Source organism: Planomonospora antibiotica (assembly GCF_014647955.1).
GTDB lineage: Bacteria > Actinomycetota > Actinomycetes > Streptosporangiales > Streptosporangiaceae > Planomonospora > Planomonospora parontospora.
Genome location: NZ_BMQE01000009.1, coordinates 1 through 113,797, shown reverse-complemented (window position 1 = coordinate 113,797; position 113,797 = coordinate 1). Strand labels below are relative to the sequence as shown.

Genomic DNA, 113,797 nt, shown 5'->3' with positions numbered 1-113,797 from the left:
CGTCCGACGGTGGTCCCCGGTCCGGTGGTCCCCGGTCCGGCGGCTCTCAGCGGTCCCCGGCGGCCCCCGGGTCCTCGGCGGTCCCCGGCGGCAGGTCCGGCCTGCGCAGCCCGTGCCCGGTGGCCTGCTCGAAGGCGTGGGCCAGCCGGAGCACCCGCAGGTCGGCGAAGGGCCGCCCGACGATCTGCACGCCGACCGGGAGCCCGCCGGAGGTGAACCCGCACGGCACCGAGGCGGCCGGGGCGTGCAGCACGCTGACCCAGTAGGCCGACCGCATCCACGCCAGGTAGTCGGGGAGCGGCTCGCCGCCGATCTCCGTGACGTACGGCGCGTCCACCGGGAACGGGGGCACCTGGCTGACCGGCGCGAGCAGGAAGTCGTAGGCGTCGAAGAACGCGCTCATCCGCTGGTACAGGCGGCTGCGCAGCCGCTCGGCGCGGGCCAGGTCCGCCCCGGTCACCTCGCGGCCCCGCTCGACGTTCCAGCGCACGTTGCCGCCCAGCCGCCCGGGCGGCAGGTCGCCGTAGGAGAGCAGGTAGTACCAGGCGCGGTAGGTGCGGAACGCCTCCTCGGCGCCGGACAGGTCCGGGTCGGCCCGCTCGACGCGCGCGCCCAGCCCCTCCAGCACCGCCGGGGCCGCCGCGGTGACCCGCGCGGTCTCGGCGTCCACCGGAAGGCCGCCCAGGTCCGGGCTCCAGGCGACCCGCAGCCCGGTCAGGTCCAGCAGGTCCAGCGGCTCGGTGAAGACCGCGCCGCTCTCGGCGACCGACAGGGGCGAGGCGGGGTCGAACCCGGCCACCACGCTCATCAGCAGCGTCAGGTCGGCGACGGTCCTGGCCATCGGCCCCGACACGCCCAGGGTGAACCAGGCGGCCGTCGGGGACGGTGACGGCACCCGCCCCGGCGTCGGCCGCAGCCCCACCACGTTGCAGAACGAGGCCGGGTTGCGCAGCGAGCCGCCCATGTCGGAGCCGTCGGCCAGCGGGACCATCCCGCAGGCCAGTGCCGCGGCGGCCCCGCCGCTGCTCCCGCCGGCCGACCGCGACAGGTCGTAGGGGTTGCGGGTGGCGCCGAAGACCTCGTTGACCGTGTGCGAGCCGGTGCCGAACTCGGGGGTGTTGGTCTTGCCGACCGTGATCGCCCCGGCCTCGCGCATCCGCCGCACGATCAGCGCGTCGCGGGTGGGCACGTGGCCCGCGAAGATCGGCGAGCCGTACGTGGTGCGGATCCCCGCGGTGTCGGTCAGGTCCTTGTGCGCGACCGGCAGCCCGTGCAGCGACCCGCGCCAGACCCCGCGCGCCAGGTCGCGGTCGGCGGCCTGCGCCTCGGCGCGGGCGCGCTCGGCCGCCAGCGTGACGATCGCGTTGACCGCCGGGTTGACCTCCTCGATCCGCCGCAGGTGGGCCTCGAGCAGCTCCACCGCGCTGACCTGCCGGGCGCGCAGCAGCTCCAGCATCTCGACGGCGGTCAGGTAGTGCATCGGTCCCCCCGGGGGAGTCGTCGCGGCGTCCGGCGCACCGCGCCGGACGGGCGCCGGACGGGATCCGCGGCGCCGCGCCGGATCACGGTGTCGGGCACGGCCGCCGCGGCGCGCGTCGGCAACCTTCGACAGAACTACCCGCTCCTACCCGCTCCTGCCGATGGGGGCCGTGACCGCCTCCGTCAGCCGTACCAGCTCGGCGGGGGCGGTCTCGATCTGCAGCCCGCGCCGCCCGGCGGAGAAGTAGACCGTCTCGAACCCGAGGGCCGAGGAGTCGACCACGGTCGGCAGCCGCCGGCGCTGCCCCAGCGGGCTGATCCCGCCCACCACGTAGCCGGTGACCCGCTCGACCTTGGCCGCGTCGGCCATCGCGGCGCGCTTGCCGCCCAGCGCCGCCGCCAGCGCCTTGAGGTCCAGCTTGCCCGCCACCGGCACCACCGCGACCGCCAGGCCGCCGTCGACCTCGGCCACCAGCGTCTTGAAGATGCGGTCGTACGGCACGCCGAGCGCGTCGGCGGCCTCCTCGCCGTAGGCCTGCGCCCCCGCGTCGTGCTCGTAGGGGTGCAGGACGAAATCCACTCCGGCCTGGCTCAGCGCCACCGTCGCCGGGGTGCCCTGGCCTCTGGCGTTCTTCGGCTTGCCCATGGCCGGAAGCGTAGCGACTCGGCTGAATCTACAGCGTAAAGGGCGTCCGGATGGTGGAATGCGGACGGGAGCGGGTCCCGGGGCTCCGTAGACTGTTCAGGTGATTTCCCGTACCGACCTGCGCGGTGCCCTCCCCGAGGACCTGCGCCACGTGCTGCCCCGTGCCGAGCTCGACGTCGAAGCCGCCCTGGAGAAGGTCCGGCCCATCTGCGAGGACGTGCACCATCGCGGGGTCGCGGCGGTGCGGGAGTGGACGGCCCGGTTCGACGGCGTGGAGCTCGGCTCCACCCGGGTGCCCGCCGAGGCGCTCGCCCGGGCGCTGGCCGAGCTCGACCCCAGGGTCCGCGCGGCCCTGGAGGAGTCGATCCGCCGCGCCCGCCTGGTCCACCGCGACCAGCGCCGCACCGACGTCACCACCCGGGTCGTGCCCGGCGGCACCGTCACCGAGCGCTGGGTCCCCGTCGAGCGGGTGGGCCTCTACGTCCCCGGCGGCCAGGCGGTCTACCCCTCCAGCGTCGTGATGAACGTGGTGCCCGCCCAGGAGGCCGGCGTCGCCTCGCTGGCGGTCACCTCGCCCGCGCAGAAGGAGTTCGGCGGGCTGCCGCACCCGGCGATCCTGGCCGCCTGCGCGCTGCTCGGCGTCGACGAGGTCTACGCCGTGGGCGGCGCCCAGGCCGTGGCGATGTTCGCCTACGGCACCGAGGAGTGCGCCCCGGTGAACCTGGTCACCGGCCCCGGCAACATCTGGGTCGCCGCGGCCAAGCGGCTGCTCAAGGGCCGCATCGGCATCGACTCCGAGGCCGGTCCCACCGAGATCGCCATCCTCGCCGACGCCACCGCCGACCCGGCGCACGTCGCAGCCGACCTGATCAGCCAGGCCGAGCACGACCAGATCGCCGCGGCGGTCCTGGTCACCGACTCGCCCGAGCTCGCCGACGCCGTGGAGAAGGAGCTGCCGGGACAGGTCGCCGCGACCAAGCACTCGGCGCGCATCGCCGAGGCGCTGTCCGGCCGCCAGTCCGGCATCCTCCTCGTCGACGACCTGGAGGCCGGCCTGCGCGTCGTGGACGCCTACGCCGCCGAGCACCTGGAGATCCACACCGCCGACGCCGCCGCGCTCGCCGCCCGGGTCCGCAACGCCGGGGCGGTCTTCGTCGGCCCCTACGCGCCGGTCTCGCTCGGCGACTACCTCGCCGGCTCCAACCACGTGCTGCCCACCGGGGGCTGCGCCTGCCACTCCTCCGGGTTGTCGGTGCAGACCTTCCTGCGCGGCATCCACGTGGTGGAGTACGACCGCGAGGCGCTGGCCGGGGCCGCCGCTCACGTGTCCGTGCTCGCCGACGCCGAGGACCTGCCCGCGCACGGCGCCGCCGTCCGCGCCCGCTTCGCCCCGGGCGAGCTGTCCGCGCTCACCGACTGGGAGACCCCCGCATGAGGCCCGACGACGAGACCGGCACGAGCTCCGGCGGCCCCCGCCCGGCGTCCGGCGACGCATCGGGCGCGGGGCCCGCCGGCGGTCCCGGTGCGGGGCCCGGCGGCCCGCGCGTGACGCTGGCCGACCTGCCCGTCCGCGACGACCTGCGGGGCCGCACGCCGTACGGCGCTCCGCAGATCGACGTCCCGGTCCGGCTGAACACCAACGAGAACCCCTACGGTCCCTCCGCGTCCCTGGTCGCCGGCCTCGCCGAGGCCGTGCGGCACGGCGCGGCCGACCTCAACCGCTACCCCGACCGCGACGCGGTCGCCCTGCGCGAGGACCTGGCCGCCTACCTCGGCCACGGCCTGACCGCCGACCGGGTGTGGGCCGCCAACGGCTCCAACGAGGTGATCCAGCAGATCCTGCAGGCCTTCGGCGGGCCCGGCCGCAGCGCGCTGGGCTTCGAGCCGTCCTACTCGATGCACCCGATCATCACCACCGGCGCCTCGACCGAGTGGATCCCCGGGTCGCGCGAGGACGACTTCGGGATCGACCCGGGCAAGGCCGTCGCGGCGATCGAGGAGCACCGGCCCGGCGTCGTCTTCCTGACCTCGCCCAACAACCCGACCGGCACCGCCCTCGACCCGTCGGTGATCGCCCGGATCGTCGAGGCGGCGCCCGGCATGGTCGTGGTGGACGAGGCCTACTTCGAGTTCGCCCGCACCGGCACGCCGTCCGCGCTGACCCTGCTGCCGGACAACCCGCGGCTGATCGTCACCCGGACCATGTCCAAGGCCTTCGCCATGGCGGGCACCCGGCTCGGCTACCTCGCCGCCCACCCGGCGGTGATCGAGGCGCTGCTGCTGGTGCGCCTGCCGTACCACCTGTCCACGCTCACCCAGGCGGCGGCGCGCGTCGCGCTCGCGCACCGGGCCGAGCTGCTCGGCACCGTCGACACGCTGCGCGCCGAACGGGACGCGACCGTGGAGTGGCTGCGCGGGCACGGGCTGACGGTCGCCGACTCGGACGCCAACTTCGTGCTCTTCGGCGTCTTCGACGACCGCCGCGCGGTCTGGGAGGGCCTGCTGGAGCGGGGGGTGCTGATCCGCGAGGTCGGCCCGCCCGGGTGGCTGAGGGTGTCCATCGGAACGGCCGAGGAGATGGCGGCGTTCCGCGCCGCCCTGGAAGGAATTCTGCGATGAGTCTCACCGAAGACCGACCCGGTCGTCTCGCCGAGGGCGAGCGCGGACAGCGCCGGGGGCGCGTCGAGCGCTCCACCAAGGAGACCTCGGTGCTGGTCGAGGTGAACCTCGACGGCACCGGGATCGTCGACGTCTCCACCGGCGTGGGGTTCTACGACCACATGCTGAACCAGCTCGGCAAGCACGGACTGTTCGACCTCACCGTGAAGACCGAGGGCGACCTGCACATCGACTCGCACCACACGATCGAGGACACCGCGATCGCGCTGGGCGTGGCGTTCCGCGAGGCACTGGGCGACAAGTCCGGCATCCGGCGGTTCGGCAGCGCGTCCTGCCCGCTGGACGAGTCCCTCGCCCAGGTGACCGTGGACCTGTCCGGCCGGCCGTACCTCGTGCACAGCGAGCCGGAGAACATGGCCCCCATGATCGGCCCCGACTACGACACGACGCTGACCCGGCACATCCTGGAGTCGTTCGTCGCGCACGCCGCCATCTGCCTGCACGTGCACGTGCCGTACGGCCGCAACGCCCACCACATCGTGGAGGCCCAGTTCAAGGCGCTCGCGCGGGCGCTGCGCGAGGCCTCCGAGCCGGACCCCCGCTCCACCGGGGTGCCCAGCACCAAGGGCGTCCTGTGAGGGGCGATGACCGATAACTGGACGGCCGTTGCGATGGCCTTCGTCGCCCTCTTCCTGGTGGGCGGCATCGTCTCCTTCCTCAAACAGGGACTGAAGAAGGGCGCGCTCCTGCTGGCCGCCCTCGCGGCCCTGGCGACCACAGCGGCGGTGCTCTGGTGGTGAAGCTCTGATGGGCAAGAACGTCACGGTCCTGGACTACGGCTCGGGCAACCTGCGCTCCGCGGAGCGCGCCCTGGCCCGGGTCGGCGCGGACGTCACGGTGACCTCCGACTACCAGGCGGCGATGGAGGCCGACGGCCTCGTCGTCCCCGGTGTCGGCGCGTTCGCCGCCTGCATGGCCGGGCTGAAGTCGGTGGTCGGCGACCGGATCGTCGCCCGCCGCCTGTCGGCCGGCCGGCCGGTGCTCGGCATCTGCGTCGGCATGCAGATCCTGTTCGAGACGGGGGTGGAGCACGGGGTGACGACCTCCGGCTGCGGCGAGTGGCCCGGCACGGTCGAGCGCCTCGAGGCCCCGGTCCTGCCGCACATGGGCTGGAACACCGTCAAGGCCCCCGAGGGCACGGTGCTGTTCGACGGGATCGACGCCGACGAGCGGTTCTACTTCGTGCACTCCTACGGGGTGCGCTCCTGGGAGCTGCAGGCCGGGCCCGGGTTCACCGACCCGCTGGTGACCTGGGCCGAGCACGGCGTGCCGTTCGTCGCGGCGGTGGAGAACGGGCCGCTCACGGCGACCCAGTTCCACCCCGAGAAGTCGGGCGACGCCGGGGCCCGCCTGCTGGCCAACTGGCTCGGAACGCTCGGGTGAACGTCCCGCCCGGCTCCGTGCGAGGCGCCCGTGAGTAAGGAGCGGGCCCGGCGCCGGGCCGAGCGGGAGGCCGAGCAGGCCCGGCAGGCCGCGCTGCGCGCCGAACGGCAGGCCCGGCTCGCCCGCCGGCGGCGGCTGCTGGAGAGGGTGACGGCCCCCGCCGCCGCGCTGCTGCCGCGCCGGCCCGTGCGGATCGCCGGGCAGCGCGGCATCATCGCCCGCCGCCGCCGCACCCAGAACGGCGTGGTGGCGGTGCTGTTCCTCATCGTCCAGGTGATCGCATGGCTGCTCTGGTCCTCGTGGGCCGCGAGGCTCGGCGCGCTCCTGCTGTCCCTGTTGCTCGTCCCGGTGCTCGTCACCGTCGTATTCGACCGGAGGTCCTGAACAAGATGTCGCTAGAGCTGCTGCCCGCCGTGGACGTCGCCGACGGCCGGGCGGTCCGCCTGGTCCAGGGCGAGGCCGGAACCGAGACGTCCTACGGCGACCCGCTCTCGGCCGCGCTCGCCTGGCAGGAGGCCGGGGCCGAGTGGATCCACCTGGTCGACCTCGACGCGGCGTTCGGCCGGGGCTCCAACCGGGAGCTGCTCGCCTCGGTGGTCAAGGCGGTCGACGTCAAGGTCGAGATGTCCGGCGGCATCCGCGACGACGCCTCGCTGGAGCTCGCCCTGGCCACCGGCTGCCGCCGCGTCAACATCGGCACCGCGGCCCTGGAGAACCCCGCCTGGTGCTCGAAGATCATCGCCGAGTACGGCGACCGCGTCGCGATCGGCCTGGACGTGCGCGGGACCACCCTGGCCGGCCGCGGCTGGACCAAGGAGGGCGGCGACCTGTGGGAGGTGCTGGAGCGGCTGGAGGCCGACGGCTGCTCCCGCTACGTCGTCACCGACGTCACCAAGGACGGCACCCTGACCGGCCCCAACCTCGACCTGCTGCGCGAGGTCTGCTCCCGCACCGCCAAGCCGGTCGTGGCCAGCGGCGGCGTCTCCTCCCTCGACGACCTGCGCGCCCTGGCGTCGCTGGTCCCGGCGGGGGTGGAGGGCGCGATCGTCGGCAAGGCCCTGTACGCCGGGGCGTTCACCCTCGAGGAAGCCCTGGCCGCGGTCTCCTGAGACCCCTCGGTCTCTCCCGGGACCCCTCTAGCGAAAGGAGCCCGCGCGTGAGCGTCGCGGTGCGAGTGATCCCCTGCCTGGACGTGGACGCCGGGCGGGTGGTCAAGGGCGTCAACTTCGAGAACCTGCGCGACGCCGGCGACCCGGTCGAGCTGGCCCGGCGCTACGACGCCGAGGGAGCCGACGAGCTGACGTTCCTGGACATCACCGCGTCCAGCTCCGACCGGTCCACGATGTACGACGTGGTGCGCCGTACGGCCGAGCAGGTGTTCATCCCGCTGACCGTCGGCGGGGGGGTGCGCGCGGTCGAGGACGTCGACCGGCTGCTGCGCGCCGGGGCGGACAAGGTCTCGCTGAACACCGCCGCCATCGCCCGGCCGGAGCTGCTGACCGAGGCCTCGCGGCGGTACGGCGCGCAGTGCGTCGTGCTCTCGGTGGACGCCCGCCGGGTCGTCGACGGCCCGCCCACCCCGTCCGGGTTCGAGGTGACCACGCACGGCGGCCGCCGGGGCACCGGCATCGACGCGGTCGAGTGGGCGCGGCGGGGCGAGGAACTGGGCGTGGGGGAGATCCTGCTCAACTCCATGGACGGCGACGGCACCCGTGACGGCTACGACCTGGAGATGATCCGGGCCGTGCGGGCGGCGGTCGCCGTCCCGGTCATCGCCAGCGGCGGGGCCGGGGCCGTGGAGCACTTCGCCCCGGCGGTGGAGGCGGGGGCGGACGCGGTCCTGGCGGCGTCGGTGTTCCACTTCGGCCAGCTCAAGATCGCCGACGTGAAGGACGCCCTCCGCACCGCGGGTCACCCCGTCCGCTGACGTCCCCGGGGGCTTCGCCGTACCGTCCACGGCGGATGTCGGGCGGCAGGCCGGATAGCATCCCGGCTCGGTGGGGATGAGACGCCTGTGACGAGGCTGACGATCCGGCGGCCGGTGCGGCGGTGCCCGTCCGGCGCCGGTCGCGACGACCCGGTACCGCGGACGGTCCGCTGATGCCGGGCCGCAGCGCGGTGCTGCGCCGTACCGCGGGGTTCGCCGCGCTGTACACCGCCGCGGCGTTCGCGGGGCGGATGCAGCTGGTCGGCGGGACGGTCCTGGGCCTGGTGTGGCCGGCGGCGGGCGTGGGAACGGTGTGGCTGCTGGCGCAGCGGCACGAGCGGTCCCGGTGGCTGGACCTGACGGCGCTGGCGGCGGTCTCCGCCGTCGTCAACCTGGCGACCGGGGCGACCCTGCCGGTGGCCGTCTCCTTCGCGGCGGCGAACCTGTTGCAGGTGCTGGTCTTCCTGTGGTTGTTCGCCCGGACGTGCCCGGACCTGTGGAGCGCCCCGGGGTGGGGGGACTTCATGCGGGTGCGGCACCTGTGGGGGCTGCTGGCGGCCTCGCTCGCCGGAGCGCTGGCCGGTGCGCTCATCGGACCCACCACGCTGGCGGTGACCACCGGCAGGTGGTCGGCCCTGACCACCGCGGTGTGGCTGACGCGCAACGTCGTGAGCATCGTGACGATCACCGCGCTGGGCCTGTGCCTGGGGCGGCTGTCCGAGCGCAGGGCGGCCGCGCCGGAGCGGCCGTCGTGGTGGCAGGCGGTGCGGGAGGCGTGGGGCAGGGCCGAGGACCGGCGGATCGCCGAGTGCTCCGCCTTGCTGGTGACGTCGGCCGCGGCGTACGTCGGGACCTTTTGGATCATGAACGACCTGCCCATGGCCTTCCTGCTGACGGCGATCACGGTCTGGACCGCCGTACGCTTCAGCACCGCGTTCACGGCCCTGCACGGCCTCGTCGTCGGCGCCGCCGCCCTCGTCTTCACCCTGTACGGCGGCGGCCCGTTCGCCTCGGTCGCCTCGCCCGCGGCCCGGGTGCTGGTGGCGCAGGTCTTCGCCGGGATGATCACCGTGGTCGGGCTGGCGCTGGCGCTCGGCCGCGACGAGCGCGACGTGCTGGACCGGCGGCGGGCCGCGGCCGAGCAGGAGGTGTTCGCGCAGGCCGGGATGCTGTCGGCGATCGTGGAGTCGATGCACGACGGGCTGGCGGTCATCGACGCCGGCGGGCGGTTCGTCATGAGCAACCCGGCCGCTCGGTGGATGCTGGGCGTCACCGGTCCCCCGGCCGCTCCGCCGACCACCGCTGACGCCTACGAACTGCTGCATCCCGACGGCACGCCCATCGGTGAGCGGCAGCTGCCGTACCGGCTGGCCCTGGCCGGGCACGAGGTCCGGGGCATGGACGTGCTGGTCTGCGCCCCCGGCAGTGGCACCGACGGCCGCATGCTCAACGTCAGCGCCACCCGGTTGCCCTCCGACCCGCCGCGGGCGGTCGTGGTCTTCCACGACGTCACCGACGAGCGGCGGCACCGCGACGAACTGGCGGCCTTCGCCGGGGTGGTGGCCCACGACCTGCTCAACCCGCTGGGCACCATCGACGGCTGGGTGGAGATCCTGTCCGACGCCGTCGGGGCGGCCCCCGGAGACGAGGCGCCGGGCGGGGCCGGTGACAGCATCACCCGCATCCGGCAGGCCTCGGCGCGGATGCGGGAGCTGATCCAGGACCTGCTGGCGCACACCGCCGCGCGGGACGCGCCCATCACCCCCGTCCCGGTCGATCTCGGCCGCGCCGTCCGGGAGGTCGCCGCGGCCCGGGGCGACCTCCCGGAGGCGGCGGCCCGCGGGCGGGCCCCGGTGTTCCACATCGGTGAGCTGGCCGCGGTCCGCGCCGACCGGGTGCTGCTGCGCCAGCTGCTGGACAACCTGATCGGCAACGCGGTGAAGTACACCGCCCCGGGCGAGCGGCCGGAGATCACCGTCACCTCCGCGGCCGAGCGGCCGGGGTGGGTCCGCGTCGAGATCGCCGACCGCGGCATCGGGATCCCGCCGGGGCAGCACGAGGCGATCTTCCAGAGTTTCCGCAGGGCGCACGAGGGCCGCTCCTACAGCGGCAGCGGGCTCGGCCTGGCGATCTGCAAGCGCATCGTCGAGCGGCACGGCGGCACGATAGGGGTGCGGGACGAACCGGGAGGGGGGTCGCGGTTCCACTTCACGCTGCCCGCCGCCTCAAGTGAGGCGACCGGGTGAACCGGGCCGGTCAGCGCGTTCGGTGAGCCGTTCACTCTCCCCGTGCCCATGCCGCCGACGATCGGCACCGGCGCCTACCCCGCGGTTTCGCGAGATGTCGGCTGAGAACGTACGGCTATGCGAGCGTGCCTGGGTCGAGGACCAGGGGGACGGGGCCGGGCAGGAGGGCGGCGGTGCCGGGGGTGAGGGCGGCCACCTGCCGGTAGAGGTCGCCGTCGAGCCGGTGGACGTCGATGACCAGGGTGTTCTGGTCGACGATCCAGTACCACTCGCACTTGGTGCGGGCGTAGCGGTTCATCTTGGTGAGCCGGTCGCGGTTGGAGTTGGTGGACGTGACCTCCGCGAGGATCTCGATCTCGTGCGGCTCCACGTAGAGATCGCTGTCGGTGTCCCGGCGGAAGACGGCGATGTCGGGGGCGAACACGGTGTCGGAGTTGAGGCGGTAGTTGACCGGTCCCTCCACGTCGAGGTCCAGGTCGTTGTCCCGGATGCACGCCTCGACGGCGTTGATGAGGCGGCGGGCGATGCGCTGGTGACGGATCGAGGGGGCGGGGGTCATGACGATGCAGCCGTCCTCAAGCTCGAAGCGGCGGCCGATGTCGCCGAAGTCGTGGTTCATGAACTCGTCCGCGCCCCAGTAACGAGGAGTGCCGGGGAGCACCTCGCAGGGCTCGGACTCATGCGCAACGGTCATGTCCACCACGCTATCGAGGTTCTCCGCTGCCTCAAAAGGAGCACCGCCGGACGCCGCCGCCACGAAGTTCGCCTTCAACGTCATGACGACCATGGGAAACCTCCGTACACCGCCGGACATCCTGGCCACGAAGAGTTCGTCCATGGAGGTCGCGGACGGGACGCGGATCTTCCTGGCGATGATCGCCGGAGCCTATTCGGCGAACACAGGCTCCATCGAATCGAGGGGCTCCGCAGGATGCCTCAGGTGGCGGGAGGGTGTTTGATCGCCGGCGGCACGGGGAGAGGTGCACGCACGGCGCGGCGGTGCGCCGCGTGAGACGACGGAGAGTGAGATGACCAGGAGGTCGGGAATGCTCGGAACATCTGCCCGGCGGACGGCGGCGGCCGCACTGGCGATGGCCGCCTTCACCGGATTGCTCGGTGGTTGCGGCGGCGGCGGTGACGACGACGGTGACAGCCCCGACGTGGTCGAGACCTCGGCGCCCGGCGTCGAGAACGACGGTGAGACGGACAACGACGGGGACGGCGACTGACGTCACGGGGTTCGGGGTGCCGCGCTCCCGGATGGAAACCGTTCGGGAGCGCGGGGAGAAGCGAAAAGGATCGGGGCGAAGCGGACCTTCGCCGGCGGTCAGCTCAATACGTTCGTGAAGAACAGGGCCAACCGGTCGGCCCCCTCGATGATGCCGTCGAAGACCCCGCTGACCGCTGCGGCGGCCTCGGCGGGTCGGCTGAACAGATAAAAGGCCACGAACGCCACCGCTGCGTAGGTGGCGATCTTCTTGACCTGCATGGGGGCCTCCTGCAGTTCCATTCCCAGCCGTATATACCCTGATTTTAAGGATCTCTGGCATCTTCGGCCCGGGTGGCTCCCGGATCTTGATGATCATACCTGGCGCGCCGGGGCGAGCCATGGCCGGATCGCGGGATTGGCATGGTCGGTCCCCTCCCCGTCATGGTGCGGTGGAGCGCCGCCGTTGTCCAACCCGGAGTGCAAGGTATAGCGGAAGGGCGACCGGCGGCAGCGGGATCGCGAAGATGGGGGCCGGTGCCGTGACCAGCGGACGGATCCCCGGTTCCGGCGGCGGGGCCGGCCGGCCGTCCGGTTCCGGACAGCGGGCCCGGCGGCCCGGAACGGCACCGGGCCCGCGGGTCCCGGCAGGGGCGGGGTCCGGCTCCGGCACCCGGTGGCTCCGGGTCCCGGCTGCGGGGTCCGGGGAGGCCGCTCAGACGCCCAGGGAGGCGTCCATCAGGCGGGCCACGGAACCCTCGTCGCCGTTGAGGCCGACCCTGGCGTGGGCCTGCCTGCCGAAGCAGAACAGCAGCAGCTCGCTCGCCGGGCCGGTCACCTCGACCTTCGGGCCCTCCTTGGCGCCGCCGAGGGCGACGCCGCCGCCGATCCGGTGCAGGACGACGCCGACCGGGGCCTTGCGCAGGAACAGCCCCCGGCCGGCCCGGACCCGCTTCCAGAACAGCTCCTCCAGGTCGGCGGGGAGCTCGCGGGGCTCCCACACGCGCTGCGCCCGGCGCAGGTCCTCGTGGTGGACGAACATCTCCATGGTGTTCACGGCGGCGTCCAGACCGGGGACCAGCCCGTAGACGCCGCCGGGGCCGGAGCGGACGAGCTCGACCAGCCCGCCGAAGCCGCGGCCGGCCTTGAGCGACTCCTGCACCCGGGCGGTGTATCCCGCCAGCGGGGCCAGGGCGATGCCGGGGGCGGCGTCGAGGCGGCGCTCCCGCAGCACGAGGTGGGCGGCGAGGTCGAAGGCGGTCCAGCCCTCGCAGAGCGTGGGGGCGTCCGGGCCGAGCCGGACGAGCAGGTCGCTGAGCTCGGCGCGTTCGGAGCGGGCGTGGTTCATCCTGGGATCCTAACAAGGCCGTTGCGCGAGCAACCGCTGGGGAGCCGCTCCGTCGATCATGAAGAAGCGGCCGCGGCGGGAATAACGTGTCGGTCCGGAGTGATACTCACATAGGCAACGACATCTCCGGTGAAAGGACACCCTCCGAGTGGCGAGCAAGGTGACGTCCGCCGTCATGCGCAAAGGGCTCCGCGTTCTGGGGGTGGCCATCCGAGCGGAGAAGGCGGTCTTCACGGCCGCGGTGCTGGCCAGTTCCGTCTACGGCGCGATGACGGTCGCGTCGGCGTGGGCACTGGGCTGGGCCACCGAGAACATCGTGCTGCCCGCGTTCCGCCAGGGCGAGGTCGCCACCGGCACGCTCGTGGCGGGCGTGCTCCTCATCGTCGGCACCGCGCTGCTCAAGGCGCTGGGCGTGGCCGGCCGCAGGTTCTTCGCCGGCGTCATGCAATACCGCATGCAGGCCCGCTCCCGGCGGGACGTCACCCGCCAGTACCTCAGGCTCCCGCTGGCCTGGCACCACCGGCACCCGACCGGCCAGCTGCTCTCCAACGCCAGCGCCGACGCCGAGGCCGCCTGGGCTCCGCTGGCCCCGCTGCCGATGGCCGTCGGCGTGGTCGTCATGCTGGCCACCGCCGCGGTCGCGCTCGTCCTGACCGACCTGCCGCTCGCCCTCGTCGGCTTCCTGGTCTTCCCGGCCGTCGCCCTGCTCAACCTCGTCTACCAGCGCAGGCTCAGCCCGTTGGCCACCCGTGCCCAGCAGCTGCGCGCCGAGGTCAGCGAGATCGCGCACGAGAGCTTCGACGGGGCGCTGGTCGTCAAGACCCTCGGCCGGGAGGACGCCGAGACCGCCAGGTTCCGGGCCAGGGCCGAGCAGCTGCGCGACGCCAACGTCGCGGTGGGGCGCGTGCGGGGCCTGTTCGACCCGATGCTGGAGGCCCTGCCCACCCTCGGCGTGCTGGCCGTGCTGCTGGTCGGCGCGGCCCGGCTGGAGGGCGGTGCGATCACCGCCGGGACCCTGGTCCAGGTCGCCTACCTGTTCACCCTGCTGGCCTTCCCGATCCGCGCCCTCGGCTGGGTGCTCGCCGAGCTGCCCCGCGCCGTCGTCGGCTACGAGCGGGTCCAGGAGGTGCTGACGGCCACCGGTTCCATGGAGTACGGCACCGCCGCCCTGGCCGGGGACGGCCCGGCCCGGCTGGAGGTGCGCGGCCTCGGCTACGCCTACGGGGACGTCCCGGTCCTGTCGGGGGTGGGCTTCGAGGTCGAGCCGGGCCGTACGACCGCCCTGGTCGGGCCCACCGGCTCCGGCAAGTCCACGCTCGTGCAGACCTTCGTCCGGCTCGTCGACCCGGCCCAGGGCGCCGTGCTCGTCGACGGCACGGACCTGCGCGAGGCGGCGCGCGGCGCGGTCAGCGACGTGGTGGCGCTGGTGCCGCAGCAGACGTTCCTGTTCGACGACACGGTCCGCGGCAACATCACCCTGGGGCTGCCGGTCGACGACCAGGAGGTCTGGGCGGCGCTGCGCCTGGCCCAGGCCGAGGGCTTCGTCAGCGCCCTGCCCGCCGGGCTCGACACCAAGGTCGGAGAGCGCGGCACCACCCTGTCGGGCGGCCAGCGCCAGCGCCTGGCGCTGGCCCGCGCGCTGGTCCGCCGCCCGCGGCTGCTCGTCCTGGACGACGCGACCTCCAGCGTCGACCCCCAGGTGGAGGCGAAGATCCTGTACGGCCTGCGGGACGCCGCCGCCACGTCCGCGGCCTCGACCGTGGTGGTCGTGGCCTACCGGATGGCCACCATCGCCCTGGCCGACGAGGTCGTCTACCTCGAGCACGGCCGCGTCGTCGACCGCGGCCCGCACGACGAGCTGCTGGCCCGCTGCGAGGGATACCGCAACCTGGTCACCGCCTACGAGCGCGAGGAGGCCGAGCGGGAGGCGCTCGGCGCCGACGAGGAGACCGGCGGGGAGGCCGCCGGGAGGTCCGGCGGGGACCTCGGCGCCGACGAGATCAGCACCGACGAGGAGATCAGCGCGTGACGACACTCCAGGAGCCCCCCGTGACCCAGGGCCTGCGGGGCGTCGAGAGGTCCGCGATCGCGACCGTGCGGCACGGCCTGTCCCTCACTCCCGAGATCCGCAAGGGGCTGGCCGGCACGTTCGCCCTGGCGGTGCTCGCCACGGTCGGCAAGGTGATCGTGCCGATCGCCGTGCAGCAGACCATGGACAGGGGCCTGGAGGGCCCCGTGCCCGACGTGGCGTACATCCGCGCCGTCGTGGCGGTCTGCGCCGCGGCGGTGCTGCTCACCGCGTTCTGCGGCTACCTGATGAACGTCCGCCTCTACAAGGCGACCGAGTCCTCGCTGGCCACGCTCCGGGTGCGCGGCTTCCGGCACGTGCACGACCTGTCGGTGCTCACCCAGAACTCCGAGCGGCGCGGCGCGCTGGTCTCGCGGGTCACCGGGGACGTCGACCAGATCAGCGCCTTCATGCAGTGGGGCGGTCTGATGATCATCGTCGCGCTGGGCCAGCTGCTCGTGGCCAGCGTGCTGATGTTCGTCTACTCCTGGCAGCTCGGGCTGCTGGTCTGGCTCTGCTTCCTGCCGCTCATGGCCGCGATGCCGCGCTTCCAGCGGTGGCTGTCGGCCGCCTACACCCGCGTCCGCGAGCGGACCGGTGACATGCTCTCCGCGGTCGGCGAGTCGGTCGTCGGCGCGGCGGTGATCCGCGCCTACGGCGCCGAGGCCCGCACGGCCGAGCGGCTGGACACCGCGATCGAGGCCAACAAGACCGCCCAGGCCCGCACCCAGAAGATCGTCGCGACCGTCTTCCCGCTGACCGAGATCATGGCCGCCGTGGCGGTGGCCGGAGTGGTGCTGCTCGGCGTGCGGCTCGGCGTGGACGGGGACATCTCCGAGGGGCGGCTGGTCGCCTTCCTCTTCCTGATCACGTTGTTCATCTCCCCGTTGCAGATCGCGACCGAGGTGCTCAACGAGGCGCAGAACGCGATCGCCGGCTGGCGGCGGATCCTGGGCGTGCTCGACACCCCGCCCGACGTCGCCGATCCGGGTGAGGACGGCGTCGGCCTGCCGCGCGGGCCCATCTCCGTCTCCTTCCAGGAGGTCGGCTTCGCCTACCCCGGCGGGCCCGCGGTGCTGAGCGACGTCTCGGTCGACATCCCGCCGCGCTCGCGGATCGCGGTGGTGGGGGAGACCGGCTCCGGCAAGACGACCTTCGCCAAACTGCTCACCCGGCTGATGGACCCCGTCTCCGGGCGGGTGACCGTGGACGGCGAGGACCTGCGGAGGGTGCGCTTCTCCTCGCTGCGCGAGCGGATCGTCATGGTCCCGCAGGACGGCTTCCTGTTCGACGGCACGCTGGCCGACAACATCCGCTTCGGCCGCCCGTCGGCGACCGACGAGGAGGTCGGGCTGGCCCTGACCGAGCTGGGCCTGGCCGACTGGCTCGAAGGACTGCCCGCGGGCCTGTCCACCCCGGTCGGCCAGCGCGGTGAGTCGCTCTCGGCGGGCGAGCGTCAGCTCGTCGCGCTGGCCCGCGCCTACCTCGCCGACCCCGACCTGCTCCTGCTGGACGAGGCCACCTCCGCGGTGGACCCGGCGACGGAGGTACGGCTGGCCCGCGCATTGGAGGGGGTCACGCGGGGCCGTACCGCGGTCTCCATCGCGCACCGGCTGTCCACCGCGGAGGCGGCCGACGAGGTGCTGGTCTTCGACCGGGGCCGGATCGTCCAGCGCGGGCCGCACGCCGAGCTGGTGGCGCGGCCCGGGGTCTACGCCGACCTGCACGCGTCCTGGGTGTCGGCCGCCCGGTCGTGAACCGGCGGGCGGCCAACGGAAGAAATCCTCACAAAAGGGACATATCTCAGGGTTAAAGCGTGCTTCTGGTGGCAGAGGGCGGGTATGGACGCGAACCTGCTGCCCCCGGGAGTGCGCTCGGCCGTGGCCGAAAGTGATCTGACGGACGACCTGGACGACTTCCTGGTCGACGACGATGACGACGACGACCCCGTGCTGAAGAGGCGGGACGGCAGTCCCGTGGACACCTGGCGGGAGCACTACCCCTACGACGAGCGCATGACCCGGGACGAGTACGACCGGGTCAAACGGCTGCTCCAGATCGAGCTGCTCAAGCTGCAGTACTGGATCAAGGACACCGGCGGCCGGCTGGTGGTCCTGTTCGAGGGGCGCGACGCGGCGGGCAAGGGCGGCACGATCAAGCGGTTCATGGAGCACCTCAACCCGCGCGGCGCGCGCGTGGTCGCGCTGGAGAAGCCCAGCGAGCGTGAGAGCACCCAGTGGTACTTCCAGCGCTACGTCGCCCACCTGCCCGCCGCGGGGGAGATGGTCTTCTTCGACCGCTCCTGGTACAACCGCGCCGGGGTGGAGCGGGTGATGGGCTTCGCGACCCCGGAGCAGTATCTGGAGTTCATGCGGCAGGCCCCCGAGCTGGAGCGCATGCTGGTCCGCGACGGCGTCCACCTGGTGAAGTTCTGGTTCTCGGTGTCGCGCAAGGAGCAGCGGACCCGCTTCCTGATCCGCCAGGTCGACCCGGTCCGGCAGTGGAAGCTCTCGCCGATGGACCTGGAGTCGCTGGACAAGTGGGACGAGTACACCGAGGCCAAGGAGGACATGTTCCTGCACACCGACACGGACGAGGCGCCGTGGACGGTGGTCAAGAGCAACGACAAGAAGCGGGCCAGGATCGAGGCCATGCGGCACGTGCTGAGCCTGTTCGAGTACGAGAACAAGGACCACGAGATCGTCGGGACCCCCGACCCGAAGATCGTGGTCAAGGCCGCCGACGTGCTGGACGACGACCGCGTGCGCTAGGCGGACGCCCCGCCCCGGCGGGCGGGCGGCCGGCCGCCCCGGCACGGCGGACGGGCCGTCCGCCGGGAGCGTGCGGGCCGCCGCACGCTCCCGGCTGCGGCACAATTGCCGCATGTCCCTTGACCCCGCCATCGCCGCCCGGCTGAAGCGCACCGCCGACGGGCTGGTGCCCGCCGTCGTCCAGCAGTACGACACCGGCGAGGTGCTGATGCTCGCCTGGATGGACGACGAGGCCCTGCACCGCACGCTCACCACCGGCCGGGCCACCTACTGGTCGCGCAGCCGCGGTTCCTACTGGGTCAAGGGCGACACCTCCGGCCACGTCCAGCACGTCAAGTCCGCGGCCCTGGACTGCGACGGGGACACGATCCTGCTCAAGGTCGACCAGGTGGGCGCGGCGTGCCACACCGGCGACCGCACCTGCTTCGACGCGGACGAGCTGACGGTGGCCCCGGCGTGAACGCCGGGCGGGAGCTGTGGACCTGGGTGCCGGCCTGCGCGGCCGGGGCCGGGGCGGTGCTGCTGGCCGCCGGGCGCGAGTGGGCCGTGCTCGGTTCCGGCGGGGCCGGGGCGGAGGGCTCCGGGCCGCCCGTCCTGACGGGCTCCGGGATCGTGCCCTTCCTGAGTCCGGTGGCGCTGGCCGCGCTCGCGGCGGTGGTCGCCGTGCTCGCCACGAGCGGCCGGGCGCGCCGGGCGGTCGGCGCGGTGATCGCGCTCTGCGGGCTGGGCGTGCTCGCCGGTGTCCGGGACGGGACCGGTCGCGGCGCGCTGGCCGCGGCGATGGAGGCGAACCTGGCCAGGGCCGCGGCCGCGGGAGGCGACATCGCCCTCGACGCCTTCGCGGTCCGCTGGGCATGGCCCGCGGTCGCGGCGGCGGGCGGGCTGGTGCTGCTGGTCGCCGGCGTGGCGGCCGCGCTGCGAGGGCCCGGCTGGCCCGGTATGTCCGGCCGGTACGACCGCCCGGCGCCCGGTACGGCGGACCCCGCCGCGGGCCCGGTCACCGAGCGGGCGCTGTGGGACGCGATCGACCGCGGGGCCGACCCGACCGCCGACCCGGCCGGCGATCCTGCGGACGGCCGGTTCGGTGGCCCGTCCGGCGACCCGGCCGACGAGGCGTCCGGGGACCCGGTCGGGGGACCGTCCGCCGGCGCCGGCCGGGACCCGGCCGGCGAGCCCGTGCGCGGGGAGCGCTGACCCGGGCCGTCCGGATCGTCCCGATCACCGGATCACAACTTGCCCACAGGACGGCCGTACCGGCCTGGAACAGGTACGTTGTCGCTAGGCTGCCGCCCGCAACTCGGATAAATGGGAGTGATTCATGAGCTACGGGAATCAGTCGGGCGGTTACGGACCCCCCGGAGGATACGGGCCTCCCGGCGGCTACGGCGGACCGCCGCCCGGAGGAGGCTACGACCCCTACGGCTACGGCGGACCGCCTCCGCCCCGCGGGAACAACGGCATGGCCATCGCCTCGCTGATCATGGGCATCATCGGGCTCTTCACCTGCGGCGTCACCTCGCTCGTGGGCATCGTGCTCGGGCACGTCTCGCTGAACCAGATCAAGCGGACGGGCGAGGAGGGGCGCGGCCTGGGCATCGCCGGCCTGATCCTGTCCTATTTCGGCATCGCCGGGTGGCTCCTCCTGCTCGCCTTCGCGCTGATGCTCGGCTGGTGGGGGCTGGGAGTCGCCGCAACCTCGGGTTACGGCCTCTGACGGAACACCCCCGTGTACGGACACCCGCGTGTGCTGACGGGCGTCCCCGTGCGCGTTGAGTATCGTGACCGGGTGACGGACGGCCACCGGCGGAGGACCCGGGCGGGCCGGGACGGCGGGGAGGCCGGGGCGGGGTGACGGAGGAGACGGCGGGCGCGAGGCGGTCCGGAGCGCGGGCCCTGGCGGCGCCCCTGGGCGCGGCGCTGGCGGCGGGGACCGCGGTCGCCCTGGTGGGCGCGGTCGACCCGAACGAGCCCGGCCACTACCCCTCCTGCCCCTTCCTGGTGCTGACGGGGCTCTACTGCCCCGGCTGCGGCGGCCTGCGGGCCGTGCACGCGCTCGCCCACGGCGATCCCGCCGCGGCCCTCGGCCTCAACCCGCTCCTCGTGGCCGCGGTGCCGCTCCTGGCCGCGCTCTGGGCGCGCTGGGCGGTGCGGTCCTGGCAGGGCCTGCCGTTCGACGCCGGGCGGCTCCGTCCCGCGCACGCGTGGTGGCTGCTCGGCGTGATGATCGTTTTTTGGATAGGACGAAATCTGCCTTTCGGGGACTTCCTGGCGCCATAGCGACCACGCCCGTCACCCAGTGGCGGGGTGACCTCGGCAAGGCCGATAGCATCGGCAGGACAAGGGCAATCGATCGGGAGGGACCTGACCCGTGAGCGAGCGGAGCGAGCGAACCACCAGACGCAGCAGCTTGCGAACGAGGGCGACGGAGGAGGCCCGGTGAGCCAGCGGACCACGGGTGCAGGGATGATCACGAACGTGGCCTCCGGGCTTCACGGGGAGGCCTCATGAGCGTTCTGGACGAGATCATCGACGGCGTCCGCGCCGATCTGGCCGAGCGGCAGCAGGCCGTGGCCCTGTCCGAGCTCAAGGCGCGGGCCGAGCGGGCGCCGGCGCCCCGCGACGCCTACAAGGCGCTCGGCGGGGACCAGGTGGCCGTCATCGCGGAGGTGAAGCGCTCCAGCCCCTCGAAGGGCGCGCTGGCCGCGATCGCCGACCCGGCCGCCCTGGCCGCCGACTACGAGGCCGGCGGCGCGCACGTCATCAGCGTGCTGACCGAGAAGCGCCGCTTCGGCGGCAGCCTCGACGACCTGGCCGCGGTGCGCGCCGTCGTCGACATCCCGGTGCTGCGCAAGGACTTCATCGTCACCTCCTACCAGCTCTGGGAGGCCCGCGCCCACGGTGCCGACCTGGCGCTGCTGATCGTGGCCGCGCTGGACCAGAACGCACTGGTCTCCCTCATCGAGCGGGCCGAGTCGATCGGGCTGGCCCCGCTGGTGGAGGTGCACACCGCCGAGGAGCTCGACCGGGCGCTGGACGCCGGAGCCCGGATCATCGGCATCAACGCGCGCAACCTCAAGACCCTCGAGGTCGACCGAGAGGTGTTCGCCAAGCTGGCGCCGGAGATCCCCGACGGCATCATCAAGATCGCCGAATCGGGTGTGCGCGGCCCCCACGACCTGCTCGCCTACGCCCGGGCCGGCGCCGACGCCGTCCTGGTCGGGGAGAGCCTGGTGACCGGCAAGGACCCCCGGGCCGCCGTCGTGGACCTGGTCACCGCCGGAGCCCACCCCGCATCCCGACCCGAGGGGCAGTAAGACAAGTGACAGCGACGCAAGAGCCCATCCTCACCGCGGCGGACCTGGCAGGCCACGGCGTCCACGGCGACGACCCGGACGCCCAGGGCAAGTTCGGCATCTTCGGCGGCCGCTACGTGCCCGAGGCGCTCATCCCGGCGCTGGACGAGGTCGCCGCCGAGTACGACCGGGCGAGGAACGACCCCGCATTCCTGCGCGAGTTCGACCATCTGCTGCGCACCTACGCCGGACGGCCGACCACCCTCACCGAGGTGCCGCGCTTCGCCGAGCAGGCGGGCGGCGCCCGGATCATCCTCAAGCGCGAGGACCTGACCCACACCGGCGCACACAAGATCAACAATGTGCTCGGCCAGGCCCTGCTCACCAAGCGCCTGGGCAAGACACGGGTGATCGCCGAGACCGGTGCCGGTCAGCACGGCGTCGCCACCGCGACCGCCGCCGCCCTGATGGGCCTGGAGTGCGTCATCTACATGGGCGCCGTCGACTGCGAGCGCCAGGCGCTGAACGTGGCGCGGATGAAGCTGCTCGGTGCCACGGTCGTCCCGGTCACCAACGGCAGCCAGACCCTCAAGGACGCGATCAACGAGGCGTTCCGCGACTGGGTCACCAACGTCGACCGCACCCACTACCTGTTCGGCACGATCGCCGGGCCGCACCCGTTCCCCGAGATCGTGCGCGACTTCGCCCGCATCATCGGGGTCGAGGCCCGCCGCCAGATGCTGGAGCTGACCGGCGCCCTGCCGGACGCCGTCTGCGCGGCCGTCGGCGGCGGCTCGAACGCGATCGGCATCTTCCACGCCTTCATCGAGGACTCCGGCGTCGCGCTGCACGGCTACGAGGCCGGAGGCCGGGGCCTGGAGACCGGCGAGCACGCGCTCACGCTCACCGAGGGCTCGGTCGGCGTGCTGCACGGCTCGCGCACCTACGTCCTGCAGGACGAGGAGGGGCAGACGATCGAGTCGCACTCGATCTCCGCCGGGCTCGACTATCCCGGCGTCGGCCCCGAGCACGCCTGGCTGAAGGACAGCGGGCGCGCCGTCTACCACGGCGTCACCGACGCCGAGGCGATGGAGGCCTTCGCGCTCCTGGCCCGCACCGAGGGCATCATCCCGGCGATCGAGTCCTCCCACGCCCTGGCCGGGGCCCTCAAGCTCGGCCGCGAGCTGGGTCCCGAGGCGACCATCCTGGTCAACCTCTCGGGCCGCGGCGACAAGGACATGGGCACCGCCATGAAGTACTTCGACCTCTGACGACCGCCTCGCCTCCCCTCCGGCCAGGTCCGGAGGGGGCCCAAGGCCCCGATCCGCAACGGAACCCAACATGACGACTCTCCAGACGGTGTTCGCCAAGGCGAAGGCGGACGACCGCGCAGCCCTCGTCGGATACCTCCCCGCCGGATTCCCGACGAAGGACGGCGCGATCGCGGCCGCCACCGCCATGGTGGAGGCGGGCTGCGACGTGATCGAGATCGGCCTGCCCTACTCCGACCCGCTCATGGACGGTCCGACCATCCAGGACGCGGTGCACCGGGCGCTGAGCAACGGCACCCGCATCGCCGACGTGCTGCGCACGGTCGAGGGCGTGGCCAAGACCGGTGCGGCCACCCTCGTCATGACCTACTGGAACCCGATCGACCGCTACGGGGCCGAGCGGTTCGCCCGTGACCTGGCGAGCGCGGGCGGCGTGGGCACCATCACCCCGGACCTGACCCCGGAGGAGGCCGGTCCCTGGCGGGAGGCCAGTGCCGCCGCCGGGATCGACACCGTCTTCCTGGTCGCGCCCAGCTCCACCGACGCGCGCATCAAGGCCGTCGTCGAGTGCTGCACCGGCTTCGTCTACGCGGCCTCGCTGATGGGCGTCACCGGTGCCCGCGAGTCGGTCAGCTCGTCGGCGCAAGGCCTGGTCGAGCGGACCCGCGCCCACACCGACCTGCCGGTCTGCGTGGGGCTGGGAGTCGGCAACGGCAGGCAGGCCGCGGAGGTCGCGGCCTACGCCGACGGCGTGATCGTGGGTTCGGCGTTCATCCGCCGCCTCCTGGACGCCGCCGACGAGACCTCGGGTCTGGCGGCGGTCCGCGAGCTCGGCGCCGAACTCGCGGCGGGCGTGCGCGCCTGACCCGTCCGGGAGTCTCCGGCCCCCAAGAGCGGCCGTCCGCCGGGACGGCCGCTTTTCCGTGTCCGGCGCGGCTCGTCCGGCACCGGCGTACTCGGAACCTCCTGGTCCGGCGCAGCGCGTCCGGCGCCTCCCGGACGGGAGGCCGGGGCGCCTGGACCCACCGGGTCCCGATCGCCGGCCCGGACCGGAGATGCCCGGGGCAGGGCCCGTGATCAAGGCGATGTCCAGGACTTATACAGTGCTTATGGAGCTCATGATGGGCTTTCTCGGGACATCCGGAAGATCCGTGGAGGACCGTCACGGCGGAACCGGGAATAGGAGACGATGGTGCTCGTGACTTCTGACAAGACCGCGTCCCCAGGGCCGCGTGCCGTCCGTTCGGCGCTACCCTGGGTGACGACCGCCTCGCGGCTCGTGCTGGGAGGCGTGCTGATCGTCGCTGGTTGGGGGAAGATCGGCACGCCTGTCCTGTCGGTCCAGGCGGTCAAGGCGTACGACCTGCTTCCGGAATCGCTCGCCACGGTGGTCGGCTACGGCCTGCCCATCATGGAGATCGTCGTCGGGGTGCTGCTGGTCGTCGGGCTGCTCACCCGGGCCGCGGGAGTCATCTCCGCGCTGCTCATGCTGGCCTTCGTGATCGGCATCGCCTCCGCCTGGGCGCGCGGGCTGCGGATCGACTGCGGCTGCTTCGGCGGCGGCGGCCAGCTCGCGGCCGGCGTGGAGCCCAGCTACCTCGTCGACATCCTGCGGGACTTCGGCCTGTTCGCGCTCGGCGTGGTCATCGCCTGGTTCCCGCCGGGCCGGTTCGCGCTGGACTCCGTGCTCGGGGTCACCTCCGCGCGGGAGGCCGATTCGTACGACACCGATGACACCGATGACACCGACGACGCAGACGACGCAGACGACGCCGAGGGCGACGGCATCGAGGGCGACGACGGCGAACCCCTGCAGAAGGAGAACCACTGATGGGCAAGGCCGCACGGGACCAGTCGGCCCGTGACCGGATCAAGGCGCAGCGCGAGGCGGAGCGGAAGCAGGAGCAGCGCAAGCGCATGACGACCATCGCGACCGTGGTGGTCGTCGCGCTGGCCGCCGTCGGGGCGGGCTGGTGGTACTCCATCCAGAGCGGTCAGTCCGAGGAGACCACGACGGCGCTGGCTCCGATCACCGTCCAGAGCGACGGTTCGGTCGTCATGGCCAAGGCCGGCGTGGACAAGCCGGTGCTGGACGTCTACGAGGACTTCCAGTGCCCGATCTGCGCGGAACTGGACAGGACCAGCGGCCCGACCGTCAAGAACCTGGCGGCCGAGGGCAAGGTCAAGGTGGTCTACCACCCCATCACGATCTTCGGTGAGGGCGTCGTCCGGGACAACTCCGTCCGCGCCGGGGCCGCGGCCCGCTGCGTGCCCGACGGCAGGCAGTGGATGGCCTACCACGACAAGCTCTTCGAGGAGCAGCCCCCGGAGACGGTCGAGGGCTTCAAGACCGACGAACTGGTCGAGTGGGGCAAGGAGGCCGGGGTCACCGCCCCGGGCTTCGAGCAGTGCGTCACCTCGCAGCAGCACGCCAAGGCGCACGCCGACTACTCGAACGCGCAGATCGAGAGCGCGCAGATCCAGGGGACGCCGACGCTGAAGCTCAACGGGACGGCGCTCGGCAACGAGGCGTTCAACCCGTCGCAGCTGCGCCAGGCGATCCTCGATGCCGCCAAGTAGCGCGTGACACGGTAACGTCACCTGACATGCCCCTCGCCTCGATTCCCAGCCCCTCCCAAGGGGTCTGGCACCTCGGCGTAATCCCGATCCGGGCCTACGCACTGTGCATCGTGCTCGGCGTCATCGTCGCCGTCATCATGAGCGAACGCCGCTGGCGCGCCCGTGGCGGCGAGCCCGGCACGATGGTGGACCTCGCCGTCTGGGCCGTGCCGTTCGGCCTGGTCGGCGGGCGCCTCTACCACGTCATCACCGACTGGCAGCTCTACTTCGCGCCGGACGCGCCCAACGAGCCGATCGAGGCGCTGTTCATCTGGAAGGGCGGGCTGGGCATCTGGGGCGCCGTCGCGCTCGGCGCCCTGGGCGTGTGGTTCGGCTGCCGCGGCCGGGGGATCTCCCTGTCCGCCGTGGCCGACACCGTCGCCCCCGGCATCGCGGTGGCCCAGGCCATCGGGCGCTGGGGCAACTACTTCAACCAGGAGCTGTTCGGCAGCCCCACCGACCTGCCGTGGGGCCTGGAGATCGACCCCGACAAGCAGGGCACGGTGCCGGGCGAGGACACCTACCACCCCACGTTCCTGTACGAGTCGATCTGGGACCTGGGCCTGGCCCTCGTGCTGATCTGGGCGGGCCGGAGGTTCGCCCTCCGGCACGGCCGGGTGTTCGCGCTCTACGTGGCGGGCTACACCGTCGGCCGCTTCTGGATCGAGGGCCTGCGGGTCGACACCGCCCACCACATCCTGGGCCTGCGGCTCAACCAGTGGACCTCGATCGTCCTGTTCATCGCCGCGCTCGCCTACTTCTGGTGGGCCAGGAACAGGACCGGCGAGGAGCTGGTGGGCACCGGGACCGGAGCGGGCGCGGAGGCCGCGGTGACCGGTGGGGAGCCGGCGCACCCGTCCGACCAGGCCGACGAGGCCGACGAGGACGGGGGTTCCGCCGATGATCCGGTGGAGCGGGCCGATCCCGCGGCCGCGGCGCCCGGAGAGCGGGACGGGTCCGGCGATCCGGAGGACCCGGTCGACCCGGCGCACCCGTCCGACCAGGCCGACGAGGACGAGGAGAGCGGCGGGACGCAGGAGCCCGAAAGATCCCCGGCGGCGTCGGCCACCACCGGCAGCGCCACCACCGGCAGCACCGCCGCCGAGGAGGCGGCCGGGGAGCCCGGCGGGGAGGCCGGCCGGGAGAAAGAGAAATCGTGAGCGGCGACGGCTCGCGCAAGCGCGCCGAGATCCACCACGAGCACCGCGACGTCAACGGCGGCTGGCTCCGGCCGTCGGTGTTCGGCGTGATGGACGGGCTCGTCTCCAACTTCGCCCTCATCGCGGGGGTGGCTGGCGGCAGCGACGACACGGGGGTCGTCATCCTGGCCGGGATCGCCGGACTGGCGGCGGGCGCGTTCTCCATGGCGGGAGGGGAGTACGTCTCCGTGGCCAGCCAGCGGGAGCTCGCCCTCGCCGAGATCGACGTCGAGCGGCGCGAGCTCCAGCGCCATCCCGAGGCCGAGGAGGAGGAGCTCGCGCAGATGTACGAGGCGCAGGGGGTCGCCCCCGATCTCGCCGCACAGGTGGCCCGGCAGGTCTCACGCGACCCCGGCAGGGCGTTGGTGGTGCACACCCGCGCCGAGCTGGGCGTCGTCCCGGACGACCTGCCGTCACCGTGGGTCGCCGCCGTCTCGTCGTTCCTGGCCTTCACCGTGGGCGCGCTCCTGCCGCTCCTGCCGTACCTCCTGGGGGTCACCAGCCTGGTGGCCTCGGCGGCGGTCTCCTGCCTGGCCCTGTTCGGCGCGGGTGTCCTGGTCTCGCGGGTCACCGCGCGCAACTGGTGGTACAGCGGGCTGCGCCAGTTCGCGGTGGGCTCGGTCGCCGCGGCGCTGACGTTCGGCCTGGGCAACCTCCTGGGGGGGATGGCACTGTGACGACTCCGGCTCCCGGCCGCAAGCGCCGCCGCGCCTCCGGCCGCCGCGCCCCCGCCGAACACCCTCCCGCCGGGCAGCGCCCTCCGGCGCCTTCCGCGGAGCAGTCCCCTCCGGCCATCGCGTTCCCGCAGGGGGAGCCGTTCCCGCCGGCCGGGTCGTACTCCCCGGCCGGTTCCTATCCGGCGGAGCGGCGCCCCGCCACCGGAGGCGTCCCCGCGGAGCCCGCCCCCGCCGGGCGGGCCTTCACCGAGCGCTTCCCCGAGGCGGCTCTCGGTCCTGAGCGCCCCGCCTCCGAGAGCGGTGCGGGCGAGCGGGCCCCCGCAGCGGGCGGTGCCGCCGAGTCCGGCGCCGCCGAACGCTCCTCCGGGCGGCGCGCCTCCGCGAGGCGCTCGGCGAAGCGGTCCGCCAAGCCGTCCCCGGGACGCGACTCCGCCGAGGAACCGGAGGGGATCCTCGGTCGGCTGGAGGCCTGGGGCCTGAGCCCCGTCCAGCAGAAGCTGGTGCTGGGCGGCGCCTGGACGGCGGCCGCGGCGGCGGCCGTCGGCGCGCTGCTGCTCGCGATCGCCGCCATCGGCAACGACTACGTGCCCGAGCCGCCCGCAGCCGACACCGGGACCGCCGCGTCCCAGCCCAGGCCCGCCGCCTACCGGGGCTGGGCCTCCTCGAAGGTGTTCGCACCGATCGCGCAGAGCAAGGCCGACCCCCTGCTGCTGCCCCTGAAGGACGTCTTCGCCGAGAAGACCCTGACGGAGGGGCGGATCACGCTGAGGCTGACGGGCACCAAGCTCGACGCCGCCTGCGCCGACGCGGTGTGGGGACGGGCGCTGGCGGACCGGCTGGCCCAGGCGGGGTGCACCCAGGCTCTGCGGGGGACCTACACCAGCGCGGACCGGCGCTACGTCGCCCAGTACACCCTGTTCAAGCTCCGGGACGCCTCCTCCGCCGACGGGCTGGTGAGTTCTCTGGCCACCCTGCACCGGGGCGGCTGGGTCCGGCCGGTGGATCCGGCCCGGCCGCTCTTCACGGCGGACGGGCACAGCGAGGGCAGCGGCCACGCCATGGGGCACTACGCCGGGCTGGTCTGGATCGGGCGCGCGGACGGCGCCGAACCCGACGCCAAGGACGACTTCGTCTCCCTGTCCCTGGCGGTCAGGGGCGCGGAGAAGGCCGTGTTCCGGCGGGTCGTCGCGGTGGCGCCTGCTTCCTGACGGCGGGTCGTCGCGGTGGCCCGGCCCCTCGTCGCAGCGGTCGCGGTGGCGCCGGCCTCTCGCCGGCATGGCGAACGGCCGGGCCCGCCGGCGGCCCGGTCCGGAGGCGCCGCCCGGACCGCCGCCGAGGCCGCCTGCACCCCGGTAAGCTCGGTGCCCATGCGCAAGTGGATCGCCGTGGCCGCCGCAGCCGTCGTCGCCGCCGCCGGGACGGCGTCCTGGTGGTTGCTGCGCGAGGAGGCCGGTGTGCGGCCGTCGACCTTCCGGAGCGAGCTGAACACCGCCCACTACGCCCCGATCGCCACCCGCGCGCTCGACCCGGAGCCGCTGACCGCCGCCGAGGTCTTCCCCGCCGGGCAGGTCGCCTCCGGCGGGATCACGCTGACGGGCGGGAGCCCCGAGTCCCTGGCCGACTGCGCCTCGGCCGTGTGGGGGAGCGCCGAGGCGGCCGTCGCCGGATGCACCCAGGCACTGCGGGCCGGCTACACCTCGGCGGACGGCCGGATCGCCGGGCAGTTCCTCATCTTCAACCTGGCGGACTCCGCCGCCGCCGACCGGCTCGTCACCGCGCTCGGCGGCGACGGGTTCGTCCGGCCGGCGCCCGGCCTCCCCGGGGCGTTCGACGGCGCCCGGGGCTGGGCCCAGGCCAGGGCGCTGGGCCACTACGTCACCGTGAGCTGGGTCGCGCCCGCGGGACCGGGGGCCGGGGTGGACCTGACCCACCCGCAGCTGGCCGTCGACGGCCTCGGCTTCGCGGTCCAGCGGCGGCTGGTCTGATCTTCTCGTCCCGCCTGCGGGGCCGTCGGCGGTCTCAGCGCTGGTCCGTCGGCGGTCTCAGCGCTGGTCCGTCGGCGGTCTCAGCGCTGGTCCGTCGGCGGTCTCAGCGCTGGTCCGTCGGCGGCCGGTGCGGCGAGGGAGGCCGCCACCGCGGCGGGCAGCTCCGCCAGGCGGCAGGCGGGCAGCTCCAGCACGGTGACGTCCGCGGACCAGGGGGCGGCCTCCGCGACGACGGCCTTCGCCTGCTTCTTGGTCAACTCGCCCCGCTCCCTGATGAGGGCCTCGCGCCAGGTGTTGGCGAGCTTGCCGTGGGAGTTGTCGAGGATCCGGCGCAGGACCCGCTCCTGCGCGGACTCGGGGAGCGGACGCCGTACGGCGTCGACGGTCCGGCCCGTCACGGTCAGCTCGTAGACGCAGGACAGCGGCCCGGCGGGCAGGTCCCCCGAGGGCGCGGCCGTCCAGGCCCGGACGCGGCGGGCCCGGGTGGCGAGGAGGAGGCGGGGGAGCACGGACTCCATCCCGGCCGGCACGGCCACCGCGACCTCGGCGGGGTCGGCGGCGTACGGCTTGGCGAGCCAGGTCGAGAGCCGGGCCCGGGGAATCCGCGGCAGCGTGTCCCGCGGCCACTCCCCGACGAGCACGGCGGGGGAGAACCCCGCGGGCCCCTCCGGGGTCAGGTCGGGGGCGACGTCGGCGGGCCGGGACTCGACGGACTGGGGGCCGTGGGTGTAGATGGCCGCGCCGAGCCCGTCGACGCGGGCGGCCACGGCGGGCCACGTCTTCGTCGTGGGGCGCAGGAGGTACAGATCGGCGGCCGAGCCGATGGCCTCGGCGCCGTGGTAGCGGTTGAAGTCCGGGTAGATCGCCTCGCTGACCAGGTTGAGGGCCGAGAGCGCGTGCTGGACCTTCAGCGCCAGCGCCGGGGTGCGCTCGCCGGCGCCGTACGCCAGCAGGATGCGGCCGTGCTCCCGGTCGGCGATCCCCTCGACGGCGCGGGCGGCGAACAGGCCGATGCCCTCCGGCGTGTACGGCGGGTCGGTGACGGCCAGGTCGGCCCAGCCCTGCACGGAGGCGGGCAGTCCCAGGCGCAGGTCGGCCCAGCGGGTGCGGACGTCCACCCCGAGCCGCTCGGCCTGCTCGGCGATGTAGGCGAGGATGCGCTCGTCGACGTCCACCACGGCCACCTCGGCGTCCGGGCGCAGCAGCGCGGTCGCCAGCGAGGTCAGGTCGTGGTCGCCCACGCACAGGATCCGCGCCCCGGGCAGCCAGAACCGGGCGTCCATCAGCAGCGCCCGCCGGACCACGGTGTCGGCGGTCGCGGCCACGTGGTCCAGCGCCTGGCGGCCCCGGGGGGCCTTGGCGACCAGCTCCTCCATCCGGGCCAGGAGATCGGCGTGCCCGCCGAGCAGGTGGGCCACCGGGTCGGCGGGGCCGTGCGGGGCGGCGGACAGGCCGGGGAGCGGCTCGCGGAGCCGGAACCGGTCGCCGGAGCGCTCCAGGCGGGCCTCGGCCTCGGCCTCGCGGAGCAGGGCCTCGATCGCCCGCCGGGACGTCGCGGTCTCGCGGACCAGGGCGGCCAGCGTCCACCACCTGCCGTCGCCGAGCAGCGCCAGCGCCGTCCGCAGCCGCCTGCCGTCCACGCCCGCGTGCCGGAGAAGCCCCTCGATCCCGTTCATGGGCCCAACCCTAGAGGAACGCCCGTCCGGCGGCCGGTGGCGCGGGGCGCGGGGCGGCAGAGGCCCGGACCACCGCTCTCCGGCCGGGAGGGGCACGGCCTCCGGCCTGCCCGTCCGGCGAAATGGACGAAGCAGCGTCAAATAGCTGCGTCCAGGGCCGGGTAGGGAGGTTTCCGACAGGGTACGGTAACCTCTACTCACCACGCAGCAGGGCCAACGTCGTCCCTTTGCTTGTTTCCACACGAAGCAGAAGAAGACGACGGGAGGGATTCGATGCCTGCTGCCCACCTCGGTTTTCCCGAGCCCCAGGGCCTCTACGACCCCGCGCACGAGCACGACGCCTGCGGTGTCGCCATGGTCGCGGACGTGGCCGGACGACGCAGCCACGACATCGTCGCCAAGGCTCTGACGGCGCTGTGCAATCTCGATCACCGGGGGGCCCAGGGTAGCGAACCGGACACCGGTGACGGTGCCGGGATCCTGACGCAGATTCCTGACACGTTCCTGCGCGCGGTGGCCGCCGAGGCCGGTGTCCGCGAGCTGCCCCCCGCGGGTTCCTACGCCGCCGGCACGGCCTTCCTGCCGGTCGACGCCGAGGCGCGCGCGACCGCCGAGCGGATGATCGAGGAGATCGCCGCGGAGGAGGGCCTGACCGTCCTCGGCTGGCGCGACGTCCCGGTCGACCGGACCCTCCCGGGCCCCAGCGCCCGCGCGGTGATGCCGTTCTTCCGCCAGCTCTTCGTGTCGTCCCCGGGCGGCGAGTCCGGCCTGGAGCTCGACCGGCCGGCCTTCTGCCTGCGCAAGCGGGCCGAGCACGAGGCGGACGTCTACTTCCCCTCGCTGTCGTCGCGGACGATCGTCTACAAGGGCATGCTCACCCCCGGCCAGGTCGAGCCGTTCTTCCCCGACCTGAGCGACGAGCGCTACGAGACCGCGATCTCCCTGGTCCACTCGCGCTTCTCCACCAACACGTTCCCGTCGTGGCCGCTGGCGCACCCCTACCGCTACGTCGCCCACAACGGCGAGATCAACACGGTCAAGGGCAACCGCAACTGGATGCGCGCCCGCGAGGCGATGCTGGAGACCGCCAACCTCCCCGGCGACCTGGCGCGGCTCTTCCCCATCTGCGACCCCGACAGCTCCGACACCGGTTCCTTCGACGAGGCGCTGGAGCTGCTCCACCTCGCCGGCCGCACGCTGCCGCACGCGGTGCTGATGATGATCCCCGAGGCGTGGGAGAACCACACCGAGATGGACCCCGCGCGGCGGGCGTTCTACGAGTTCCACTCCTCGCTGATGGAGGCCTGGGACGGCCCGGCCTCGATCACCTTCTCCGACGGCACGCTGGTCGGCGCGGTCCTCGACCGCAACGGTCTGCGCCCCGGCCGGTTCTGGGTCACCGACGACGGCCTCGTCGTGCTGGCCTCCGAGGCCGGTGTGCTCGACATCGAGCCCGAGCGGGTGGTCCGCAAGGGCCGCCTGCAGCCGGGCCGGATGTTCCTGATCGACACCGCCCGCGGCAAGATCATCGAGGACGACGAGATCAAGGCGGAGCTCGCCGCCGAGCTGCCCTACGCCGAGTGGCTCCACGCCGGCCTGGTCCGCTTCGAGGAGCTGCCCGCCCGCTCCCGCGAGATCCCGACCCACGAGGCGCTCGTCAAGCGGCAGCAGACCTTCGGCTACACCGAGGAGGAGCTGCGGATCATCCTGTCGCCGATGGCGAGGACGGGCGCCGAGCCGATCGGCTCGATGGGCACCGACACCCCCGTCGCCGTGCTCAGCGAGAAGCCCCGGCTGCTGTTCGACTACTTCAGCCAGCTGTTCGCGCAGGTGACCAACCCGCCGCTGGACGCCATCCGCGAGGAGCTCGTCACCTCCCTGGCCAGCACCATCGGCCCCGAGGGCAACCTGCTCGACCCGGGCCCGGCCTCCTGCCGCCAGCTGGTCCTGCCGTACCCGGTGATCGACAACGACGAGCTCGCCAAGATCATCCACATCAACGACGAGGGCGCCCTCCCCGGCTTCCAGCCGTACGTCGTCTCCGGCCTGTACGAGGTCGCGGGCGGCGGCCGGGCGCTGGTCCGGCGCCTGACGGAGATCCGGGCCGAGGTGTCGGCGGCCATCGCCGGCGGCGCGCGGATCATCGTGCTGTCCGACCGGGGCTCCTCCGCGGAGCTCGCCCCGATCCCGTCGCTGATGCTCACCGGCGCGGTCCACCACCACCTGATCGCCGAGAAGACCCGGACCCGGGTGGGCCTGGTCATCGAGACCGGCGAGGCCCGCGAGTGCCACCACATGGCGCTGCTGATCGGGTACGGTGCCGGCGCGGTCAACCCCTACCTCGCCATCGAGACCGTCGAGGACATGGTCGACACCGGCGTGCTGAAGGTCGACCGGCACAAGGCCGTGCGCAACCTGATCAAGGCGTACGGCAAGGGCGTGCTGAAGGTCATGTCCAAGATGGGCGTGTCCACCGTCGCCTCCTACACCGGCGCGCAGATCTTCGAGGCGCTCGGGCTCGGCCGGGAGGTCGTCGACACCTGCTTCGCCGGGACCACCTCCCGCCTGGGCGGCGTCGGCTTCGACGTCCTGGCGCGCGAGACCGCCGAGCGGCACCTGCGGGCCTACCCGCGCGTGGAGAACGCCCACCGCCGGCTGGAGGTCGGCGGCGAGTACCAGTGGCGCCGCGAGGGCGAGCCGCACCTGTTCAACCCCGAGACCGTCTTCAAGCTGCAGCACGCCACCCGCACCCGCCGCTACGAGATCTTCAAGGAGTACACGGGCCTCGTGGACTCCCAGGCGGAGCGGCTGATGACGCTGCGCGGGCTGTTCAGGTTCAGGGACGGTGTACGCGAGCCGGTCCCCATCGACGAGGTCGAGCCGGTCAGCGAGATCGTCAAGCGGTTCTCCACCGGCGCGATGTCGTACGGCTCCATCTCCGCCGAGGCGCACGAGACCCTGGCGATCGCCATGAACCGGCTGGGCGGCAAGTCCAACACCGGCGAGGGCGGCGAGGACCCCGAGCGCCTCTACGACCCGGCCCGCCGCTCCTCGATCAAGCAGGTGGCCTCCGGCCGCTTCGGCGTCACCAGCGAGTACCTCGTCAACGCCGACGACATCCAGATCAAGATGGCCCAGGGCGCCAAGCCCGGCGAGGGCGGCCAGCTGCCCGGCCACAAGGTCTACCCGTGGATCGCCAAGACCCGGCACTCCACCCCCGGCGTCGGCCTCATCTCGCCGCCGCCGCACCACGACATCTACTCCATCGAGGACCTCGCCCAGCTCATCCACGACCTGAAGAACGCCAACCCGGTCGCCCGCGTGCACGTCAAGCTCGTGGCCGAGGTCGGCGTCGGCACGGTCGCGGCGGGCGTGAGCAAGGCCCACGCCGACGTCGTGCTCATCTCCGGCCACGACGGCGGCACCGGTGCGTCCCCGCTGACCTCGCTCAAGCACGCCGGCGCCCCCTGGGAGCTGGGCCTGGCCGAGACCCAGCAGACGCTGCTGCTCAACGGCCTGCGCGACCGGATCACGGTCCAGGTCGACGGCCAGCTCAAGACCGGCCGCGACGTGGTCATCGCCGCGCTGCTCGGCGCCGAGGAGTACGGCTTCGCCACCGCGCCGCTGGTCGTCTCCGGCTGCGTCATGATGCGCGTCTGCCACCTGGACACCTGCCCGGTCGGCGTCGCCACCCAGAACCCCGAGCTGCGGCGGCGCTTCACCGGCAGGCCCGAGTTCGTGGTCAACTTCTTCGAGTTCATCGCCGAGGAGATCCGCGAGTACCTCGCCCAGCTGGGCTTCCGCTCGCTGGAGGAGGCCATCGGCCACGCCGAGCTGCTCGACACCGCCTCGGCGGAGGACCACTGGAAGGCGGCCGGCCTGGACCTCGGGCCGATCCTGCACCAGCCGGAACTGCCCGAGGGCGCCGCGGTGCGCAAGGTGCGCGAGCAGGACCACGGCCTGGACGCCGCCCTGGACAACACCCTCATCCAGCTGGCCGAGGGCGCCCTGGCGGACGGCACCCCGGTCACGCTGGACCTGCCCATCCGCAACGTCAACCGCACGGTCGGCACCATGCTCGGCCACGAGGTGACCAAGCGGTACGGCGGAGCCGGCCTGCCCGACGGCACCATCGACGTCCGGTTCACCGGCTCGGCGGGCAACTCCTTCGGCGCCTTCGTCCCGCGCGGCATCACGCTGCGCCTGACCGGCGACGCCAACGACTACCTCGGCAAGGGCCTGTCCGGCGGCCGGGTCATCGTCCGGCCGCACGAGGCCGCCCCGCTCGACGGCCACATCATCGCCGGCAACGTCGGCCTGTACGGCGCGACCTCCGGTGAGGCGTTCGTCCGCGGCGTCATGGGCGAGCGGTTCTGCGTCCGCAACTCCGGCGCCACCGCGGTCGTCGAGGGCGTCGGCGACCACGGCTGCGAGTACATGACCGGCGGGCGGGTCGTCGTGCTCGGCCCGACCGGCCGCAACTTCGCGGCCGGCATGTCCGGCGGCATCGCCTACCTGCTGGACCTCGACCCCGCGCGGGTCAACCGCGAGATGGTGGAGATCGAGCCGCTCGGCGAGGCCGACTCCGAGGAGCTGCGGAGGATCGTCGAAGCGCACCTGACCGAGACCGGCTCCCCGGTCGCCAGGGAACTGCTGGCCGACTGGGACCCGGCGCGCTTCAGCAAGATCATGCCGACCGACTACAAGCGGGTCCTGCGCGCCGCCGAGGCCGCGCGGCTCGAGGGCAGGGACATCGACGAGGCGGTCATGACGGCCGCGGTCCAGGGATAAGGGGGGTAACACCGATGGCTGACCCGAAGGGTTTCCTGAACCACGGGCGCGAGCTGCCGGCGCGCCGCCCGGTGGACGTCCGCATCCGCGACTGGCGGGAGGTCTACCAGGACTTCCCCGCCGAGAAGCTGACGAAGCAGGCGTCCCGCTGCATGGACTGCGGCATCCCGTTCTGCCACAACGGCTGCCCGCTCGGCAACCTCATCCCCGAGTGGAACGACCTGGTCTACCGGGACGACTGGCGCGAGGCGATCGAGCGGCTGCACGCCACCAACAACTTCCCGGAGTTCACCGGCCGCCTGTGCCCGGCTCCGTGCGAGGCGGCGTGCGTCCTGGGCATCAACTCCGACCCGGTCGCGATCAAGCGGGTCGAGGTCGAGATCATCGACCGCGCCTTCGACGAGGGCTGGGTCGTCCCGCAGGTCCCGCCGGTCAGGACCGGCAAGCGGGTGGCGGTCGTCGGTTCGGGCCCCGCGGGCCTGGCCGCCGCCCAGCAGCTCACCCGCGCCGGGCACGACGTGGTGGTCTTCGAGCGGGCCGACCGGATCGGCGGCCTGCTCCGCTACGGCATCCCCGAGTTCAAGATGGAGAAGCGCCACATCGACCGGCGGCTGGAGCAGATGCGGGCCGAGGGCACCGAGTTCCGCACCGGCGTGAACGTCGGCGTGGACGTCACCGCCGCGCAGCTGCGCGCGGAGTTCGACGCGGTGGTCCTGGCCGGGGGCGCGACCCAGTGGCGGGACCTGCCGGTCGCCGGACGCGACCTGGGCGGCATCCACCAGGCGATGGAGTACCTCCCGCCGGCCAACAGGGTCCAGGAGGGCGACTTCCCCGAGTCCCCGATCTCGGCGAAGGGCAAGCACGTCGTCGTGATCGGCGGCGGCGACACCGGCGCCGACTGCATCGGCACCGCGATCCGGCAGGGCGCCGCCTCGGTGACCCAGCTGGAGATCATGCCGCAGCCGCCGGCCGCCCGGCCGGGCAGCCAGCCGTGGCCCACGTTCCCCATCCTGTTCAAGACGGAGAGCGCCCACGAGGAGCTGGCCGACGGCGAGGGGGCCCGCGTCTACGCGGTCTCCACCACCGAGTTCGTCGGCGACGCCGACGGCAACGTCCGGGCGCTGCGCCTGGTCGAGGTGGAGGGGCCGGCGAAGGGCTTCGCGCCGATCCCCGGCACCGAGCGGGAGATCCCGGCCGAGCTGGTCACCCTGGCGATGGGCTTCACCGGCCCGGAGAAGGGCGCCCTGCTGGCGGACCTGGCCGCCGAGGGCGGCGAGGGCTTCTACGACGCCCGGGGCAACGTCGCCCGCGACAAGGGCTACATGTCCGCCGTCGAGGGCGTGTTCGTGGCCGGTGACATGGGCCGCGGCCAGTCGCTGATCGTCTGGGCGATCGCCGAGGGCCGCTCGGCCGCCGCGGCGGCCGACCGCCACCTCACCGGGCGGACGGCTCTGCCGGTCGCGATCCCGCCGACCGCCCGGCCGCTCGTCTGACGTCCCGGGCCGCGGGGTCCGCACACCGTCGCGGACCCCGCGGCCCGGCCGGTCGCCGAGTTGCTTTACCCGATACATGCCTGAAAGATGCTGGTTCTAGGTCTTTGCGGGCATGGAGGGTGAATGGAACACGGGAGAGGGCTCCTGACGGCCGCGGTGCTGGCCGCGGCCGTCACCCTGGCGGGCACCCCCGCCGCGGGGGCCGCCGGTACGGCCTCCGCCACGGCCTCTGCGGCCTCCACCGGGCAGGCCCGCGACCACCTGGTCTTCTACACTCCGGGCGGGCACGCCCGGGCGCTGCGGGCCGTCGCCGCGGCCGGCGGCGAGGTCCTGTCCACCGAGCCGAAGCTCGGCTACATCGTCGCCAGGGCCGCCGGAGGCGCCGGGGGCTCTGCCGCGCGCTTCGTCGAGGAGCTCGGCGGGAACCCCGCCGTCGCGGGCGTCTCCTCCGACCGCAGGATCGGCACCGCCACCGCCACCGCCACCGCCACCGCCACCGCCACCGCGCGCCCCGCGGCCCCGGCCCGGGGCACGGCGGCCGGCCCCCGCCCCGCGGGGTCCGCGGCCCGGGAGGCGGGCGCGTCCTTGCCCGAGGCCGGCGCGTTCTCCCGGAGCGAGACCGGCGCCGAGCCCCTCGCCGGGCGCCAGTGGGACATGAAGATGATCGGCGCCACCGCCGCCGGCTCCCACGCCACCGCCCCCGGTGACCGGAAGGTCCTGGTGGGCGTCATCGACACCGGCGTCGACGGCAGGCACCCCGACATCGCGCCCAACTTCGACCGCGAGCGCAGCCGCAACTTCGTCACCGACCTGCCGGAGGACCCCACCGGCGCGGAGCTCGACGGGCCGTGCGAGTTCAAGGGCTGCAAGGACCCCGCCGACTGGGACGACGACGGCCACGGCACCCACGTCGCCAGCACCATCGCCTCCCCGGTCAACGGCCTCGGCATCGCCGGGGTCGCCCCCGGCGTGACCCTGGTCAACCTCCGCGCGGGGCAGGACTCCGGCCTGTTCTTCCTCAAGCCCAGCCTCGACGCGCTCACCTACGCCGCCGACAGCGGCATCGACGTGGTCAACATGAGCTACTACGTCGACCCGTGGCTGTTCAACTGCGCGGCCAACCCCGCCGACTCCAAGGCCGAGCAGCTGGAGCAGCGCGGCGTCATCACCGGCATGCAGCGCGCCCTCGACTACGCCCGCAAGCGCGGCGTCACGCTCATCAGCGCCATCGGCAACGGCTCCACCGACCTCGGACGGCCGAAGACCGACACGACGAGCCCCGACTACCCGGCCGAGGCCGCGCGCGTCCGCAAGGTCGACAACTCCTGCCTCAACGTGCCGGCCGAGTCCAAGGGCGTCATCTCGGTCTCCGCGGTCGGCCCGAGCGGGCGCAAGGCCTACTACTCCGACTACGGCACCGAGCAGACCGACCTGGCGGCGCCCGGCGGCGACGAGTACGACGGCGGCGCGGGGTTCGACGTCACCAGGACGGTCCTGGCCGCCGTCCCCGAGCACGTCGTCCGCGCCCAGGGCCTGCTCGCCAAGGACGGCAGGCCCACCAGCACGAGCGTGGTGCGCGACTGCCAGGGCGGGACCTGCGCCTACTACCAGTACCTCGCGGGCACCTCCATGGCCGCCCCGCACGCCACCGGCGTCGCCGCGATCCTGGTGAGCCGCTTCGGCGAGCCCGGCCGCTTCCGCGAGGGAGCGGGCTGGGACGAGCTCACCATGCCCCCCGCCGACGTCGAGCGCCTGCTGTACGCCAGCGCCACGCGGAAGGCGTGCCCCTCGCCCCGCACGTACGTCTACCGCTACGAGCAGGCGAAGGAGCGGCACACCTGCGAGGGCGGGAAGACCCGCAACGGCTTCTACGGCCGCGGCGTCGTCGACGCGGCCCGGGCCGCCGCCGTCGACCACCACTGACCCGCCTCACGCCGGCCCGCGGCACCGGGGGCCGGTCGCGCCCTCCGGCCTCACCGGGGCGCGGCCCCGCACGGTCCACGCCCGCCGGGTGCCGGCGTCGGAAGCGCGGATGCCCCGGTGCCCGGGGCGGCTTATCGTGAACCATGGCGTATCTCCTCATCGGGGAAGCCGCGATGGTGGTGCACTTCCTCTTCCTCGTCTTCATGGCGGTCGGCGGGTTCCTCGCCTGGCGCTGGCCCCGCCTCATCGGAGCCCACCTCGCCGTCGCCGCCTGGGGAGTGTTCTCCGTCACCACCGGGGCCGAGTGCCCGCTGACGGTCGTCGAGGACTGGGGCAGGCGCAAGGCGGGGGAGCGGGGGCTCGTGCCGGGCGGCTTCATCGACCACTACATCGAAGGGGTGGTCTACCCCGAGAGGCACGCCGACCTGGCCCGTCTCGCCGTCGCCGTCCTCGTGGCCGTCTCCTGGGCCGGCTGCCTCCTGCTGGCCCGCCGCCGGAGGGCACGAACAGGGCGACCCGGACACGGAGGGGCCGGTTCACCACCTCCGGTAGCCCGGGGGTAGCGTTATGTCACCGATTATTTCTCCGACGCTATGACCACTGTCACATCCGAGTGGTCTGTACCAATTAGGCTAGGACCCGTGACTCGTCGCGCGAAAATCGTCTGCACTCTCGGCCCCGCCACCTCCTCTCCCGAACGCCTGCGCGAGCTCATCGCCGCCGGCATGGACGTGGCCCGCTTCAACCTCAGCCACGGCAGCCACGAGCTGCACAAAGAGGTCTACGACAGAGTGAGGGAGGCTGCCGCCGAGCTCGGCCGCGGCGTGGGCGTGCTCGCCGACCTGCAGGGACCCAAGATCCGCGTCGGCAGGTTCGAGGACGGCCCCGTCCGCCTGGGCTTCGGCGACGTCTTCACCATCACCACCGAAGACGTCCCCGGCGACCGCGAGCAGGTCTCCACCACCTACCTCGGCCTGCACAAGGACGTCCGCCCCGGCGACAGCATCCTGGTCGACGACGGCCGGGTCCACCTCGAGGTCACCCGGGTCGAGGGCCCCCGCGTCACCACCCGGGTCGTCATCGGCGGCATGATCTCCGACAACAAGGGCCTCAACCTGCCCGGCGTCGACGTCAGCGCCCCCGCCCTCACCGACAAGGACGAGGCCGACCTCCGGTGGGCCCTGCGCACCGGGTTCGACATGATCGCCCTCTCCTTCGTGCGCCGGCCCTCCGACGCCCACGTCGTGCGCAACATCATGGAGCAGGAGGCGGTCCGGCTCCCGCTGCTGGCCAAGATCGAGAAGCCGCAGGCGGTCGACCTCCTGCCCGAGATCGTCGAGGCCTTCGACGGCATCATGGTCGCCCGCGGCGACCTCGGCGTGGAGCTCCCCCTGGAGGACGTGCCGATCGTGCAGAAGCGCGCGATCGAGCTCTGCCGGGAGAAGGCCCGCCCCGTCATCGTCGCCACCCAGATGCTGGACTCGATGATGAGCGCCCCGCGCCCCACCCGGGCCGAGGCCTCCGACGTCGCCTACGCCGTGATGGACGGCGCCGACGCGGTCATGCTCTCCGGCGAGACCTCGGTCGGGACCTACCCGATCGAGTCCGTCGAGACGATGAGCCGCATCGCCAGCGCCGCTGAGCGGTCCGTGCTGGAGGCCACCCACAGCCTGCACCGCCTCCCGGAGACCACCGGCGGGGCCATCGCCAGGGCCGCGGCCGAGGTGGGCGCCATCGTCGGGGCCAAGGCGCTGGTGGCCTTCACCATGTCCGGTGAGACCGCCCGCCGCCTGGCCCGCTACCGCTCGCCGATCCCGCTGCTGGCCTTCACCTCCGCCTCGCACGTGCGCAACCAGCTCGCCCTCGTCTGGGGCGTGGAGACCTTCGAGGTCCCCTTCGTCCACCACACCGACGACATGGTCCGCCAGGTCGAGGCCGCCCTGCTCACCCAGGCCCGCCTGGAGAAGGGCGACAAGGTCGTCATCGTCGCGGGCTCCCCTCCCGGCCACGCCGGCACCACCAACGCCCTGCGGGTGCACACCATCGGCGCCGCGGTCTGACTCGCCCCGGCCGCACCCCGCCGGACGCGCGACCGTGTGCTCGGCGGGGAGCCCGGCCGGGTGCAGTAGCGGTGCACAGCGCCCGATGAGGGGGCGAAACGGTCGTTTCTCGTCCTTCGGCGGCTTATCGTGACTGCCGTACCGGCAGCACACACCCAGGGAACGACCGTGTCCGAACGATCATGGCCCGCCCGGCTCCGCGCGGAGTTCGCCCAGCGGGTGCTCGACCTGCGCGTCCAGCACCCGGGGGTCGGCGCGGCGCTCGACCAGCACGCCGCCGAGGTGCGGCAGGCCATCGTCTCCCTCGGCCAGCAGGTCGGGCCGGTCTCGCTGCTGGGCTACCTCATCGGCTTCTGGGACGGCGCCCACGAGGCGGGCTGGCGGGCGCCCGGCCCGGACCAGCCCCTCGACTTCGCGGCGCTGCGGCTCAGCGCGGTCTGCCTCATGCTCGATCCGGCGCCCGCCGCGGCCTGAGCCTCCCGGTGCGGGACGGCCCCGTACGGGGCGACCTCGCGCGGGGCGACCCCGTACGGGGGGCCGTGCGCCCGTCCCCGGCCGGGGCCCGCCTCCGGCAGGGGAGAGCGGGCCCGCGGCGGTGGCTCCGGCTCACGCCCGCGGCGGCGGCGCCTCCCCGGGCCGGGAGTGCGGCCCCGGCACGGAGTGCAGCACGCCCTCGCCGGAGGGCTGCGGCGTGGCGCCCGGAGCCGGCGGGTGCACGGTGCCCGGCGCTCCCACGGACGACCTCGCGTCCGCGCGGCCCCGGTCGTAGGCGGCCGCCTGGCCGCGCAGGGCGTCGGTCTCGCTCTCGGCCCGGTCCAGCCATCCCTCCCAGCGCCGCTGCATCGGGCGGATCAGGCCGCCGCCGACGCCGACGACGAGGATGCCCGCGACGGTGGCCAGGAAGGCCACCAGCACCGGCGTGGTCACCGCGGTGGCCACCTCTATCTGGTTCAGCGCGGCGATCACGCCGAGGCCGATGATGAACACCGCGGCGATGTTCGCCAGGACCCTGCCGTAGGACAGGCCGCCCAGCGCCCCGGAGACGATGTCCTTCACCGCGTTGGCGACGGCCGCGGCGACCACCACGATCACGATCGCCACGGCGGCCTTCGGCAGCCAGGCCACCACGCCGCCGAGCAGGTCGCTGATCGGGTTCGGGCCGAAGACGGAGAAGCCGATCTGCAGGGTGATCAGCAGCACCGCGTAGTAGATGAGCTTGGCGATCAGGTCCGAGGCGTCGTAGCGGGCGTGTTCCAGCGCGCGGCCGATCCCGCCGCGTTCGACCCAGTGGTCGAACCCGACCCGCTCCAGGACGGCGTCGACCGCCTTGTACAGGAGTTTGGCGATCACCCAGCCCACCAGCAGGATCACCAGGAAGGCGACGAACCGGGGGACGAAGGCGACGATCGACGCCCAGGCGTCGGACACGCCCCTGCCGAGATCGATGGGAGCGGCCATGGGGGCCTCCTCGTTGACGTACGGCACAGGCCCACCGGGACGATGGGTCTCCCAACGTGGATAAATGCCCCAAATGTGGATTTTTATCCACAAAACCGGCGGGTCGTGCGTGCTCAGGGAGGGTGCGCGACGGCGGAGGCGAGAGGGCGGCTCCGGGACGGGAAAGCGGCGGAGCCACCCTGCGCTAGGCCGGGTGGCTCCGGGCGAGGTGCCCCGAGTGGGATTCGAACCCACACTCGATGGTGTTTGAGACCATTTCCTCTGCCGTTGGGATATCGGGGCCCGTCTCCGGTCCGGTCGGGACCGCGGCTGCCGGCTGTGATCTTAACCCAGGGGCGGATCGATCACGGGCACCGGCGTGGTTCCAATCTAGCGGACGTCGGTACTCTCTTGCTCGTGAGTACGCAGCGGCGAGTGGTGATCGCGGAAGACGAGGCGCTGATCCGCCTCGACCTCAAGGAGATGCTGGAGGAGGACGGGTACGCCGTCGTCGGCGAGGCCGGGGACGGGGAGACCGCGGTCAGGCTGGCGTCCGAGCTCAGGCCCGATCTGGTGATCCTGGACGTGAAGATGCCCGTCCTGGACGGGATCTCGGCCGCCGAGCAGATCGTGTCGCAGCGGATCGCGCCGTGCCTGATCCTGACCGCCTTCTCGCAGCGTGATCTGGTCGAGCGGGCCCGGGACGCCGGGGCGATGGCCTACCTGGTGAAGCCGTTCACGAAGTCGGACCTGGTGCCGGCGATCGAGATGGCGGTGAGCCGGCACGAGGAGATCGCGGCGCTGGAGCGGGAGGTCGGCACCCTCTCGGAGCGCCTGGAGACGCGCAAGCTCGTGGAGCGGGCCAAGGGGCTGCTCATGGCCGAGCACGGGTGGAGCGAGCCGCAGGCGTTCCGGTGGATCCAGAAGGCGTCCATGGACCGGCGGCTGAGCATGCGCGAGGTGGCGCAGATCGTGGTGGGCGGGACGCCCGCACCGGGGGCGGACGGCGGGGGCGGTGAGGCCGCGGAAGCCTGACGGCGGCCGCCCGGCCCGCGTCCCGCCGCGCGGCGGGACGATCTCTCGCGGTGAGCCCGCGCGCCCCCTGGGAACAGGGGGCGCGCGGGCTCTCGCATGTCCGAAAGGTGGGACGGGAAAGATCGCAGGTAGCGGGTATCGGCGGCCTTTGCGCTGGTAGATGAATAGGATCGGTGTAATAACGAAGCGGTAACGGCAGGCGTTCCTGTACCGACCTGTGACATCCGCTGGTTGTACTAACCGACACAACCTCCTGACCACCCCGTCAGGGGAGGGCATCTGTGAACTCGGTCCCGACGAAGGGCCGGGTGAAAGGAAGGCAACCTTGCGGCCTAAGACTGCTCGCCTCGGTGGAGTGCTTGCCGCCGGCATGGCGCTCGCCCTCGGTCTCGCTGCCTGCGGCAACGGCGGCTCGGAGACCACGCCGGCGGACGGCGGCTCCAACGCTGCCGCCCCGAGCACCGTCAAGATCGGCTTCATGGGTGACCTGACCGGTGCGAACGCCGGCATCGTCATCCCGCCGCGGAACGGTGCGAAGCTCGCCATCGACCAGTACAACAAGACCAACCCCGCGGTGAAGATCGAGCTGGTCGAGTACGACAGCCAGGCCGACCCCTCCAAGGCCGTCGCCCTGGCCCAGCAGGCCATCAAGACCGACAAGATCGTCGGTCTGGTCGGCCCGGCGTTCTCCGGCGAGTCGGCCCAGGTCGGCCCGGTCCTGGAGGAGGCGAAGCTCCCGAGCATCTCGGCCTCGGCCACGAACGTGAAGCTCGCCGAGAACGGCTGGAAGTACTGGCACCGCGTGCTGCCGAACGACGGCGTCCAGGGCCCCGGCATCGCGGACTTCATCGCGGGCGGCGCCGCCGCGAAGAACGTGTTCGTCATCGACGACAAGTCCGAGTACGGCAAGCCGCTGGCCGACGCGGTCCGCGCCCAGCTGGCCACCAAGGGCGTCAAGGTGACCAACGACTCGCTCGACCCGGCGGAGAGCGACTTCTCCTCGGTCGCGAACAAGGTCGCCGCGGCCAAGCCGGACGCGATCTTCTTCGGCGGCTACTACGCCGCGGGCGGCAACCTGCTCAAGCAGCTCCGCGACAAGAACGTCGACGCCAAGTTCCTCTCCGGCGACGGCTCGCTGGACAAGGGCCTGATCGAGGGCGCCGGCGCGGACAACGCCGAGGGCGCGCTCATCGGCTGCCCGTGCTACATCGCCACCCCGGACGTCACGGACGCCAAGGTGAAGGGCTTCGCCGACGCCTACAAGGCCGCCTACAACGCCGACCCGGCGATCTACGCCTCCGAGGGCTACGACGCCGCGACGGTCTTCATCGAGGCGATCAAGGCCGGCAAGACCACGCCCGAGGACATCAACCAGTTCATCTCCACGGTGGACATCGCGGGCGTCTCCAAGCAGGTGAAGTTCGCCCCGAACGGTGAGGTCGAGGCCAAGGACATCTACATCTACCAGGTCAAGGGCGGCGCGATCACGCTGCTCGGCAAGGCCGCGGAGGCGAAGCTGGGCTGAGTCCGCAGGCTCCGAGGAGAGTTGGTAGTCGGCGCGGGGAGCGGGATGGCCGCGGTGCGGTCCCCGCTCTCCGCGCACTTCCGGGCAGGTTCACGAGATCCGCTGGAAGCGGTGACTACCGGACAGTGCAGGCGATCCCCGCTAGAAGTGGTAATCCTCAGTGTTCAATGACTTCATCAATCAGTTCTGGCCGTCAACGGTCGACGGCCTGGCCTTCGGATCGATCTACGCCCTGATCGCGCTCGGCTACACGATGGTGTACGGCGTGCTCAGGCTGATCAACTTCGCGCACTCCGAAGTGTTCATGATCGGCACCTTCGGTGCGATGTTCGTGCCGTTCGTGCTGGGCATCAACTCGGCGCTCACCGGCCTCGCGCTGGTCGGCGTGATCATCCTGATGATCCTGGCCGGCATGCTGGCCTCCGCGGGCACGGCGGTGGCGCTGGAGCGTATCGCCTACCGGCCGCTGCGCCGCCGCGGCGCGTCGCGGCTCGCGGCGCTCATCTCCGCGATCGGCGCCTCGATCTTCCTTCAGGAGCTGTTCGCGCTCATCGTGATCCCGAACGTCTTCGACCGCCCCCAGCAGGGCCGGATCCAGATGGCCCTGCCCCAGATCATGGAGCGGACGGACCTGTTCTCGATCGCCGGCCACCCGGTCAAGCTGCACCAGGTGGTGGTCGTCGTGGCGGCCGTCGGCATGATGATCGTGCTGGACCGGCTGGTGAACGGCACGAAGATCGGCCGCGGCATCCGCGCCACCGCGCAGAACCCCGAGGCCGCGGTCCTGATGGGCGTCAACATCGACTCCGTCGTGCGGATGACGTTCCTCATCGGCGGCGGCATGGCCGGCGTGGCCGGCGCGCTGTACCTGATCGCCTATGAGAACACGAACTACTACATCGGCTTCCTCTTCGGCATCAAGGCGTTCACCGCGGCCGTCCTGGGCGGCATCGGCAACCTGCGGGGCGCCCTGGTCGGCGGAGTCACGCTCGGTCTGGTGGAGAACTACGGGGCGATCTTCTTCGGCTCCGACTGGAAGCACGTGATCTCCTTCACCATCCTCGTCTTGGTCCTGATGTTCCGCCCCACCGGCATCCTCGGTGAATCACTCCAGCAGGCGCGCGCATGAACGACAAGCAGACTTCCGTGGCAGGTTTCCGCCGGCGGCTGGGTCATGCCGGCGACGTGATGCACGATCGCTGGCAGCAGGCCCCCGGCTGGCAGCGCTGGGCCGTCTACCTGCTCCTGATCGTGGCGGCGCTGCTGCTGCCGTCGGAGACCATCGGCAGCTTCATGTCGCCCGACACCGACTGGGCGACGATCCTGTTCTTCCCGATCGGCACCTACGTGCTGCTGGCCATCGGCCTGAACGTCGTGGTGGGCCAGGCGGGCCTGCTCGACCTGGGCTTCGTCGCTTTCTACGCCGTCGGCGGCTACGCGATGGCGCTGCTCGGCACCCGGATGGGCTGGAACTTCTGGCTGATCATGGTGGCCGGCATCCTGGTCTGCGCGCTGTCCGGCCTCACGCTGGGCGCCCCGACGCTGCGGCTGCGCGGCGACTACCTGGCGATCGTCACGCTGGGCTTCGGTGAGATCATCCGCATCACCGCCAGGAACACCGACGAGATCGGCGGCCCGAACGGCGTCCGCGGCATCCCGCACCCGCCGAGCATCGAGGGCATCTACATCGGCGACGTCGAGATCTTCAAGTACGGCGTGCTCGACCCGCGGCCCTACTACTACCTGCTGGTGGCCCTCGCCGTCGTGGTGATCATCCTGGTCAAGCGCTGGGAGAAGAGCCGGGTGGGACGCGCCTGGGCGGCGATCCGGGAGGACGAGGACGCGGCCGAGGTCATGGGCGTGCCGACCTTCCGCTTCAAGATGCTGGCCTTCGCCATCGGCGCCTCGATCGGCGGCGCGATGGGCGTGCTGTGGGCGGCCAAGTCCATCTCGATCAACCCGAACGACTTCCAGTTCCTGCTCTCGGCCACGATCCTGGCCGCGGTGGTCATGGGCGGCGCGGGCAACCTGCCGGGCGTCATGCTGGGCGCGTTCATCGTGGCCTGGCTGCCCGAGCGCTTCCGCGGCCTGCAGGAGTACCGCATGCTGATCTTCGGCGCGGTGCTCGTCGCGCTGATGATCTTCCGTCCGGAGGGCCTGCTCCCGTCGCGCCAGCGAAAAGCGGAGCTGAAAGAGGGGTCAGGCGGGATGGGTACGCTCGGTGCAGAGGTGCCCGGGCCGGAGTCGCACGGTGAGGAGGTGGCCTCCAAGTGAGCACCGAAGCGAGTGCTGCGGGCCAGGCGCGCGGTGGCCGCGCGATGCTGGAACTGAAGGACCTCGTCATGCGGTTCGGTGGCGTCACGGCGCTGAACGACGTGAACCTGACGGTCAACGAGGGTGAGATCTTCGCGCTCATCGGCCCGAACGGCGCCGGCAAGACCACGGTGTTCAACGTGGTGACCGGCGTCTACCGGCCGACCCAGGGCGAGGTCCGCTTCCTGGGCGAGAAGATCAGCGGGACCAAGCGTTTCAAGATCACCCGTAAGGGCGTGGCCCGGACGTTCCAGAACATCCGGCTGTTCCACAACATGACGGCGGTCGAGAACATCATGGTGGGCGCGGACGCCCACCACCGGTCCGGCATGGTGAGCGTGGCGCTCGGTCTGCCCTGGCACCGCCAGGCGGAGCGGGACGGCCGCAGACTGGCGATGGAGCTGCTGGAGTTCGTCGGCATCCCGCACCGGGCGCACGACCACGCCAAGAACCTGCCCTACGGCGACCAGCGGCGCCTGGAGATCGCCCGGGCACTGGCGACCGACCCGAAGCTGCTGCTGCTGGACGAGCCCGCCGCGGGCATGAACCCGGCGGAGAAGGTGGCGCTGCAGCAGCTCATCCGCGACATCCGGGACGCCGGGCGGACCATTCTGATCATCGAGCACGACATGAGCCTCATCATGGGCATCAGCGACCGCATCGCGGTGCTGGACTTCGGCCAGAAGATCGCCGACGGTCTGCCCGACGAGGTGCGGAACGACCCCCGGGTCGTCGAGGCGTATTTGGGGGCACCGGCAGATGCTTCTTGAGATCAAGGACATCCACGTCCACTACGGCAAGATCGCGGCGCTCAAGGGCATCTCGGTCGAGGTGAACGAGGGCGAGATCGTCACGCTCATCGGAGCGAACGGGGCGGGCAAGACGACCACCCTGAAGACGATCTCCGGGCTGCGCGGCCTGACGTCGGGGAGCATCGTCTTCGACGGCCAGGACATCAGCAGGATGCCCGGCCACAAGCGCGTGATGGCGGGTCTGGGGCAGGCCCCCGAGGGCCGGGGCATCTTCCCCGGCATGACGGTCCACGACAACCTGCTGATGGGCGCCTACACCCGCTCGGGCGACTTCGGCGCCGAGCTCGCCGAGGCCTACGAGCTGTTCCCGCGGCTGGCCGAGCGCCGCAACCAGGCGGCCGGCACGATGTCCGGCGGCGAGCAGCAGATGCTCGCCATCGGCCGGGCGCTGATGGCCAAGCCGAAGGTGCTGCTGCTGGACGAGCCGTCCATGGGCCTGGCCCCGCTGCTGGTCCAGCAGATCTTCGACATCATCGAGGAGATCAACCGGCGCGGCGTCACGGTGCTGCTGGTGGAGCAGAACGCCCAGCAGGCGCTGAAGCTCGCCCACCGGGCCTACGTGCTGGAGACCGGCAGGGTGGTCAAGAGCGCCCCCGCGGCGCAGCTGCTCGACGACCCCGACGTGCAGGCCGCCTACCTCGGCGGCGGTCTCGGGCACGACGCGCCCGCGCAGGGGCCGGCCGCGGACGAGGTGTCTGCGGACAAGCCGGCCGCGGGCGAGGCGTGAGCCGTACCGCGTGATCACGGGCGGGCCCGCCGCGACGGCGGGCCCGCCCGCTCGCGTTGCTCATCCCAGCGGCACGGTGGCGCCGTCCGTGCGGGTGTATCCCAGCGGCGGGTCGCCGTACAGCCGGATCCCGGTCACCGAGGCCTCCTCGGGGACGTCGAACCACAGGTCCATCTCGACCCGGACGCCGGCGCCCAGCAGGAAGGCGTCCGGCTGCCGCTTGGTCGCCTGGGCGAACGCGTCGACCGGATGGGCCGCGCCGTCGGCGGTGAGCAGCCGCTGCCTGCCGGCGTCGAAGCGGGAGTTGGTGCGCCCGGGGTTGTCGGCGACGATCCGCACCACCACGTACTGCCCCTTGGCCTGCCACTCGGCGTGGCTGGCGAAGAAGCCGCTGAGCCCCTTCTGCAGGCCGATCACCTGGAACCGGGTGTCGCCGTCCTGCACGGGGGCGGCCGTGACGCGGATCTCGCCGGGCCTGACGGGGCGGGGCGGGAGCTCGTACGCCGGCGTCGCGGCGGCCGGGGGCGCGGACTCCGCCCGGGGCTCCGGCCCTCCGGAGCAGGCGGCCACCGGCAGGAGGAGCGCGGCGACCGCGGCGAGTGCGGCGGTGCGGGGCATGAAGATCACGCTAAATCGGGGTATGTCGGAGTAATACGCATGACTGAAGTTGTTGTCCGAATCGTGTCACAGCGGTGACCTGCCCTGCCGCACCTGTAAGGCAGCATCACCCGCATTGAGGTATCCATGCAAAAAGCGACATTGACCGAGAAGGAGGCCGTCGTGGGCCTGAGTTTCATTCCCCGCCGGGCGCTCGCGGTGGGCGCCGTGGTCGTCGCCGGCGCGCTGAGCCTGTCGGCCTGCGGCGGTGGCGACACCACCACCGCCAGCCCCAGCGCGGGTGCCTCGTCCAGCGCCCCGGCCGCCGCCGGCCCCCAGCTGGTCACCCCCGGCAAGCTGACCACCTGCACGAGCCTGCCGTACCCGCCCTTCCAGTACAAGGAGGGCGACAAGGTCGTCGGATTCGACGTCGAGATCGTCGACCTCGCCGCCAAGAAGCTCGGTGTGACGCAGGAGATCGTCGACATCAAGTTCGACTCGATCAAGAGCGGCGCGGCGCTCAACGCCGGCAAGTGCGACGTGGCCGCCGCAGGCATGACCATCACCGAGGAGCGCAAGGCCAACCTCGACTTCTCCGACCCGTACTTCGACGAGGTGATCGCCTTCCTCTCGCCCAAGGGCAAGAAGGTCAACACGATCGAGGAGGTCAAGGCGGGCAACCTCCGCTTCGGCGTGCAGGCGGCCACCACGAGCCTCGACTACGCCAAGAGCAAGGGCTTCGACCCCAAGCAGTTCGACGACGCGGGCAAGCAGATCGCCGCGCTGCAGGCCGGCCAGGTCGACGTGGTCCTGCAGGACCTGCCGGTCATCAACGACTGGCTGAAGAAGCCCGAGATCGCGGAGAAGTTCGAGCTGGGCGGCGTCATCGAGACCGGTGCCCAGTACGGCGTGGCCGCCAAGAAGGGCAGCACCGAACTGGTGAAGGCCCTGAACGACGCCATCTCCGCGGCCAAGGCGGACGGCAGCTACGACACCATCTACGAGAAGTGGTTCGGGAAGAAGCCGGGCGCCTGATTCCATGTCAGAACAGTCCACGATGACCGGACCTCCGGTCGGCCCCTCCGGATCGTCCTCCGGAGGGGCGGGGCTCAGTCCCCGTCAGCGGCGGAGCATCAGCCGCGGCGTCCAGTACGCCGTCTTCGTCGTCCTCGCCGCCCTGGTGGTGAGCTGGGCCGACTGGGCGGCGATCCGCGAGCACTTCCTCGACATGAAGGTGGCGGAGAACCTCTTCCCGGAGATCTTCACCATCGCGCTGAAGAACACGGTGATCTACACGGTCTCCGGGTACGTCCTGGGCTTCTTCCTGGGACTGGTGGTCGCGCTCATGCGGCTGTCCTCCGCGGCGCCCAACCGGTGGATCGCGCTCGTCTACATCGAGGTCTTCCGCGGCCTCCCGGCGGTGCTGGTCTTCATCCTGCTCGGGCTGGCGGTCCCGACCGCGTTCCCGGGCATCCGGTTCCCCTTCGACGAGTACGGCGTCGTCGCGATCGCGCTCGGCCTGGTCTCGGCGGCCTACATGGCCGAGACGATCCGGGCGGGTCTGCAGGCGGTGCCCCGGGGCCAGATGGAGGCGGCGCGCTCACTGGGCATGTCGTACTCCCGAGCCATGATCACGGTGGTGATCCCGCAGGCGCTGCGCATCGTGATCCCCCCGCTCACCAACGAGCTGATCCTGCTGTTCAAGGACTCCTCGCTGGTGTTCGCGATCGGTGTCACCTCGGCGACGAGCGAGCTGACCAAGTTCGGCCAGGACATCGCCACCGAGTACGCCGACAGCACGCCGCTGCTGCTGGCCGGTGCGACCTACCTGCTGATCACGATCCCGCTGAGCATCGTGGTGCGGCGGCTCGAGGCACGCCAGGCGAAGGCGCGGTGAGGAACATGGCACACGCAGTAGAGATCAGGAACCTGCACAAGTCGTTCGGCACGCTGCAGGTCCTCAAGGGCATCGACTTCACCGTCGATCCCGGCCAGGTGGTCTGCGTCATCGGACCGTCGGGCTCCGGCAAGTCCACGCTGCTGCGCTGCGTGAACCTGCTGGAGGAACCCACCTCGGGCCAGGTGGTCGTGGAAGGGGTCGAGCTGACCCACCGCGACGTCGACATCGACGCCGCCCGCCGCCGGGTCGGCATGGTCTTCCAGCAGTTCAACCTCTTCCCGCACATGACCGCGCTGGAGAACGTCATGATCGCCCAGCGCCGCGTGCTCAAGCGCGGCAGGGCGGAGGCGGAACGCATCGCCGTGGAGAACCTGGAGAAGGTGGGCGTCGCCGACAAACGCGACTCCTACCCGGCGCAGCTCTCCGGCGGCCAGCAGCAGCGGGTGGCGATCGCCCGGGCGCTGGCGATGAGCCCGGCGCTGATGCTCTTCGACGAGCCCACCTCGGCGCTCGACCCGGAGCTGGTCGGCGACGTGCTCACGGTCATGCGCAAGCTGGCCGAGGAGGGCATGACCATGCTGGTGGTCACCCACGAGATGGCGTTCGCCCGCGACGTGGCCGACCGGGTGGTCTTCATGGACGGCGGCGTCATCGTCGAGGACGGCCCGGCCGAGCAGGTCATCGGCGCGCCGCGGCACGAGCGCACCAAGTCCTTCCTGCGCCGGGTGCTGGACCCGACCCACACCGACGTCTGAGCCCTCCGGAGGGTCCGCAGGCGGTGGCCCGTCCCCCTTCGCCGGGGGCGGGCCACAGGCGCGTCCGGGGCGGGCGGCGGGGACGCCGGAGGAAGGGGCGCGGGTGCCCTGCGGGGCGAGCCCGCGGGAGGCCTTTGGCGCCGTGTGGAGCTTCCCCGACTCCGCACGTTTTCTACTCGGCCCCCCGCGGGCGTCGCCGTCACCCACCGTAACCCCACCGGAGCCGACGGCGCAAAGATATGCGCAGCCCGCCCGGACTTCTTCGGACGCCGCCCTCAGGGGGCGTCGCGGAGCATGCAGGTCAGCCGGGAGGTGCACACGCGCCGGCCCTGCTCGTCGGTGATCTCGATGTCGTAGGTGGCGACCGTCCGGCCGCCGTGCAGGCGGGTGGCCACGCCGGTGACCAGGCCGGAGGTGGCCGAGCGGTGGTGGGTGGCGCTGATCTCGATGCCGACGGCGATGCGGCCGGGGCCGGCGTGCAGGGCCGAGCCGACGGAGCCGATGGTCTCGGCGAGGACGCAGGACGCGCCGCCGTGCAGCAGGCCGTACGGCTGGGTGTTGCCCTCGACGGGCATGGTGGCGACGACGCGCTCGGCGCTCGCCTCCATGATCTCGATGCCCATCCGCTCGACCAGGGTGTTCCTGTGCGCGCCGCCCAGCAGTTCCTCGATGGGGGACGTCTCGTCGGGATCGGTCATGGTCAAGGGGTGACTCCTGTCATGCTGGGCCAGGTTTTCTGTCGCACCAGGAGACTAGGCTTCTGCTGTGCCGAAGAGTGAAGCGACCCCTACTCGTCCGTGTCTCCTGCTGCTGGATGGGCATTCTCTGGCCTATCGGGCGTTCTACGCGCTGCCTGAGGAGAACTTCTCCACCTCCACGGGGCAGAAGACCAACGCCATCTACGGGTTCACGTCGATGCTGGTCAACGTGCTCCGCGACGAGCGGCCGTCCCACGTGGCGGTCTGCTTCGACCGCTCGGAGCCGACGTTCCGGCACGAGGAGTACGCCGGCTACAAGGCCACCCGCAGCGCCAGCCCGGACAGCTTCCGCAGCCAGATGAGCCTGATCCACGAGATGCTCGACGCGCTGCGCGTCCCGCACCTGTCGCTGGCCGGCTACGAGGCCGACGACCTGATCGCCACGCTCGCCACCCGGGCCGCCGCGCAGGACATGGACGTGCTGGTCGTCACCGGCGACCGCGACGCGCTGCAGCTCGTCGACGAGCGGATCACGGTGCTGATGACCCGGGTCGGGATCAGCAACATGACGCGGTTCACCCCCGAGGCCGTGCTGGAGAAATACGACCTCACCCCGGCTCAATACCCCGACTTCGCCGCCATCCGCGGCGACGTCAGCGACAACCTGCTGAACATCCCGGGCGTGGGGGAGAAGACCGCGGCCAAGTGGATCAGGGAGTTCGGCTCGCTGGCGGAGCTGGTCGACCGGGTCGACGAGGTCAAGGGCAAGGTCGGCGACAAGCTCCGCGACCACCTCGACCAGGTGCTGATGAACCGCCGCCTGACCCAGCTGGTGCGCGACGTGCCGCTGGAGCAGGAGGTCGCCGGCTTGAGGGTCGGCGAGCTGGACCGCGCCGAGATCGACAAGATCCTCGACACCCTGGAGTTCCGGGGCGAGATCCGCGAGCGGCTCTTCAAGACCCTCGGCTCGGCCGAGTCCGGGTCCGAGGCCGGCGCCGGGGACGGCTTCGAGGTCGACGTCGTCGTGCTCGGCCCCGGCGAGGTGGCCGGGTGGCTGGAGGCGCTGCCCGAGGGGCGGGCCGGTCTGGCCTTCACGGGGGCGTACGGCAGGGGCACCGGCCGGATCGACGGCGTGGCGATCGCCGCGCCCTCCGGTGGGGAGGAAAGCGGTGCGGGCGGCTCCCGGGCGGCGTTCGTCGACCCGTCCGGGCTGACCGAGGCCGACGAGGCGGCGCTGCGCGCCTGGCTGGCCGACGAGGCCAGGCCCAAGGCGGTGCACGACGCCAAGGGGTTCATGCTGGCGCTCTGGGCGCAGGGGCTGGAGCTGCGCGGGCTGTCCTGCGACACGGCGCTGGCCGCCTACCTGGCGGCCCCGGGGCAGCGCTCGTTCGTCCTGGAGGACCTGGTCCGGGTCTACCTCGGCCGCGAGCTGAAGGGCGAGGCCCCGGCGGACGGGCAGACCTCCCTGTTCGACGACCAGGAGGCCGACGCGGCCCGCGACCTCGGGTTGAGGGCCTCGGCCGTGCGCGACCTCGCGGGCGCGCTGGAGGCGTTCCTGGAGCCGCGGGCGGCCACCAGCCTGCTGCGGGACGTGGAGCTGCCGCTGGTGACCGTCCTGGCCGAGATGGAGCGGACGGGCATCGCGGCCGACCGCGACCACCTCGGCGGGCTGGAGGAGGAGTTCCGGGCCGCGGTGAAGCAGGCCGTCGAGGAGGCGCACGCCTCGGTGGGCGAGCAGTTCAACCTGGGCTCGCCCAAGCAGCTCCAGGAGATCCTCTTCGTCAAGCTGGGGCTGCCCAAGACCAAGAAGATCAAGACCGGTTACAGCACCGACGCCGACCAGCTGGCCTGGCTGGCCGCGCAGACCGAGCACGAGCTTCCGACGATCATGCTGCGCCACCGGGACCAGGAGAAGCTCCGGGTCACGGTCGAGGGGCTGATCAAGGAGATCTCCGACGACGGCCGGATCCACACGACGTTCGAGCAGACGGTGGCGGCCACCGGGCGGTTGAGCTCCAAGCAGCCCAACCTGCAGAACATCCCGATCCGCACCGCCGAGGGCCGCCGCATCCGGCAGGGGTTCACGGTCGGCTCCGGCTACGAGACGCTGCTGACCGCCGACTACAGCCAGATCGAGCTGCGCATCATGGCGCACCTGTCCGGCGACGAGGCGCTGATCGCCGCGTTCGAGTCGGGGCACGACTTCCACCAGGCGACCGCGGCGCGGGTTTTCGGCACCGAGCCGGAGAAGGTCACCGGCGAGATGCGCGCCAAGATCAAGGCGATGAACTACGGCCTGGCCTACGGCCTGTCCGATTTCGGGCTGTCCGCGCAGCTCGGCATCCCGGTCCCGGAGGCCAGAGGTCTGAAGGAGGAGTACTTCGAGGAGTTCGGCGGCATCCGCGACTTCCTCAACGCGATCGTCGCCCGGGCCCGGCAGGACGGCTACACCGAGACCATCCTCGGCCGCCGCCGCTACCTGCCCGACCTCAACAGCGACAACCGCCAGCGCCGCGACATGGCCGAGCGGATGGCGCTCAACGCGCCGATCCAGGGCTCGGCGGCGGACATCATCAAGATCGCGATGCTGCGGGTGGGCGCCGCGCTGCGCGAGGCGGGCCTGGGTTCGCGGATGCTGCTCCAGGTCCACGACGAGCTCGTGTTCGAGGTCGCGCCGGGTGAGCTGGAGACCCTGCGCGAGCTGGTCCGGACCCGGATGAACACCGCCTACGAGCTGCGCGTCCCGCTCGAGGTGTCGGTGGGCGTCGGGCGCACGTGGCAGGACGCCGGCCACTGACCGCCGGGCCGGTGGGGCGGCCACGGAGGGCGCTGCGAGGGGCGCTGTGAGGTGTGTCCGGGCTTGTCCTGGTCTGTTCTAGGGTTGGACGGCAGACCGACACCTCGACGGGCACGGGAGTCTTGTGCGCAGTCCAACCCCCCCTCTCACGCGGTTCATCATGCTGGCCAACGTCGTGGTCGTGGTCATCGCCACCGGGGTCCTGTTCCTGCTGCCCGACCCGCCCGGGACCGCCGGGTCTGCCGCCCCGGCCTCCGCGCCGGGGCGGCAGACGCAGGGCGCCGTCCCGACGCCGGCGCCCACCCCGGAGCCGGACCTGCCCTCGGCCGACCTGCCCCAGGCGATCACCGCCACGCCGGAGTTCGCCCGGCAGGTGAAGGCCAACGAGGCCGGGATGGTCCCCGTGATCATGTACCACCGGATCGTGAAGAAGCGGCGGGCCTCCATCGACCGCACCCCCGACCAGGTGCGCAGGGAGATGGAACGGCTGGCCAGGGACGGCTACGTGCCGGTCACCGCCCGGGAGTTCGCCACCGGGCGGATGGACGTCCCCGCGGGCAGGCACCCGGTGGTGCTCACCTTCGACGACGGCCACCCCAGCCACTTCGCGCTGGACGACGCGGGCATGCCGGTGAAGGACACCGCGGTCGGGATCATCTACCAGGTGGCGAAGAAGTACCCCGGCTTCCGGCCGGTCGCCACCTTCTGGGTCAACCGGCAGCCGTTCGGGCTGCAGAGCCGGGCCGACCAGGCGCGCGCCGTGCAGTGGCTGTCCTCCCGCGGGTTCGAGGTGGCCAACCACACCTGGAGCCACCCGTACCTGCCGGGTCTGCCGAAGAAGGGCATCGCCGAGCAGCTCGTCCGGGTCGAGCGGATGCTGAAGGCGCTCGGCGCCGGCCCCTCGGAGACGCTGGCGCTGCCGTTCGGGGCGATGCCGCGCAAGCGGTCCACCGTGCAGAAGGGCTCCTGGGACGGGACGGGGTTCGCCTTCAAGGCCGTCTTCCTGGCCGGGGCCCAGCCGTCGGTGTCGCCCTTCGTCAAGGATTATGACTGGCGGGCCGTCCAGCGGATCCAGAGCAACGGCAAGAAGGGCGAGTGCCGCAAGTGGTGCTCCCAGTACTGGCTGGAGTGGCTGGACAGGCACCCCGGCGAGCGCTACACGGCCGACGGCGACCCCGAACGGATCTCCATCCCGAGGAAACTTCGGGGTAATATCAGCTCCAAGCGGAGGGGGCAGGTCAATGCCTATTAGGCGGCCCTGTCGCCGTTGTGGCCTTTAAGCGCTTCTGGTGCGAGGTCCTTCCGGATTGACCAGGCTGCTCTGGTCTCATATGCTGATCGCTGCGCTGTGGGCTCGCGCGTGTCTCGGACGGAGTGGGCTCGCGCTCGATCACGTCGATGCGAACTCCTGTCTCGGCTGAACGATAAGAAGCCTGCCGCGCGTTCGCCACATCGACATCTGTCCGCGTTCGGAGCAATTCCACACATGACGAGCAGCACTGAGGCCACCTCGAGCACCCCGCAGGTAGCGGTCAACGACATCGGCTCTGAGGAAGAGTTCCTCGCAGCGATCGACCTGACCATCAAGTACTTCAACGACGGCGACATCGTCGAGGGCACCGTCGTCAAGGTCGATCGAGATGAAGTTTTGCTCGACATCGGCTACAAGACCGAGGGTGTGATCCCCTCGCGTGAGCTCTCGATCAAGCATGATGTCGACCCGGCGGACGTCGTCGAGGTCGGTGAGCACGTCGAGGCCCTGGTCCTCCAGAAGGAGGACAAGGAAGGCCGCCTGATCCTGTCCAAGAAGCGCGCTCAGTACGAGCGGGCCTGGGGCACGATCGAGAAGATCAAGGACGAGGACGGCATCGTCACCGGCACGGTCATCGAGGTCGTCAAGGGTGGTCTCATCCTCGACATCGGCCTGCGCGGCTTCCTCCCGGCCTCCCTGGTCGAGATGCGCCGGGTCCGCGACCTCCAGCCGTACGTCGGCCGCGAGCTCGAGGCGAAGATCATCGAGCTGGACAAGAACCGCAACAACGTGGTTCTCTCCCGCCGCGCCTGGCTGGAGCAGACCCAGTCCGAGGTCCGCCAGACGTTCCTCAACACCCTGCAGAAGGGTCAGGTCCGCAAGGGCGTCGTCTCCTCGATCGTCAACTTCGGCGCCTTCGTGGACCTCGGCGGCGTCGACGGCCTGGTCCACGTCTCCGAGCTCTCCTGGAAGCACATCGACCACCCCTCCGAGGTCGTCGAGGTGGGCCAGGAGGTCACCGTCGAGGTTCTCGACGTGGACATGGAGCGCGAGCGCGTCTCCCTGTCGCTCAAGGCGACGCAGGAAGACCCGTGGCAGCAGTTCGCCCGCACCCACCAGATCGGCCAGGTCGTGCCGGGCCGCGTCACCAAGCTGGTGCCGTTCGGTGCGTTCGTCCGGGTCGAGGAGGGCATCGAGGGCCTGGTCCACATCTCCGAGCTGGCCGAGCGCCACGTCGAGATCCCCGAGCAGGTCGTCCAGGTCGGCGACGAGATCTTCGTGAAGATCATCGACATCGACCTCGACCGTCGCCGGATCTCGCTCTCGCTCAAGCAGGCCAACGAGGGTGCGATGGGCGCCGACGTCGAGTTCGACCCCACGCTGTACGGCATGGCGGCGACCTACGACGACCAGGGCAACTACATCTACCCCGAGGGCTTCGACCCGGAGACCGGCGAGTGGCTCGAGGGCTTCGACAAGCAGCGCGAGGAGTGGGAGCGGCAGTACGCCGAGGCCCAGACCCGCTTCGAGGCGCACAAGAAGCAGGTCGAGGAGGCCCGCAAGGCCGAGGCCGAGGCGGGCGAGGCCGCCCCCACGTCCTACACCGGTGAGACCCCGTCGACCTCCTCCAGCGGTTCCTCCGCTCCGGCGGCCGGCGCCCTCGCCTCCGACGAGGCTCTCGCGGCTCTGCGCGAGAAGCTCGCGGGCGGCCAGAGCTGAGGTCTCGGAAAACCTCGGCGAAGCAGTAAGCACGGTTCGCAGAAGGGCCCCGCTCCGGCGGGGCCCTTCCGCGTTTCCGGACCGGGCCCGCCCTCAGGGGCTTCGGACTTCCCGGATCGGCTCCCCGGATCGGCTCCCCGGGCCGCCCCCGGACGCCCTGGAACGCCCCGGGACGGCCCTGAGAGGCCTGGAGCGTCCCGGCCCGGTGAGGCCGGGCGGGGAAGTGGCCCGGACAGGAGAGCGTCGCTAAGGTGGCGTCGTGGCGATGATCGAGCGGGCGGAGCCCGCGGATGCCGGTGAGATCCTCACCGTGCAGCGTGCGGCGTACGTGACCGAGGCCCAGCTCTACGGGGACCCGTTCATCCCGCCGCTGGTCGAGTCGGCCGAGCAGGTCCGCCGGGCCGTCGAGTCGGGCACCGTGCTCGTCGCCCGGGACGGCGGGAGGATCGTCGGTGCGGTCCGCGGTCAGACCTCGGAGACGACCTGCCGGGTCGGGCGGCTGGTGGTCGCGCCCGACACGCAGGGCCGGGGGGTCGGCGGGGCGCTGCTGGCGGCCCTGCACGAGGAGGTCGCCGAGGCGCTCGCGTTCGACCTGTTCACCGGGCACCTGTCGGAGGGCAACCTGCGGCTCTACCGCCGCCACGGCTACCGGGAGACCCGGCGGGAGCGGATGAGCGACCACCTCACCCTCGTGCACATGCGCCGTCAGCTCTGAGCGCGCGCCGGGCCGGGGAGGACCCCGGCGGGTCCGTGCCCGTATGCTGCGGACCATGCTGAAGGTCGGACTCACCGGCGGGATCGGGTCGGGTAAGAGCGAGGTGTCGCGGCGGCTCTCGGACCGGGGGGCCGTGGTCATCGACGCGGACAAGATCGCCCGTGAGGTGGTCGAACCGGGGACGGAAGGGCTGGCGCGGGTCGTCGCGGTCTTCGGAGACGAGGTGCTCCGCGCGGACGGCTCACTCGATCGGGAGAGGCTGGGCGCGATCGTCTTCTCCGATTCCGAGAAGCTGGCCGCGCTCAACGGCATCGTCCACCCTCTGGTCGGCGCCCGCGTCGCCGAGCTGCAGAGCCGGGCGGCCGAGGCCGACGAGACCGCGATCGTCGTCTACGACGTGCCGCTGCTGGTGGAGAACGGGCTCGCTCCGATGTACGACGTGGTGATCGTCGTCGACGCGGCCGACGAGGTGCGCCTGGACCGGCTGACCGGTGTGCGCGGCATGTCCGGGCAGGACGCGCGCGCCCGGATCGCCGCCCAGGCGAGCCGGGAGGACCGGCTGGCGGCCGCGGACATCGTGATCCGCAACGAGGGCTCATTGGAGGAGCTGGACGCGCGCGCGGACGAGGTGTGGGCGGAGCTGTCCGCCCGGCGGGCGATCCGGGCACGGTAGCGGCCGGTGTCCGGGGTCCGCCGGACGCGGTGCGTTTCACGCGTACGGCCCGCGCCCGGCGAGGGCGCGGGCCGTACCGCGGGGTGGGTCAGAACCAGCCGCGCTTCTGGGCCATCGCGTGCAGTCCGGAGCGCAGGGACTGCTCCACCTGACCGGGGTGGTCGGTGTAGTGGACGGTGAAGCGGTTGTAGGTGTCGTGGCTGGAGTTCAGGAATCCGCCGCGGGTGTCGGCCTCCAGGATGACGTCCATCGCGTTCGGACCGGAGATGAAGGTCAGCTCCAGCTCGTTGAAGTGCCGGCTGTACTCGGGACCCGCGTAGTACTCGATCTCCTGGAAGAACGGCATGCGCGAGCCGTGCAGGGTGCCGCGCTCCAGGTCGGCCTTCTTGAAGCGGAAGCCCATCCGGTCGAGGGCGGCCAGGACGTTCTCCTGGGCGGGCAGCGGGTTGACGAACAGCGGGTCGAGGTCGCCCTTGTCGAGCGCGCCGGCCAGGGCGAGCTCGGTGGAGGCGCCCAGCTTCATGCCGTGCAGCGGGTGGCCGCCGATGGCGCTGATCGGGGTCTCCCACGGGACGGGGATCTCGAAGGGGATCGACTGGCCCGCGCCCGACGCCAGGTGGAACGGCCCGGAGACCTGGTGGCGCAGGAAGCTGTAGGTCGTCTTGTACTCCTCGTCGCCGCTCTCCACCTCCACCACCGCGGTGAAGTCGATGAAGATGCCCTCGACCTGGTAGTCGTTGCTGCTGCTGCGGAAGTTGACCTGACCGCGCAGGATCTCACCGGGGCGGACGTTGGAGTTCTGCAGGATCGTGTCGACCTCGACACCTGCACCGAACGCGGCCTTCAGCTTGCGGAACACCATCGGGAGACTCCCTGGGTAGATGACGTGCGTGTTTCTCAGTGTGGTTCAGCGAACGCTTCTCAGCGGACGTTTCTCAGTGGGCGGCGCCGGCCGGGCCGCCCGCGTCGCCCGTGTGGTCAACGGGCGGCCGGGGCCGGCCGTTCCCGGTGCCGAGCTGCGGCAGGATCTGCGCCATGAGCAGGGTGGACAGCGCGGAGGAGTCCCCGGACCCGCCCGCGGTCCGGACGACGACGGGCCGCGGGGCGCTCTCGGCGAGCCGGGCCCCCACGTCCAGGCGGCGGCGGGCCAGCTCGTAGTGGAGCACGGCCCGGTTGTCGCGGTAGGACTCGGCCAGGCGGCGCAGCGCCTTGGCCTCGTTCTCGGCGGAGGTGAGCTCGGCCCGGCCCCGCGCCTCGATCTCCCAGCGCACCCGCTGGGCCTCGGTCTCGTGCTCCTCCAGCATGCGAGCGACGTCCTTGCGCGCGGTGTTGGCGGCCGCCCGCACCTCGACGATGCGCGCGTCCCGCGTCTTCTTCGCCCGCTCGATCTCCATGAGCAGCGTGTCGATCCGCCGCTTGCGGGTCAGCTCCCACTCCCGCTCGAAGGCCGACATCTCCTTGGCGACCTTCTCCCGGGTGGCCAGGTGCTGCTGGTAGGCGTCGGGGAGCTGCACGTCGGGGATGTTGGCGCCGGTGACCCGCACGCCGTACCGGCCGAGCTGGCGGTTGAGGGCCTCCTGCATGTCGCCCACGTCGGAGCCGCGCAGGTCGTAGGCGTGCTCGGTGTGCACCCTGCGGCTGCGCTGGCGGATGGCGTCCTGCACGGCGCTGCTCAGCACGAGGTCGAAGTTGCCGGCCCCGATCGTCCGGACGAAGGCCACCGGGTCGACGATGCGGAACTTCAGGAAGAACTCGATGGACTTCAGCGGCACGTTCTCGGCGGTCGGGCAGGCCACGATCGGCGCGGAGTACGGGATCTCGGTGGAGGTGTCGACCACCGCGTCGACCCGGTCCCAGGGCAGCCAGAGGTAGTGGCGGCCCGGCGGCAGGGTGCCGGTGATGGCACCCCAGCGGCTGCGCACGCCGGTGGTGCCCTCCTCGATCTCGATGATCGCCCGGCGCCAGAGCCAGACCGCGGCCACGAACACGAGGAGCACCGAACCGAGCGCGGCCAGGAAGCCGAACGGACCGCCGGCGAACACCGCCGTCCCGGCCAGGTAGAGGGCCAGGAACAGCAGCGCCACCCAGGCGAAGCCTCTGCGGTCCTTGGGGATGACCACCGGGACGAGCTGGCCGGACTCGCCGCCGCGCAGCAGCTGGCGGATCTCCGACCAGGCCGCCAGCGATTCCTTGATCTTGGAGAACTCTCGGTTCATGTCCTCAGGCCTCTTCCTGGGCGCGCGGCGCGGCGCCCTGCGGGGTGGGCACGGTGTCCGGGACGGTGCGCGCGCCGTCCCGTGCTGCGGTCCCGACGGTCGCGGCGGGGTCGGCGGACGGGTTGAGCAGGGCGGAGATCTCCGCCTCCCGCTCGCCGACGCGGCGGCCGATCTCGGTGATGCGGGAGCGGATCGCGGCCATGTCCTCGGCGGAGAACAGCGCCGTCTCGCGCCCGCCGACGAGCTGCTGGGCCAGGGCCAGCAGGTCGATGTCGACGTGCTCGCCGACCTGGACCACGCGGGGCAGGTGGGCGGCGACCGACTCCAGCTTGTCGAGCAGGTCCTGCTGGAAGCGGTAGTCGAGGATCTCCGGCGCCTCGGCGGCGCTCAGCGCCCGGATGTCCAGCGCCTGCGCCTCCAGCAGCGCGGCGTTGGCCTTGGCGGTGGACTCGGCCTCGACCAGCCGCTGACCCGCCTGGGCCTTGGCCTGGTGGGTGGCGCGCTCCAGCGCGGTGTCCATCCGGGCCTGGTAGCCGGCGATCTCGGCGTGGATGGCCGAGAGCTGCTCCTGCAGCCCGGCGAGCTCCCGCACCAGGTCGCCCTCGTTCTGCTCCTTGCGCAGCTGGAGCTCGTACTCGTAGGTGTAGGCCTCCTTGGCCACCCGGATCATCTCCGGGGCGGCCAGGTCCATCCGGTACTCCTGGCTGGACGGCTCGGCGTGGGTGATGTTCACGTCGGTCAGCCGTACGGCGGGCAGGAACTGCTGGTTGAGGCTCTCCAGCATGCCGAGCGTGCTCTCGCCCACCAGGTCGTAGATGTCCTCGGCGCGCTGGGCGTAGATGAGGGAGCGGGTGACCTCGCTGATCGCGTTCTGCAGCTTGGCCTGGAAGCCGCCGACCGAGCCGAGCACGAAGATGAACTCGGCCGGGTCCTCGATCCGGAACTGCAGGAACAGGTCCACGCTGGCCTTGACGCCCTGCTGGGTCGGGGCCTCGCGGATGGGCGCGTTGAACGGGTACTCGCGGGTGGTGTTGACGATGTAGCTGACCCGCTTCCACGGATTGAGCAGCGTCACCCGGCCGGGCTCGGCGATCTGCACGAGCTTGCCGAACTTGGTGATCAGCGCCTTGCAGCCCTCGGGGACCATGACCACGCTCCGCCGCCACCACAGGAACGCGGCGGCCAGGGCCAGCACCGCCCAGTAGTGCACGCCGAACAGCACCCGGGCGCCGTCCGGCAGCCCGGTGGCGACCAGGCCGGCCAGGCCGAGCGCGGCCAGCAGGACCAGCGGGAGGACCACCCGGGCCGTGGTGCCCTTGGGGATCACCACGGGGGAGATGACGTGGACGGCCTCGCCGTTCGGGCCGCGCTCGCTGAAGCTGCGGTTGACGATCTCCCCGGCCTCGTTCAGCGACGAGCCGCGGGCCTCGATGAGGGTGCCCACGGACGTGCCCTGGTCGCGGGCCGCCACGAAGTCGGAGGGGTTGAGCGAGAAACCCCGCTCCCCGGACCCCTGCTCGGCGCCCTGGCCCTGACCGGCCAGCCGGCCCGCGAACTGGCCCGCGACCTGACCGGCGACCTGGCGGGGGTCGCCTCCCTGCCCGATCGCCTGGGCCGCCGCCATGGCAGCCTGCCTGGCGGCCTCTCTTGGCCGGGACATCACACCTCCGAGGGGATCACATACTAAAAACCGGACATATCGGTTACATCATGCCTTGTGGGCGTGAGCCCGCAGGACAGTGAACGCCACCCGGCTTGCGGTCCGCTTGCCGGACGGTTGAACAAGGATTGTCGGTGCTGCCGCCTACAGTGGGACAGGTGAGGCCGGTAACAGATTTGCAGCGCAAGGCGGCTCCCTTCAAGGTCGTCACGGACATGATCCCGTCGGGTGACCAGCCCGCCGCGATCGCCGAGCTGGAGCGGCGCGTGAAGGCGGGTGAGAAGGACAACGTCCTGCTGGGCGCCACGGGCACGGGCAAGACCGCCACGGTCGCCTGGCTGATCGAGCGGCTCCAGCGCCCCACCCTGGTCATGCAGCCCAACAAGACGCTCGCCGCGCAGTTCGCCAACGAGCTGCGGGAGATGATGCCGCACAACGCGGTCGAGTACTTCGTCTCCTACTACGACTACTACCAGCCCGAGGCGTACGTCCCGCAGAGCGACACCTACATCGAGAAGGACTCGTCGATCAACGACGAGGTCGAGCGGCTGCGCCACTCGGCGACCAACTCGCTGCTGACCCGCCGCGACGTGATCGTGGTCGCCTCGGTCTCCTGCATCTACGGCCTGGGCACCCCCCAGGAGTACGTCGACCGGATGACCCCGCTCCGGGTCGGCATGGAGATCGAGCGCGACCGGCTGCTGCGCCGCCTGGTCGACATGCAGTACACCCGCAACGACCTCGCCTTCACCCGGGGCACGTTCCGGGTGCGCGGCGACACCATCGAGATCATCCCCAAGTACGAGGAGCTCGCCGTCCGGATCGAGATGTTCGGCGACGAGATCGAGAAGCTCTCGACCATGCACCCGCTGACCGGCGAGGTGATCTCCGAGGACGACGAGCTGTTCATCTTCCCCGCCTCCCACTACGTCGCCGGTCCCGAGCGGATGGCCACCGCGGTCCGCGGCATCGAGGCGGAGCTGGCCGAGCGGCTGGAGGCGCTGGAGCGGCAGGGCAAGCTCCTGGAGGCCCAGCGGCTGCGCATGCGCACCACCTACGACCTGGAGATGATGCAGCAGATCGGCACCTGCTCCGGCATCGAGAACTACTCCCGGCACATGGACGGCCGGGCCCCGGGCAGCGCGCCCAACACCCTGCTCGACTACTTCCCCGAGGACTTCCTGCTGGTCCTGGACGAGTCGCACCAGACCGTCCCGCAGATCGGCGCGATGTACGAAGGGGACGCCTCCCGCAAGCGCACCCTGGTCGACCACGGCTTCCGGCTGCCCTCGGCGCTGGACAACCGCCCGCTGAAGTGGGAGGAGTTCCTGGAGCGGATCGGCCAGACCGTCTACCTGTCCGCCACCCCGGGACCGTACGAACTGGGCAGGGCGAAGGGCGAGGTGGTCGAGCAGGTCATCCGCCCGACCGGCCTGGTGGACCCCGAGGTCGTCGTCAAGCCGACGAAGTCGCAGATCGACGACCTGGTCCACGAGATCCGCACCCGCACCGAGAAGGACGAGCGGGTCCTGGTCACCACGCTGACCAAGAAGATGTCCGAGGACCTCACCGACTACCTGCTGGAGCTCGGCATCCGGGTCCGCTACCTGCACAGCGAGGTCGACACCCTGCGCCGCATCGAGCTCCTGCGCGAGCTGCGGATGGGCGAGTTCGACGTGCTGGTCGGCATCAACCTGCTCCGCGAGGGCCTGGACCTGCCCGAGGTGTCGCTGGTGGCGATCCTCGACGCCGACAAGGAGGGCTTCCTGCGCTCGGAGACCTCGCTCATCCAGACCATCGGCCGCGCCGCCCGCAACGTCTCCGGCCAGGTCCACATGTACGCCGACCGGATCACCCCGTCCATGGAGCGGGCGATCGAGGAGACCAACCGGCGCCGGGCCAAGCAGACGGCCTACAACGAGGCCCACGGCATCGACCCGCAGCCGCTCCGCAAGAAGATCGCCGACATCCTCGACTCGCTCAACCGGGAGGACGCCGACACCGCCCAGCTCCTCGGCGGCGGCGGTCGCCAGCAGTCCCGCGGCAAGGCGCCGGTCCCGGGCTTCGGCAGCAGGCAGGCGGCGGGCCAGCACGCCAAGGCGATCGCGGGGGAGCTGCCCCGGGCCCAGCTGGAGGAACTGGTCGCCTCGCTCACCGAGCAGATGCACCAGGCCGCCGCCGACCTCCAGTTCGAGGTCGCCGCCCGGCTCCGCGACGAGATCAAGGAACTCAAGCGCGAGGTCCGCGACATGCGCGAGGCCGGGGTCTCCTGACCGGAACGCCGCCGTGCGGGTGAGATCCTCACCCGCACGGCGGCACCGGGGGGCACGGCCTCAGCCGTGAATGAACGTGCTCAGGTCGAGATCGATGTCCACGTCGAAGCCGATGTCCGTCCGCAGCCGCCCCCGATGGATTCCGGTGGGGACGTAGGCCTTCACCGCCGGTTCCAGTTCGAAGGTGTAGACGACAGGCCGCTCGTCCTCCTGCTCGACCCGCCAGAGGTGTCTGATTCCCGCGTTCGAGTACTTGCTCGGCTTGGTGTTCCGGTCTCTCTCGACGGATTCGGGGGAGACCACTTCGACGACGAGATGCACGTCCTCGGGCTTGAAGGAGGTCGTGAGAAGACTCGCCATCGCGCTCTTCTTGACGAGAACGACATCAGGCTCGGGACGTTGCCGCATTCCGATGGTCACCGTCATCTCCCGTGCGACCATGAGCTCCGAGGGAGGCCTGATCCCGCGCTCCCTGTCGATCAGCAGATTGATGACCAGCATGTGGAACGCCGTCTGCGGTGACATCATGATGAGTGCTCCGTCGATCAACTCGACGTGCCGGGGCGCGTCGGCGGGGAGATGGTCGAGCATGTCGGCCGTCCATCCGCCGGGCGGGCCCGGATAGAACCACTCGGGAAGCGCCGTGGTCATCCTCGGCCTCCTTGGTGACGTGAACGGAGATCAACGCGACGTGTTCATCATGCCACAGCGGGTGACCTGTCAGCGGGGCTCCTCCGGGCGGGCCCGGTCGATCATGGTGCGCTGGTAGAGCTCGTCGATCTGGTCCAGGGGATCGGCGATCGGGGCCTGGCGGCGGGCCTCGATCTCCAGGTCGGTGCGGCTCCGGATCTCCTCGATGCCGCCGGCGGAGTGCGCCATCTGGTCGTTGAGCAGGTCGGCGCGGATGCGGGCGCAGGCCGTGGTCAGCTTGGCGTGGTGCTCGCGCAGGCGGGCCAGCGTGGCGTGGTCGACGTAGGGGGAGACGCGGCTCTGCTGGGCGTAGCGGCTCAGCTGGGTGTCGAGCTGGTCGGCGTGCGAACCGATCTCGGCCACCAGCTGGGGCAGCTCGCCCAGGCCCCAGCCGCCCTGCAGGGCGTCGTTCACGGCCTGGCGGGTGATGGAGACCTCCCGGCGCAGCTCCAGCCGCATGCGCTCGGCCTCACCGGCGTCGCCGGGGTCCATCGCGGCCACGTGGGAGACCACCCGGGTCGTCACCTTCCGGGCCTTCTTCGTGGCCTTCTTGCCCACCTTGACCAGCAGGTAGATCCCGGCCCCTCCCAGGATGAGGAGGAACAGCAGGATCACCAGGGCGATGGTGATGATGGTGCTGATCGGAGCCACCTCCCGGTGGGGTCGTTCGAGGTGATTCGAGCATATCCCGCATGTGCGCGGCTTACGAAGATCAGCCGGGACGCGCCCCGCCGCGGCCCGGCGCCGCGGGCATCGAATCCCCGTCATCGCTTCTACGGCTTCCAACGCTTCCGGGCCGTGGATCGATCCCGGCGGGCGCGACGTTCTCGGGACGGTTCCCCGGCGGAGGTCAGCCGGTGCCCGGACTTTCGGGACTCCCGGGGAGGACGCCGAGGCTCTCCGGGACCGGGAGGCGTGCGGCCCCGCCGAGTTGCGGCGACTGCCAGCCCTCGCCCGGGGTGTACTCCCGGACGACCCGGGCCGGGACGCCCGCGATCACGCTGTGGTCGGGGAACACGCCGCGGACCACCGCGCCGCCGGCGACCACGCACTGGCGGCCGATCCGGGTGCCCGGCAGGATGATCGCACCGGTGCCCAGCCAGGAGCCCGCACCGATGGAGACCGGGTTGTTGCGCGGCCACTGGCGGCCGATCGGTGTCCCGGGGTCGTCGTAGACGTGGTTCTGGTCGGTGATGTACACGTACGGGCCGGTGAACACGTGGTCGCCGATGTCGATCGACTGGTGGCCCACGATGTGGCTGCCCCGGCCGATCGAGCAGCTGCCGCCGATCCGCACGATCGGGTCCGGTCCCAGGTCCACCCCCGGGCCCATGCCCGCGGAGATGGACACGCGCTCGCCGACGAGGGTGTGCTCGCCGATCTCGATCCAGGCCTCACCGAAGATCGCTCCGACCGGGAACGCGATGCAGACGCCCTCGCCGAGACGGCGGAAGCGGTAGCCGGCCGGGTTGGCCGGGCTGACCGTGCCGGCCGCGCGGATCGCGTCCCAGCCACGGTGGATGAGGGTCCCGGCGGCACGCCGTACCACGTCTCGAAGCGACATAAGAGCCAAAATTACCGCTTGGTCACTTGCGGGCGGAACGGAGAGGGGCCGCGCGGGCGTCCCGGGGACGGGCTTTGATATTCTGAGAGCCCGTGGACCTGTAGGCCTCCCAAGAGGGTGTGCCGACTGATCTGTCACGACCACGGGAGATTCCTTGCGCAGCGCCGCACACACCAAGCATCTGTTCGTCACCGGCGGTGTCGCCTCCAGTCTGGGGAAGGGACTGACGGCCTCCAGCCTGGGACGCCTCCTCAAGCTGCGCGGCCTCCGGGTCACCATGCAGAAGCTCGACCCCTACCTCAACGTCGACCCCGGGACGATGAACCCGTTCCAGCACGGTGAGGTCTTCGTCACCGACGACGGGGCCGAGACCGACCTCGACGTCGGCCACTACGAGCGGTTCCTCGACACCGAGCTGCACGGCTCGGCGAACGTGACCACCGGCCAGGTCTACTCCAACGTGATCGCCAAGGAGCGCCGCGGCGAGTACCTCGGCGACACCGTCCAGGTCATCCCGCACATCACCAACGAGATCAAGGACCGGATCCGGTCCATGGCCGGTTCCGACGTCGACGTGGTCATCACCGAGGTCGGCGGCACCGTCGGCGACATCGAGTCGCTGCCCTTCCTGGAGGCCGTCCGCCAGGTCCGCCACGAGGTCGGCCGCGACAACGTGTTCTTCCTGCACGTCTCGCTGCTGCCGTACATCGGGCCGAGCGGTGAGCTGAAGACCAAGCCGACGCAGCACTCGGTCGCCGCGCTGCGCAGCATCGGCATCCAGCCCGACGCGATCGTGCTCCGCTCCGACCGGCCGGTCAGCACCTCGATCAAGCGCAAGATCAGCCTCATGTGCGACGTCGACGAGGACGCCGTCGTCTCCGCGGTCGACGCGGCGAGCATCTACGACATCCCCAAGGTGCTGCACTCCGAGGGCCTGGACGCCTACGTCGTGCGCCGCCTGGGCCTGCCCTTCCGCGACGTGGTGTGGAAGGAGTGGGAGCAGCTCCTGCGCCGGGTGCACCACCCGGCCAAGGAGGTCACCATCGCGCTCGTCGGCAAGTACATCGACCTGCCCGACGCCTATCTGTCGGTGACCGAGGCGCTGCGCGCGGGCGGCTTCGCCAACGACGCCCGCGTCAACATCCGCTGGGTCAAGAGCGACGACTGCGAGACCCCCGAGGGCGCCGAGCGCGAGCTCGACGGCGTCGACGGCGTGCTGATCCCCGGCGGCTTCGGCGTGCGCGGCATCGAGGGCAAGCTCGGCGCGGTCCGCCACGCCCGCGAGAACCGCGTCCCGCTGCTCGGCATCTGCCTGGGCATGCAGTGCATGGTCATCGAGGCCGCCCGCACCCTGGCCGGCATCGAGGACGCCGGCAGCACCGAGTTCGACCCCGAGACCACCCACCCGGTCATCTCCACCATGGCCGACCAGGAGGACGTCGTCGCCGGCGAGCGCGACATGGGCGGCACCATGCGCCTGGGCCTCTACCCCGCCAAGCTCGCCGAGGGCTCCCTGGCCCGCCAGCTGTACGGCAAGGCGAAGGTGGACGAGCGCCACCGGCACCGCTACGAGGTCAACAACACCTACCGCGAGCAGCTGGAGAAGGTCGGCATGGTCTTCTCCGGGCTCTCGCCCGACGGCCGCCTGGTGGAGTACGCCGAGCTCCCGACCGACGTGCACCCGTTCTTCATCGGCACCCAGGCCCACCCGGAGTTCCGCTCCCGGCCCACCCGCGCGCACCCGCTGTTCAAGGGCCTGATCGGCGCGGCCCTCGTCTACGCCGACGGCCGCGGCACCGTGGCCAGGGCGGGGCGCGGCAAGTGAGCGGCCTGGGGTTCGGGGACGTCGAGGACGTCCCCGAGGAGTGGAAGGTCGTCTCCACAGTCCGGCACTTCAGCGCCCGGGTCATCACCGGCGTGACGGACGCCGTCGTCATGCCCGACGGCGAGGTGGTCGACCGCGACTACGTCGTCCACCCCGGGTCGGTGGCCGTGGTCGCGCTGGACGACCAGGAGCGGGTGCTGCTGCTGCGCCAGTACCGCCACCCCGCCCGGCGCCTGCTCTGGGAGCTGCCCGCCGGGCTGCGGGACGTCGAGGGCGAGCCCCTGCACCTCGGGGCCGCCCGGGAGCTGGCCGAGGAGACGGGACACCGGGCCGGGACCTGGCACACCCTCGTCGACACCTTCGTCTCGCCGGGGATGTCGGACGAGCGGACCCGGATCTTCCTCGCCCGGGACGTGAGCCCGATCCCCGCCGGGGAGCTGGACTTCGTCCGCAGGCACGAGGAGGCCGACATGCCGGTGGTCTGGGTCCCGCTGGCCGAAGCCGTCCGGCGCGCCCTGGGAGGAATGATCCACAATTCCCAGGCCGTGACCGGTATCCTCGCCGCATACGCCGCCTCGGCGGACGGCTTCGCCTCACTGCGGCCCGCCGACGCGCCGGAGGCATGACGGGAGGACACCCTGAGCGAGACGGAGGCCGTGCTCTCCAGCTACCTCGTCCACCTGGCGGTGGAGCGGGGACTGGCCGCCAACACCCTGGCCTCCTACCGCCGTGACCTCCTGCGCTACGTGGGTCATCTGAAGGACCGCGGCCGCGTCACCTTCGGTGAGGTCGCCGAGGCCGACGTGACGGCGTTCCTGACCGCGCTGAGCGAGGGCGACGGGGAGCACCGCGCCCTCGCCGCCGGCTCGGCGGCGCGGGCCGTCTCCGCCGTGCGGGGCCTGCACCGCTTCGCGCTGCGCGAGGGCGTCTCCGGGCACGACCCCGCCGACCGGGTCCGGCCGCCGCGCCGGCTGCGGCCCCGGCCCCGGGCGATGGACGTCGGCGAGGTGGAGCGGCTGATCGCCGCCTCCGGTCCCGTCGGCGCCCCGCTCACGCTGCGCAACCGGGCCCTGCTGGAACTGCTGTACGGCACCGGTGCGCGGATCTCCGAAGCCGTGGGCCTCACCGTGGACGACGTCGACCTGATCCCGGACGCCCCGCAGGTCAGGCTCTGCGGCAAGGGCGGGCGGACCCGCGCGGTGCCGCTCGGCCGCCCCGGCGCGGACGCGGTGGAGGCCTACCTCACCGCGGCCCGGCCGGGCATCGCGGCCCACGGCCGGGGCGGGCGGAGCCTCTTCCTCAACGCCCGCGGCGGCGGGCTCACCCGGCAGGGTGCCTGGGAGGTCCTCCAGGCCGCCGCCGAGCGGGCCGGACTGGCCGGCGTCTCGCCGCACGTGCTGCGGCACTCGTTCGCCGCCCACCTGCTGGCCGGGGGCGCGGACGCCGGGATGGTGCACGAACTGCTCGGATACGCTCCGGCCGCCGCGCGGACGCGCGCACTGGCCGCGGCGGAACGGCTGCGGGAGGTGTACACCGCCGCGCACCCGCGTGCGAGGTGAGGGCGGGACCGGTGCGACCCGGGAGGGGGACGGGTGCGCGACCCGGGAACGGGACGGGTGCGCGACCCGGGAACGGGACGGGTGCGCGGCCGGGAACGGGACGGCAGGCGCGTAGTAGTGCGACGGGCGGCGCCTCCTGAGATACTGTCTCGAGTGTCGCCGCGGCCGCGGTGGCGCGCTCAGCGGGAACCGGCTCCCCCATCCCGGGTGGGGGCAGGGCATCATCAAGGTCCGAGCCGTGACCTGTCAAGGCGGACGCGGGAAAGACCTGGACTTTTTCAGCCCAGGGGGTTCATGCCATAGTGTCCGTCCGGACGGTCCGGTCCGAGGCCGTCAGGGAGGTTCGACTGGTGACTGCGACCACCGACGGTTCCATCCGGGCGACGCCCGGAACCCCCGAGAACCCTTGGGGTGACACCAAGACCGCCGGGGCTCCCCGCGTGGGGGGAGTGCTCGGCCCGACCGGGCGCCCCCGGCCGGTGTTCCCCGACCCACGCCCGCGGACGGTCCACGGACCGGCCCGCGTCGTCGCCATGGTCAACCAGAAGGGCGGCGTCGGCAAGACCACCACCACCATCAATCTCGGCGCGGCCCTGGCCGAGGCCGGACTGAAGGTGCTGCTGGTCGACTTCGACCCGCAGGGCGCCCTCTCCGTGGGCCTCGGGATCAACCCCCTCCAGCTGGACCTGACGGTCTACAACCTCCTCATGGACCGCCAGGTCACCGCCGAGGACGTGCTGCTGGAGACCGGCGTCGAGGGCATGGACCTGCTGCCCAGCAACATCGACCTGTCCGCGGCCGAGGTCCAGCTCGTCACGGAGGTCGCCCGCGAGCAGGTGCTCGGCCGGGTGATCAAGCCCCTGCTGCCCGACTACGACGTGTGCCTGATCGACTGCCAGCCCTCCCTGGGCCTGCTCACGATCAACGCGCTGGCCTGCGCGCACGGCGTCATGGTGCCGCTGGAGTGCGAGTTCTTCGCGCTGCGCGGCGTCGCGCTGCTGATGGACACCATCACCAAGGTCCAGGAGCGCATCAACGAGGAGCTGGTGATCGAGGGCCTGCTCGCCACGATGTACGACGCGCGCACCCTGCACGGCCGCGAGGTGCTGGCGCGGGTCGTCGAGGCGTTCGACGACAAGGTCTACCACACGGTGATCAACCGGACGGTCCGCTTCCCCGACGCGACCGTGGCCGGTGAGCCCATCACCAGCTTCGACTCCTCCTCGCTCGGTGCGAGCGCCTACCGCGAGCTGGCCAGGGAGGTCCTCGCCCGCTGGGACGCGACGGAGGGCTGAGACGCGTCCCGGGCACGGGACGGCACGCGACCGGTGACAGGGATCCGCGAGGCGGGTGCCACGGGCCGGTGAGGTGGGCGGCACGGACCGGTGACGCGGGCCGGTGCGGGACAATGGCCGGATGACCGAGCAGTCGCAGACCGCCGAGGACGACGGCGCCTTCAGGGTGCACCTGGAGGTCTTCGAGGGCCCCTTCGACCTGCTGCTCGGCCTGATCTCCAAACACAAGCTCGACATCACCGAGGTCTCGCTCAGCAAGGTCACCGACGAGTTCATCGCCTACATCCGGGCCAGGGGACCGGAGTGGGACCTGGACCAGACGAGCCACTTCCTGCTCGTCGCCGCGACCCTGCTCGACCTCAAGGCCGCCCGGCTGCTGCCCTCCGGCGAGGTGGACGACGAGGAGGACCTCGCCCTGCTGGAGGCCCGCGACCTGCTGTTCGCCCGCCTCCTGCAGTACCGCGCCTACAAGGAGGTCGCGAAGGTCCTCTCCGGGCGGATGGCGGAGGAGGCCCTGCGCTTCCCCCGGACCGTGCCGATGGAGGCCCGGTTCGCGGGTCTCCTGCCCGAGCTGGTCCTCGGCATCGGACCCGACCGCCTCGCCGAGATCGCCCGGCGGGCCTTCGCGCCCAAGACCCCGCCGTCGGTCTCGGTGGCCCACATCTACCAACCGCTCGCCAACGTCCGGGAACAGGCGGTTATCCTTGTCGAGCGGTTGCGACGGCTGCGCCGGGCGACCTTCCGGGCGCTCACCTCCGACTGCGCCGGCACCTTCGAGGTCGTCGCGCGGTTCCTGGCCGTCCTGGAGCTCTTCCGGGAGGCGGCGGTCTCCTTCGAGCAGGTGGAGCCCCTCGGGGAGCTGTACGTGACCTGGACGGGCAGCGACGAGGGAGACGTCGCCGTGGCCGACGACTACGACGACCGGACGAGGAAAGAGCCCGCCGATGGCTGACGCGCCGCACGGACCCGGCCTGCGCACCGCGCTGGAGGCGATCCTGCTCGTGGTCGACGAGCCGGTGGCCGAGATGACGCTCGCGCAGGTGCTGGAACGCCCCGTCCACGAGGTCTCCGCCGCGCTCCGCGAGCTGTCGGCGGAATACACGGGGGCGGGCCGGGGTTTCGATCTGAGAGAGGTCGCGGGCGGCTGGCGGTTCTACACGCGGGCCGAGTGCGCCTCCGTGGTGGAGCGGTTCGTCCGCGACGGCCAGCAGACGCGGCTCACCCAGGCCGCGCTGGAGACCCTGGCCGTGGTCGCCTACCGGCAGCCCGTGAGCCGGGCGCGGGTGGCGGCGATCCGGGGCGTCAGCAGCGACGGCGTCATGCGCACCCTGGTGGCCCGAGGGCTGGTCGAGGAGGCCGGCACCGAACCGGAGAGCCAGGCCGTGCTCTACCGGACGACTTCATATTTTCTCGAGCGGATGGGCCTGCGGGATCTCGAAGAGCTCCCTGAGCTGGCCCCCTTCCTGCCCGACGACGTGGAAACCCTAGAGGAGCAGAAGCAGTGAACAACAGGCGTGGTACCCCGTCCGGTGAGGGACGCGGTCAGAGCCGTGGCGGCGCCCCGCGCGGTGGCAACCCCCGTGGCGGCTCCCGGGGCGGTTCGTCCTCCGGCGGGTTCCGGGCGGGCCGGGGCGGTTTCCGCTCCGATGCTCCGCGCCGGGACGACCGGGGCGGGTTCGGCGCGCGGGACGACCGCGGCGGGTTCGGCGCCGACCGGGGCGGTTCGCGCAGCCGGTACGGCAGGCCCGCCGAGGGTGACCGGGGCGGTTTCCGTTCCGAGGGCCCGCGTCGTGACGACCGGCAGGGGTTCGAGTCGCGTGGTGAGCGGGGCGGTTTCCGTTCCGAGGCTCCGCGCCGGGACGACCGGGGCGGTTCGCGCAGCCGGTACGGCAGGCCCGCCGAGGGTGACCGGGGCGGTTTCCGCTCTGAGACTCCGCGCCGGGACGACCGGGGCGGTTTCCGTTCCGAGGCTCCGCGCCGGGACGACCGGGGTGGGTTCCGTCCGGAGCGGCGTGACGAGCGTGAGGCTCCGCGTCGTGACGACCGGCAGGGGTTCGAGTCGCGTGGTGAGCGGGGCGGTTTCCGTTCCGAGGCTCCGCGCCGGGACGACCGGGGTGGGTTCCGTCCGGAGCGGCGTGACGAGCGTGAGGCTCCGCGTCGTGACGATCGGGGCGGGTTCGGTGCGCGGGATGACCGCGGCGGGTTCCGGGCGGACCGGGGCGGTTTCCGCGAGCAGCGCGGTGGCTTCCGTGACGACCGGGGCGGCTCCGGACGCCGTGACGACCGTGAGGGCCCCCGTTCCGGGGCTCCGCGTCGCGACGACCGGGGCGGTTCGCGCGGCGGGACCGGCAGGCCCGGACGGCGGGACGAGATCCAGACGATCGGCGGGTTCCGCGCCGACCGCTACGGCCGGAGCCGTCCCGCCCAGGGGCGCCCCGCGCAGGGCGGCCGCACCGTCCCCGAGCGGGCCTCCGCTCCGAAGACCGGGCGCAGGCCCGGCACGATCGAGAACGACAGGTTCAAGACCGCCCGCCAGCCCAAGCGGGACTCGGACTTCTACGACCGCGACTACGTCGACGAGCGCGACACCACCGAGGTCCCGGGCGGCGTCCGGCTGCAGAAGGTGCTCGCCCAGGCCGGGGTGGCCAGCCGCCGTGCCTGCGAGGAGCTGATCGGCGACGGCCGGGTGACGGTCGACGGCCAGGTGGTCCGCCGCTTCGGCGCCCGCGTCGACCCGGCCAAGCAGGTCATCCACGTCGACGGCAAGCGGCTGCCGACCATGCCGGACCTGGTCTACTTCGCGATCAACAAGCCGATCGGCGTCGTCAGCACCATGTCGGACCCGGACGGGCGCCCGTCGCTCGCCGACTATGTGGCCGACCGCACCGAGCGCCTGTTCCACGTGGGCCGCCTCGACACCGAGACGGAGGGCCTGATCATCCTCACCAACGACGGTGAGCTGGCCAACCGCCTCACCCACCCCAGCTACGGCGTGCAGAAGAAGTACTGGGCGAAGGTCCCCGGCCGGATCAAGCCCGATCTCGCCCGCCGCCTGAAGAAGGGCATCGAACTGGAGGACGGCCTCGCCAAGGCCGACTCCTTCGCCCTGGTCCAGGAGCACGGGCAGCAGGCCCTGGTCGAGATCGTCCTGCACGAGGGGCGCAAGCACATCGTCCGGCGCATGCTGGAGGAGGTCGGGCACCCGGTCATCGACCTGGCCCGCATCGAGTTCGGCCCGGTCAAGCTGGGCCGGCTCAAGCCGGGCACGGTCCGCGCGCTGACCGTCAAGGAGGTCGGCGAACTGTACGCCGCCGTCGGACTGTAACCTTCCTGAATACGCACGTTCGGGACACGCCGGATCGCGACGGGCGATCCGGCGTGAACAGTACGGAGGAACGACGATGGTGCGGGCGATCCGCGGTGCGATCCAGGTCGAGGGCAACGACCGGGACGCCATTCTGTCCGGGGTCACCGAGCTGGTCACCGAGGTGATGGAGCGCAACTCGCTCACCACCGACGACGTGATCAGCGTGATCTTCACGGCGACGCCCGACCTGACCGCGGAGTTCCCCGCCCTCGCGGCGCGCAAGCTCGGCTTCCACGACGTGCCGCTCATCTGCGCCTCCGAGATCGACGTCCCGGGGGCGCTGCCGCACGTCGTGCGGCTGATGGCCCACGTGGAGACCGACAAGCCCCGCCAGGAGATCCAGCACGTCTACCTGCGTGGCGCGGTGGCGCTGCGGGTGGACATCGCTCAATGATTCCCTCATGCGGCACCACGTCCAGGGAGGGAACATGAGCGGTCCGGAGTCCGTCCTCGTCGTCGGCACGGGCCTGGTCGGCACCTCGGTCGCCCTGGCCCTGCGGGAGCACGGCGTGACCGTCTACCTGACCGACCGGGACCCGGCGGCCCTGCGGCTGGCCAGGGAGCTCGGCGCGGGCGTCGAGTGGAGCCCCGGGCGGCCCGCGGACCTGGACCCGGACGTCGGGTGGCATCCGGGGCGGCCGGTGGACCTGGCGGTCATCGCGGTCCCGCCGCACCTGGTCGCCGGGCAGCTCGCGGAGCTCCAGCGGGCCGGGGCCGCGCGGTTCTACACCGACGTGGCCAGCGTCAAGGCCCTGCCGATCCGCAGGGCCCGGGAGCTCGGCTGCGACCTGTCCTCCTACGCCGCCGGGCACCCCCTGGCCGGCCGGGAGCGCTCCGGGCCCGCCGCGGCCCGCGCCGACCTGTTCCTCGGCCGCCCCTGGGCGCTGTGCCCGGTGGAGGAGACCGCGCCCGACGCGCTGGAGATGCTGCGCGGGCTGATCAAGCTCTGCGGCGGCGAGGCCGTCGAGGTGGACGCCGTCCAGCACGACAGGGCCGTGGCGCTCGTCTCGCACGCGCCGCACGTGGCCTCCGCCGCGGTGGCCGCGCGGCTCGCCGACGCCCCCGCCACCGCGCTCGGCCTGGCCGGGCAGGGAGTCCGCGACGTCACGCGCATCGCGGCGAGCGATCCGGGCCTGTGGACCGGGATCCTGTCGGGCAACGCGCTCCCGGTGGCGGACGTCCTGGAGGCGGTGGCGGCCGACCTGGCCGCCGCGGCCGCCTCCCTGCGGGCCTGCGCCTCGCGGGACGGCACGGACGAGGCGGCGGGGGCGATGGGCACGGTCACCGACCTGCTCCACCGCGGCGTCGCCGGCACCGGCCGGATCCCCGGCAAGCACGGCGGCCCCGCGCGCACCTACGCGACCGTCCAGGTCATCATCGGCGACCGCCCGGGCGAGCTGGCCCGGCTGTTCCAGGTGGCGGAGGCGTCCGGAGTCAACATCGAGGACGTCCGCCTGGAGCACGCCCCCGGCCTGCCGCTGGGCGCCGCCGACCTGTTCGTGCAGCCCGAGGCGGCGGCCGCGCTCTCGGAGGCGCTGCGGGCCCACGGCTGGCACCTGCCCTGACGGGGCCCGCGGCCGGCACCCGCCCCGACCCTGCGGGCCGCCGTCCACCGGGCGGTCCCGGAGGGCACGGCCGGCGTCCGCCCCGATCCGTCCGGCCCGCCGGTGCCGGCCCGGCACCAGCCCGCGCCGGGTACGGCCACCGCCGTCGATGCGTGGTTCCCTCCCCGCTCCCGGTAACCTCGTACGGACAACTCAAGCGGGCGGTAAACCGCCCCGTCGGCGCCGAGGGCCAAGGCCGGGCGCGCGGGGCGTCCACGAGCGGAGCGAGCCACAGATGAACACGGTGACCGGGCTGGTCGTCGCCATGGACGGGCCTTCGGGATCGGGCAAGTCGAGCGCGTCGCGCGGGGTCGCGCGGGCACTGGGACTGCGCTATCTCGACACCGGGGCGATGTACCGGGCGATCACCTGGTGGATGCTCCGGCAGGAGGTCGACCCGACCGACCCGGCGGCGATCGCGGCCAGGGCGCTGGATCCGGTCCTGGTGATGGGGACCGACCCCGACGCGCCGACGGTGGCCGTGGACGGCGCCGACGCCGCCGCGCCCATCCGCACGGCCGAGGTCACCGCCGCCGTCTCCGCGGTCAGCGCCGTGCCCGAGGTGCGGCGCAGGCTCGTCGCCGAGCAGCGGGAGATCATCGGCGCGGGCGGCATCGTGGTCGAGGGCCGCGACATCGGCACCGTGGTGGCGCCGGAGGCCCCGGTCAAGATCTACCTGACCGCGAGCGCGGACGCCCGGGCGGCCCGCCGTACGGCCGAGCTGGCGGGCACCACGGTGGAGGCGCAGAAGGCCGCGATGGCCAGGCGCGACACCCTGGACTCGACGCGGAGGACCGACCCGCTGGCGATGGCGTCCGACGCCGTCGAACTCGACACCACGGCGCTGAACCTCGAAGAGGTCATCGCCGAGGTACTGCGTTTGATCAAGGAAAAAGTGTGACGGAACACGAAGAAGACCGCGGCTGGATCGACGCCGAGCTCGCCGATCTGGGTACCGACGACAGCTCGCGGGAAGAGGCGCCGGACTCCGGCCCGCTCCCGGTGGTGGCCGTGGTCGGCCGCCCCAACGTGGGCAAGTCCACGTTGGTCAACAGGATCATCGGCCGCCGCGAGGCGGTCGTGGAGGACGTGCCCGGGGTGACCCGCGACCGGGTGACGTACGAGGCCACCTGGCGCGGGCGCCGGTTCACGGTGGTCGACACCGGCGGGTGGGACCCCGACGCGACCGGCATGGCCCTGCGGATCGCCGAGCAGGCGCAGATCGCGGCCGAGCTGGCCGACGTCATCCTGTTCGTGGTGGACGCCACGGTCGGGGTGACCGACTCCGACGAGATCGTCGGCCACGTGCTGCGCGGCTCCGGCAAACCGGTCATCCTGGCCGCGAACAAGGTCGACAACCAGCAGATGGAGCTGGAGGCCGCCGCGCTGTGGTCGCTGGGCCTGGGCGAGCCCCAGCCGGTCTCCGCCCTGCACGGCCGCTCCAGCGGCGACCTGCTCGACGTGGTGCTCGACAAGCTGCCCGAGACGCCCCCGCAGCGCTTCGGCGCCGAGCGGGGCCCGCGCAGGGTCGCGCTGCTGGGCAAGCCCAACGTGGGCAAGTCCTCGCTGCTGAACCAGCTCGCGGGGGAGGAGCGCGTGCTCGTCGACCCGATGGCCGGCACCACGCGCGACCCGGTCGACGAGCTGATCCAGCTCGGCGGGAGGACCTGGCGTTTCGTGGACACCGCCGGCATCCGCCGCCGCGACCGCGAGCTCAAGGGCGCCGACTTCTACGCCAGCATGCGCACCAGGAGCGCCCTGGAGCGCTCGGAGATCGCGATCGTGCTCATCGACGCGAGCGAGGTGCTGACCGAGCAGGACCTGCGGATCATCTCGCTGGTGATCGAGTCCGGCCGGGCCATGGTCGTGGCGTTCAACAAGTGGGACCTGCTCGACGAGGACCGCCGCTACTACCTGGAGAAGGAGATCGACCGGCAGCTGGTCCGCGTGCCGTGGGCGCTGCGCGTGAACATCTCCGCCAAGACCGGCTGGCACGTCGACCGGCTGGTGCCGGCCATCGAGAAGGCGCTGGACTCCTGGTCCACCCGCGTCCCGACGGCCCGTCTCAACGCCTTCCTGACCGACCTGGTGGCGGCCACCCCGCCGCCGGTGCGCGGCGGCAAGCAGCCCAAGATCCTCTTCGCCACGCAGGCGGCGACCGAACCGCCGAAGTTCGTGCTGTTCACCTCGGGCTTCCTGGAGGAGACCTACCGGCGCTTCATCGAGCGCCGGATCCGGGAGGAGTTCGGGTTCGCCGGTTCCCCCATCGACGTCACGATGCGGATCCGCGAGAAGAAGCAGGCGCAGAAGAAGAAGTAGCGGCGTCCCGCGGGACACCTGCCACCGTACGGCCCGGCCTCCCGCCGGGCCGTACTGCTTTCCGGGGGTGTCCCCGTCCCCGGGCGCGGGGCGGCCGTGAGCGGGCCGGGGACGCGGGACGCCCTCGGCGGACGCCCGTCAGGGGGCGTCCGCCGGCCGGTGCGGCAGGAACAGCGCGGCCATCACGCCCAGGGCGCACAGGACCGCGGTGATCAGGAAGATCTCGCTGTACTCGGTGTGCAGGGCGGCCTTCACCGCCGCCTCGTACGCGGCGAGCCGCTCGGCGTAGACGTCGGCCTCCACCCCGAAGGGGAGCGGCGTGTCCAGGTCGGCGGTGAGCGACTGGAACCGGTGGAAGCCCCAGGCGGACAGGCCCGCCACGCCCAGCAGCATGCCCATCATCCGGGCCACGACCACCGCGGCCGACGCCACGCCGTGCCGGTCGGACGGTACGGCGCGCAGCACCGCGGAGGAGACGGGGGCGATCACCACGCCGAGCCCCAGGCCGGCGGTGACCAGGTCGGCGTCCATCCGGTATCCGGCGGCGGCCAGGTCGAGCGGCCACTGGCCGATCCGGACGTAGCCGACCGCGGCGACCGCCAGTCCGAGCGCCGCGACCGGGCGCTCGCCGTACCGGCGGGCCATGACCCCGCCCAGCAGGGCGGCCGCGGAGAGCGAGACGAGGAAGCGGGAGAGCACCAGCGCGCCGTCCAGGGTCCCCAGCCCGAGCAGTGTCTGCGCCGACAGCTGCACGTCCACCAGGGTGACCAGCAGCGCGGCGCCGGCCAGGAAGCTGACCGCGAGGGTGGCGAAGAACGGGCCGCGCGCCACCCCGGCCAGGTCGATCACCCGCGTGCGGGCGCGCACCTCCCACACCGCGAACGCTGCGCCCGCCGCGACCCCGGCGACGATCGCCGGCGGTCCCCAGGGAGGGAGCACGGACGTGCTCGGGTCGGGGTTGTAGAGCCCGGCGACGAGCAGGCCGAGGGAGAGGGCCAGCAGCAGACCGCCGACCAGGTCGACGCGTGCCGGCGACGGCTCCGCCCGGGTCTCCGCGGGGGTGGCGACCGGGGTCTCCGCGGTGGCTCCGCCCGGGGTCTCCACCTGGGGCTGCGCGGTGGCGGAGATCGGGGTCTTCGCCCGGGGCTGCGCGATGGCGGAGATCGGGGTCTCCGCCGGATCCCTCCGCCGGGGCGGCGGCACCGAGCGCTGCACGGCGACCGCGGCGACGGCGACCAGGGGGAGGTTGAGCCAGAAGATCGAGCGCCAGCCGCCGAGCGGGACGGCGCCGAGGTGCAGGGAGACCGGGACCAGTGCGGCCAGGCCCGCGCCGTACAGGGGTCCGAGGACGCTGCCGAGCTCCTGGGCGGCGCCGACCGCGCCGAGCGCCAGCGGGCGTCCCCGCTCGTCCCACAGGTCGCCGACCAGCGCCATGGTGATGGGCAGCAGGGCGCCGCCCGCGACGCCCTGGAGCGTACGCCCGGCGACCAGCCAGGGCACGGTGTCCCCGAGCGCGGTGACGACCGAGCCGATCGCGAAGCCCGCCAGGCACAGCTGGATCAGCGGACGCCTGCCGTACCGGTCGGAGAGCTGGCCGAGGAGGGGCATGGCCGCGACGTAACCGAGCAGGAAGCCGGTGACGATCGGGGTGGCCCGCTCCAGGTGGTTGAGGGGCACGTCGACGTCCTTGGCGATGTCGACGAGGACGGTGACCACCACGTAGGCGTCCAGGGCGGCGAGCAGCACCGCGGTGCCGCCGACGCCGAGGGCGACGCGCCGGCGGGCGGCCCGGCCGTCGCGGGGGGCATCCCCGGAGGTGCCGCCGGAAGCACCGCCGGGGGCGTCGCGGCCGGGACCGGGGAGGGACGGGGAGGGCATGCCGTCACCCCGCCGGAGCGGTCACCTGGACCGGCACGTCGTAGTCGTCGAAGGTGACGGTGACCCTGCCCTCGGCCATCGGCAGCTCGGCCTTGAGGAGGCGGCCGCTGGCCTTGTCGATCCAGAGGGTGCCCTCCACGCTCTGCGCGATCCCGGGCACCAGGGCGGCGAGGATCTGCTGGGAGAGCGTGGCCGAGAGCCGGTAGGCGTCGGCGCCGTCCAGCTTCTCCTCCGCCTGGGTCTTCGGGTCCAGCGCGTTGCCCAGGAGCCGGACGACCCCCCGCTCGGGATCGAGGATGGCGGACGGGTCGTAGACGGCGGCCAGCTCGCTGCGCGACATCTTCTGGAAGCCGCCGGTGACGCCCTTGAAGTGCACGGTCTCCCCGGCCAGCACGAAGCTGATCTCCTGGAGGCTGCCGGCGAAGTCGAGCTGGATCGTGCCGTCGGCGTCCCCGGTTGCGCTGAGGCGGCCGGAGGCCTTCTTGACCTGGAGCCTCGGCGCGTTCTCGGCCTCCATCGTGAAGGAGGCCGAGGTGACGGTCCGCATCGCCTCCGCGGACCTCTTGACCAGGTCGGGGCCGCTGGGCAGGGCGGTCCCGGGGTCGGAACCGCCGGTGCAGGCGGTCACCAGGGAGAGCGCGGCGGCCAGCGCGGCGACGAGGATCCGGCGAGCAGACATGGCCGGATCGTAGCGACCGCCCGGTCGCGGGTGGGGGCCCGGCCGGTATCGGTTTCGCTTCACCGGCGCCCGTGGTGTCCCCGGCGCCCGTGGTGTCCGTGGTGTCCGTGGCGCCCGCGGCGTGCCCGGCAGGGCCGCTCGGGCTTCACCGCCGACGGTTCACCGCAGGTCCTTGAGGTGGTCCACCACGGGGCCGTAGGCCGCGGCCAGCTCGCGGAGCTGGTCGTCGGTGAGCAGGTCGATGAAGTGCCGCCGCACGCCGGCCACGTGCTCCGGGGCCACCTTCTGGATGGTGGCCCAGCCGTGCCCGGTCAGCACGGCGAAGGTGCCGCGCCGGTCGTCGGCGCAGGTCTCCCGGGCGACCAGGTCGGCGGCCTCCATCCGGGAGATCTGGTGGGACAGCCGGCTGCGGGACTGGATGGTGGCGTCGGCCAGGTCGCTCATGCGCATGCGGTGGCCGGGACTCTCCGAGAGGTTGACCAGGATCTCGTAGTCGTTCAGGGAGAGGCCGAAGGCCTGCAGCTCCCGGTCGAGCCGGTGCTCCAGGAGCTTGTGGGCGGCCAGATGGGTGCGCCAGGCCCGCTGCTCGATCGAGGTGAGCCAGCGAGGCGCCTCGTCGTTCACCGGTCGTTCACCGCTCTGCCCGCGCACCGCTCTCCTCGCCGCAGCTCCTCCGCCGTGCCGGGGACGCCCGTCCTACCGGGTTCCGTCCCCGGTGCATGAACAGAACCTACCTCAGGCGGCGGGGAGGCTCCGGCACGGGTGAGGCGGACGGCCTCCGTGAGGCGGACGGCCTCCGTGAGGCGGGGCCCGGGAGGTCCAGGGCTCAGGAGGTCCGGCGCTCAGCCGAGCGTGGCGGGGTGGTCGGAGACGACGCAGACCGCGATCTCCCGGCCGTCCTCACCGGTCCGCCACTCGAGCAGGTGCCGCCCCTGCCAGCGCAGGGCGTGCCGGCCGGCCGGCGGGAGGTCCAGGGGGAGGGCGGACAGGTCGGCGGTGCGCAGGCCGTCCAGGGTCAGCTCGCCGCGCTTGACGAGCGCCTCCTTGCGCGTCCAGAGCCGGATCAGCTCCTCGTTGCCCCGGACCAGCGCCCGCTCGCCGGGGGCGAGCACCTGCCCGGCCAGGGACTCGTCCAGGGGGCCCGGCGGGACCTGCTCGGCGTCCACGCCGACCAGGCCGGGACCCGCCGCGGCGCACACGTACCCGCGGGTGTGGCTGAGGCTGACGCCCAGCCGGGGGATCTCCGCGATGTACGGCCTGCCGTGCCCGGGTCCGTGGTGCTCGCAGACCTGGAGCAGGGTCAGCCGGTCCTCCGGCACCCCGGCCACCTTGGCCGCGCACCGCCGTACGAGCACGTGGGCCGCGACGAAGTCGCGCCGGTCGGACTCCCGGACGAACGCCGCCGCGCGCCCGCGTTCCACCTCGGTGAGCAGGTCCATCGCGGCCGGGGAGCAGATCTCGTCGGTGGGGCCGGCCAGCACCAGACAATCGCGCATTCGCCCAGATTAGGGCTTTCAGGAGGAATGAGGGGTTATATCGCCCGAGTCACTCGTCCTTCCCCGTCGGGCCCGGGGAGGGGCCGGGCTCGACGGCCTTGCCGTCGGGGTCGGTCACGAGCTCGTCGGCGGCGCCCATCACGGTCGCGTCGTTCACCCTCCACTGGCCGCCGACCTTGACCAGGCCCAGCTCCATGTGGGCGCCGAGCATGCGCCGGGTGCCCGCGGTGCTCTTCACCTGGGAGTCCACGACCGTGATGGCCCTGGCCCTGCCGTCGGCGACCTCGGAGACGTAGACGTCGCGGACCGAGGCGGTGGAGGACGCCTTCATCGCGCTGATCACGCTCTCCAGCGGGCTGAACGCCTCGTCGTAGGTCTTCTCGAAGTCCTCGCCCGACAGGCCGAAGACCCGGTCGCGGTAGGCCTGCAGATCGGTGTGGTCGTAGGTCTGCAGTGCCACGGCGAACTCCCCGGCCCTGGTGGAGACCGCGAGCCGCTCGCTCCGCTCGGCCGCGAGCCGGTCGGCCAGCCGCTCGGCGGAGACCCACTGCACCGTGCCGAAGGCCGCCGCCCCCGCGAGGGCCGCTCCCGCGACCGCCCAGACCAGCCTCCTGCGCCACGCCGCGGACCCCCCGCGGCCTCCGGACGCGCTCCCCTGCCCCGCCGTCCGGGCGGCCGGAGACGCCGGTCCGGGCTCGGGTTCCGGTCCGGGCTCGGGTTCCGCTCCGGATCCGGCCTTCGGTTCGGTTCCGGGTTCCGTACGGCCGGAGGGTTCCCCCGGCTCCCCGGGCCCGGTACGGCCTGCGGGCTCTGCGGGCCCGGTACGGCCTGCGGGTCGCCCGGCCTTCCCCTCGGGGGCGTCGGCGGCGGGGGCCTCCTCGGCGGGGCCGGCCGGCTTCTGGGAGGTGGGACTCATGTCAGTGCTCCTGTTCACGGCGGCGGGCCGCCCGGCCGACGGCGATCCAGCCGAGCACGCCGCCGGAGACGGCGACGGCGGCGAGGACCGCGACGATGAGGGGGGTGAGGTCCTGCGGCGCGGAACCCGCGGCGTCCTGCGCGTCCCCGGCCCCGGCCGGACCACCGGGCTCACCGGGCTCACCGGGACCGGTGGGACCGCCGCCTCCGGACGGCGCCGCGTCGTCCGGGGCCTCGGTGGTCTCCGCGGCCCCGTCCGCCGGATCGGCGGCTCCGTCCGGGTGGGGACCGGTGTCCGGGTCGTCGTCGCTGCGGCCGGTGCTCCTGGCCACGGCCCGCTCCGGGCAGGAGCCGGCCTTCGGCACCGCCGGGCCCGCCAGCGGGCTGCGGTACTCCTCGGCCACCTCGGGACCGCCCGGGACGCTGAAGACGAACGTGACCCTGCCGTACAGCCCTCCGGAGTGCTTCTCGGTCACGTCGGCCAGCAGGACCTGGGCGGTGGGGACCGTCCGCAGCAGGTTCGTGACGTGCGCCCGCGTCCGCGGGGTGAACACCACACCCGGGTTCCGGCCCGCGGCGGTCAGCACGCAGGACAGGCCGGGCCGGGCGGTGTCGAGCAGGTGGTCGACCTGGCGGAAGAAGGACGGGCCGTGTTCGAGGGCGGCGTACAGCTCCCTGCGGGACTCGCGGAGCGACCGGGTCACGGCCGCCAGGTCGGTCACGCCCTCCGCCAGCTCCTCCCGACGGCCCGCGAGCGTGCCGGTCAGCCGGGTGAGGTTCACCGAGAGCTCGTCCAGCAGTTCGGCGTTCCCGGCGAGCGTGGCGGTGACGTCGTGCGCGTTGTCCACGAGCTCGCGGATCGACGCCGTACGGCCGTCCAGCCCGGCGGCCAGCTCGCCCACGATGGTCCGCGCGTCCTCGGGGGGCACCGCGTCCAGCAACTTGCCGACCCCGTCGAACAGCTCCCGGTAGTCCAGCGGGACCGACGTGGCGGCCAGCGGGATGGTGGCGCCGGGGGCCAGGACGCCGTCCGGGGCTCCGGCCCGCGGCGGGGAGATCTCCACGTACGGCTCGCCGATCGCGGACTTGCGGCGCACCTCGGCTCCGACCCCCCGGGGGATCCGCACGCCGCGGTCGATGTCCAGCGCCACCGTGATCTTGCCGGGGGAGAGCGCCACGCCGTCGATCCGGCCGATCCGCACGCCGAGGTAGGCCACGTCGAAGCCGGGCACCAGGCCGGGGGAGGAGGAGAACTCCGCGTTGACCCGGTACGGCCGCTCGATGACGTCCAGCCTGATGACGCTGGTGAACGCCCAGACGGTCATCACGACGCCGAGCACCGCGAAGAAGCCGAGGTTGACCAGGACGCGGTTCCTCATCGCGGCGGCTCCAGCAGCAGCCGGAGGTCGCCGGCCGGGTCGGGCCGCCGGGGCCGGTCGCCGTCCCCGGACTCGGCCAGGAGCAGGCCCTTCATCCAGACGTAGGCCAGCAGCTGCCCGTTCACCACGATCGGCGGCTGGTCCACGAAGTACTGCACCCGCCTCAGGAGGAGCTTCAGGTCCTCCTTGCCGCGCACGGTCGCCGCGGAGACGGCGTCGAGCCGCCGCAGCAGGGTGCGCAGCCGGGCCGCGTGCCGGGGGTAGACGGTGGTGTTGACCTCGCGGGCCAGCGCCGTCAGCTCCTTCAGGGTCTTCTTGACGTGCTTGCGGCCGTGGTTCAGCCGGGCGGCGGCGGCCTGGAGGCTCCCGGGCAGCCGGTCCAGCTCGCCGGAGCCCGCGGCCAGATCGTCGCCCAGCTCGGCCAGGCCGTCGATCGTGCGGGCCAGTTCCGCGCGGGACCCGGCGTAGGCGGCGGCGACGTCGGCGGTCTGCCGCAGCAGGCGGTTGAGGTCCCGGCCCTTCCCGCCGATCCCGGTCGCCGCCGCGTCCAGGATCGCGTTCACGTCCTGTGCGCCGAGCGCGTCGATCAGCGGCCCGGCCCGCTCGGTGACCTGCTCGATGTCCGGTTCCACCGACGTCTCGGCGATCTCCGCGCCGTCGGCGAGGAAGGGGCCGGTGGACATGTCCGCGGCCCCGTCGCCCTCGGGCAGCCTCAGCTCGACGTAGTTCTCACCCAGGATGGAGGTCTTGGCGACGACCGCGGAGGTGCCCTCGGGCACCCGGTGGCCGTCCTCGACCGACATGGTGACCCTGGCGCGGTAGCCCTCCAGGCGGATGCCGGTCACGCTCCCGATCCGCACGTCGGCGACCTGCACGCTGTGCCCGGCCACCAGGCTCTGCACGTCGTCGAAGACCGCGGTGAGGGTCAGCTCGCCGGACGGCGCCCCCAGGGTCTGCAGCGAGCAGGCCGCGGTCGTGGCGAGGGAGACGGCGAGGGACAGGGCGAGGGCCAGAGCCGGGGGCAGGGTGCGGGCCAGGGCTCCCGCGGCCGGCCGGGCGGCCGTCCGGCTCCACCGGGTCATCGGTTCCTCCTCCGCTCCCACGGGCAGTTGCTCAGCTCGCCGGGCAGGCACGGCACCTCGCCCAGCTCCAGGGCGTCGAAGAGCGGCGCCAGCCAGGCCCGGGTCAGCGCGTTGAGCACCAGGCGGAACGTGAGCACATGGCGCTTGCGGTCCCAGGCCATCACCACGCCGTCGACGAAGCCGCGTGCCCCGGCGATGGCCCGGGCCGCGGACTCGCTGTTCGCCTTCAGGGTGAGCACCACCTCGGCAAGGTTCGCCACGCCCCGGGGCAACCGCTCCTGGTAGGCCTCCAGCAGCACGTCGCCGCGCCGTACCAGCCCGGCCAGGCCGGTGATGAAGCGGCGGGTGCGCCGCCGCTCGTCGGCCAGCGCGGCACTGGCCTCGGCGAAGGCGTCGACGGTCGTCTCGACCTGCTTCTCGCGCCGGTTGAGGCTGCCCGCGAGCCGGTTCAGGCCGTCGGCCAGCTCGATCAGCTTCTCGTCCTGCCCGGCGAGGGTGCGGCTCAGCGAGGCCGCGTCGGCCAGCGCCCGGTTGATCTGCTCGCCGCGGCCCCGGACGGTGTCGGCCAGGTTCCCGGCCACGTCGCCCATCCGATCGGTGTCGAGCGCGTCGGTGAGCCTGGTGAACGCCGCCAGCGCGTCGTCGATCTCCACGGGCAGGTCGGTGCGCTCCAGGGGGATCACCGCCCCCGGGGCGAGCCGCGGCCGGCCCGGCTTCCACGGCGGGTGCAGCACCACGCTCCGCTCGCCCAGCGTGTTCTGCGGGGCCACCACCGCCCGCACGTCGGCCGGGAGCGGCACGTCCCCGTCGACGAGGAGGTCGGCGCGGACCCGCTCGCCCTCGATGGTCAGTTTCTCCACCGTGCCCGCGTCCAGGCCCAGCACCTTCACCTTGGCCTGCTCGTACAGGGACGGTGCGGCGCCGAAGTAGGCGGTCAGCCGGTACGGCGCCGCCCCGCCGGGCAGCAGCGAGCAGCCTCCCGCCGAGGCCGCCAGCGCCAGGGCCAGCAGCGCCGCGACCAGCCGGCGCACTCCGGAGCCCGCCGGAGGCGGTCCGGGCCGCCGGGTACGCGGCGCGCGGCCCGTCCCCTGCGGTCCGGGGCGGCTCGCCGGTCCCGGGCGGTCCGCGGGTCCGAGACGGTCCGTCGGTGCAGGGCGGTCCGTCGGTCCGGGGCGGGTCACCGGTCCCTCCTGTCCTTGCGGATGGCGCCGAGCACCTCGGGGTTGATCGGACCGAGCCCGGTGGCGATGACGTCGATCCACGGGCCCTGCCCGCCGGTGGCGGCCAGCCCGGAGAAGGTGGGCCCGGCCCAGGCGAGGACCGAGTCGAGGCCGCGGGCGGAGTCGAGGCGGCCCGCGATCGCGGACGTGTCGTCCACCACCGCGACCAGGTTCCTCTCGTGCTCGGCGATCAGGGTGCCGATGGCGTCGACCAGGTCGCTGCCGTCGCCGAGCAGGGTCTTCAGCTCGGCCCGGCGGCGGCGCAGCTCGTCGAGCATCACCTCGACGGAGTCGACGAGGCGGCCGAGCTGGGCGTCCTTGGCGTCCAGCAGTTTCATGACCCGGTCGCCGGCGTCGAGCAGCCGCTGCAGTTCGGGCTCGCTCTCACCGATGACCTCCGACAGCTCGCCGATGTCGTCCAGCAGCCGGCTCACCCGGCCCCGGGGCGCGGGCTCCAGCTCGGAGAGCTCCCGCAGGAGCCTGTCGACCGCCTCGGTGTCGAGCCGCTGCACCAGCCGGGTCGCGTCCTTGAGCGCGTCGGGGATCAGCGTCGGGGTGCTGGTCCGCTCCATCGGGATGAGCCGCCCCGACTCGGGCAGCTCGTCCATGTAGGGCCGGGTGACCGGTCCGGTGAGCCTGATGTAGCGCCCGCCCAGCAGGTTGGAGAGGGTGACCTCGGCGCGGGTCCGCGGGCCGAGCCTGATCCCGTCGTCGACCTTCCAGGTCACCACCACGTGGCCCCGGCCGTAGTCGGCGCGGACCTCGGTGACCTCGCCGACGGGCACGCCCGCCACCCGTACGTCGTTGCCCGCGCGCAGGCCGGCGGCGTCCGGCAGGATGGCCGACATCGTGTAGCCGCCCTCCAGCAGGCCGAGGTTGCCGACGAGGAAGGTCACGACCAGCACGGCGGTGAGCGCCGCCGCCGAGACCGCGCCGACGACCCTCCGGTCGCGGTCGCGGAAGGACTTGAGCGCCATCATCACGGCCCCACCAGGACGCGCCGCAGATCGCCCGTGGACGTGAGCTTGAGGCCGCCGCGCAGCGGCGGAGGGTTCCGCATGGGGTAGGGGCAGGGCAGCGGGCCGAGCGCGACGCAGGGCACCGCCGTGGTCACGAAGTGGCCCCGGCCGGTCACCTGGAACGAGCGCTGCAGCGGCGGGGTGAGCGTGCCCAGCAGCTTCTCCACGCCGTCGAGGTTGCGGCGCACCCCGCCGGTGAGGCGGGCCATGCGGTCCACCACCCGGCCGAACTCCCGGGCGTTGTCACCGAGCACCCGGTCGGTGACCCGGGCGGTGGCCGACAGCTCCACCAGCGCCTCGTCGACCAGCCTGCGGTTGCGGGCGAACGCGCCGGTCAGCTCGACCAGGTCGTCCACCAGCCGGGCGATCTGCTCGTCCCGGCGGGCGATCACCTCGGTGACCGTGGCGTAGTCCTCCAGCAGCCCCTTGACGACCTCCTTGCGCCCGGCGACGACGGCGGTCAGCTCGCCGAGGTCGTCCACCAGGCGCGGGATGTCCTCCTGGTTGCCGTCCAGCGCCTGGCCCGCCGCGGTGAGCAGCCGGTTGATCTGCTCGGGATCGAGGCTGCGGGTGAGCGGGCCGAGGTCGGAGACCAGGTCGCCGATGTCCACCACCGAGCTGGTCCGCTCCACGCGCGCGCCGTCGGCCAGCATGTCCTTGGCGGTCCCCGGCTCCAGGTACACCACCCGCTGGCCGACCGCGTCCCGCCAGCGGACCGCCGCGGAGCTGTCGGAGGGCACCCGCACCGAGGTGCGCACGCCCAGCACCACCTCGGCCCTGCCGCCGACCACCTCGATCGACTCGACCTGGCCCACCGGAGCTCCCGCGATCTTCACCTGGTCGCCCGTGCGGAGCCCGGAGACGTCGTCGAAGACGCCGGTCAGGCGGTAGGTGTCGCCGGTCCCCACCCGGGCGATCTGCGCCCCGATCGCGACGATCAGCGTGACCGTGACGAGCAGGAACAGCACGAGCTTGACCAGCGTGCGGCGCCGCCGGACGCGGTCTCCCGATCGGGCCACGGCTCACCTGCCGTCCGCGGCGCGGCAGGCGCCGACGAAGAGCACGCAGGGGTCGGTGTGCACGTAGGCGGCCATCTTCAGCTGGTTCGCGCGGCCCGGTCCCTTGCCGCCGATCAGGTCGTTCAACCCGGCGAGCAGGCCGTTGAGCCCCCGGACGCCGTCACCGGCGACGCCGAGCTGCGCGGCGAGCAGGGCCGCGGCGCGCTCGCCCGCGTTCCCCGCCGCCTTGAGGTCCCGGCGGTGGGCGCGCAGGCCGTGGGCGGTCAGGACGGACAGCTCGTCGAACTCCCGTAGCAGCGCCCGCACCTTGCCGGCCCGCTCCACCAGGCCGGGGGCGAGCACGTTGACGTCGGCGGCGATGCCCGTCAGCTCGTCGCCCCGGTCGGCCAGGGCGCCGCTCAGCGCCGCGGCGTCACCGATGAAGCGGGTGAACTCCGCGCGCCGCCGGTGCGCGACGCCGACGACCTTCTGCGCCCCGTCGACGATCCCGCGCAGTTGCGGGCCCTTTCCGTCCAGGCCGCGTCCCAGGGTGTGCACGATGGCCGTGATGTCGGCCGGGTCCACCGCGCCGAGCCCGTCGTATGCGTCGGACAGGGAGTCCGACAGGTCCACCGGGTCCTCGGTCCTGGTGATCACCGCGCCGTCGCCGAGGTAGGGGCCGCGCGCCTCTCCGCGGCCGGGGACCAGGTCGACGAACTTGGGGCCGAAGATGGAGCTCGGCTCGATCACGGCGGTGACGGTCTCGGGCACCCGCACACCGGGTTCGACGTACATGGACACCACGGCCCGGCCCGCGCCGTCCAGCGTCACCGCGCTGACCCCGCCCACCGTGACCCCCCGGATCTTGACGGGGGAGTTGGGGTCGAGCCCCTGCCCGGCCCGGCCGAAGGCCGCCGACAGCCGCGTGCCGTTCACGCTCGCCGCACCCCGTACGGCGAGCACCAGGGCCGCGGTGACGGCCGCGACCAGGACCAGCGAGATCGCCAGCCGGACCGGCAGGGGGAGGACGCCGCGGGCCACGGCCGCTCACCCCGTCAGCGGCGTGCTGCTGCCGCCGCCCCAGAACAGGTAGGACAGGAGGAGGTTGAGCAGGACGACCGTGACGATCGACTGGCGGATCGCCCGCCCGGCCGCGGTGCCCACGCCGACGGGGCCGCCGGTGGCGTTGAACCCGTAGTGGCAGTGGATGCTGATCACGGCGAAGGCGAAGACCAGCACCTTGATCACGCTGTAGAGAATGTCGACCGCGGGCAGGCCGAGGTAGAAGTAGTAGTCGTACACGCCCGGCGCCATGCCGAACAGGACCGTGCACATCAGCCGGGTGGCGAAGAAGCTGGCGAACAGCGCGATCAGGTAGACGGGGATCAGCGCGACCATCGCGGCCACCACCCGGGTGCAGATCAGGTAGGTGAAGGCGTTGATGCCCATCACCTCCAGCGCGTCGATCTCCTCGGAGATGCGCATCGCGCCGAGCTCCGCGGTGAACGACGAGCCGACCTGGGCGGCCAGCGCGACCGCCGCGATGATCGGGGTGATCTCCCGGACGTTGGCGAAGCTGCCCACCAGGCCGATGAACGACTCGGCGCCGATCGCCTGCAGGCCCTGGTAGCCCTGGAGTCCGACCGTGGCGCCCACCGCGAAGGCCATGGTGAAGGCCACGAAGACCATGCCGCCGCCGATGACGGTCGCGCCGACGCCCACCACGACGTCGCTGATCTGGCGGAGCACGACCTTGGTGAACCTGGCCCGCAGGACGATGTCCCGGACCGAGTAGAAGACGACCTTCGCCAGGAAGACCGGCCAGTCGGAGAGCGAGGCCAGCCGCTCCGTCCCGTCGAGGAGCACGTCGTAGGCGCGCCTGCCGGCGGTGCGCGCCCCCGGGACCGCCGTCACGGCGTCCTCGGCGGGTAGGCGAGGAAGTAGATCATCGTGATCACGTAGTTGACGGCGAAGACCAGCATGAAGGTCACCACCGTGGACCGGTTCACCGCGCGGCCCACGCCGACCGGGCTGGTCTGGCAGGTCATGCCGTAGTAGCAGGACATGATCGCCGCGATGAAGCCGAAGATCCACGCCTTCAGCAGGGTCACCAGCAGGTCGCTGGTGACCAGCAGGGAGGTCGCGCCGTCGAAGTAGGCGCCGGAGGTGACGCCCTGCACGACGACGTTGAAGAAGTAGCCGCCCGCCGCGCCGGCCACGATGACCAGCGGGACCAGCAGCACCGCCACGGTGCTGGCCGCCCACAGGCGCGGGGTGACCAGGCGGTGGATCGGGTTGACCGCCATGACCTCCATCGCGGCCAGCTCGTCGCGGATGTTGCGGGCGCCGATGTCGGAGGTCATCGCCGACCCGCCCGCCCCGGCGATGAGCAGCGCCGAGGCCATCGGGGCGACCTCGCGGACCAGCCCGACCACGACCGCGCCGCCGGTGGCGGAGGAGGCGCCCAGCTGCCAGGCCAGGTCGCCGACCTGCAGGGCGACGGTGGCCCCGAGGGGGAGCGAGACGAGGAGCACCGGCAGGCTGGTGACGCGGGCCAGGAACCAGCACTGCTGGACGAACTCCCAGAACCAGGTCCGCACGTCCCAGCTGCGCCGGAAGCCCTCCAGGGCGATCACCGACATGTCGCCGACCCGGTCGAGCGCGCCGGAGGCGGTGCGCACGAGGAAACCGGCGGCCCCGCCCCCGGCGGCCCGGGCGGCTCCGGCGCGCCGGCCGCCCGCGGCGCCTCCGGCGGTCCCGGCGCTGCTCGGCATGGCGTCCGCCATCGGTCACCTCGGATTCCGCGGCTACGACCTTGGAGCAGTCACGCTAATGACGGTCCGTCCGGTAAGTCGATGCCTGCCGGGGAATTTGCGCGAAAGGGATGAGGCCCCGAGCGCGACTTGTCAGGGCCCCACACTTTCCCGCTCTCCCGCCGGGTCAGCCGGCCAGGCCGGCCATCCAGCTCTCGACCTCGTCGGGGTGGCGCGGCAGCCCGGCCGACATGAGGCGGGCGCCGTCGGCGGTGACGACGAGGTCGTCCTCGATGCGCACGCCGATGCCGCGCAGCTCCGGCGGGAGGGTCAGGTCGTCCGGCTGCAGGTACAGGCCGGGCTCGACGGTGAGCACCTGGCCCTCCTCCAGCACGCCGTCCAGGTAGACCTCCGCGCGGGCCCGGGCGCAGTCGTGCACGTCCATGCCGAGCATGTGGCCGCTGCTGCACAGGGTGTAGCGGCGGTACAGGCCGCTGCCGGGCTCCATCGCCTCGTCGGGGCTGATCTTAAGCACGCCCCAGTCGTGCAGCCCCTCGGCGATGACCCGCATGGCGGCCTGGTGGAAGTCGCGGAAGCGCGCGCCCGGCCGCAGTGTGGCGATGGCCGCGTTCTGCGCCTCGTAGACCAGCTCGTAGACCTGGCGCTGGACGGGGCTGAAGCGGCCCGACAGCGGCAGGGTCCGGGTGATGTCGGCGGTGTAGAGGTTGTCGGTCTCCACTCCGGCGTCCAGCAGCAGCAGGTCGCCGGAGTCCAGGCGGCCGTCGTTGCGGATCCAGTGCAGCACGCACGCGTGGGCGCCGGAGGCCACGATGCTGTCGTAGCCGCCTCCGTTGCCCTCCAGGCGGGCGCGCAGGCCGAAGACGCCCTCCAGGTAGCGCTCGCCGCGCGGGTGGGGCAGGGCGGCGGGCAGCGCCCGCACCACGTCCTCGAACCCGCGGACGGTGGCGTCCACCGAGAACTGCAGCTCGGCGACCTCCCACTCGTCCTTGACCAGCCGCATCTCCGACAGGAACGCCTCCAGCTCGGCGTCGCCGTCGTGCGGCGCGACCCGGGTGTCGACGGAGGCGTCCACCCCGCGCAGCACCCGGGCGGGCCCGCCCAGCGCCTCGTCGAGCCGGTCGATCGGCGCGCAGCCGACCTGGTAGAGCGCCTCGGCCTCGGCCAGGTCGAGGCGGCGGCCCACCCAGAACTCGCCGTAGCGGCGGTCCCGGTAGAACTCCTGCCCGGCGGTCCCCGGCGCCGAGCGCGGCGAGCGCGGGCGCAGGAAGAGCCGCGCCTCCCCGGACGGCTCTACGACCAGGACGTCGTCGGGTTCCTGGTCGCCGGTCAGGTAGGTGAACGCGCTGTGCGACCGGAAGCGGTAGTCGCTGTCGTTGCTGCGGACCTTCAGGGTCCCCGAGGGGATGACGAGCCGCTCGCCGGGGAAGCGGGCGGCGAGCGCCGCGCGCCGCTTGGCCGTGTAGGCCGCGAGCGGCAGCGGGGCCAGGTCGCCGCGGCGGGTGTCGGCCCACCCGGTCTCCATGAAGGCCGCCAGGGCGTCGGAGACCGGCAGGTCGTGGCTGCCGGTGTTCAACTTGTCGGTCATTTCCGAAGGATACGGCCCGCACCGCCCCGGGGAGGGCGGCGCGGGCCGTAGGGTGACCGGCCCGGAGGCAGGCGGCCGGTCCGGGAGCCGGTGGCAGGTGGCCGGTCCGGGAGCCGGTGCGGGCCGTACGGTGGCCGGGGCGGCGGTCCGGGCCGGGCCGGGTCAGCCGCCGGAGGGGACCTGGTAGTCCTTGACGATGTCGGCCGTGAACGGCTCCTTGACGGTGACGGAGCCGCCCAGGGCCTCCTTGTCCGGCTTGACGACGTAGGACCGCAGGGAGGCGGGCTTGTCGAACACGGTGAAGTCCATGGTCCCGCCGTACTGCTCGCCCCAGGCGTTCTGGCCGCGGTGCGCGGCGACCACGCCGGCCCGGGTGAGGTCCTTGCCCTCGCAGGCCTTCTTGAGCGCGTCGACCACGATGCCCGCGGCGGTGTAGCCGGCGGAGACGCCGCTGTCGATCGCGTCGCCCGGGTACTTGGCCTTGTAGTCCTCGCCCAGCTTCTTGATGGCGGGCAGCTCCGAGCTCATCGGGGCGCCCGCGGTCACGTACTCGAAGGCGGCCAGCAGCGCCGGGCCCGCCGGGGTGGGCAGCAGCTGCGGGGAGTAGGCCGAGTTGCTGCCGAGGAACGGCACCTTCATGCCGCCGGCCAGGGCGACGCCGACGAGGGAGGCGGTCTGCCGGGGGCCGACGGAGACGAGGATCGCCTTGACCCCGGCCTTCTTGAACGCCGCGACCTGGGCGGTCATGTCCTGGTCGGTCGCCTTGATCTTCTGCTCCACGAGCTTCAGGCCGAGCTTGTCGGCGGCGAACTTGGAGCCGTTGAGCGCGGTCTCGCCGTAGTCGCCCTCGAAGTACAGGTGCCCGATGGAGTCGCCGGACTTGATGCCCTTCTCCTTCACCAGGTACTCGACACCGTTGATCATGTCGATGTCGTAGGTGGTCCCGGTGACCTGGATCGGCTCGCTGCCGAGCAGGTGGGTGGCCCAGGCCTGCGGGATGGTGAGCATCTGGTCGGTCTCGATGCGCTGCTTGACCGCGTTGACCATGGGGGAGCCGACGACGTGGGCGAGCGCGACCGACTTCGGGCCGATCTCGGTGTAGGCGGCCACGGCCTTCTGCACGTCGTAGCCGTGGTCGCGGACGATCGACTCCAGCTTCCGGCCGCAGATGCCGCCGGCCTGGTTGACCTGCTCGAAGTAGAGCTGCTGGGCGTTGGTCAGGCTCTTGCCGAACGAGGCGTAGGGCCCGGTCAGGTCGGTGATCATGCCGATCGTGATGGCGTCGGCGGTCACGCCGGGTCCGGTCTTCACCCCGTCGGCGGAGGCGGCGGCGCCGCCCCCGCCTCCGCCGGTGGCCTTCTCGCTGGCGCACGCGGTGACGGCCAGCGCCAGGACCGCCGCGGCGGCGAGTCCTCGGGTGCTCCGTGGGATTCTCATGTCAGTTCCTCGTCTCGGGGGTGGGCGTGAGAGCGTGCTTGACGGGCGCGGCGGGCACCGCGCGCCGGGCGAGGCGGAGGCGGGCCCTGGTGAACAGGCCGAACAGCCCGCCGGGCAGGAAGAGGACCACGACGACGACGGCGAGGCCGTACAGGATCTGGGCGGCCTCCGCGGCCCCGATCCCCTCCTGGCCGGTGGGCGCCACCAGGGGCAGCGCGTCGCTGTAGCGGGTGAACAGCGAGGGCAGCATGGACACGAAGAACGCGCCGATCACCGCTCCCGCGACCGAGCCCAGCCCGCCGATGATGATCATCGCGAGGTAGGACAGGGCCAGGATGAGGCCGAAGTAGTCCGGCACGGTCTGCCGGAAGACCAGGGCGATCAGCACGCCGGCGAGCCCGCCGTACATCGACGAGAGCACGAACACGCCGGCGCGGTAGCGGGTCACCGGGACGCCCATCACCCCGGCGGCGATCTCGTGGTCGCGGATGGTGTTCATGGCCCGCCCCGGGCGGCCCCGCAGCACGCCGCGGGCGAACAGCCCCGCGCCGACCAGGAGGACGACGCCGAGGAACCAGAGCCGCTCCAGCGCGCCGAACGGCACCCCGGCGATCACCAGGGGCTCCGGCGTGTCGGTGAAGGCGAACCCGAACAGCTCCATCGGCGGCACCGGCCGGCCGTTGTGGCCGCCCGTCACCGGGGTGGCGTTGGACATCACGAAGTGGCCGATGAAGATCAGCGCCAGGGTGGCGATGCCGAGGTAGGCGCCCTTCAGGCGGCCGGCGATGGGGCTGAAGAGGCCGCCCGCGACGCCCGCCAGCAGCACCGCGAGCACCGCCGCCAGGGGGGTGGGCAGGCCCAGCCCGCCGAACTCGCCGTCCTGGCCGGGCACGGAGGCGAAGTAGACGTAGCCGAAGGCGCCGACCGCCAGGAAGAACGCGTGGCCCATGGAGAGCTGGCCGGTGGCGCCGGTCAGCAGGTTGAGGCCGATGGCGCCGATCGCCGCCGCCATCGCGAAGAGGCCGTCCTGCAGCCAGATGCCGTCCAGGTAGAACGGCGCGACGACGACGCCGGCGGCGACCAGGACCCACCAGAGGGGGGTGACGACCTTAGACACGGGCCAGCTCCTTCGTCCCGAACAGCCCCGCGGGGCGGATGAGCAGGACGATGATCATCACCAGGAACGGTGCGACGTCGCCGAGTCCCCGGCCCAGGAAGGACAGCTCCTCCTGGTAGCCGCCGACCAGCGACTCGGTGATGCCGATGATGAACCCGCCGGCGAGTGCGCCGCCGGTGGAGTCCAGGCCGCCGAGGATCGCCGCCGGGAAGGCCTTCATCGCCACGGCGGTCACGTTGCGGTCCAGGCCGGGCGTGGGGAATACGCACATGAACAGCGCGGCGACGGCGGCGAGCGCCCCGGCGACCGCCCAGGCCCCCATCGAGACCCGGCCGCGCCGCACGCCCATCAGGGCGGCGGTCTCGGAGTCCTCCGCGGTGGCGCGCATCGCCACCCCCCAGCTGGTGTACTTGAACGCCAGCAGGAACGCCGTGATCACGACGGCCGCCGCGACGAGCGCGGCGATCCGGGTGGCCGGGATGTTGACCGACCCCAGCTGCAGGACGTCGCTGCCCCACGGGTCGCCGAGTGCGAGCACCTCGGTGCCGAGCTGCCGGGTCAGCTCGGTGACCAGGATCAGGTCGACGCCGATCGTCACGATCGCCAGCACGCTGTGCGACAGGACGTTCGCCCGGCGGATGACCACGAACTCGATCAGGGCGCCCAGGACGGCCGCCCCGGCGACGCCGAGCAGCAGGGCGGCCCAGAACCCGACCAGCGGGTGCGTCTTGGCGATGACGAAGCCGCCGACCAGCAGCAGCGAGGCGTGCGCGAAGTTCACCACCTCGGTCGCCTTGAAGATGACGACGAACCCGAGGGCGATCAGCGCGTACACCGCGCCCACCGAGATCCCGCTCACCAGCAGTTCGATGAAAGTGCTCACGAAGCGGCCTCCTCGGTCTCGCTCGTCGCGCCCAGGTACGCCCGGATGACCTCCGGGTCGTTCTGGACCTTCTCCGGGGGGCCGTCGGCGATGAGCCTGCCGAAGTCCAGGACCGTCACGGCGTCGGCCAGGCGCATCACCATTCCCATGTCGTGCTCCACGAGCAGGATCGAGATCCCGAGGCTCTCGCGGACGGCCGCGATCAGCTCGGCCATGTCGCGCCGCTCGCCGCCGTTCATGCCGGCCACCGGCTCGTCGAGCATCAGCAGCCTGGGCTCCATGCACAGGGCCCGGGCCAGCTCGACGCGCTTCTGCACGCCGTACGCCAGCAGGCCCACGGGCACGTCCAGGCGCTCGGTGAGGCCCACGAACGCGGCGATCTCCTCCACCCGGGCGTTGTGCCGGGCGGCCTCCCTGCGGGCGGACGGCAGGCGCAGCCCGGCCGAGACGAACCCGGCGCGGGTCAGCCGGTGGCGCCCGAGCATCAGGTTGTCGCGTACCGACAGGTGCGGCGAGAGCGCGATGTTCTGGAAGGTGCGGGCCAGGCCCAGCCCGGCGATGCGGTGGGGGGCCAGGGCGGTCAGCTCGGCGTCACCGAAGCGCACGCTGCCGGAGGTGGCCTTGTAGACGCCCGACAGGACGTTGAAGCAGGTCGACTTGCCCGCGCCGTTGGGGCCGATGACCGCGTGCACGCTGCCCGGCTCGACGCTGAAGCCGACCGCGTCGAGCGCGGTGAGCCCGGCGAAGCGCACGGTGACGTCGCGGACCTCCAGCCGGGGGACGGAGGTCATACCGTCCGGTTGGTATGTGTCGCTCATGCGGACCGCCCGAGGGGTGCCGTGGAGGAGAGGGAGGGGGCCCCGGTCATGCCGACCACCTGCTCAGCGCGGGACGCCGGACGGCCGCGCCGCTGGGCAGGTCCTCGGCGTCACCGCCGACGCCCAGGTAGCGGCGGCGCACCTCGTCGCTGGCGGCGAGTTCGGCGGCCGGGCCGGACAGGGCGACCTCGCCGACCTCCAGCACGTAGGCGTGGGAGGCCAGGGACAGGGCCATGGCGGCGTTCTGCTCCACCAGGAGCACCGTCGTGCCCTGGGCGTTGATCTCCCGCACGGTCTCGGCGATCCGGGCCGCCATCAGCGGCGCCAGGCCGAGTGTGGGCTCGTCGAGCAGGAGAACCTCCGGGCAGGCCATCATCGCCCGGCCCATGGCGAGCATCTGCTGCTCCCCGCCGGACAGCAGGCCGGCGCGCTGGCGGGCCCGTTCGGCGAGCACCGGGAAGAGCTCCAGCACGCGCTCTCTGGCCTCGGCGGCGGACCTGCGGTCCCGCGCTCCGAGCGCGCCGGCCCGCAGGTTCTCCTCCACGGTCATCCGCGCGAAGACCCTGCGGCCCTCGGGGACCTGCACGACGCCGCGTGCGACGACGGCCGAGGTGGCCGCGCCGGACAGCTTCACGCCGTCGAGGGCCACCTCGCCCGAGGTGATCCCGCCGCGCTGGAAGCGGAGCGTTCCCGAGATGGCGCGCAGCAGCGTGGACTTGCCCGCGCCGTTGCCGCCGAGCACCGTCACGACCGCCCCGCGCGGCACGTCCAGGGAGATCCCGCGCAGGGCCGTCACGGGCCCGTAGTTCACCGCCAGATCCCTGACCGAGAGCCCGGAGGCTCCGGGCGGCCGGGGGTCGTGGACGTTCATATGCATGCCTCCTGACAACCGATGAACGCACCCAACCCACGCCGTCCAGCGGCGTCCAGAGGGCCGGGTGAAGTCGGGGCGGCCGCCCACGGAGGGGCGGTGCGGGTTGTGCTCCAGCACAACGCGGGATCACGAAACGAAACAGAACCTTGTTCCGCTCCCGGTGCGCTGACACCATGGCCCGATGGGGATCCGGACCGCCGACGACGACGAGGTGCGCAGGATCATGCGCCTGGCCGCGAGCCGGCTGCTGGAGCGGCTCCCCGAGCTCACCGACGAGCTCGTGGCCAGGACCCGCGACACCGACGAGGCCTATCGCAGGATGGTGCCCACCGACGACCACTGGCAGAGCGTGTACGAGGCCATGGAGACGGGCATCGGCGCGATCCTGCTGCCCCGGCCGGAGCGGCGGGACCTGCAGCAGGCGGAGCGCACGGCCCGCCGCCGCGCCGAGCAGGGCCTGCCGATGGACTCGCTGCTGCGCAGCTACCGGGTCTCCGCGCAGGTGATGTGGGACGGACTGGTCGGGGTCGTCGCCGAGGAGGAGCCCGACAGCCTCCCGGTGCTCATCCGCAGCGCCACCAAGGTGTGGCACGCCGTCGACCGGCAGGCCGTGGCCGCCGCCGAGTCCTACCGCAGGAGGGAGGCCGAGATGTTCGGCCGCACCGCCGAGCGGGTCCAGGCCCTGCTCGACGCCCTCCTGGAGGACCGGGCCGACGCCGCGCTGGTCCGCAGCGCCGCCGCGGCGCTGGACCTGCCGGAGCTCGGCCGCTACGCGGTCGTCATCACCCGGTTGCCCGGCCGCGGCGGCCACGCCGACGACGGCTCCCGCCCGGCGGGGCTGGGGGGCGTCCGGCTGCTGTGGCGGATGCGCCCCGACTACGAGGTGGCCGTCGCACTCCTGCACGACGAGGGCGTCGAGGAGCTGACCGAGGCCCTGCGCCCGCACGTCCTCGGCTGCGCCGGGATCAGCCCGGTGGTCGAGGGGCTGGCCGAGCTCGCCCAGGCCCGCCGGCTCGCCGAGCTCGCCCTGCGGACCTGCACGGGGGAGGGCCCCGAGATCGCCAGGCTGGAGGACCGGCTCCCCGCCGCGCTGGTGGTCAGCCAGCCCGAGCTCGCCGGCCACCTCAGCGCCGCGGTGCTCCGGCCCGTCCTGGCCCTCGACCCGGCCGACCGCGAGGTGCTGCTCGGCACCCTGGAGGCGTGGCTGCGCTGCGAGGGGTCGGCGATGCGGGCCGCCGGGCAGCTCTACTGCCACCGCAACACCGTCTTCAATCGCATCCGCAGGATCGAGCAGCTCACCGGCCGTTCGCTGGCCAGGCCGCTGGACATCGTCGAGCTCGCTCTGGCCCTGGACGCGGTCCGGCTGCTCCCGGTCGTCTGAGGTCCGCCCCCGAGGGCCGAGGTTTGCCGCCGAGGGTCGAGGTTTGCCGCCGCGGGCGCTTAGCCGTGAGCGAGGCGGGGCAATGTAAGGGGATACCCCCCGAGCGAGGCTGAAACCGAGGTGGTGCCAATGCTGATCGGCCGGATACTTCAGGGCAAGGGAACCAGAGTGGCGACCGTCCATCCGGACACGACCGTCACCCAGCTGCTGGGCGTCCTGGCGGACAACAACATCGGCGCCGCGGTGGTCTCCCCGGACGGCTCGTCGATCGCGGGCATCGTCTCCGAGCGCGACATCGTCCGGCGGCTCCACGACCGCGGCGCGCAGGTGCTCGACGGGCCCGTGTCGGCCATCATGACGACCGAGGTGCGCACCTGCTCCCCGGAGGACAACGCCGACGACCTCCGCCGGACCATGACCGACCACCGCATCCGGCACATCCCGGTGGTCTCCGGGGGCCGGTTGGCGGGGCTGGTCAGCATCGGCGACGTGGTCAAGAGCAGCATCGACGAGCTCGAGACGGAGAAGGCCTCCCTGGTCGACTACCTGCACCGCCGGTCGTAGGGCGCCCGCCGCCCGGCCCGGGGCGTACGGCGCGGCGGGACCGGGGGCCCGCCGCGGCGCGGGGCCGCGGGTCCGGGGCTCAGCCCGCGAGGTCCTTGAGGTCCTCGAGGTCCTCGAAGTCTCCGAGGCGCACCCGGTGGTGCGCCCAGCGGGCCAGCAGCGCGTCGTCGTGGCTGACGGCGAGCACACCCGCGCCGCTGCGCTCCCGGTAGGCCTCGACGACCGCGACCAGATGCGCCTGGGTGGAGGCGTCCAGCATGGTGGTCATCTCGTCGCAGACCAGGTAGCGCGGCTCCAGGGAGAGCGCCCGCGCCACGCACGCCCGCTGCAACTGCCCGTCGGACACCTCGTGCGGACGGCGGCCGAGCAGGTCGCCGGTGAGGCCCGCCTCGGCGGCCAGCGCGGCCACCCGGCCGGGGTCCGCCCGGCCCGCCGCGGCCAGCGGCTCGGCGATGATCTCGGTCAGGGTCAGGCGCGGGTCCACCGCCAGACGCGGCTGCTGGTAGAGCAGGGCGACCGCGGTGCGCAGACCGCGCGGGGCGCGCTGCCGCCAGCGCCGCACGGCCGACCCGTCCACCGTCACCGTGCCCGCGGCGGGCCGGAGCATCAGCGCCAGCACCCGGGCCAGCGTCGACTTGCCGCAGCCGCTGGGACCGGCCAGGCCGGTCACCCGGCCGGGTTCGACGGTGAGCGAGACACCGTCGAGCACGACCTGCCGGCCGTACCGGACGGTGACGTCACGGGCCTCAAGCACGGCGGTCCTCCGGGGCGCGGCGGGCGGCGGCACGGATCTCACGCACGGTCGTCCTCCAGGGGGTGGTGGCAGGCGACGCCGCCCGCCAGGGGCGGCGGCGCCGCGCAGGCTCCGCTCGCCGACGGGCAGCGCGGTGCGAAGGCGCAGCCGTCCGGCAGGCGGGTCAGCTCGGGCGGCATGCCGGGGATCGGGACGAACGCCCGGTCGGGCCGGGCGTTCACCAGCCCCGCGGCGTAGGGGTGGCGCGGCCGGTCCAGCACCCGCCCGGCGGGACCGGTCTCGACCAGGCGGCCGGCGTACATCACGGCGAGGTCGTCGGCGACCCGCTCGGCCGCCCGCAGGTCATGGGTGATCAGCAGGACGGCCCGGCCCTCGTCGCACAGCCCGCGCAGCGCCGCCATCGCCCGGTCGACCAGCGGCCGGTCCAGCCCGCCGGTCGGCTCGTCGGCCAGGATCAGCCACGGGTCCCCGGCCAGCGCCATCGCGTTGGCCACCCGCTGGGCCATGCCGCCGGACAGCTCGTGCGGATAGCGGTCGAGGTCGGCGGGGTGCAGGCCCTGCCGCAGCGCGAGCTCGTCGGCGCGTTCCCGCGGCCGCGCGTGCCCGAGCTCCCGCAGCGCCTCCTCCAGCTGCGCCCGCGCGGTGCGCACCGGGGTCAGGTGGGTGGCCGGGCTCTGCGGGATCAGCCCGACCGCCCGTCCGCGCACCCGCCGGGCCAGTACGGCCTCCGGAGCGCCGAGCAGGTCCAGCGAGCCGCCCGCGTGCTCCAGCCGCGCCCGCCCGGCGACCTCGGCGTTGCCGGGGAGCAGCCCGAGCAGCGCGTGGGCGAGCACGGACTTGCCGCAGCCCGACTCGCCCACCAGCGCCAGGCACCGTCCGGGGCGCACCTCGAAGGAGACCCCGGTGACCGCCCGCACGGTGGCGCCGGGCAGCCGGAAGGAGACGGTCAGCTCCTCCACCCTGAGCCGGTTTGCCCCGGCCGCGGCGAGGCCGTCCGCGGGAGAGCCCCCGCCCGGGACGGGGCCGTCCACCGGGGAGCCCCCGCCCGGGGCCGGCCCGGCCGCCCCGGGACTCCCGGCCGTCAGGGGGCCGTCGGAGGGGAGGTCCTTGCCGGGGGAGACGCTCGTGCTCAAAGGGACAGCTCCGATCGCAGCCGGGGGGTGAGCCGGTCGCGCCAGTGCTGGGCGAGCACGCCCAGCGCCAGCGTCGGCACCAGGATGAACAGGCCGGGCACCAGGCTGGACCACCAGTCTCCGGCGAGCAGGGACCGCTGGCCGTCGTTGATCATGTTGCCCAGCGAGGCCAGGTGCGGGGGGAGGCCGAGACCGAGGAAGCTCAGCGCGGTCTCGTGCCAGACCGCGTGCGGGACCATCAGCACCGCGGCCAGCAGCAGGTGCGGCGCCAGATGGGGCAGCAGGTGACGGCGGACCACCCGGGCCCGGCTCGCGCCGCCGGAGATCGCCGCCTCCACGAAGGGCCGCGAGCGCAGGGAGAGCACCTCGGAGCGGACGATCCGGGCCGCCGTCGTCCAGTGCGTGACGCCCACCGAGACGACCACCGCGACCGGGCTCGGGGCGAACAGGGCCACGATGAAGATGCCGAGCAGCAGGTGCGGCACCGAGGTGAAGCCGTCGACGAGCCGCATCAGCAGGCGGTCGGGCATGCCCCCGAGGCTGCCCGCGGCCAGCCCCACGAGGCCGCCGACGACCATGCTCGCCAGCGCGGCCACCAGGCCCACCAGGAAGGACACCCGCAGGCCGTAGACCGAGCGGAGCAGCACGTCCCGGCCGACCTGGTCGGTGCCGAGCGGGTGCGCCAGGGAGGGCGGCAGCCCCGCCGAGCGCAGGTCCACCAGCTGCTGGTCGAGCTGGGCCAGCGGTGGGACGAGCAGGACGGCCAGGCCCAGGGCCGTCAGGGCGGCCGCGGCGGCGCGCACCGGCCACCGGGATCCGGGCCGGGGCCGTCGGCGCGGCCGGGACGGTGCCGAGGACCCGGGCGGCGCCGGATCCGGGGGGCGCACCGGGGGAGCCGGGGACGGCGGAGGAACTGCGGCGGTCATGTCAGCCCACTCCCAGGGTGCGCACGCGGGGATCGGCGATCGTGTAGGCGATGTCGGCGAGGAGGTTGCCGCCCACCACGGCCAGGGTGCCGAGCAGGGTGAGCGCGGCGAGCAGCGGGAAGTCCACGGCGAGGGCCGCCTGCACCGAGGCCGAGGCGACGCCCGGCCAGGAGAAGACGGTCTCCACCAGGATCGCTCCGGTGACCAGCTCCGGGATCCGCGCGCCCAGGAGGGTGAGGAAGGGCAGCAGCGCCGAGCGGAGCGCGTGCCGGACGAGAACCGTCCGCTCCCGCAGGCCGCGGGCGCGGGCGCCGGTGACGAAGTCCTCCCGCAGGATGCCGACGACCGACTCGCGGACGTACAGCACGAGCCAGGACGACTGGGAGACCGCCAGCACCGTGACGGGGAGCACCATGTGCGCGGCCAGGTCGCCGAACTCCACGGTGGCGGACGCGGCGTCGGTCAGGCCGCCGGCCGGCAGCCAGCCCAGCCGCACCGAGAAGACCGAGATCGCCAGGAGGCCGAGCCAGAACACCGGGGCCGCCTCGTTCGCCAGCGCGCCCCCGGTGATGAGCCGGTCCAGCCGGGAGCCGCGCCGCCGGGCGGCGACCGTCCCGGCGACGAGGCTCCCGGCCAGCATCAGCACGATCGCCGCCGAGGTGGCGAGCAGCGTCCACGGCAGCCGCTCGGCGATCACCTGGCCGACCGGCAGGTGCAGCGACCGCGACTCGCCCAGGTCGCCCCGGAGGAGGTTGCCGAGCCACGTGGCGTACTGCTCCAGGACCGGCCGGTCGAGGCCCCAGTTGGCCCGGATCCGCTCGGCCACGGCCGGGTCGGTGACCACCGCCCGGTCCCCGAGGTACTGCCGGACCGGGTCGAATGGGGAGGCCTTGGCCAGGGCGAATATGCCGGCCGTCACCGCCAGCAGCAGCGGTGCGGCGAACGCCGCCCGCCAGGCCACCATGCGGGCGACCGCCCGTCCGAGCCCGTCGGACGGGCGGCGGCGGGGCGGGCGCGTGCCGGGGGCCGCCCGCTTCACGCCGCCGGTCTCGCCGCCGCTCTCGGGGCCGGGGGGCGTGCCGGGCCTCTCGGGGCCGGGGGCCGGCTGGCCGCCGGCCGTGGCGGGGAGCACTCCGCCGGTGTCCGGTGCGGGTCTCATGCGGCCGGCTTCCAGGTGTGGATGTCGCGGAACAGACCGCCGGTGGCGTGCTCGTGGGCGTCCACGCCGGGCCGCACGCCCTCGTACGCGCCGCGGACGACGTAGACGTGCTTGAGGAAGACCAGGTAGGTCCAGACCTCCTCGTCATGGACGATCTTCTGGAAGTCCAGGTAAGCCTGCCGCCGGACCGCGGGGTCCCCGGACCGCCGTCCGGTCTCCAGGAGCCTGTCCACCTCGGGATCGTCGTAGCCGCCCGGGTTGAAGAAGCCCCGGCGCGCATAAGAGCTGTGGAACAGCTCGTAGTTGACGTAGTCGGGATCGTACGGGCTGCCGTATCCCATGATCAGGGCGTCGGTGGACATGCGCGGCTCGATCGCGTCCCAGTCGAGTCCGGCGAGCCGGACGTCCACCCCGATCGCCTTGGCGTCGGAGGCCACCGCCAGCGCGAGCTCCTTGCGCAGGGAGTCGCCCGCCGGATACATCAGCGTGAACGCGGCGCGGACCTCGCCCTTGACCCGGACGCCGTCCTCGCCGGGGACCCAGCCGTCCTCCTGCAGGAGCCTGCGCGCGGCCGCGGGGTCACCCGCCGGGGCCCCGGTCACCGCCGGGTTGTGCCAGGAGGTGACGGGGGAGACCGGACCGAAGGCGGGGGCGCCCGCTCCGGCGAGGACGACGTCCACCATCGCCTGGCGGTCGACGGCCAGGCCGAGCGCGCGGCGGACCGCCCGGTCGCCGGTGACCGGACGGCCGAGGGGGAACATGATGCCCCGGTAGTCGGCACTGGGCACCTTGTGCACCGTGACGTCCGGCTGCCCCTCGAACCGGGCGGCGGCCTTGGGCGGCAGGATCACGGCGTCGAACTCTCCGGCGGACATCCGCGTCGCGCGGACGTTGTCGTCCTCGGCGAAGGCCAGCACCAGCCGGGAGAGGGCGGGCGGGCCCGTCCGGTAGTCGCGGTTCGCCTCCAGCACGACCTTGTCGCCGGGCGTCCTGGAGACGAACCGGTACGGTCCCGAACCGACGGGCCGGTCGCCGGTCAGCGGGTCGCCGGCGGGCACGATGCCCAGGGTGGCGCGCTGGACCAGCGGGGCGTAGGGGTGGGCGAGAGTGAACACGACGGTTAACCGGTCGGGGGCGTCCACCTTCTCGATCGCGGCGTAGTCGCCCCGGATCGGGGAGTTGTTGGCCCCGTCCAGCACGGCCTCGTAGGTGTATTCGACGTCGGCGCCGGTCACCGGCCTGCCGTCGTGGAACTTCAGTCCGTCGCGCAGGGTGAAGGAGACGGTCAGGCCGTCCGCCGAGACGGTCGGCGGGGCGGCGGCGACCGCGGGGGTGAGCGACAGGTCGGTCCCCCGGCTCATCAGCCCCTCGTAGATGAGGGAACCGCCGTCGGGGGCGTAGCCCATCACAGGGCTGAGGGTGTCGAACTCGGAGCCGAGGCCGATCACGAACGTGCCGTCGGCGGGCGCGGCCGGACCGGCGGAGGGGGCCGAGCAGGCGCCGGCCAGCAGACCGGACGTCACGAGCAGGGCGGCCAGGCGCCGGGCCAGCCTCATGTATCCCTCCCGGGGTCGGTGGAGCGCCCCGACAGTAACCTTGTTGCGAATCGCTTGCAACTGAGAGATGGATGCACCAGACCGTCGCGCGTAGACTGGCCGGACGCGACGCCCGGGAGGCCCGTTTGAAGCTCAAGCTGGATCTGCACCCCATCTACAACAGGGGCGGGGAGATCGACAAAGCGCTGCGGGGGATCATCGACGAGGCCATCAGGAAGCGGGCGACCGAGGTCGAGATCATCCCCGGGAAGGGGTCGGGCCAGCTCAAGAAGAAGGTCCTGCGCTTCCTGGACCAGAAGGAGATCAAGGCCCTGTACCACCGCATCGACAAGGACGCCAAGAACCACGGCCGCCTGTTCGTCTACTTCCGGCACAAGTAGGGTCCCCGGTCGCGGTGACGTCCGCCGTCGCCGTGCTCCGCCGGGGACCGGCGGACGTCATCCCGCCGAGGGCCCCAGGTCGTGCCGGAAGGCGTAGGCGACGGCCTGGGCCCGGTCCCGCAGGCCCGCCTTGGCGAAGAGGTTGTTGATGTGGGTCTTCACCGTCGCCTCGGAGATGAACAGCTCGCCCGCGATCTGGGCGTTGGAGCGCCCGGTCGCGATCAACCGCAGTGACCCATCGATCAGCTCGGCCCGCTCCCGCATGCCCATGAGCCCGTAGCCCCCGCCGGCCGGCGACAAGCCGCCCCGGGCTCCTCCGGTGTCGCGCACCTCCAGCTCGCACCAGTCGCCGCGGCGGCGCAGCGCCACCGAGACCGACGCGCCGGGCGCGTGCTTGCGCACGTTCGTCAGGGCTTCCTGCGCCGTCCGCGCCACGGCCAGCCGCGCCTGCGCCTCCAGCGCTTCCAGGTCCCCGGTGACCGACACCTCGCAGCCGGTGCCGGTCACCGACCGGAACTCGACCGTGAGCCGCTCCAGCCGTTCGGCCAGCGGCAGTTCCGGCCCGCGCAGCGCGTCGAGGGCCCGGCGGGTCTCCTCCAGGCCCGTCCGGGCGAGCCGTAAGGCGCGGTTGACCCGGTCCAGCGCCTCCGCCGGGTCGCTCCCGCGCTCCAGCAGCAGCCGCGCGCCCTCCAGGTGCAGGATCTGCGCGGACTGCGAGTGCGCCAGCACGTCGTGGATCTCCCTGGCCAGCCTGGTCCGCTCGGCGAGTACGGCCTCGCCCGCCCGCGCCTCGACCAGTTCCGCGGTCCGGAGGCGGGTGACCAGGAGCTGCCGCACCAGGAACACGAAGACCGTCGAGTAGGTCAGACCCAGCAGGTTCGCGATGACGGCCGGGGCCTGGACCCCGCCCAGGAGGGCGACGCCGGCGAAGCCGGCCGCGTCCAGCAGCACCAGTGCCACGGCGGAGCGGATCCCGGTGCGGAACGGAGCGGCGTAGATCACGAAGTACAGGAACTCCATGCCCTCGTAGGGGGCGGCCAGGTGGAGGCAGAGTCCGCCGGGCAGGGACAGAGCGAGCATCGCGGCGTTGCTCCTACGCTTGAGAAACGACACGGCGTCGGCGCCGGAATGGCGGGCCTGTTCGCGCTCAGCAGCGTGGTCGAACTGACCACCACCGCCCCCATCCTGGCCCTCATGCTCGGTCTGGCCGTCGGCATCGACTACTCGCTGTTCATCACCTCCCGGCACCGGCAGAACCTCGCCGACGGCCTGGAGCCCGAGGAGGCCGCCGCGCGCGCCGTCGGCACCGCCGGATCGGCCGTCGTCTTCGCCGGGGCCACCGTGGTCATCGCGCTCGCGGGCCTGGTCGTGGTGGGCATCCCGTTCCTGAGCATCATGGGCCTGGCCGCCGCGGGCACCGTGGCCGTCGCCGTGCTGGTGGCTGCCCCGCTGGCTGAACCGCGCCCTGCCCGACGTCGACATCGAGGGCGAGCGGCTCCATGCCCACCTCGACCGGGAGGCGGTGAAGGTCCCCGCAGGCGTCTGACCCCGGGCGGGTCCCGCATGGCGGAGCCGGGAGGACTCCCGGCTCTCCGGTCGTCCGGGCGGAATCGGCTTCGCCAGGGCCCGTCGGCCCGATCGTCCCGTTCGGTGCTCACGCGGGGCGGCGCTGCAGGTGCTCGGCGGCCAGCAGTTCTCGCCCGCGCACGTCGGAGACGAGCCCGGGGTCGATGGTCTCACCTCGCCGGAGCACACTGACGGCGCCGGTCCGTTCGAGGATCACGACGGCGACGTCGTCGTATCGGTGGACGGCTGCCAGCCGCAGCTTCTGACGCAGTTCGTCCTCGACGATCTGGGCCTTGCGCAGGTTGTCGTGCAGGACGGTGCCGTTGACCATGAGCAGCAGCGGAAGGGTGTTCAGTGAGCGGTCCAGCCGCCTGTTGCGGCGGATGAGCCCGAACGTCGTCTGCAGGGCGAAGAGGGTGACCATGCCGAGCAGACCGGCGGGCAGGGTGGGGGAGGGGCCCAGGGCGGTGCGGCCCATGACCGCGCCGAGCGCGATCAGGGCGGCGAAGTCGAAGCTCGACATGGCCGCCAGCGCCCGCTGCCCGACGAGTTTGACAAGGAGGAGGAAGGCCACGTAGACGCAGAGGGTGGACACGACGACCGTGATCACCTCTGTCCAGGTCAGTTCCAACCACATCGCTCGGCTCTCCTGCCGTCAAGCTCGATCACCGTCTCCGCCGAGGCGGGCGTGCTCCGCGAACCGGATGTGAATTCCCAGCGGCGGGTAACGGCAGACGCCGGACACGGGCGGGATGTCACCATGCGTCTTCCGGCAGGGAGAGGCGGACCCGGGGCGATCCGCGCGGCGGTACCCGGCCCGTCACCTCAGTTCGGCCAGGACCTGGACGGTACACCGGGCGGCGGCCCGGTGACGGCCGTGTGGTTGGGTGGCGGATGTGATCGTCGGGGAGATGCTGGGGCTGGCCGGGGTGGGGGTGCTGGCCGGTGTGGTCAGCACGGTGGTGAGCCTGGCGTCCGTGATCTCCTATCCGGCGCTGCTGGCGTTCGGCCTGTCCCCGCTGAGCGCGAACGTCACCAACACCGTGGCCCTCGTCTTCACCGGCCTGGGGGCGGCTGCCGGGTCGCGGCCCGAGCTCGCGGGCCAGGGCGGACGGGTGCTGCGCCTGGGGTGGGTCACCGCGCTGGGCGGGGCGGCGGGCGCCGGGCTGCTGCTGACGACCCCGCCCCAGGCCTTCGAGGCGGTCGCGCCCTGGCTCATCGCGGGCGCCTCTCTCCTGCTGCTCCGCCCGCCGCGCCCAGGCGGGCCACGCGAGCGGAACGGGCCGGCCGGGCCGGGTGCGCCTGCCGGATCGGGCGGACGCGGAACGGGGAGGGCGGACCGCGGGCCCGGCGAGGACGGCGGGGGCCACGCGGCGGAACGCGGCTGGGCCGCGCGGGCGGCACTGTTCGCGGTCGCGGTCTATGTCGGCTACTTCGGGGCCGCCGGGGGGATCCTCATGTTCGCGGTGCTCGGCGCCGTGCTGCACCAGCCCGCGGTCAAGGTCAACGCCGTCAAGAACGTGGTCTCCGCGCTCGCCAACGCGGTGGCCGCCCTCGGCTTCGCGCTCTTCGGGCCGGTCGAGTGGGCGGCCGCCGTACCGCTCGCCGCGGGGTTCCTGGCCGGCGGCTGGATCGGCCCGGCGATCGCCCGGCGGCTGCCCGGGCAGTCGCTCCGGTTCGTCGCCGCCGCCTGCGGCCTGGCGGTCGCGGTCAAGCTGGGGGTGGAGACCTACCGGACCTGAGGTCCCGGACCGGACACCGAAGCTCTGATCCGCATCGAATGGCCATTTCTCTATATTTCCGTTTATTGTAAATCATGAAGACTTTCGAGGGCCTCCTTTGGGGGACTCTTCGTGAGAAAAGGCGGTTTCGGGTCCATCGGTCCGGCCCCTTATCGGGACGGACCGCCTACGGGGTGATATCGCCCTCGAATGCTTTTATATGCGCGGCGATCTGCACTTTCTGCAAAAAACTGCGATTTTGAAAATGGGTATTTGCATTCCCGTGGTCATGGCGTAACTTCCTCTTTGTAATCCTGTCCGTCATCGAAGGGCCATCTATGACGACGGAGATCGCGGAGACGCCGATCTCGAAAGCCATCGACAGAGTGCGGCGGAAGGTGGACGCCAGGCTGGTCCGGTTCCTGGACGCGCATCTCTCCCCCGTGGACGACCCGGACGTGATCGAGGGGTACCGGCAGCTGCGGGAATTCGTGGTCGCGGGCGGAAAGCGGATCCGGCCGATCCTGTGCTACTGGGGCTGGCACGGCGCCGGAGGCGGGGCCCAGGAGGAGGGACCCGTGATCGACGCGGGTGCGGCGCTGGAGCTCTGCCACGCCGGTCTGCTCGTCCACGACGACGTCATGGACGGCAGCGACACGCGCCGGGGCCGCCCGACGCTCCACCGCAGCCTCGCCGGCCCCGCCCGGCCGCCCGGCGCGCAGGCGTTCGGCGGCTCCGCCGCGATCCTGCTGGGCGTGCTCGCCCAGGCCTGGGCGGACGAGCTGCTGACCGGCGTCGAGGTGGGCCAGGCCCGTACGCACGCGGCCCGGATGCTGTTCAGCCGGATGCGCCTGGAGGTGATCTCCGGACAGTACCTCGACATCCTGGCGGGCATGGGGGAGGAGGCGAGTGTCGAGCGGGCCCTGCGGGTGGTGCGATACAAGACGGCCAAGTACACCGTCGAGCGTCCGCTGCAGATCGGCGGGGTGCTCGCCGGAGCCGATCCCTCTCTGCTGGAGGCGTACTCCCGGTTCGGGCTGCCGCTGGGAGAGGCGTTCCAGCTGCGTGATGACATCCTGGGTGTCTTCGGCGACACCTCGGTGACCGGCAAGCCGGTCATCGACGACCTGCGGGAGGGGAAGCGGACCGTGCTGATCGCGCACGCGTTCGCCCGCGCCCGGGGCCCGCAACGCGACCGGCTCCGCACCTGGCACGGGGAACCCGGGCTGGACGAGCGGAACGCGGACGTGCTCCGGCAGATCATCGTGGACACCGGGGCACTCGCCCACGTCGAGTCACTGATCACGCGACGCGCCGACCAGGCGCTCGACGTGCTGCGCGAGGGTGTGATCCCTGCGCGGACCTGCGAGGCGCTGGCGCTGCTGGTCGACCGCCTGACCCGCCGGGTCGTGTAGGGGGACGGCACGGGGAGCGTCCCGTGCCGCGACATCCGCCGCCCCCGCGAACCCGACCTTCCGACTTCCCGCCCCTCGGTCTTTCCGACCTCCTGCCTGCCCGACTTCCTGCCTGCCCGACTTCCTGCCTGCCCGGCTGCCCGACTTCCCGCCTGCCCGACGTACCTCTCCGCTCCGCCGGGTTCCGACCACCGGAGCGGGACCGATTCCCCGGCAAACGGCCACCGGCCGAACACAGATGGGTGATGTGCGCCATGACCGAACCTGCGATCTCCACCGACTCCCGCGGCGACGCCGGCGAGCCCCACGAGAACCGCCTCAGCCTGGGCACCCGGGCCGCGCGCAACCTGGCCACGACGACCAAGACCCCGCCGCAGATGCAGGCGATCACCTCCCGGCACCTGCTGCGCCTGCTGCCGTGGGTGGAGGCCGTCGGCGGTGCCTACCGGGTCAACCGGCGGCTGACCTACCAGATCGCCGACGGCCGGGTGACCTTCGTCTCCACCGGCGCCCAGGTCAGGGTGATCTCCGCCGAGCTGTGCGAGCTCCCCGCCCTGCGCGGGTACGGCGACGCCGACGTGCTGGCGAGCCTCGCGGACCTGTTCGTCCAGCGGGAGTACGACCCCGGCCAGGTGATCGCGGAGGCGGGCACCCCGGTGGACGAGGTCTTCCTGCTGGCCCACGGCAAGGTCGGCAGGGTGGGCGAGGGACCCTACGGCGGCGAGGCGCTGCTGGGCGTGCTGGCCGACGGCGACTACTTCGGGGAGCAGGCGCTGGTGAGCGCGGACGCGACCTGGGAGCACACGGTCAGGGCGACCACCGCCTGCACGGTGCTCGCCCTGCCCCGGGAGGCCTACGAACGGCTCGCCGCGCGCTCGGAGAGCCTGCACGCGCACGTCCAGCGCTCCCAGGAGGACCCCGACCGGCCGCGGAACGCCTACGGGGAGGCGGAGATCGCGCTGACGGCGGGCCACCGGGGCGAGCCGGTGCTGCCGGGCACGTTCGTCGACTACGAGCTCG

At 72.7% G+C, this 113,797-nt stretch carries 107 protein-coding genes and 1 tRNA gene; 66 read left to right on the top strand and 42 right to left on the bottom strand.

Going from position 1 to position 113,797, the window contains the following annotated elements; translation table 11 throughout:
* Positions 1-46: 46 nt before the first annotated feature.
* Together IEZ06_RS11275 and ybaK are read right to left on the bottom strand one after the other, a co-directional pair.
* Complete coding sequence (locus IEZ06_RS11275; protein WP_189236625.1) at positions 47-1,480, bottom strand: amidase; 1,434 nt, start codon at positions 1,478-1,480, stop codon at positions 47-49.
* 144 nt (positions 1,481-1,624) lie between these two features.
* On the bottom strand, positions 1,625-2,125 hold the full coding sequence (ybaK, locus tag IEZ06_RS11270) for a Cys-tRNA(Pro) deacylase (protein WP_189236624.1): 501 nt from the start codon (positions 2,123-2,125) through the stop codon (positions 1,625-1,627).
* A 100-nt stretch (positions 2,126-2,225) separates the two neighbouring features.
* On the opposite strand from ybaK, the gene hisD reads away from it, so the two are divergent.
* The 9 genes from hisD (at position 2,226) to IEZ06_RS11225 (ending at position 10,360) form a co-directional block, all read left to right on the top strand.
* A complete protein-coding gene (gene hisD, locus IEZ06_RS11265; RefSeq protein ID WP_189236623.1) occupies positions 2,226-3,560 on the top strand; it encodes a histidinol dehydrogenase in 1,335 nt (444 codons plus the stop codon).
* A 110-nt stretch (positions 3,561-3,670) separates the two neighbouring features.
* On the top strand, positions 3,671-4,744 hold the full coding sequence (locus IEZ06_RS11260; protein WP_229797974.1) for a histidinol-phosphate transaminase: 1,074 nt from the start codon (positions 3,671-3,673) through the stop codon (positions 4,742-4,744).
* Entirely contained in the window at positions 4,741-5,382 is a 642-nt protein-coding gene (gene hisB / locus IEZ06_RS11255; RefSeq protein ID WP_189236621.1) for an imidazoleglycerol-phosphate dehydratase HisB, read from the top strand. The genes IEZ06_RS11260 and hisB overlap by 4 nt, the downstream gene beginning before the upstream one ends.
* 6 nt (positions 5,383-5,388) lie before the next feature.
* A complete protein-coding gene (locus IEZ06_RS11250; RefSeq protein ID WP_189236620.1) occupies positions 5,389-5,544 on the top strand; it encodes a CG2302 family histidine operon protein in 156 nt (51 codons plus the stop codon).
* A 7-nt stretch (positions 5,545-5,551) separates the two neighbouring features.
* Entirely contained in the window at positions 5,552-6,187 is a 636-nt protein-coding gene (gene hisH / locus IEZ06_RS11245) for an imidazole glycerol phosphate synthase subunit HisH (RefSeq protein WP_189236619.1), read from the top strand.
* Between the two features lie 30 nt (positions 6,188-6,217).
* Positions 6,218-6,571 (top strand): hypothetical protein, encoded by a 354-nt coding sequence (locus IEZ06_RS11240; protein ID WP_068894125.1) that lies wholly within the window; start codon positions 6,218-6,220, stop codon positions 6,569-6,571.
* 5 nt (positions 6,572-6,576) lie between these two features.
* The gene (priA, locus tag IEZ06_RS11235) at positions 6,577-7,296 is read left to right on the top strand and encodes a bifunctional 1-(5-phosphoribosyl)-5-((5-phosphoribosylamino)methylideneamino)imidazole-4-carboxamide isomerase/phosphoribosylanthranilate isomerase PriA (RefSeq protein WP_068894124.1); all 720 of its coding nucleotides are present in this window, start codon (positions 6,577-6,579) and stop codon (positions 7,294-7,296) included.
* Between the two features lie 47 nt (positions 7,297-7,343).
* Positions 7,344-8,114, top strand: a complete 771-nt coding sequence (hisF, locus tag IEZ06_RS11230; protein WP_189236618.1) for an imidazole glycerol phosphate synthase subunit HisF — start codon at positions 7,344-7,346, stop codon at positions 8,112-8,114.
* Positions 8,115-8,287: 173 nt separating this feature from the next.
* A complete protein-coding gene (locus tag IEZ06_RS11225; RefSeq protein ID WP_189236617.1) occupies positions 8,288-10,360 on the top strand; it encodes a sensor histidine kinase in 2,073 nt (690 codons plus the stop codon).
* A 115-nt stretch (positions 10,361-10,475) separates the two neighbouring features.
* Here IEZ06_RS11225 and IEZ06_RS11220 read toward each other — a convergent pair whose 3' ends face one another.
* A complete protein-coding gene (locus IEZ06_RS11220; protein WP_189236616.1) occupies positions 10,476-11,054 on the bottom strand; it encodes a Uma2 family endonuclease in 579 nt (192 codons plus the stop codon).
* On the opposite strand from IEZ06_RS11220, the gene IEZ06_RS11215 reads away from it, so the two are divergent.
* Both IEZ06_RS11215 and IEZ06_RS11210 read left to right on the top strand, forming a co-directional pair.
* A complete protein-coding gene (locus IEZ06_RS11215) occupies positions 11,053-11,319 on the top strand; it encodes a hypothetical protein (protein WP_189236615.1) in 267 nt (88 codons plus the stop codon). The genes IEZ06_RS11220 and IEZ06_RS11215 overlap by 2 nt on opposite strands.
* Positions 11,320-11,406: 87 nt before the next feature.
* Positions 11,407-11,589, top strand: a complete 183-nt coding sequence (locus tag IEZ06_RS11210; protein ID WP_189236614.1) for a hypothetical protein — start codon at positions 11,407-11,409, stop codon at positions 11,587-11,589.
* Between the two features lie 98 nt (positions 11,590-11,687).
* On the opposite strand, the gene IEZ06_RS11205 is transcribed toward IEZ06_RS11210, so the two are convergent.
* Both IEZ06_RS11205 and IEZ06_RS11200 read right to left on the bottom strand, forming a co-directional pair.
* Positions 11,688-11,870 carry a hypothetical protein gene (locus tag IEZ06_RS11205; protein WP_153054047.1) on the bottom strand — a complete coding sequence of 61 codons (183 nt, stop codon included), beginning with the start codon at positions 11,868-11,870 and terminating at the stop codon, positions 11,688-11,690.
* Positions 11,871-12,282: 412 nt separating this feature from the next.
* Positions 12,283-12,915: a TIGR03085 family metal-binding protein gene (locus IEZ06_RS11200; RefSeq protein ID WP_189236613.1), complete on the bottom strand. Its 633-nt coding sequence runs from the start codon at positions 12,913-12,915 to the stop codon at positions 12,283-12,285.
* A gap of 175 nt (positions 12,916-13,090) precedes the next feature.
* On the opposite strand from IEZ06_RS11200, the gene IEZ06_RS11195 reads away from it, so the two are divergent.
* From IEZ06_RS11195 to IEZ06_RS11120, 16 genes are all read left to right on the top strand, one after another.
* Entirely contained in the window at positions 13,091-14,944 is a 1,854-nt protein-coding gene (locus tag IEZ06_RS11195) for an ABC transporter ATP-binding protein (protein ID WP_189236714.1), read from the top strand.
* Positions 14,941-16,740: an ABC transporter ATP-binding protein gene (locus tag IEZ06_RS11190; protein WP_189236612.1), complete on the top strand. Its 1,800-nt coding sequence runs from the start codon at positions 14,941-14,943 to the stop codon at positions 16,738-16,740. Before IEZ06_RS11195 ends, IEZ06_RS11190 begins: the two co-directional genes overlap by 4 nt.
* Before the next feature lie 84 nt (positions 16,741-16,824).
* Positions 16,825-17,754 (top strand): polyphosphate kinase 2, encoded by a 930-nt coding sequence (ppk2, locus tag IEZ06_RS11185; protein WP_189236611.1) that lies wholly within the window; start codon positions 16,825-16,827, stop codon positions 17,752-17,754.
* Between the two features lie 112 nt (positions 17,755-17,866).
* Entirely contained in the window at positions 17,867-18,214 is a 348-nt protein-coding gene (hisI, locus tag IEZ06_RS11180) for a phosphoribosyl-AMP cyclohydrolase (RefSeq protein ID WP_189236610.1), read from the top strand.
* On the top strand, positions 18,211-18,948 hold the full coding sequence (locus tag IEZ06_RS11175; RefSeq protein WP_189236609.1) for a Trp biosynthesis-associated membrane protein: 738 nt from the start codon (positions 18,211-18,213) through the stop codon (positions 18,946-18,948). Before hisI ends, IEZ06_RS11175 begins: the two co-directional genes overlap by 4 nt.
* A 124-nt stretch (positions 18,949-19,072) precedes the next feature.
* The gene (locus IEZ06_RS11170; RefSeq protein ID WP_189236608.1) at positions 19,073-19,468 is read left to right on the top strand and encodes a DUF4190 domain-containing protein; all 396 of its coding nucleotides are present in this window, start codon (positions 19,073-19,075) and stop codon (positions 19,466-19,468) included.
* Between the two features lie 134 nt (positions 19,469-19,602).
* Positions 19,603-20,031 carry a DUF2752 domain-containing protein gene (locus IEZ06_RS11165; protein WP_189236607.1) on the top strand — a complete coding sequence of 143 codons (429 nt, stop codon included), beginning with the start codon at positions 19,603-19,605 and terminating at the stop codon, positions 20,029-20,031.
* 227 nt (positions 20,032-20,258) lie between these two features.
* Complete coding sequence (trpC, locus tag IEZ06_RS11160; protein ID WP_068894115.1) at positions 20,259-21,068, top strand: indole-3-glycerol phosphate synthase TrpC; 810 nt, start codon at positions 20,259-20,261, stop codon at positions 21,066-21,068.
* A gap of 44 nt (positions 21,069-21,112) precedes the next feature.
* Positions 21,113-22,318 carry a tryptophan synthase subunit beta gene (gene trpB / locus IEZ06_RS11155; protein WP_229797972.1) on the top strand — a complete coding sequence of 402 codons (1,206 nt, stop codon included), beginning with the start codon at positions 21,113-21,115 and terminating at the stop codon, positions 22,316-22,318.
* 70 nt (positions 22,319-22,388) lie between these two features.
* Positions 22,389-23,183, top strand: coding sequence for a tryptophan synthase subunit alpha (gene trpA / locus IEZ06_RS11150; protein WP_189236605.1), 795 nt, complete (start codon positions 22,389-22,391; stop codon positions 23,181-23,183).
* 393 nt (positions 23,184-23,576) lie between these two features.
* Positions 23,577-24,149 (top strand): MauE/DoxX family redox-associated membrane protein, encoded by a 573-nt coding sequence (locus IEZ06_RS11145; protein WP_229797953.1) that lies wholly within the window; start codon positions 23,577-23,579, stop codon positions 24,147-24,149.
* Complete coding sequence (locus IEZ06_RS11140) at positions 24,149-24,898, top strand: DsbA family protein (protein WP_189236603.1); 750 nt, start codon at positions 24,149-24,151, stop codon at positions 24,896-24,898. Before IEZ06_RS11145 ends, IEZ06_RS11140 begins: the two co-directional genes overlap by 1 nt.
* Before the next feature lie 26 nt (positions 24,899-24,924).
* Complete coding sequence (gene lgt, locus IEZ06_RS11135) at positions 24,925-26,097, top strand: prolipoprotein diacylglyceryl transferase (protein ID WP_189236602.1); 1,173 nt, start codon at positions 24,925-24,927, stop codon at positions 26,095-26,097.
* Positions 26,094-26,813 carry a VIT1/CCC1 transporter family protein gene (locus tag IEZ06_RS11130; protein WP_203871720.1) on the top strand — a complete coding sequence of 240 codons (720 nt, stop codon included), beginning with the start codon at positions 26,094-26,096 and terminating at the stop codon, positions 26,811-26,813. The genes lgt and IEZ06_RS11130 overlap by 4 nt, the downstream gene beginning before the upstream one ends.
* Positions 26,810-28,021: a hypothetical protein gene (locus tag IEZ06_RS11125; protein WP_189236601.1), complete on the top strand. Its 1,212-nt coding sequence runs from the start codon at positions 26,810-26,812 to the stop codon at positions 28,019-28,021. The genes IEZ06_RS11130 and IEZ06_RS11125 overlap by 4 nt, the downstream gene beginning before the upstream one ends.
* Positions 28,022-28,180: 159 nt before the next feature.
* A complete protein-coding gene (locus IEZ06_RS11120; RefSeq protein WP_189236600.1) occupies positions 28,181-28,798 on the top strand; it encodes a hypothetical protein in 618 nt (205 codons plus the stop codon).
* Positions 28,799-28,878: 80 nt separating this feature from the next.
* On the opposite strand, the gene IEZ06_RS11115 is transcribed toward IEZ06_RS11120, so the two are convergent.
* Positions 28,879-30,474 (bottom strand): bis-aminopropyl spermidine synthase family protein, encoded by a 1,596-nt coding sequence (locus IEZ06_RS11115; protein ID WP_189236599.1) that lies wholly within the window; start codon positions 30,472-30,474, stop codon positions 28,879-28,881.
* A 273-nt stretch (positions 30,475-30,747) separates the two neighbouring features.
* Here IEZ06_RS11115 and gltB point away from each other — a divergent pair, with 273 nt between their 5' ends.
* The 6 genes from gltB (at position 30,748) to IEZ06_RS11085 (ending at position 41,215) form a co-directional block, all read left to right on the top strand.
* On the top strand, positions 30,748-35,265 hold the full coding sequence (gene gltB / locus IEZ06_RS11110; RefSeq protein ID WP_189236598.1) for a glutamate synthase large subunit: 4,518 nt from the start codon (positions 30,748-30,750) through the stop codon (positions 35,263-35,265).
* A 14-nt stretch (positions 35,266-35,279) separates the two neighbouring features.
* Entirely contained in the window at positions 35,280-36,758 is a 1,479-nt protein-coding gene (locus IEZ06_RS11105; protein ID WP_189236597.1) for a glutamate synthase subunit beta, read from the top strand.
* A gap of 123 nt (positions 36,759-36,881) precedes the next feature.
* Positions 36,882-38,681 (top strand): S8 family peptidase, encoded by a 1,800-nt coding sequence (locus IEZ06_RS11100; protein WP_189236596.1) that lies wholly within the window; start codon positions 36,882-36,884, stop codon positions 38,679-38,681.
* A gap of 143 nt (positions 38,682-38,824) precedes the next feature.
* Complete coding sequence (locus IEZ06_RS11095; RefSeq protein WP_189236595.1) at positions 38,825-39,244, top strand: DUF2784 domain-containing protein; 420 nt, start codon at positions 38,825-38,827, stop codon at positions 39,242-39,244.
* A gap of 78 nt (positions 39,245-39,322) precedes the next feature.
* Positions 39,323-40,741 carry a pyruvate kinase gene (gene pyk, locus IEZ06_RS11090; RefSeq protein ID WP_189236594.1) on the top strand — a complete coding sequence of 473 codons (1,419 nt, stop codon included), beginning with the start codon at positions 39,323-39,325 and terminating at the stop codon, positions 40,739-40,741.
* Between the two features lie 168 nt (positions 40,742-40,909).
* A complete protein-coding gene (locus tag IEZ06_RS11085) occupies positions 40,910-41,215 on the top strand; it encodes a DUF6401 family natural product biosynthesis protein (RefSeq protein ID WP_203871722.1) in 306 nt (101 codons plus the stop codon).
* Between the two features lie 132 nt (positions 41,216-41,347).
* On the opposite strand, the gene IEZ06_RS11080 is transcribed toward IEZ06_RS11085, so the two are convergent.
* Both IEZ06_RS11080 and IEZ06_RS11075 read right to left on the bottom strand, forming a co-directional pair.
* Positions 41,348-42,187: a mechanosensitive ion channel family protein gene (locus IEZ06_RS11080; RefSeq protein ID WP_203871730.1), complete on the bottom strand. Its 840-nt coding sequence runs from the start codon at positions 42,185-42,187 to the stop codon at positions 41,348-41,350.
* Positions 42,188-42,408: 221 nt separating this feature from the next.
* Positions 42,409-42,481, bottom strand: a tRNA-Leu gene (locus IEZ06_RS11075).
* A gap of 114 nt (positions 42,482-42,595) precedes the next feature.
* Between IEZ06_RS11075 and IEZ06_RS11070 the strand changes: the two genes are divergently transcribed.
* The 6 genes from IEZ06_RS11070 to IEZ06_RS11045 all read left to right on the top strand — a co-directional run bounded on the left by IEZ06_RS11070 (position 42,596) and on the right by IEZ06_RS11045 (position 48,590).
* Positions 42,596-43,213 carry an ANTAR domain-containing response regulator gene (locus tag IEZ06_RS11070; RefSeq protein ID WP_268245592.1) on the top strand — a complete coding sequence of 206 codons (618 nt, stop codon included), beginning with the start codon at positions 42,596-42,598 and terminating at the stop codon, positions 43,211-43,213.
* 370 nt (positions 43,214-43,583) lie between these two features.
* Complete coding sequence (locus tag IEZ06_RS11065; RefSeq protein ID WP_189236710.1) at positions 43,584-44,738, top strand: branched-chain amino acid ABC transporter substrate-binding protein; 1,155 nt, start codon at positions 43,584-43,586, stop codon at positions 44,736-44,738.
* 160 nt (positions 44,739-44,898) lie between these two features.
* The gene (locus IEZ06_RS11060; RefSeq protein WP_189236592.1) at positions 44,899-45,867 is read left to right on the top strand and encodes a branched-chain amino acid ABC transporter permease; all 969 of its coding nucleotides are present in this window, start codon (positions 44,899-44,901) and stop codon (positions 45,865-45,867) included.
* Positions 45,864-47,012: a branched-chain amino acid ABC transporter permease gene (locus tag IEZ06_RS11055; RefSeq protein WP_189236591.1), complete on the top strand. Its 1,149-nt coding sequence runs from the start codon at positions 45,864-45,866 to the stop codon at positions 47,010-47,012. Before IEZ06_RS11060 ends, IEZ06_RS11055 begins: the two co-directional genes overlap by 4 nt.
* A complete protein-coding gene (locus IEZ06_RS11050; RefSeq protein WP_268245591.1) occupies positions 47,009-47,821 on the top strand; it encodes an ABC transporter ATP-binding protein in 813 nt (270 codons plus the stop codon). Before IEZ06_RS11055 ends, IEZ06_RS11050 begins: the two co-directional genes overlap by 4 nt.
* Entirely contained in the window at positions 47,811-48,590 is a 780-nt protein-coding gene (locus tag IEZ06_RS11045) for an ABC transporter ATP-binding protein (RefSeq protein ID WP_189236590.1), read from the top strand. The genes IEZ06_RS11050 and IEZ06_RS11045 overlap by 11 nt, the downstream gene beginning before the upstream one ends.
* A gap of 60 nt (positions 48,591-48,650) precedes the next feature.
* On the opposite strand, the gene IEZ06_RS11040 is transcribed toward IEZ06_RS11045, so the two are convergent.
* The gene (locus tag IEZ06_RS11040; RefSeq protein WP_189236589.1) at positions 48,651-49,208 is read right to left on the bottom strand and encodes a DUF4352 domain-containing protein; all 558 of its coding nucleotides are present in this window, start codon (positions 49,206-49,208) and stop codon (positions 48,651-48,653) included.
* A gap of 162 nt (positions 49,209-49,370) precedes the next feature.
* On the opposite strand from IEZ06_RS11040, the gene IEZ06_RS11035 reads away from it, so the two are divergent.
* The 3 genes from IEZ06_RS11035 to IEZ06_RS11025 are packed head-to-tail and all read left to right on the top strand — an operon-like array spanning position 49,371 to position 51,842.
* Positions 49,371-50,222: an ABC transporter substrate-binding protein gene (locus IEZ06_RS11035; RefSeq protein ID WP_203871724.1), complete on the top strand. Its 852-nt coding sequence runs from the start codon at positions 49,371-49,373 to the stop codon at positions 50,220-50,222.
* Between the two features lie 22 nt (positions 50,223-50,244).
* Positions 50,245-51,084 (top strand): amino acid ABC transporter permease, encoded by an 840-nt coding sequence (locus IEZ06_RS11030; RefSeq protein ID WP_229797951.1) that lies wholly within the window; start codon positions 50,245-50,247, stop codon positions 51,082-51,084.
* A 5-nt stretch (positions 51,085-51,089) separates the two neighbouring features.
* Positions 51,090-51,842, top strand: a complete 753-nt coding sequence (locus tag IEZ06_RS11025) for an amino acid ABC transporter ATP-binding protein (protein ID WP_189236586.1) — start codon at positions 51,090-51,092, stop codon at positions 51,840-51,842.
* Between the two features lie 275 nt (positions 51,843-52,117).
* Here IEZ06_RS11025 and IEZ06_RS11020 read toward each other — a convergent pair whose 3' ends face one another.
* Positions 52,118-52,540 carry a PaaI family thioesterase gene (locus IEZ06_RS11020; RefSeq protein ID WP_189236708.1) on the bottom strand — a complete coding sequence of 141 codons (423 nt, stop codon included), beginning with the start codon at positions 52,538-52,540 and terminating at the stop codon, positions 52,118-52,120.
* Positions 52,541-52,607: 67 nt separating this feature from the next.
* Here IEZ06_RS11020 and polA point away from each other — a divergent pair, with 67 nt between their 5' ends.
* The 5 genes from polA (at position 52,608) to coaE (ending at position 59,696) form a co-directional block, all read left to right on the top strand.
* A complete protein-coding gene (gene polA, locus IEZ06_RS11015) occupies positions 52,608-55,337 on the top strand; it encodes a DNA polymerase I (protein ID WP_189236585.1) in 2,730 nt (909 codons plus the stop codon).
* A gap of 160 nt (positions 55,338-55,497) precedes the next feature.
* A complete protein-coding gene (locus IEZ06_RS11010) occupies positions 55,498-56,589 on the top strand; it encodes a polysaccharide deacetylase family protein (RefSeq protein ID WP_189236584.1) in 1,092 nt (363 codons plus the stop codon).
* 234 nt (positions 56,590-56,823) lie between these two features.
* Positions 56,824-58,308, top strand: a complete 1,485-nt coding sequence (rpsA, locus tag IEZ06_RS11005; RefSeq protein WP_189236583.1) for a 30S ribosomal protein S1 — start codon at positions 56,824-56,826, stop codon at positions 58,306-58,308.
* Between the two features lie 265 nt (positions 58,309-58,573).
* Entirely contained in the window at positions 58,574-59,023 is a 450-nt protein-coding gene (locus tag IEZ06_RS11000; protein ID WP_189236707.1) for a GNAT family N-acetyltransferase, read from the top strand.
* A gap of 55 nt (positions 59,024-59,078) precedes the next feature.
* Positions 59,079-59,696, top strand: a complete 618-nt coding sequence (coaE, locus tag IEZ06_RS10995) for a dephospho-CoA kinase (protein WP_189236582.1) — start codon at positions 59,079-59,081, stop codon at positions 59,694-59,696.
* Positions 59,697-59,784: 88 nt separating this feature from the next.
* On the opposite strand, the gene IEZ06_RS10990 is transcribed toward coaE, so the two are convergent.
* From IEZ06_RS10990 to IEZ06_RS10980, 3 genes are all read right to left on the bottom strand, one after another.
* Positions 59,785-60,558 (bottom strand): sporulation protein, encoded by a 774-nt coding sequence (locus IEZ06_RS10990; RefSeq protein WP_189236581.1) that lies wholly within the window; start codon positions 60,556-60,558, stop codon positions 59,785-59,787.
* A gap of 73 nt (positions 60,559-60,631) precedes the next feature.
* On the bottom strand, positions 60,632-61,912 hold the full coding sequence (locus IEZ06_RS10985; protein ID WP_189236580.1) for an SPFH domain-containing protein: 1,281 nt from the start codon (positions 61,910-61,912) through the stop codon (positions 60,632-60,634).
* Positions 61,913-61,916: 4 nt separating this feature from the next.
* On the bottom strand, positions 61,917-63,572 hold the full coding sequence (locus tag IEZ06_RS10980) for an SPFH domain-containing protein (RefSeq protein ID WP_189236579.1): 1,656 nt from the start codon (positions 63,570-63,572) through the stop codon (positions 61,917-61,919).
* 158 nt (positions 63,573-63,730) lie between these two features.
* Between IEZ06_RS10980 and uvrB the strand changes: the two genes are divergently transcribed.
* The gene (gene uvrB, locus IEZ06_RS10975) at positions 63,731-65,845 is read left to right on the top strand and encodes an excinuclease ABC subunit UvrB (protein WP_189236578.1); all 2,115 of its coding nucleotides are present in this window, start codon (positions 63,731-63,733) and stop codon (positions 65,843-65,845) included.
* A gap of 60 nt (positions 65,846-65,905) precedes the next feature.
* Here uvrB and IEZ06_RS10970 read toward each other — a convergent pair whose 3' ends face one another.
* The 3 genes from IEZ06_RS10970 to IEZ06_RS10960 all read right to left on the bottom strand — a co-directional run bounded on the left by IEZ06_RS10970 (position 65,906) and on the right by IEZ06_RS10960 (position 68,099).
* Positions 65,906-66,436, bottom strand: coding sequence for a Uma2 family endonuclease (locus IEZ06_RS10970; RefSeq protein ID WP_229797949.1), 531 nt, complete (start codon positions 66,434-66,436; stop codon positions 65,906-65,908).
* A 129-nt stretch (positions 66,437-66,565) separates the two neighbouring features.
* A complete protein-coding gene (locus tag IEZ06_RS10965; RefSeq protein ID WP_189236576.1) occupies positions 66,566-67,186 on the bottom strand; it encodes a hypothetical protein in 621 nt (206 codons plus the stop codon).
* A 199-nt stretch (positions 67,187-67,385) separates the two neighbouring features.
* A complete protein-coding gene (locus tag IEZ06_RS10960; protein ID WP_229797946.1) occupies positions 67,386-68,099 on the bottom strand; it encodes an acyltransferase in 714 nt (237 codons plus the stop codon).
* Between the two features lie 154 nt (positions 68,100-68,253).
* Between IEZ06_RS10960 and pyrG the strand changes: the two genes are divergently transcribed.
* The 11 genes from pyrG to der all read left to right on the top strand — a co-directional run bounded on the left by pyrG (position 68,254) and on the right by der (position 80,068).
* Positions 68,254-69,924: a CTP synthase gene (pyrG, locus tag IEZ06_RS10955; protein WP_189236575.1), complete on the top strand. Its 1,671-nt coding sequence runs from the start codon at positions 68,254-68,256 to the stop codon at positions 69,922-69,924.
* Entirely contained in the window at positions 69,921-70,550 is a 630-nt protein-coding gene (locus IEZ06_RS10950) for an NUDIX domain-containing protein (protein ID WP_189236574.1), read from the top strand. Before pyrG ends, IEZ06_RS10950 begins: the two co-directional genes overlap by 4 nt.
* Positions 70,551-70,580: 30 nt before the next feature.
* Positions 70,581-71,483, top strand: a complete 903-nt coding sequence (locus IEZ06_RS10945) for a tyrosine recombinase (RefSeq protein ID WP_229797944.1) — start codon at positions 70,581-70,583, stop codon at positions 71,481-71,483.
* A 350-nt stretch (positions 71,484-71,833) separates the two neighbouring features.
* Complete coding sequence (locus IEZ06_RS10940) at positions 71,834-72,778, top strand: ParA family protein (protein WP_189236573.1); 945 nt, start codon at positions 71,834-71,836, stop codon at positions 72,776-72,778.
* A gap of 121 nt (positions 72,779-72,899) precedes the next feature.
* Positions 72,900-73,730 carry a segregation and condensation protein A gene (locus tag IEZ06_RS10935; RefSeq protein WP_189236572.1) on the top strand — a complete coding sequence of 277 codons (831 nt, stop codon included), beginning with the start codon at positions 72,900-72,902 and terminating at the stop codon, positions 73,728-73,730.
* Positions 73,723-74,283: an SMC-Scp complex subunit ScpB gene (gene scpB, locus IEZ06_RS10930; RefSeq protein WP_189236571.1), complete on the top strand. Its 561-nt coding sequence runs from the start codon at positions 73,723-73,725 to the stop codon at positions 74,281-74,283. Before IEZ06_RS10935 ends, scpB begins: the two co-directional genes overlap by 8 nt.
* Complete coding sequence (locus IEZ06_RS10925; protein ID WP_189236570.1) at positions 74,280-76,103, top strand: pseudouridine synthase; 1,824 nt, start codon at positions 74,280-74,282, stop codon at positions 76,101-76,103. The genes scpB and IEZ06_RS10925 overlap by 4 nt, the downstream gene beginning before the upstream one ends.
* Before the next feature lie 76 nt (positions 76,104-76,179).
* Entirely contained in the window at positions 76,180-76,539 is a 360-nt protein-coding gene (gene aroH, locus IEZ06_RS10920; protein ID WP_189236569.1) for a chorismate mutase, read from the top strand.
* Between the two features lie 34 nt (positions 76,540-76,573).
* The gene (locus IEZ06_RS10915; RefSeq protein ID WP_189236568.1) at positions 76,574-77,710 is read left to right on the top strand and encodes a prephenate dehydrogenase; all 1,137 of its coding nucleotides are present in this window, start codon (positions 76,574-76,576) and stop codon (positions 77,708-77,710) included.
* Positions 77,711-77,984: 274 nt separating this feature from the next.
* The gene (gene cmk, locus IEZ06_RS10910; protein WP_189236567.1) at positions 77,985-78,650 is read left to right on the top strand and encodes a (d)CMP kinase; all 666 of its coding nucleotides are present in this window, start codon (positions 77,985-77,987) and stop codon (positions 78,648-78,650) included.
* Complete coding sequence (der, locus tag IEZ06_RS10905) at positions 78,647-80,068, top strand: ribosome biogenesis GTPase Der (protein ID WP_084007917.1); 1,422 nt, start codon at positions 78,647-78,649, stop codon at positions 80,066-80,068. The genes cmk and der overlap by 4 nt, the downstream gene beginning before the upstream one ends.
* A gap of 138 nt (positions 80,069-80,206) precedes the next feature.
* Here the strand turns inward: der and IEZ06_RS10900 are convergent, their stop codons facing one another.
* The 19 genes from IEZ06_RS10900 to IEZ06_RS10810 all read right to left on the bottom strand — a co-directional run bounded on the left by IEZ06_RS10900 (position 80,207) and on the right by IEZ06_RS10810 (position 100,219).
* Complete coding sequence (locus tag IEZ06_RS10900) at positions 80,207-81,946, bottom strand: MFS transporter (protein WP_229797941.1); 1,740 nt, start codon at positions 81,944-81,946, stop codon at positions 80,207-80,209.
* 4 nt (positions 81,947-81,950) lie between these two features.
* On the bottom strand, positions 81,951-82,625 hold the full coding sequence (locus IEZ06_RS10895; protein WP_189236566.1) for an LppX_LprAFG lipoprotein: 675 nt from the start codon (positions 82,623-82,625) through the stop codon (positions 81,951-81,953).
* A gap of 159 nt (positions 82,626-82,784) precedes the next feature.
* A complete protein-coding gene (locus IEZ06_RS10890; protein WP_229797939.1) occupies positions 82,785-83,276 on the bottom strand; it encodes a MarR family winged helix-turn-helix transcriptional regulator in 492 nt (163 codons plus the stop codon).
* Between the two features lie 191 nt (positions 83,277-83,467).
* Positions 83,468-84,121, bottom strand: coding sequence for a 4'-phosphopantetheinyl transferase superfamily protein (locus tag IEZ06_RS10885; protein ID WP_189236565.1), 654 nt, complete (start codon positions 84,119-84,121; stop codon positions 83,468-83,470).
* Between the two features lie 49 nt (positions 84,122-84,170).
* Complete coding sequence (locus tag IEZ06_RS10880; protein WP_189236564.1) at positions 84,171-85,037, bottom strand: hypothetical protein; 867 nt, start codon at positions 85,035-85,037, stop codon at positions 84,171-84,173.
* A gap of 1 nt (position 85,038) precedes the next feature.
* Positions 85,039-86,415, bottom strand: a complete 1,377-nt coding sequence (locus tag IEZ06_RS10875; RefSeq protein ID WP_189236563.1) for an MCE family protein — start codon at positions 86,413-86,415, stop codon at positions 85,039-85,041.
* Positions 86,412-87,497 (bottom strand): MlaD family protein, encoded by a 1,086-nt coding sequence (locus IEZ06_RS10870; protein ID WP_189236562.1) that lies wholly within the window; start codon positions 87,495-87,497, stop codon positions 86,412-86,414. The genes IEZ06_RS10875 and IEZ06_RS10870 overlap by 4 nt, the downstream gene beginning before the upstream one ends.
* On the bottom strand, positions 87,494-88,528 hold the full coding sequence (locus IEZ06_RS10865; protein ID WP_229797937.1) for an MCE family protein: 1,035 nt from the start codon (positions 88,526-88,528) through the stop codon (positions 87,494-87,496). Before IEZ06_RS10865 ends, IEZ06_RS10870 begins: the two co-directional genes overlap by 4 nt.
* 146 nt (positions 88,529-88,674) lie before the next feature.
* Complete coding sequence (locus tag IEZ06_RS10860; protein WP_229797967.1) at positions 88,675-89,697, bottom strand: MlaD family protein; 1,023 nt, start codon at positions 89,695-89,697, stop codon at positions 88,675-88,677.
* The gene (locus tag IEZ06_RS10855; RefSeq protein WP_189236560.1) at positions 89,697-90,755 is read right to left on the bottom strand and encodes an MCE family protein; all 1,059 of its coding nucleotides are present in this window, start codon (positions 90,753-90,755) and stop codon (positions 89,697-89,699) included. Before IEZ06_RS10855 ends, IEZ06_RS10860 begins: the two co-directional genes overlap by 1 nt.
* 3 nt (positions 90,756-90,758) lie before the next feature.
* Positions 90,759-91,775 (bottom strand): MCE family protein, encoded by a 1,017-nt coding sequence (locus tag IEZ06_RS10850; protein WP_189236559.1) that lies wholly within the window; start codon positions 91,773-91,775, stop codon positions 90,759-90,761.
* 6 nt (positions 91,776-91,781) lie between these two features.
* Entirely contained in the window at positions 91,782-92,648 is an 867-nt protein-coding gene (locus tag IEZ06_RS10845) for an ABC transporter permease (protein ID WP_189236558.1), read from the bottom strand.
* Positions 92,645-93,520: an MlaE family ABC transporter permease gene (locus IEZ06_RS10840; RefSeq protein ID WP_444544037.1), complete on the bottom strand. Its 876-nt coding sequence runs from the start codon at positions 93,518-93,520 to the stop codon at positions 92,645-92,647. Before IEZ06_RS10840 ends, IEZ06_RS10845 begins: the two co-directional genes overlap by 4 nt.
* A gap of 154 nt (positions 93,521-93,674) precedes the next feature.
* Positions 93,675-95,093 carry an aminopeptidase P family protein gene (locus IEZ06_RS10835; protein ID WP_189236557.1) on the bottom strand — a complete coding sequence of 473 codons (1,419 nt, stop codon included), beginning with the start codon at positions 95,091-95,093 and terminating at the stop codon, positions 93,675-93,677.
* Positions 95,094-95,255: 162 nt separating this feature from the next.
* Positions 95,256-96,530 (bottom strand): ABC transporter substrate-binding protein, encoded by a 1,275-nt coding sequence (locus IEZ06_RS10830; RefSeq protein WP_189236556.1) that lies wholly within the window; start codon positions 96,528-96,530, stop codon positions 95,256-95,258.
* A gap of 1 nt (position 96,531) precedes the next feature.
* Complete coding sequence (locus IEZ06_RS10825) at positions 96,532-97,647, bottom strand: branched-chain amino acid ABC transporter permease (RefSeq protein WP_189236555.1); 1,116 nt, start codon at positions 97,645-97,647, stop codon at positions 96,532-96,534.
* Entirely contained in the window at positions 97,640-98,530 is an 891-nt protein-coding gene (locus tag IEZ06_RS10820) for a branched-chain amino acid ABC transporter permease (RefSeq protein ID WP_189236554.1), read from the bottom strand. Before IEZ06_RS10820 ends, IEZ06_RS10825 begins: the two co-directional genes overlap by 8 nt.
* Positions 98,527-99,321, bottom strand: a complete 795-nt coding sequence (locus tag IEZ06_RS10815) for an ABC transporter ATP-binding protein (protein WP_189236553.1) — start codon at positions 99,319-99,321, stop codon at positions 98,527-98,529. Before IEZ06_RS10815 ends, IEZ06_RS10820 begins: the two co-directional genes overlap by 4 nt.
* Before the next feature lie 73 nt (positions 99,322-99,394).
* Positions 99,395-100,219: an ABC transporter ATP-binding protein gene (locus IEZ06_RS10810; RefSeq protein WP_189236552.1), complete on the bottom strand. Its 825-nt coding sequence runs from the start codon at positions 100,217-100,219 to the stop codon at positions 99,395-99,397.
* Between the two features lie 184 nt (positions 100,220-100,403).
* Between IEZ06_RS10810 and IEZ06_RS10805 the strand changes: the two genes are divergently transcribed.
* Both IEZ06_RS10805 and IEZ06_RS10800 read left to right on the top strand, forming a co-directional pair.
* Complete coding sequence (locus IEZ06_RS10805) at positions 100,404-101,603, top strand: PucR family transcriptional regulator (protein WP_189236551.1); 1,200 nt, start codon at positions 100,404-100,406, stop codon at positions 101,601-101,603.
* Positions 101,604-101,732: 129 nt separating this feature from the next.
* Positions 101,733-102,167: a CBS domain-containing protein gene (locus IEZ06_RS10800; RefSeq protein ID WP_189236550.1), complete on the top strand. Its 435-nt coding sequence runs from the start codon at positions 101,733-101,735 to the stop codon at positions 102,165-102,167.
* A gap of 79 nt (positions 102,168-102,246) precedes the next feature.
* Here IEZ06_RS10800 and IEZ06_RS10795 read toward each other — a convergent pair whose 3' ends face one another.
* The 5 genes from IEZ06_RS10795 to IEZ06_RS10775 form a co-directional block, all read right to left on the bottom strand.
* Entirely contained in the window at positions 102,247-102,921 is a 675-nt protein-coding gene (locus IEZ06_RS10795) for an ABC transporter ATP-binding protein (RefSeq protein ID WP_189236549.1), read from the bottom strand.
* Positions 102,922-102,959: 38 nt separating this feature from the next.
* Positions 102,960-104,054 carry an ABC transporter ATP-binding protein gene (locus tag IEZ06_RS10790; protein ID WP_229797935.1) on the bottom strand — a complete coding sequence of 365 codons (1,095 nt, stop codon included), beginning with the start codon at positions 104,052-104,054 and terminating at the stop codon, positions 102,960-102,962.
* Positions 104,051-104,857: an ABC transporter permease gene (locus tag IEZ06_RS10785; protein ID WP_229797933.1), complete on the bottom strand. Its 807-nt coding sequence runs from the start codon at positions 104,855-104,857 to the stop codon at positions 104,051-104,053. Before IEZ06_RS10785 ends, IEZ06_RS10790 begins: the two co-directional genes overlap by 4 nt.
* Positions 104,858-104,981: 124 nt before the next feature.
* Positions 104,982-106,139, bottom strand: coding sequence for an ABC transporter permease (locus IEZ06_RS10780; RefSeq protein WP_229797932.1), 1,158 nt, complete (start codon positions 106,137-106,139; stop codon positions 104,982-104,984).
* The gene (locus IEZ06_RS10775) at positions 106,136-107,695 is read right to left on the bottom strand and encodes an ABC transporter substrate-binding protein (RefSeq protein WP_189236547.1); all 1,560 of its coding nucleotides are present in this window, start codon (positions 107,693-107,695) and stop codon (positions 106,136-106,138) included. Before IEZ06_RS10775 ends, IEZ06_RS10780 begins: the two co-directional genes overlap by 4 nt.
* A 125-nt stretch (positions 107,696-107,820) precedes the next feature.
* On the opposite strand from IEZ06_RS10775, the gene IEZ06_RS10770 reads away from it, so the two are divergent.
* Complete coding sequence (locus IEZ06_RS10770) at positions 107,821-108,075, top strand: Smr/MutS family protein (protein WP_068894057.1); 255 nt, start codon at positions 107,821-107,823, stop codon at positions 108,073-108,075.
* Between the two features lie 57 nt (positions 108,076-108,132).
* Here the strand turns inward: IEZ06_RS10770 and IEZ06_RS10765 are convergent, their stop codons facing one another.
* Positions 108,133-109,155, bottom strand: a complete 1,023-nt coding sequence (locus IEZ06_RS10765; RefSeq protein ID WP_203871727.1) for a helix-turn-helix transcriptional regulator — start codon at positions 109,153-109,155, stop codon at positions 108,133-108,135.
* Positions 109,156-109,203: 48 nt separating this feature from the next.
* On the opposite strand from IEZ06_RS10765, the gene IEZ06_RS37620 reads away from it, so the two are divergent.
* Positions 109,204-109,833, top strand: a complete 630-nt coding sequence (locus IEZ06_RS37620) for an MMPL family transporter (RefSeq protein ID WP_373293837.1) — start codon at positions 109,204-109,206, stop codon at positions 109,831-109,833.
* Here IEZ06_RS37620 and IEZ06_RS10755 read toward each other — a convergent pair.
* On the bottom strand, positions 109,730-110,278 hold the full coding sequence (locus IEZ06_RS10755; protein WP_189236546.1) for a DUF421 domain-containing protein: 549 nt from the start codon (positions 110,276-110,278) through the stop codon (positions 109,730-109,732). The genes IEZ06_RS37620 and IEZ06_RS10755 overlap by 104 nt on opposite strands.
* A 250-nt stretch (positions 110,279-110,528) precedes the next feature.
* Between IEZ06_RS10755 and IEZ06_RS10750 the strand changes: the two genes are divergently transcribed.
* The 3 genes from IEZ06_RS10750 to IEZ06_RS10740 form a co-directional block, all read left to right on the top strand.
* Positions 110,529-111,383: a sulfite exporter TauE/SafE family protein gene (locus IEZ06_RS10750; protein ID WP_229797931.1), complete on the top strand. Its 855-nt coding sequence runs from the start codon at positions 110,529-110,531 to the stop codon at positions 111,381-111,383.
* Positions 111,384-111,700: 317 nt separating this feature from the next.
* Positions 111,701-112,777, top strand: coding sequence for a polyprenyl synthetase family protein (locus IEZ06_RS10745; RefSeq protein ID WP_189236545.1), 1,077 nt, complete (start codon positions 111,701-111,703; stop codon positions 112,775-112,777).
* A gap of 254 nt (positions 112,778-113,031) precedes the next feature.
* The coding region (locus IEZ06_RS10740; RefSeq protein WP_189236544.1) for a cyclic nucleotide-binding domain-containing protein at positions 113,032-113,797 on the top strand (766 nt) is incomplete at its 3' end.

Bases quoted from the DNA above. Each gene is read 5' to 3' on its own strand.
- IEZ06_RS11275 (WP_189236625.1), bottom strand. From the start codon at position 1,480: ATGCACTACCTGACCGCCGTCGAGATGCTGGAGCTGCTGCGCGCCCGG.
- ybaK (WP_189236624.1), bottom strand. From the start codon at position 2,125: ATGGGCAAGCCGAAGAACGCCAGAGGCCAGGGCACCCCGGCGACGGTG.
- hisB (WP_189236621.1), top strand. From the start codon at position 4,741: ATGAGTCTCACCGAAGACCGACCCGGTCGTCTCGCCGAGGGCGAGCGC.
- IEZ06_RS11250 (WP_189236620.1), top strand. From the start codon at position 5,389: ATGACCGATAACTGGACGGCCGTTGCGATGGCCTTCGTCGCCCTCTTC.
- hisH (WP_189236619.1), top strand. From the start codon at position 5,552: ATGGGCAAGAACGTCACGGTCCTGGACTACGGCTCGGGCAACCTGCGC.
- priA (WP_068894124.1), top strand. From the start codon at position 6,577: ATGTCGCTAGAGCTGCTGCCCGCCGTGGACGTCGCCGACGGCCGGGCG.
- IEZ06_RS11225 (WP_189236617.1), top strand. From the start codon at position 8,288: ATGCCGGGCCGCAGCGCGGTGCTGCGCCGTACCGCGGGGTTCGCCGCG.
- IEZ06_RS11215 (WP_189236615.1), top strand. From the start codon at position 11,053: ATGTCCACCACGCTATCGAGGTTCTCCGCTGCCTCAAAAGGAGCACCG.
- IEZ06_RS11220 (WP_189236616.1), bottom strand. From the start codon at position 11,054: ATGACCGTTGCGCATGAGTCCGAGCCCTGCGAGGTGCTCCCCGGCACT.
- IEZ06_RS11210 (WP_189236614.1), top strand. From the start codon at position 11,407: ATGCTCGGAACATCTGCCCGGCGGACGGCGGCGGCCGCACTGGCGATG.
- IEZ06_RS11205 (WP_153054047.1), bottom strand. From the start codon at position 11,870: ATGGAACTGCAGGAGGCCCCCATGCAGGTCAAGAAGATCGCCACCTAC.
- IEZ06_RS11200 (WP_189236613.1), bottom strand. From the start codon at position 12,915: ATGAACCACGCCCGCTCCGAACGCGCCGAGCTCAGCGACCTGCTCGTC.
- IEZ06_RS11195 (WP_189236714.1), top strand. From the start codon at position 13,091: ATGCGCAAAGGGCTCCGCGTTCTGGGGGTGGCCATCCGAGCGGAGAAG.
- ppk2 (WP_189236611.1), top strand. From the start codon at position 16,825: ATGGACGCGAACCTGCTGCCCCCGGGAGTGCGCTCGGCCGTGGCCGAA.
- hisI (WP_189236610.1), top strand. From the start codon at position 17,867: ATGTCCCTTGACCCCGCCATCGCCGCCCGGCTGAAGCGCACCGCCGAC.
- IEZ06_RS11170 (WP_189236608.1), top strand. From the start codon at position 19,073: ATGAGCTACGGGAATCAGTCGGGCGGTTACGGACCCCCCGGAGGATAC.
- trpC (WP_068894115.1), top strand. From the start codon at position 20,259: ATGAGCGTTCTGGACGAGATCATCGACGGCGTCCGCGCCGATCTGGCC.
- trpA (WP_189236605.1), top strand. From the start codon at position 22,389: ATGACGACTCTCCAGACGGTGTTCGCCAAGGCGAAGGCGGACGACCGC.
- IEZ06_RS11140 (WP_189236603.1), top strand. From the start codon at position 24,149: ATGGGCAAGGCCGCACGGGACCAGTCGGCCCGTGACCGGATCAAGGCG.
- lgt (WP_189236602.1), top strand. From the start codon at position 24,925: ATGCCCCTCGCCTCGATTCCCAGCCCCTCCCAAGGGGTCTGGCACCTC.
- IEZ06_RS11120 (WP_189236600.1), top strand. From the start codon at position 28,181: ATGCGCAAGTGGATCGCCGTGGCCGCCGCAGCCGTCGTCGCCGCCGCC.
- IEZ06_RS11115 (WP_189236599.1), bottom strand. From the start codon at position 30,474: ATGAACGGGATCGAGGGGCTTCTCCGGCACGCGGGCGTGGACGGCAGG.
- gltB (WP_189236598.1), top strand. From the start codon at position 30,748: ATGCCTGCTGCCCACCTCGGTTTTCCCGAGCCCCAGGGCCTCTACGAC.
- IEZ06_RS11105 (WP_189236597.1), top strand. From the start codon at position 35,280: ATGGCTGACCCGAAGGGTTTCCTGAACCACGGGCGCGAGCTGCCGGCG.
- IEZ06_RS11100 (WP_189236596.1), top strand. From the start codon at position 36,882: ATGGAACACGGGAGAGGGCTCCTGACGGCCGCGGTGCTGGCCGCGGCC.
- IEZ06_RS11095 (WP_189236595.1), top strand. From the start codon at position 38,825: ATGGCGTATCTCCTCATCGGGGAAGCCGCGATGGTGGTGCACTTCCTC.
- IEZ06_RS11065 (WP_189236710.1), top strand. From the start codon at position 43,584: ATGGCGCTCGCCCTCGGTCTCGCTGCCTGCGGCAACGGCGGCTCGGAG.
- IEZ06_RS11055 (WP_189236591.1), top strand. From the start codon at position 45,864: ATGAACGACAAGCAGACTTCCGTGGCAGGTTTCCGCCGGCGGCTGGGT.
- IEZ06_RS11045 (WP_189236590.1), top strand. From the start codon at position 47,811: ATGCTTCTTGAGATCAAGGACATCCACGTCCACTACGGCAAGATCGCG.
- IEZ06_RS11040 (WP_189236589.1), bottom strand. From the start codon at position 49,208: ATGCCCCGCACCGCCGCACTCGCCGCGGTCGCCGCGCTCCTCCTGCCG.
- IEZ06_RS11030 (WP_229797951.1), top strand. From the start codon at position 50,245: ATGACCGGACCTCCGGTCGGCCCCTCCGGATCGTCCTCCGGAGGGGCG.
- IEZ06_RS11025 (WP_189236586.1), top strand. From the start codon at position 51,090: ATGGCACACGCAGTAGAGATCAGGAACCTGCACAAGTCGTTCGGCACG.
- IEZ06_RS11020 (WP_189236708.1), bottom strand. From the start codon at position 52,540: ATGACCGATCCCGACGAGACGTCCCCCATCGAGGAACTGCTGGGCGGC.
- IEZ06_RS11010 (WP_189236584.1), top strand. From the start codon at position 55,498: ATGCTGGCCAACGTCGTGGTCGTGGTCATCGCCACCGGGGTCCTGTTC.
- rpsA (WP_189236583.1), top strand. From the start codon at position 56,824: ATGACGAGCAGCACTGAGGCCACCTCGAGCACCCCGCAGGTAGCGGTC.
- IEZ06_RS11000 (WP_189236707.1), top strand. From the start codon at position 58,574: ATGATCGAGCGGGCGGAGCCCGCGGATGCCGGTGAGATCCTCACCGTG.
- coaE (WP_189236582.1), top strand. From the start codon at position 59,079: ATGCTGAAGGTCGGACTCACCGGCGGGATCGGGTCGGGTAAGAGCGAG.
- IEZ06_RS10990 (WP_189236581.1), bottom strand. From the start codon at position 60,558: ATGGTGTTCCGCAAGCTGAAGGCCGCGTTCGGTGCAGGTGTCGAGGTC.
- IEZ06_RS10985 (WP_189236580.1), bottom strand. From the start codon at position 61,912: ATGAACCGAGAGTTCTCCAAGATCAAGGAATCGCTGGCGGCCTGGTCG.
- IEZ06_RS10980 (WP_189236579.1), bottom strand. From the start codon at position 63,572: ATGTCCCGGCCAAGAGAGGCCGCCAGGCAGGCTGCCATGGCGGCGGCC.
- IEZ06_RS10970 (WP_229797949.1), bottom strand. From the start codon at position 66,436: ATGCTCGACCATCTCCCCGCCGACGCGCCCCGGCACGTCGAGTTGATC.
- IEZ06_RS10960 (WP_229797946.1), bottom strand. From the start codon at position 68,099: ATGTCGCTTCGAGACGTGGTACGGCGTGCCGCCGGGACCCTCATCCAC.
- IEZ06_RS10935 (WP_189236572.1), top strand. From the start codon at position 72,900: ATGACCGAGCAGTCGCAGACCGCCGAGGACGACGGCGCCTTCAGGGTG.
- scpB (WP_189236571.1), top strand. From the start codon at position 73,723: ATGGCTGACGCGCCGCACGGACCCGGCCTGCGCACCGCGCTGGAGGCG.
- aroH (WP_189236569.1), top strand. From the start codon at position 76,180: ATGGTGCGGGCGATCCGCGGTGCGATCCAGGTCGAGGGCAACGACCGG.
- IEZ06_RS10915 (WP_189236568.1), top strand. From the start codon at position 76,574: ATGAGCGGTCCGGAGTCCGTCCTCGTCGTCGGCACGGGCCTGGTCGGC.
- cmk (WP_189236567.1), top strand. From the start codon at position 77,985: ATGAACACGGTGACCGGGCTGGTCGTCGCCATGGACGGGCCTTCGGGA.
- IEZ06_RS10900 (WP_229797941.1), bottom strand. From the start codon at position 81,946: ATGCCCTCCCCGTCCCTCCCCGGTCCCGGCCGCGACGCCCCCGGCGGT.
- IEZ06_RS10895 (WP_189236566.1), bottom strand. From the start codon at position 82,625: ATGTCTGCTCGCCGGATCCTCGTCGCCGCGCTGGCCGCCGCGCTCTCC.
- IEZ06_RS10885 (WP_189236565.1), bottom strand. From the start codon at position 84,121: ATGCGCGATTGTCTGGTGCTGGCCGGCCCCACCGACGAGATCTGCTCC.
- IEZ06_RS10880 (WP_189236564.1), bottom strand. From the start codon at position 85,037: ATGAGTCCCACCTCCCAGAAGCCGGCCGGCCCCGCCGAGGAGGCCCCC.
- IEZ06_RS10875 (WP_189236563.1), bottom strand. From the start codon at position 86,415: ATGAGGAACCGCGTCCTGGTCAACCTCGGCTTCTTCGCGGTGCTCGGC.
- IEZ06_RS10870 (WP_189236562.1), bottom strand. From the start codon at position 87,497: ATGACCCGGTGGAGCCGGACGGCCGCCCGGCCGGCCGCGGGAGCCCTG.
- IEZ06_RS10860 (WP_229797967.1), bottom strand. From the start codon at position 89,697: ATGATGGCGCTCAAGTCCTTCCGCGACCGCGACCGGAGGGTCGTCGGC.
- IEZ06_RS10840 (WP_444544037.1), bottom strand. From the start codon at position 93,520: ATGGCGGACGCCATGCCGAGCAGCGCCGGGACCGCCGGAGGCGCCGCG.
- IEZ06_RS10835 (WP_189236557.1), bottom strand. From the start codon at position 95,093: ATGACCGACAAGTTGAACACCGGCAGCCACGACCTGCCGGTCTCCGAC.
- IEZ06_RS10830 (WP_189236556.1), bottom strand. From the start codon at position 96,530: ATGAGAATCCCACGGAGCACCCGAGGACTCGCCGCCGCGGCGGTCCTG.
- IEZ06_RS10815 (WP_189236553.1), bottom strand. From the start codon at position 99,321: ATGACCTCCGTCCCCCGGCTGGAGGTCCGCGACGTCACCGTGCGCTTC.
- IEZ06_RS10810 (WP_189236552.1), bottom strand. From the start codon at position 100,219: ATGAACGTCCACGACCCCCGGCCGCCCGGAGCCTCCGGGCTCTCGGTC.
- IEZ06_RS10805 (WP_189236551.1), top strand. From the start codon at position 100,404: ATGGGGATCCGGACCGCCGACGACGACGAGGTGCGCAGGATCATGCGC.
- IEZ06_RS10800 (WP_189236550.1), top strand. From the start codon at position 101,733: ATGCTGATCGGCCGGATACTTCAGGGCAAGGGAACCAGAGTGGCGACC.
- IEZ06_RS10780 (WP_229797932.1), bottom strand. From the start codon at position 106,139: ATGAGACCCGCACCGGACACCGGCGGAGTGCTCCCCGCCACGGCCGGC.
- IEZ06_RS10775 (WP_189236547.1), bottom strand. From the start codon at position 107,695: ATGAGGCTGGCCCGGCGCCTGGCCGCCCTGCTCGTGACGTCCGGTCTG.
- IEZ06_RS10765 (WP_203871727.1), bottom strand. From the start codon at position 109,155: ATGCTCGCTCTGTCCCTGCCCGGCGGACTCTGCCTCCACCTGGCCGCC.
- IEZ06_RS37620 (WP_373293837.1), top strand. From the start codon at position 109,204: ATGGCGGGCCTGTTCGCGCTCAGCAGCGTGGTCGAACTGACCACCACC.
- IEZ06_RS10755 (WP_189236546.1), bottom strand. From the start codon at position 110,278: ATGTGGTTGGAACTGACCTGGACAGAGGTGATCACGGTCGTCGTGTCC.
- IEZ06_RS10745 (WP_189236545.1), top strand. From the start codon at position 111,701: ATGACGACGGAGATCGCGGAGACGCCGATCTCGAAAGCCATCGACAGA.